Here is a 115,343-nt window from a genome sequence, read left to right as displayed (position 1 = left end):
ATTAAACTCAGTAAGCGCAGCTTTTTTAAGCCACTGACTTTAAGCATATCAATTCCTTGTGAATTTGCATCAAAACGTAAAGCTTAGACTCCGTATTGAACCTTAAAATCAATGAAGCTGGCAAGTAAATTCAATGAAATGACAAACTGGTTCCCATTAAAACCGGTTTGGTTTCTTCCGCCCGGGGTTTTGGAATTCTATCCAGGTTTTGCAGGTGATTGGATTGCATTTTTTCATTGAAGAACGCATTTCGTTGCGAACCCAATCGCTGAGCCAGCAGAATAAGCAAATAATGCGTCGCTTCATCGATGTATCGGCCAACATCCAAGGAGGTTCCCGCCCTCAATGCCTGCTCCAACTGATTGGTCACCCTCGCAACCAATTGCCTGAATAAATGATTGGATTTCTCCTGATTGATGCCGGCGCCGCGGGCATTACACTGGTCAAATAATTGTTGCAGTTTAATCAATGCCGTTTGTGTCTTTGCGCAGGTTTTTGCCTGTTGATGCAGCGCTTCCGGAGACAGTGACTTAAACAAGCCGTCACTCTTATCCACCCACACGTTATACCATTCCACCAAATGGAAAATAAACGAGTGTTCCCTGCCTGCCCTGAATTGCTCCAGGTTCATTAATTGGCGGGTGATTTGATGATGCTTAAAAAAAGTCAATTCTTTTTCCAGCGCCTCCGTTACCGATTTAACGTACATGGTTTTTTCGATGAGTTCTTTTTCGTTAGACGTGGGAGAAACCATCGACTGAAGGCTGCAGCACTGTTCAAGATGAGTCTGTAATGCTGTCGAGGGTAAGAATTGCTGATGGTGACTCTGTCTTAGGCGTTTTAAGAACTGTTCTTCCGCCTGCAGGGCCTTATCAACGGTGTGAAGATAATGAATGCGTTGTTGCATCTCCTCCTCATTTTGCTGATGAACCGCTTCTTTAAATTCCTGCACAAACCGATTAAACAAGGGGTGATAGGACGGATGAAAGGGGAGCAATTGACCATGCAGACGTGTTATCACCAATTGCAGGGCATTTAAGTAATGGCGCGCGGATGGCGTCCTGCTCATCATTTCATTCAGCCTGAGTTGCACAGCCCATAGATCGCGCATAAAACGGGGTTCTTTTTCAGGATTTGGCTCTCGATACGCGTTACCCTCAAGCACCGCGTGCATAAAGCAAAGCAATTTTCGCTCCTCTCCCAGCGTTTTCCACCAGGTTTGCAATTGCTTTGCCTGGGTAGCGATTGCTTCCCGTTGGGCATAGCTTATGGAGCGATCGGGATTGAGCAGATAAGGGAGGCTGCCGCTTCGTCTTAACAGCCGCTCAAGAGTCGCAATATCCTGAGGTTCGTAGCCAGCGATTTCTCTGGAGAGACTTTTGGGCAAGGTAAAGCAAACAGCATAATCCTTCCAATTCCCGCCAATTAATACTTCGCAACTTGAACGGGAGTCCCCCTCCATCAGCGCAACTGACATGTTATCGGTATTAAAAATTTGCGGAATAACGGCATTACGAACCGGAATTTGCCAGGAAGAACCCTCTTCGCGTCGAGGATGAGTCGTTTTACCGTTTTTTTCAAACCCTCTTGTGCCGCCGGTTAGATAGATCGAATCACAGAGTGCTTCAGGAATAAAAATGAAATGTACATTTTTATAGGCCAAATACGCATTGGCAGCCTTTAAAGCACTGTTATCGTGAAACTCAAAGGCACTGACATAACCCGAGTCGATGTACGCCCGATCAGGCAAGTCGGCCGTACCCAAATTCATGTGCAGGGCAGGACAAACCCTGTATTCGGGCAGGGTATTCAATGTTCGAACCGACTCAGCATCCAAATCATCCGCTCGGATAAACACTCGCCAGGTTCGAGGGGCAGCGGGATAAATCGGGTGGCCTGAGTATTCAAATTGAGAGCGCATGGGGAAATTATCTGACAGTCAAATGTCAAATATAGTACCATTTAGATCATTTTTAAGTCAAACAGGCCGTGGCTATTCGCCTGAATCGTCACTGTCCTGGACATTGCCCAGGTTCGTGGGATCTCCGGGAATTTTTCGTGATTCACTGGCCCACTCCCCTAAATCAATTAATTTACAGCGGTAGGAACAAAAGGGTTTGTACGGATTATCCAAACGCCAGGTGTCTGATTGGCCACAAGTCGGGCATTTAATTTTTGGTTTATTGGTCTTCATGATTTATTACTTATCATTATCATTCCTACTGCCCGGGTAGTGCACAAAGACAGCGGCAAACCCGAGACGAGCTCAATCTGGATTCACATACTACACAGTCCTGGCAAGTTTCCAATAGGATTTATGCCTCAACCCATGTATAATGGCGAATCCCTGAACACATGGCTTGCTTTTATAACGGATAAGCCGCAATACGCTAGAGTCTGCTTCACCGCAAAAGGTCTTATATGATTGAGAGAATTCGCAACATCGCCATCATTGCTCACGTTGATCATGGCAAAACCACCCTGGTTGATAAACTGTTACAACAAACCGGTACTTTAAATGAGCGCGCCCCCAAAGTGGAACGCCTGATGGATTCCAACGCCTTGGAAAAAGAACGCGGCATCACCATTCTTGCCAAGAACACCTCCGTCCACTGGCGCGATCACCAGATTAATATTGTCGACACCCCGGGCCATGCCGATTTTGGAGGCGAAGTGGAGCGTATTCTCTCCATGGTCGACAGTGTGCTGCTGCTGGTTGATGCCGTGGATGGGCCCATGCCGCAAACACGCTTTGTAACCCAGAAAGCCTTTGCCCGCGGCTTGAATCCGATTGTGGTGATTAACAAAATCGATCGCCCCGGTGCCAGACCGCATTGGGTCATGGATCAGGTGTTTGACCTGTTTGACAATCTGGGTGCCAATGATACACAACTTGATTTCCCGGTGGTGTATGCTTCCGCATTAAATGGCTATGCCAAGCTTGATCTTGACGATGAAGCCAGCGACATGAACGCCTTATTGCAAACCATCATTGATCGCGTGTCGCCACCCGACGTGGATGAGAATGGCCCTTTTCAGATGCAGATCAGTTCACTGGACTATTCCTCTTACGTAGGAACCATTGGCATCGGCCGGATTACCCGCGGCAGAATCAAGAGCAAATCGCCGGTGAAGGTCATTGATAAAGACGGCAATGTCCGCAGCGGCCGTATCTTGCAATTATTGGGCTTTAAAGGGCTCGAGCGCGTCGAAGTGGAAGACGCCAGCGCCGGTGACATCGTCGCCATCACGGGAATTGAACAGCTTAACATTTCAGACACCCTCTGCGATCCGAATCAGGTTGAAGCCCTGCCGGCATTGACAGTGGATGAGCCCACCATCAGCATGACGTTTCAGATTAACGACTCGCCTTTTGCCGGGCAAGAAGGCAAGTTCATTACCAGCCGCAAGGTACGCGAGCGTTTGCAAACCGAATTGCTGCATAACGTGGCTTTACGGGTTGAGGACACCGAAGATCCGGACAAATTCCGCGTCTCCGGCCGCGGCGAACTGCACTTGTCCATTCTCATCGAAAACATGCGCCGCGAGGGTTATGAACTGGCCATTTCAAAGCCTGAAGTGATCATGCGGGAAGAAAATGGCGAGCAACTGGAGCCTTACGAACGTTTAACCGTGGACGTGGAAGAAACCCATCAGGGTGCAATTATGGAAAAGCTCGGCGAACGTCGAGGCGAAATGCAGAACATGATTCCTGACGGTAAAGGCCGAGTCCGACTGGACTACATGATTCCTACCCGCGGCTTAATCGGTTTTCACACCGAATTCCTGTCAAGCACGTCTGGCACGGGTTTAATGTACCACGTGTATGACCATTACGGTCCTGCACATCGCGGCCGCCTGGGTCAACGCGTGAATGGCGTATTGATTGCCAACTGCAACGGCGCCGCCCGTGCGTTTGCCCTGTTTAATCTACAGGAGCGCGGCCGGTTGTTCATTGAACCGCAAACCATGTGCTATGAAGGCATGCTCGTCGGCATTCATTCACGGGATAACGACCTCGTGGTCAATGTCACCAAAGAAAAACAACTGACCAATATCCGTGCCTCAGGCAGTGATGAAAACATCATTCTGACGCCGCCTATCAAACTGTCGCTGGAGCAGGCTCTGGAGTTCATTGACGATGACGAGCTGGTGGAAGTCACCCCGCAATCCATCCGTCTGCGCAAAAAAGCGCTGAAGGAACACGAGCGGAAACGGGCTTCACGCGCCAGCACCGAGGAGTAACATGGCGTAGGCCGTGCGTTTCCTGCGGCGGCCACCTGTTTATAGGTCAGGAATGTGCTACGATCAAACACAGGGTTCTCATTCCTGACAGGTAATAGTCTGGCCTGATATGAAACAAAAATTCCAACGCATTATCATTTACGCACGACAACACCGTGCCAACCAGGGCGTCAATGAAAGCATTGAGCGCCTGGTTCAATTTTTACATCATCAGAAAATCGAGACCTATCAGGATACCGAGACCGCCTCTCATTTCAAACTGAATCTCCCGGTCCTTGAACGATCCTGCATGGGTAAAAAACAGGATTTGATTATTGTGGTCGGCGGCGATGGTAGCCTGTTATCGGCTGCGCGCATGGCCATTAAAGTCAATGTGCCGGTCATTGGCATCAACCGCGGCCGCCTGGGTTTCCTGACGGACATTAATCCGAAAGACATGGAAAAACAACTGGACACCGTGCTGGGTGGCCGATACATGGAAGAACACCGTTTTTTACTGCAAACCCGCATCCATGATGATGAAAACACCTACTTCCAGGGCGATGCTTTAAATGACGTCGTGTTGGGCCGCGGCAGTGAAACCCACCTCATCGAATTCGATGTCTACATCAATCAGCAGTACGTCTGTCATTACCGCTCGGATGGCTTGATCATTTCTACTCCGACAGGTTCCACCGCCTATGCCCTGTCAGCTGGCGGCCCGATCATGCATCCCCAGTTGAATGCCATGGTCCTGGTGCCGATGTTTTCACACAGTTTAAGCTCAAGGCCGCTGGTTATCGATGGCCAGGCAAAAGTGGACCTAATCATCAGTGAATTGAATGAAACCGATTTGCGCATCAGCTGCGACGGGCATGAATCGCGGCTGGTAAAACCGGGACAACAGGTATCTGTCGAAAAAAATGCGCAGCAACTCCGCTTGTTACATCCCGCCGATTACCATTATTATGATACATTACGGATCAAACTCGGCTGGGAATCAAAACACCAGGGATAAACATGCTCACCTCCTTGCGCATTGAAAATTTTGCCATTGTCAAACAGCTGGACCTGGATTTCTCCCAGGGGATGACTGCATTCACTGGAGAAACCGGCGCTGGTAAATCGATTATGATTGACGCCCTGATGCTGGCCTTAGGCGGCCGTGGCGATGCCACCACATTACGCACAGGCGAAGACAAATGCGACATCAGCGCGACCTTTCATATTGATAAAACCTCTGAACCAGCTAAATGGCTTGAGGAACACGACATTGACTGCGAAGCCGGTGAAATCATTCTGCGGCGAATAATCTATGCAGAAGGCCGCTCAAAATCCTACATCAATGGTCAACCGTTTCCCCTGCAAAAGGTCAAAGAATTCAGCGAAATGCTGGTCCATATCCACGGCCAGCATCAACATCAAACGCTGCTGCATCATGCGACTCACCGTCAGCAGCTTGATGATTATGCCGGTCATGATGAGTGTTTACAGCAAGTGCAGGCCCTTTATAAGCAATGCCAGAAGATTAAACAGGAAATGGACCATCTTAAAAATCAGGATGCCCATTCTGATCGTCTGGAGTTGCTGCAGTTTCAGATCGATGAATTGCAGGCTTTAAACACCTACGAAGGCGAAATGCAATCCTTAAGCGAAGAACATCAGCTTCTGCATCATGCCAACGACTACTTAACCCACAGTCAGCAGATCCTGGCTTTGCTCAATGACAATGACGAGCTCAATATCAATCGGGCGTTAAATCAGGTTCTGCAGTACATGAATCAACTGCCTCAGGAGCAAGAGACCATTAAAAACGCAGCGGAACTCATCAATAATGCCTTGATCCAGTGCGAAGAAGCCGTAAATGAAGTCCGCGAATTCACCAATCAGGTCCAGCTGGATCCGGAACGATTGCAAACCGTCGAACTTCGGCTCAGCGCGTTGCATCAGGCGGCACGCAAATACCATATTGATGCCAATGCACTGCCCCGGCATGCCAGCCAATTGCAGGAGGAATTCGAGCAATTACAGAATAAAGAGCAGCGCGCCACCTTCCTGCAACAGGAGTATGATCGCTGCACCCGTCATTATGAAGAAGCCGCCGCACAGCTATCCAGCGCACGAAAACGGGCCGCGGAAAAACTGTCCGAGGAAATTACCCGCATTATCCAGCAATTGGGTATGCCGAAGGGGCGGGTTGAAATCGAAATCAGCGCACTTGATAAGATGCAGGCGCATGGCATGGACAAAGTCGAATACAAGGTCTGCACCAACCCCGGTATGCCGCCGGACTTATTGAGCAAAATTGCTTCGGGTGGTGAATTGTCCCGCATCAGTCTGGCAATCCAGATGGTGACAGCCCAACGCGGTGCCACACCCACCTTGTTATTTGATGAAGTGGACGTCGGTATTGGCGGCGCAACAGCTGCATTAGTAGGCCAATTATTGCGTAAACTGGGCGAGCGTCTCCAGGTTTTTTGTGTCACTCATCAACCGCAGGTTGCCTCTGCCGCTCACCATCATTTTGTGGTTGAAAAACACAGTGTACACAATGAGACTTTTTCGCACATTATTGCACTTGAAGAAAGCGACAAAATCAATGAAATTGCCCGTATGCTCGGTGGATTGACCATCACGGAACAAACCCGGCTGCATGCTAAAGAATTGCTTATTCAGAATCATTAGCATCGAGTGGCAACCGCGGAAGAAGCGGAAGAATTCGTCATGCCACCAACAACCTTAATGGGTTGGCATCCTCCCCTGCTGTGAAGCACCAGCGAAAGACCCGGTTGTCGCGGCACCTCGCACTGCGATAAACCCATCACGTAATGTTGGCTTAAGTTTAGTGGCTTATACTTCAGATATATTTAAGTCGTTGGAGTAATGATGCCTAAGAAGTTATACGAAATCCTTGGACTCAACACTGAACAATGTTCAGAGGATGACCTACGCAAAGCCTATCGCAAAAAGGCGCTGCAATACCATCCTGACAAGAATCGGAACGATCCATCGGCTGAAGCAAAATTCAAGGAAGTCGGTGCTGCCTACAGCATTTTAAGTGATAACCACCAACGCGCTCAATACGATGCAGGCTTCATTGATGAACAGGGAAATCCTGTTCAGGCACAACAACGCAGTGCACCCAGACAACCACAGCCGCAACCCCGTGAAGAACAGACTCACAGGCCCCAGCCGCAGCCCCGTGAAGAACAGACTCACAGGCCCCAGCCGCAGTCCCGTGAAGAACAGACTCCCAGACCTCAGCCGACCAGAAGAAGGGCTTCCAACCAGGACAATTACGATTCGCATCGTTTTTATCCACGACCAGCCCCAACCTATTACCGGTTTTATAACTCACCCTCGGATGCCAGTACCTTCAAACCGGGCCCAGAACACGCTCCGTTTTTTATTTACACCACCCCTACACCGCTGAGGACCCTGTTTAATCTGTTTACCGATTTTGATGCTCATCTGCATCGAGAAGAGAAGGCTGAATCCTATCGCTATCACAGAGGCAATTCCTCTGCTCCGGAATTTATCTCAATCAAAACGCACCATGCTCCCAGCATGGAACGGATGATTGACCAGCTCATTGCCCAAATGATTCTTCTGGAACTGGTTAGCCAAATGGCGCCGCATTACACAAGCACCATGCCTCACTCCCGATAAACCATCGCTGCCCGTGCATCAACGCACGGGCATTTCTTTACCCGTTGTTTTTTCTTGAATTCAATCATTCATTCACACTGTTATCCACAGAGCCGCTTACCCATAACCTGCGAGCCTCAAAATAGATAATTCATTTATAATCAATAAGTTAATTTTATTTTTGCCTTTTTTTGTGGGTGACCAACAAATTTATGAACAAAGTTATCCACAGACCGTAAAACAGTGGATATGTCAAGATTGAATAAAGGTAGATCGATATTGTTTAATAGAAAACATGACCTACAATGGGGGCGTCCCAGGAGAAGAAGCGGGGGGTTCCCTGGTGTCGTTAATCCCTTTACTCAACTCCTCCCTGACAAAGAGGCCTTTTTGCCTGGCAAACGACAGTCTGGCCACTCCTTGTACTTCAGGAGTTGTCAATGCCTCCTCTGGCAGGAGACTGTGATCGATGGCCTGAGACAGCTCATTGCATTGTTCGGCGGAAAACCGGCCTTCTGACTTTGCCAGAAGCATGGTAATCAATGCGTTACGGCTGGGCGGGTTTTCTCTTTTCAAGGCGCGAATAAACAATGACACCATCTTCGCCGTATACGCTGGTTTGTCATCCTCCGTCTGGGTATCAATCATGAGAATCACTGTTTTTACAACAAGGTCAGGCGGCAGGTATTTTTGTATTTTTCCATCCAGCAGAGCCGGGATAAAAAAATCCTTGACCAGTTGCGTATTCTTTTCCTCAACATAGCGGCTCATGTAATTTTCCAATTCGCTGCAGGCTAGGCGATGTCCCCAGGAGGCGGCTTTAATCAATGATTCCGGGGCCATCATTTTCCGCTGCCGCAAAAACAGGTAATTCAGATAAGCCGTTTCAGCCGGATCCGCTTCGGCTGCAAGGCGCATGAATTTTAAAATCCTGTTGTCCCTGGGCTCCCGGGCCTCAATAAAGTACCTGACACAGGCCAATGCCGCAACAGGTGTCAATTGCCCTGCTCGCTGAAGAGCATTCACCGCCTCGTCTTTCATTGAATCCGATGCGCCGAATTTAGCCTGTTCAATAAGGAGATGAAGACCCGCTTCACGGGCTTTGTCATCAAATACAATGTTCAGCAAAGCCACTGTTTCCGGTGGAAGCGCCTCCCGTTTTATCCCTGAGGCACAGGCAAACCGCTGCAGTCGTCTAAAAAAAGACCAGGCCTTGGGTAAGTCATTGTCGTCCACATAATGGCTTACCAGGGCAATGGCCAGGTTATAATCCAGTCCAAAAAAAACACCGACCTGCGAGGGCTCCCGCAAACCGGCGACAATAAAATCAATCGCGGGCTGATAACCGTTTAGAATAAGCTCGGACAAGGCAGGCAGCACCTCGTTGGCAAACCGTGCGGCAGCGATTTCCGGCGTTGCCTTGTTGAGTGCAACCATGGCTTTGACGGCATAAAACATCAATTTGACCATTTCGAATTGAAAGGTTTGCTGACCATGGGCGAATAACTCCCCTTTCAAGCGGTTAAAGTGTTCATTTTTCAGCAAATGCTCGTGCAGTAAACAGACCCCCGCCTGATTTTTTTCACACCACTGGTCAAAATCAACCAGGACAAGCCTGTCCACGTGTTCAGGGAGCAACGTTCTGATCAACAGGTGGGTGCAGGTTTTTTTAACAAAGGCATCGCCCTGACTCAGCGCAAAAACAAAGGCCCACAAATAATAAGGAGGCCAGGGTGACGAGTCTTGTCCGACATCACGTCCGACCAGAGTCGTTTCTTTTAATGCTTCATGATAAGCGTACTCACTCAACTTCTGTAAAATGACCTGATTTTGACCTTGCTGGTGATCGTTCAGTTGCCTCTGAATTTCAATCCAGGTGTTAAAAATGAACTGCATGATCCGTGAATGGGCATCAAAATGACGATAGTGCAGGTTGGAAAAAAGCCTTTCGAACGTCTGTTTTGCCTGCAATTGCTTTGGCTGCTCCTGCCATGCCCTCATGAAAGGAGCCTGTTGGTACTGCTTAAGAAGTGCGCGCCGTTCTTGCAGGGGCGCCATGAGCAGGGCCGCCAGTTTTTCCCTGGATTCCCGTTGTGAAGTTAAAGCAGCCGGCAGTGCTGCCTGTGACTGCAAATAATCCAACTGTCTGTTGATGCCGTCGATTTCGCTTGCGATATCCTGACTTGAATGAAACAGCGGAAAATCCTGCCAATCCAATCCTGAATCAATGGAGTAAGCCCCCACCGCTTCCATCACATCAAACGGCAACTGCGCATGCGATTGCAGGTAGGTCTCAATGCGTTGTGAGACCTTCTCAAAATAAAAACAGGCCATAACCAACCAGTCAGACCAGTGCTCCTCACCACGCTCAATAACACTTAACTGGTTGGTATGAAACAAGGATGGGAGGTCATTCGGCCCCAAGGGGTAGTTGCCCGCCGCCATCAAGGTTTTTATAGGGCAATTGTTAAAGCATTTCGCCATGTATTTCACCACCGGAAGGGGATGCATGCGGTTAAATGAATCGACCTCCTTTATCAGTGATGTACGCAGGGGTAGCGGTGCTGGATGAGGCGACTGATCCCACCAGACGTAGAGCTGAGGCTCACAACCACGCACAATCAGTTCGCCAATAACCGTCCCATACCTTTTGGCGATACGTATTCGTTGCAGAAAATGGACGCCAAACCGCAATTGGGTCGTGAAAGAAAACGAGAGGGTTACCACATCGCCCTGACCAAGATCAAAGATCATGGCATTCAGTCGCTGTTTGATTTCGTCCACCGCTAACATCATGGTTTGATCTCAATCACTGCCTGGAGAATTAAAAACGGCCGGAAATTATTCTTGGTTCAGGTGAGTCCGCCGCTCATTCATCGTTTCCGCGCTGTTGATCACGGTTTGGCGGCAAATTTCCTGCATCACAGGGATGGTGTGAAGCGGCGTACCCTGCTGGATGGCGTAGGCAATAAAAAAGCTGTCCTGCCATAGCTTCTCCGTTTTACGTGCCTTGGCTTTCATCCATAAGGTGATCCATAGGAAATGAAACAACCATTTGTCGCGGTTTTTTTCCATTTCATGTTCGAAAACGGCCTCCATGGCGGTTTCAATGTCGCAAACCCTTATCCCCTCTACAAAACTGCTTGAGCGATTCACCAGTTTGTCGACATGGGCATTCTCGATGTACCAGGACTCTGTGAATTTCTTCGTGGTCAGCCAACCGCGCGAACGCTTGAAGGACGCGTCCATGGCTGCCTGAGTAAACGGGGAAATCTGAATACTGATTTCCTCCATCACCGCTGCAATATCAATGAACTCCGGCACAAAATGCAAACCCAAAAGCTCCTGAATTTCAAATAAATGCAAATCAGGCATCGCGCCCTGCGCGAGGGTAAGGGCCAGAAAATGGTTCGTGATTAAGACAAAATAATCGCTGTCGACCTCACGTAAGGTCACCGTCTCATCAAAGGCTTCATCGTAATAGCTGTTCACTTCCTTCGCCGCAATGATCGGCGTAATCCAGGCATCCTTAACGCCAATCTCCTGCTTCAATAATAAACCGCCCAGACGATTACCGCGGTATTTTTTTAAATGCACAAACAAACCCTGCGCGCCACTGCCATCGACTTCACTGGCTTTTACACGAAAGGCCGGCTGGGTGCCCAGCGGATGAAAAATGACGCCCTTTTTGCGCTGAATTTTTATCCAGGAATTAAACTGCTCCTGATAAGACGACGGATACCAGCTTTTGATAACCTGCAGACGCGACAACGAGATGGAAGAAAACGTAATGCTTTCAATAATCTGCGCGATGGTATCCACCACCACCTGGCGCACATGGGGTTTGGGATGCAGCAACAGGAGCAAGGCAATATCCTGCCCTTCCTCAATGCTGTACAGATCAATCACCAAATCGGAGAAGAAGTCATCCGGCATGGCATAGCTTTGCGCAAAAAAATTCTCGGCAATATCAAACACAGACAAGTCAGACAGTTCCTGAATCATGTCTTTGATCGCACTTAAATGATTGGCCTCTTCTTCCGGTGTTAATTCCTCTTCTTCGCCTGCGAGATTTAAATAGGCTTCTTTAAGGCGAGATGACAATTCAACATGCACCTCGTAAAACGCATTAAGGATAGGCAGCCAAAAGCTTAACGTGTGTTTGGTTTTATTGATGGTTGCGGCCATGTAATCCATTAGGTGAGTCAGGATTTTGCCACCGGCTTTGTTGCCGTTTTCATGGGCAGCCTGCAATTGGGCGACACAAATATCCAATGCAAACACGCAGGCCGAGTAATACGGCCGTTCCTCATCGTAGGAAGCCTCATCCAACTCCTCAATTAAATCGACAAGGCGCAAAGCTAATTCAGGTTCCTGCAAAAAAGGCGTGTAATGCTGGGGTTCTGGATCGCCATCTTTTTCTATGAGGGCGGCCATGCTGGCGATCCATTTTTTTAAGTGTTCCAGTTCAATAGTCATTCCGAATCAAGCACCTTTCTTGATTTTCCTTCTTCGTCAATGGCTACAAAAACAAAGGTCCCCTCGGTCACCTGATAGCGTCCCGAACCGGCTGCGGGCTCTGCCCAGACTTCGACAGCAATGGTCATCGACGTTGTGCCTCGCTTAATTAATTCCACGTGGCAGCTGACCACATCACCCACGTGCACAGGTTTTAAAAAAGTCATGGAATGAATGGCTACCGTCGCAACACGTCCACGCGCCAATTTTTTTGCCAGCACGCCGGCAGCCAAATCCATTTGTGAAACAATCCACCCGCCAAAAATATCGCCATTGGCATTGGTATCAGCCGGCATGGCTAAGGTCTGAATGGTAATTTCGCCGCGAGGTGCCATGTTATGATCCCGGTTTCAGTTTAGCCAGGGCATCCGCCATGGCGGTGTTAAACACGCCCTTTTTAGCCGGTTGAACCTGGCGTCTGTCTTCTTTTTTACGGGCATCGTCTTTTTTAACCACAGGTGCTTTTTTAGCCTGAGGCTTACTGACTTTCTTGTGCACAACAGCGGGCCTGGCTTCATCGAGTTTCATGCTCAAACCAATGCGGCGACGCTCTTTGTCCACTTCCACTACTTTCACCTTGACGATATCGCCGGCTTTCACCACCGTATGCGGATCCGTAATAAACCGATTGGTCATAGCAGAAATGTGGACTAACCCATCTTGATGAACCCCAATATCCACAAAGGCGCCGAAATTGGTGACATTGCTGATGACCCCTTCGAGAATCATGCCTTCTTCCAGATGACTGATGTCCTCAACGCCTTCTTTGAAATTGACGGTCTTGAATTCCGGGCGGGGATCGCGGCCGGGTTTTTCGAGTTCACGCAACACGTCACGAACAGTCGGCAATCCAAACTGCTCATCCACGTAGTCGGCGGCATTGACACTGGTTAACAAATCATGATTGCCAATGACTTGGGTGATCGTTACTTTTTTATCAGCCAGAATGCGTTCCACCAGGGCATACGCTTCCGGGTGAACCGCGGAGGCATCCAGTGGGTTACTGCCATTCATGATGCGTAAGAAACCCGCCGCCTGCTGGAAGGTTTTTTCGCCCATGCGCGGGACCTGTTTTAACTGGTTACGATCAGCAAAAGCGCCATGCTGATCGCGGTATTCAACTAAATTCTTTGCCAGGGTTTCGTTTAAACCGGACACACGGGTCAACAGAGCCACGGAGGCCGTATTGACATCGACACCCACCGCATTCACGCAATCCTCGACCACGCCATCCAGGCTTCGTGCTAAACGAGTCTGGTTCACGTCATGCTGATATTGTCCGACGCCAATGGCTTTGGGCTCAATTTTAACCAATTCCGCCAACGGATCCTGTAATCGTCTGGCGATGGACACTGCGCCACGCAGACTGACATCCAGATCAGGAAACTCGTTCGCCGCCAGTTCAGAGGCAGAGTAAACAGAGGCACCAGCTTCACTTACCAGCACTTTGTTTAATTTCAAATCGGGATACATTTTAATCATGTCCGCCACCAGGCGTTCCGTGTCGCGCGAGCCGGTGCCGTTGCCAATGCTGATGAGGTTAACATGGTGTTTGGCCGCGAGTTTCGCGAGTTCAGCGATGGCCTGATGCCATTCATTCTGCGGAGCAAATGGGAAAACCGTGGTGTAATCCAGTAATTTACCGGTGATGTCCACGACCACCACTTTCACACCCGTGCGTATGCCGGGATCAAGGCCGATGGTAATGCGTGGGCCAGCTGGAGCCGCCAACAACAGACCGCGTAGATTACGTGCGAACACATGGATTGCCTCTTCATCGGCCGATTCACGTAAACGCGCCAGTAATTCGAGTTCCAGCTTGGTGAATAATTTGATTTTCCAGGTCATGCGTACGGTATCAAGCAGCCAGTTGTCCGCAGCACGTCCCTGATGGCTAATGTTGAAATAAGCAGCCACCCTTCTCTCGCCGTACTCCGCATCATCAACCAGGTGCAGGCCAATTTGCAAAACGCTTTCGCGTCGGCCGCGGAATAAGGCCAGGGCGCGATGGGAGGGGATTTTTTTAATCGGTTCCGCATAGTCAAAATAATCGGCAAATTTATTCGCCGCGTCTTTCTTGTCCTTAGCCTCGCCAGTGGATTTAAGCACAGCATGCTGCCAGAGGTATTCTCTGAGCTCGCTGAGCAACTCCGGATCTTCGGCAAACCGCTCCATTAAAATCTGTCTTGCGCCTTCCAGTGCCGCTTTCGCATCAGCAATGCCAGCCTCGGCATTAATGAATTGCTGAGCATGCGTTTCGGGATCATGCCCGGGCTCCTGCCAGAGGGTCATCGCCAGCGGTTCAAGTCCTGCTTCGCGGGCCAATTGCGCCTTGGTACGCCGCTTGGGACGATGCGGCAGGTAGAGATCTTCCAGGCGGGTTTTGGTGTCCGCAGTAAGAATGGCCTGCTCCAGTTCCGGCGTCAATTTCTCCTGCTCACGGATGGACTGCAGAATCACGGCGCGGCGCTCATCCAGTTCACGCAGATAAAGCAGACGCTCCGCCAGTTGTCTTAATTGAGTGTCATCGAGGCCCTCTGTCGCTTCTTTACGATAGCGGGCAATAAAAGGTACGGTCGCGCCTTCATCCAATAGGCGAATGGCGGTTTCTACCTGCGACACCTTTACTTTAAGCTCCTGGGCAATTGTCGCTGCCGTAGACAACATCTCTTGACTCATTCAGTTCCCCGAAAAACATGATGATAAAAAAAACGAAGGCATTATATACTACTTTGCGGCCTTTGGTTAATTCCTTTCAATTAACCAGACATAATCGATAACCTCCCGCAACCCGCGGACAAACAGCGAATCAGACTCATCCATGCGGCGGTGGCTTTCCTTAAGCAGGTGCAGCGTACAGCCTGGGTACAGCGCGGCTAGTTCATCCGGGGTGACGCTGTAAGGCGGCCCCTCCATCAGCGTCTGATTGTAGGTTAAGGTTTTCAGTAAAATGCGGCCTTTTGATTTTAGCCACTGCAAACAGCGAGACGTGTAAGCAGCGCGTAACGCCGCAGGCAAGGCCACGAGCGCTCCGCGATCATAAAGCCCCTCTGCGGGTTCAATGAGGCGTTGAGGCAGTGTAAACAAATCATGGACCCAGAGCGTTAACGCCGGTGAGGAGTAGCACAGGCAATCGTCAATGGTCTGTTGTTTGAGCGGCAGGTGATTTTCAGCGGCCAGTTGCTGCACAGCAAGCTCGCTTAATTCAATGCCAGTGACCGTGGCCCCCTGGTCCACCAGCCACAGCAAATCCAGGCTCTTGCCGCACAAAGGGACTAAAATGGAGGGATTATCCGCCGTTTGAAGGGACGGCCAGAACTGAATTAAGTCGTCATTGACCAACGGGCGGTGGAAAGGCAGATTGCCGCTTTCCCACAGCGCGTGCCAGAATTGTTTTCCTTTATTCACTCCACCGTCACCGATTTGGCGAGGTTACGTGGCTGGTCCACGTCCGTTCCTTTGGCCACTGCCACGTGATAAGCCAATAATTGCAGCGGAATGGTATACACAATGGGCGCCACCCATTGACCACAGGAAGGAACGGGAATCAGGCGTGCGCCATTGGATTCCCAGGTCTGGGAATCATCCACAAAAACCACCAGTTGACCGCCACGGGCGCTGACTTCATGCAGATTGGATTTTAGTTTATCCAGCAATTCATCATTAGGGGCGACTGCAATAACCGGCATTTCATTGTCAACCAAAGCCAGCGGACCGTGCTTCAATTCACCGGCAGGGTAAGCCTCCGCGTGAATGTAAGAAATTTCTTTCAGCTTCAGGGCGCCTTCCAGGGCGACAGGGTATTGCACACCTCGTCCCAGGAATAAGGTATGGGATTTATTCACAAAAAGAGAAGACAACGATTCAATGGCCTTATTCATTTTCAAGGCACGCTCACAACAGGCCGGCAATTCCTGCAACTGCGTCAATACGGTTTTTGCCCGCTCATCGCGGCATAGCACAGCCGACAGCATCAATAAAGCGGCCAATTGCGTCGTAAACGCTTTGGTCGAGGCCACACCGATTTCGATGCCGGCACGTGTCAGGAAAACGCACTCAGCCTCGCGCACCAGTGTGCTGGTAGCCACATTACAAATGGCCAGGGTAGATAAATAATTTAAGGATTTTGCCTTGTATAACGCGGCTAAGGTATCGGCCGTCTCGCCGGATTGGGAAATGGCAATGAACAGGGTATTGTCGCCGACGACCACATCCCGGTAGCGGTATTCGCTGGCAATTTCAACCTGAGTGGGCAGTCCAGTCAGGGATTCAAGCCAGTAGCGGGCCGTCAGGCCGGCATGATAACTGGTGCCGCAGGCCACAATGTGAATCTGTTTGACCTCGGGAAAAATCGCCGCCGCATGCTCGCCGAAACTGGCCTTGAGCACGTCCAGGCTAACAATACGCCCTTCCAGCGTATCAGCCAGTACTTTGCTTTGTTCGTGAATTTCCTTCAGCATAAAATGGCGATAATTGCCCTTGGTGGCGGTCTGGCTGTCGTTATCAAGCGGATGACGCTGACGTTGTACCGGCTTTTTACTGTGGTCAAAAACATGCACGTCACTGGCAGTCAGCAGGGCGCTGTCGCCTTCATCAAGAAACATGACCGATTGTGCAAAGGATCGCAGCGCCAGCGGATCAGAGGCAATGAATTGCTCGCCTATCCCCATCCCGACAACCAGGGGACTTCCTTTGCGTACCGCAACCAGTTCCTGCGGCCGTTTCTGGTGAATAACACCCAGAGCGAAGGCGCCATGCATCTCAGCGGCAGCATCCTGCACGGCGGTCAACAGGTTTTCATGCTGCTGGTAATGGTAATGGATTAAGTGCGCCGCCACTTCTGAATCGGTTTCAGAATTAAACTGATAGCCGGTGTTCTGCAATTTTTTACGCAGGGATTCATAGTTTTCAATGATGCCATTGTGAACCACGGCAATTTCATCGTGGGAAAGGTGAGGATGGGCATTTTCTTCACAGGGTTTGCCATGGGTTGCCCAACGCGTGTGGGCGATGCCGGTTGTGCCATGGATGGATACTTCCTGCATGGCGTCAGCCAATGCCTGGACCTTGCCCTGGATTCGGACTCGTTTCAGCCGGCCTGTCTTGTCGATAACCGCAATGCCGGCAGAATCATAACCGCGGTATTCCAGACGTCTTAACCCTTCCAGTAATATTTTGCTGATATCACGTTGAGAGGTTGCTCCCATAATCCCGCACATAATTCACTCCTTACCCCAATTCTTTTGACAGGTCGCCAGCATGACCCTGCATGCTGGCGTCTTAATCATTTGAAAAATGGCCAAGTATGCCACAATACCGCGGATATACTAAATAGTAGACGGTTGTTGGCAGTTTGTTTTATAGCCATTGGCTTTCATTACCTCACAGATTTCATAAGCCAGGTAACGATGAGCGCGTGTTGTCGGGTGAATTTCATCCCAGAAGAGGTAATTATCCGGGGTATCACAGACATGATAATTGCGCTCGCCGCGCTTAAAGCTGGCATCGCGGTATTGCAGCACCTGGGCATACAACAAGACGTAATTGCGTGCATAAGGCGATGCGGCAAACGCGCCAAACATCGGCAGTTTGACGTCAATGCAGGCGTCCGTAATGTTAGTCAAGCCATAATCGGCTGGATGGTCCAGGGCTTTTTGCAACAGCGGGTTGATGTCGATGTAGAGGAAATTAACCTCGGGTTGTGCCTGACGCAGGGTTTCAATACGGGCCGCCAGACGCTCATTATGCAGTTTAATGGCCGCACTCAATACTGGCTTGTCGGTGGTGTGAACAAATTTTGGTGTAAAGCCAACGTCTGGCAAGCCCATGATGATGACATGCCGTGCGCCTGCTTTTGTCAATTTATTTACACCTGAAATAATCCCGTCGAGTACATTATCAATGTAGGCGCTCATGACCGCCGGATTGTAATTGTCTTCAAACACCAGCACATTTAAGTAATCGTTAGCCCCGGTGAAGACGAAATAAGCCGTGCGATCATCCACTACCTCGTTCATTAACAGGTAGGCCTGTACCGTCAACCCCAGGCTCGGCGGAATCAGTTTACCCACGATCAGGGTCTTTAAGGTATTTAACGGATGACGGATAAGATTCCATACCGTCAGTTGATAATCATAGGTTACAGCCCAGCTGCCGCCAAAAGCCTGATTGGTGAAATCCTCATTGTCTTCGCGGTCAAGGGCCAGCATGGGTGCCAGGTATTCATTCCAGACGCGGCCATTGGAGAAATGATTTTGCCAATAGGGTTCGCCCGGCAGAACAGGTACTTTTCTCACTTTACTGATCACGGAGGCCAAGAACGGTCCGAATTCCGTATCGAAGTAGTTATTGACTATCTCAATGCCGGCGTCAAGTACCATTTGCGGGACGTAATAATCATAAGCAAATTCTGTCATTTTATTGATGACAAAGACTTTTAAGGGACGAACCAGGTAGGCGGGGCTTTCTTCCTGCCTTAAACTTTTCAGCAGGTGGGTGGTGTTGCCGGTATCGGACAGGCTGTCACCGAAAACCACCATGGACTGAATGGTTTTACCCGCGTGAAGTGAGAGGGGCAGGCAGACGAGCGTAAGACATAACCATTTACAGAGTCTGGCAAAATTAGGCATGATCTCTCCTTAGAATCATTAATCCATTGAATCCCTGCAATGCGATAGAAATTACTCAGTCAGGTTCACGCGTGAAAAAAACTTGCAGCAAATTTCTAGCAACTTACCACCATTATCCCTGACAGTACACACTTGTCAACGCATGGAGTCAGTTATTTTTTCTTGAGCAACCGGGCGCGGTCACGCTGCCAATCGCGATCTTTAATCGCATCGCGCTTGTCATGGGTTTTCTTACCCTTCGCCAGCGCGATTTTGATTTTGATGCGGTTTTTGCTCCAGTACAGCGACAGCGGGACAATGGTGTAACCTTGCCGCTCAACACTGCCAATCAGCTTACTCAATTCACGCCTGTTTAATAATAGCTTACGCGTGCGGGTTGCGTCAGGCAGCGTGTGAGCAGAAGCCGTGGGCAGAGGCTGGATTTGCGCACCGAGCAAAAAGGCCTCGCCGTATTTAAGGATCACGTGCGCATCGGACAGGTTAATCTTTCCGGCGCGCAGGCTTTTGACTTCCCAACCTTGAAGTACCATGCCCGCTTCGAGTTCATCCTCAATATAATAATCAAATCGCGCCTTTTTATTGACGGCAATGGAGGCGCCTGACGCTTTGTGAGTAGTCATAATCTGCTTATCATCGTTAACAAAGAGGAGGAATTATACACCAGAAAGCAATTCTGTCCGCATCCAGTGCATCTCTTGACCGGCTTTGCAGACGGTCTTTTTCTCGTGTATTTTAAATAGAGATGAGCTCACGTAAGGATAAGATACACAATGAATATCGGTGAAAAACTACCTGCTTTTTCATTTACCGCAACCAATGGCCTTTCAGCCAGCTTAAATGACTATCAGGGACAATGGGTCGTCCTCTATTTTTACCCCAAGGATTCTACGCCAGGCTGTACCGTGGAAGGACAAAATTTCCGCGACGCCTACCCCGCCTTCCAGGCATTGAACACTGAAATTTTCGGCATCTCGCGTGATTCGCTGAAATCACACGACAGCTTTAAATGCAACCAGCAGTTTCCCTTTGAATTAATCAGCGATAAAGACGAAGAAATCTGTCAACTTTTTGATGTCATAAAAATGAAGTCCCTGTACGGTAAAGAAGTACGCGGCATCGAGCGCCGTACTTTCCTCATCGACCCGCAGGGTATTTTAAGGCACGAATGGCGCAAAGTCAGCGTGCCAGGGCATGTCGATGACGTGCTTGCCACCCTGAAATCACTCCAGCAATAACAGGGCACGCAGACAACCTTTGCCCTGCATCGCAGGAACGAAACCCATTGCCATTTTGCCATGGGTTTCGATAATGCTGGCAAGGTCTAAGCAATGGCGTTCATTCATTGTAAAATCGCTGCAGAAGACGATCCTTGCTTACTGCAAAGTGCCATGAGCACCCCTGATGCGCGGCAATGCCTCGAGCGATCCATGATGGACAAAGCGTGAAGCCGCATAATCTTCAGCGCGGGGTATGAATTCACTTGACTGTGCTCCCTGCCCTGATCACAATGAATTGACTTAGTAGACAGGGATTCCCATGGAAAACAAATCTGAAAGCCGAAAATTATTCGTATTGGATACCAATATCCTCATGCACGATCCCACCGCCATCTACCGCTTTGAGGAGCATGACATTTATTTGCCGATGGTGGTGCTTGAAGAACTCGACAGCCACAAAACCGGCCTCTCGGAGGTGGCGCGCAACGTACGGCAAACCAACCGCATGTTGGTGGAACTGATGAGCAATGCCAGTCACACTCAAATCGTCGCCGGTTTGCCTATTCCAAGCTTTCTAACCTCGGAAAACGTTAAAAGCAGCGGCCGTTTGTTTTTCCAGACCGACGAGTTTGAGCAGTTGCGGCCCACCTCCCTGCCAGGGCATAAGGCAGACAATACCCTGCTCGCCACGGCGTTGGGCTTACAAAAAAAACACCCCGATCGGGCCGTGGTGATTATTTCCAAAGACATCAATCTCAGGATTAAAGCCGGTATTCTCGGCATCCCGGCGGAAGATTACTACAATGATCAGGTGTTGGATGACGTCAATCTGCTGCACAGCGGGTTGCACATCCTTGAAAACAATTTCTGGGATACGCATTCCAAAAACATGGAAGCCTGGCAGGAAAACGGCAAAACGTTTTACCGCATCACCGGCCCCCTCACCAATCAGTGGAATTACAATGATTGTTTAAGCACCGAAGACAATCAGTTCCAGGCCATGGTTAAAACCATTGAATCCAACGGCGTCGTCGTGCAGGTCGCCCGTGATTTCACTCAACCCAAGCATTCGGTCTGGGGCATCAATGCCCGTAACCGTGAGCAGAATTTTGCCTTGAACATGCTGCTGGATCCGGACATTGATTTTGTTACCCTGCAAGGCTCGGCAGGAACGGGAAAAACCCTGCTGACCATCGCGGCCGGCCTGACCCAGGTCCTTGATCAGAACCGCTACAACGAAATTTTAATGACGCGCGTGACCATCCCTGTGGGAGAGGACATCGGCTTTTTACCCGGAACCGAAGAAGAAAAAATGACCCCCTGGATGGGCGCCTTGATGGATAACCTCGAGGTGCTGCACAGTTCGCAGGAAGGCGGCACGTTTGGCCGAAATGCCACGCAGGATTTGCTGCAGAACAAAATTAAAATCCGCTCACTCAATTTCATGCGCGGCCGCACCTTTTTAAATCGGTTCATTATCATTGACGAGGCTCAAAACCTAACCTCCAAACAGATTAAAACACTGGTCACCCGTGCGGGTCCGGGCAGTAAAATCATTTGCCTTGGCGACATCAAGCAGATTGATACCCCCTATCTCACGGAAACAACCTCAGGATTAACCTTTGCGGTGGATCGCTTCAAGCATTGGCAGCACAGTGCCCACATGACCCTAACGCGCGGTGAACGCTCAAGGCTTGCTTATTATGCAGCAGAGCATTTATAGTACGCGTTTTAGGAGAGAATACGCATGAGTATGCAAGCCATTACCTTCGATGATGTGTTGCTGGTGCCCGCCTACAATCATCATGAGTCTCGCCGGGTAGTGAATATCGGCATGACGGATCGCCTCGGTAAATTAACTCTTAAGCTGCCGATCATGAGTTCGAACATGGATACCATTACCGAAAGCAACATGGCTAATTTCATGCACAGCAAGGGCGGCATTGGCGTCATGCACCGCTTTTTAAGCATTGACGACAACATTCGTGAATTCAAACAGTGTCAGGGACAGGTTTTTGTCTCCGTCGGCTGCACGGATGCGGAATTGCAGCGTGCCGAAGCCCTGCGCGATGCCGGCGCTGATTTTTTCTGCGTTGACGTCGCCCATGCCCATGCCAAATACGTGGGTAAAACCCTGAAAAACCTGCGCAAGCTCCTGGGTAGCCGCTGCATCATGGCGGGCAATGTCGCGACCTATGCCGGCGCAGATTACTTAGCCTCCTGCGGTGCAGACATCATCAAAGCCGGTATCGGCGGCGGTTCCGTCTGCAGCACGCGGATTAAAACCGGTTTTGGCATTCCCATGCTCACCTGCATTCAGGATTGCGCCCGCACGGATCGCTCCATTGTCGCTGACGGCGGTATCCGTACTTCCGGCGACATCGTCAAAGCCTTGGCCTTTGGCGCCGATTTTGTCATGATCGGCGGCATGTTGGCCGGCACGGAGCCCACGCCCGGGGAGGTCATTAAAAAAGAAGATGGCCGTCTGGTCAAACGCTACCGCGGCATGGCATCCCGCGAGGCCCAGGAAGATTTTCTCGGACAAATGCATGAATGGAAAACAGCCGAGGGGGTAGCAACTGAAGTACTCTACAAAACCAATCAGGATGCCATTATTGCGGATATTATCGGTGGCTTACGTTCGGGTTTAACTTATGCCGGCTCCGATACCATCTCCGAACTGCAGCGCAAGTTGAATTATGTGGTGATTACGCAGGCCGGTCGTCTAGAAAGCCTGCCGCATAAATTGATGGAATCTTAAGACTTGAGGTCTGCCCGCTGAAGCGGGCAACCCATTAACTAACCGCTGTAACAGGATTACATTACCATTGAAACACCCTGGGTGACTTCTTGTTCCAAATCCATGCCCTGTCCCTGCCCCTGGCTTGGGCCGCTGACGATGCTTTCAAATTGATCCAGTTCCGGCATATTCTCAATCGCATCCATGGGGTCGGTCATGGTGTCAGAGCTCATCATGGACATTTCAACGCCGTCTCCCTCCATGCCCATGGTATTATCCTGATCGCTTTCTGGCGCATCATCGCTGCCTGCACCAGAACCGCCGCTGGAAAACATGCCCTGGACTGAATTAAATCCCTGACTAATGGCACTGCCTGCAGCGCCGATCGCGGGCGATATCGCCTGATTAATGGCGCCAGTGACCTGTGCGTTAATATCATCGACAAATTTCATTAATTCCTCAAGCTGCTTCATGTGAGGATCTTTCTCATCGTCGCCTTGCTGATTACTGCTCGTCTGATTCTGATTGAGGGTGTTGAGCAAATCATCGTCATTATTGCTGCTGCCCCCAGCACCAGGGCTTGGCGTGGTCGACGTGGGGTTTGGGGTAGGTATGGACCCTGATAATTCCGTTCCAGACATAAAATCACCTGCAAAATGTCATTACTCTATTAAGAATAGCATACCCACCAAGCGACAGTACGTTTTACGGGTATTCGTTGTATAATATTACTAATCCTTTGTAATTTCTGCCTAGACGGCCGCATTTACGATTTTTTTTCACATTCAGCAGCAGACAACAATACCCCATGGCATCGGTAAAATCAGGTATCAGTAGGTACAACGCCGATGGTTTGCTATTATTGCCAACGATGACAGGCTTATCAGAAGGGAATTGAATGAATTTAAATGATTTTCGCTGTATGAGACGCGGGGTGCAGGTTTCCACGTTGCGCAGGCGGGATGCCGATCTGTTGCGGCCCTTTAAGCGCGAAGGCAAGGAAAAAAACCATGCCCTGCTGCTGTTGCACGGTTTCTCTTCTTCTCCGGCCGTCTTTCGCAACCTCCTGGGAGCATTTGCTGGCTACGATGCCGTGGTTGCGCCCGTACTGCCGGGCCATAGTGAGAATCTCAATGCGTTTGCCGAGGTTAAAGCCTCCGATTGGCTTGCCTCGGTTGAGGACGTCTGTGCGACGCTGGTGGCTGAGTTTCAACAGGTGGATATCATGGGCCTGTCCTTAGGCGGGCTCTTAGCCTGTCACTTAAGCAGTCGTTTTCCTTTAAATCATCTGTATTTACTGGCGCCGGCACTTGATTTGCAGTTGGCCTTACCCGGCTCCCTGAAACTGGCCAGAATCCTCTACCAGCTGGGATTTCGTCAATTACGCAGTGCGGCCGGTAATTTATTCACAACCGATCATTGTGAAATCGCTTACCGCCAATTGCCGCTGACCACCATCATTGAAATTTTAACCCTGGTTAAGCAGTTTGAATTCAAACCGCCCACCTGCCCTACCGATGTGTTTCTCGGCTGTTATGATGAAGTGGTGGCTTCGCGCCGTGTGGCTGCCCGCTTTGCAGGCTGTGACAATGTCACCATTCACTGGCTTGCCAAATCAGCGCATGTGTTGCCGCTGGATGGTGATATTGCCGAGATTATTCAGTGCGTTAATCAGAACCTAGCGACTGGTTAAGCGTGCTTTAATCATGTACACTCAATCCCTTTATTCAGCAACATAAAGGGAGTCGTCATGTTTTCTAAAAGAGAAAAAGAAGTGATTAGTACGCTGGGCAATGTGGGTGCCTGGGTTGCCGCTGTTTTTTCTGTGGTTTATCTCGTGAAAGAGGGATTGCAGCAGGAAATGGGGGATGAGCCAAACGTAACCGAGATCGATCCAGCCCTGATGATCAATGGTCTTAATTTCGAATTCTTTGAAGAAAACGACATGGAATTCACATCGATGTCCTGGGGCTTTGGTAGATGACCAACAGCCCATCCGGGCTGTTAATTATTCAAACTCTTATTGTATCGTGTGTATTCCTGCATGGAATAATATCCCCAATCACGCATGTCCAGCACTGCCCCATTATAGGCCATGAAGTCGGTCCGCATTTCCGGGAGATTGTAAAAATAAATGTCACTGGCATCGCTCGCCAGCGTATGCTGCCGTTTAACGGCTGAAAGCTCAGCCACAGCCCGATCATGCGTTTTCACAAAGGCGCGGTTGGCCCGTAAATAACGCCCCTTAAATTGGGCATTGCCCCATAATTCCACATCAATGACATTGGCAATACCGGCCAACTGCATAAAGGCTTTGTTTTTAGCGCGAATTTTTAATTTATCGCTTTTTATCCAGTACATGCTGAACCAGCCTTCACCAGCCAGTTCAACCATGGACAGATTGGCCATCCCGGTCAATTGCACATGCGGCTTGCCGCGCATGGACAGTTGTAAATAATGCGCGTGAACGCCGCTTATCTGGACATTGCCGCTGCCTCGAATATCCAGTTTACGCAGAACAATATCACCGCCTAATGTCGTATTACCCGGATTATCAATACTTAAATCCAGTAAACCGGAATGAAGGCGGGAGCCGGTGATGACACCGCCGCCCTGGTAAGTGAACGAATTTAAATAATGACCACGAACTTCAACTGAAACCCCACCGCTGCGGGGGTAGCCTTCACCAATCTGGATAAGCAACTGACCATTCTGAACCTTGGTCACCACCTGCTGCAGATCGCTTGCCGCGCCACGAAGAATAACTTGCGGTTTTGAGTAACCGGTGTGCAAATCGACATTGAGACGCCCTCTGGCGATGACGTGATTGAAGCTCGGTACCGAACGAACCTGCGTGGTACGAACCTTGGCAACCGCTACGGGTTGCTGCTCGGTCGCTACCGCCTGGCGATGGCAACCACTAAGTAGAAACCCTATAAAAATCAATACCAAAAAGCGGCTCAACATAAGTCTCGTTTCCAATGGACGTTTATTTCCCTACATTAGAGGAAGTTAAAGCAATGCGCAAGCATCCTGCCTGGTGAATTCTCAAGCCTTTGCAGGATGCCTAGACAGCCTAAAACCAGGCATTCATGGTGAAATCGGAAATGCCGACCGACGCGGGACAGCCTTGGTAGCGTTTTAATTCCGGGGCCTTCTGGACTAAGGTTTTAAGTGATTCTGAATAGGGTATCAATGCTGGCAACTGAATATAAATGTCGACTAACAACCCGTTCTTACACCCGAGATACACTTTTTTGGCTGCATTACTGCCAAACGACAAACGCACCCTCTCTTCGAGTTCACTTCGGGTCACGGTTTTGCCAAGATGCTCATGCAGATAAGTTCCTAACTGCGAGCGATCCGCTTCGTTGACCAGGCGCATGGCTAACGAGAAATAGGCATCGGCACTTAAAATCTGACAACTGCCATGCTTATACCACTCATGCCGTTCAAGGCAACTGCCAAAGGCGTAGCTTGGCATCAGCACGCGCAACATCCCTGCCACCTCATCATTTAAATTCACAACCGGGTAATCACAATGATTAGGCTGCGGCTCCACGCCGCAGAAACCGTAATTTTGACCGCATTGATTCTGATTTGGCCACATGCCGTGCAGGGTCAGGTGAGAGGCCGCATAAGAAGCCGGTTTTAATTTCATGCACTCGGGTTTGCCTGCTTCATAACCATAGGTTTGGCAAAAGGCGGGTTGCCAACTTAGAGCCAGTACATACGAGTCTGCCATGCCCGGACTTTGATCGCAACGGCTGGCAGGTTGCGTCTGGTAATCGGCATCGCCGCATTGGCTGGCAACCCAGCGCCCCGTCCCATCAGCCATGGTAATGCGCAGCCAATCCGGTTTGTAGGGTCGGTTAATCTCGATTAAGGTAAAACGCTGCCCTGCTTCAACCGAGGCATTGGACGGGTTGGTTTTTTTATTTTTGGAGAGGTAGGCAGGGCATGATTTACCCGCAATAAAAGTACCGTCTACTGGCACTGAAGCCTGGGCAAACACCGCATAGAGGGACAATAACGATACAATTATTCTGATCACGTAGGCATCCTGTCAATTTAAGGCACACCTGATTATACAGAAGTTTCGGTAACTTACGAGAATTTTGCTGAGGTTATACCACTTGCCCGGCTGCCCAGCCGGAAGACCAGGCCCATTGAAAATTATACCCGCCTAACCAGCCGGTCACATCCAGAACCTCGCCGATAAAGTACAGCCCGGGGATTGATTTTACCGCCATGGTTTGGGAGGAAATGGCTTCGGTATCCACCCCCCCCAGCGTGACTTCCGCCGTACGATAGCCCTCGGTGCCATTGGGTTTGATGCGCCATTGAGTGACGCTTAACGCCACGTCTTTCAATCGTTGATCAGAAAAGGTGGTTAATTCTTTTTCGAGCACGGCCTCCTCCTGCCAGGTCGCCGTCACTCGTTTTGGCAATGTCATTTCCAGACAGGTTTTCAATCGCATTTTAGGTGTTTTACGTTTCGCAGCCAGGATCGCGGCCTCCAGATCCTGCCCCGCTGCGAGATCAATGGTTAACTCATCTCCAGCGTGCCAGAAGGAGGAAATCTGCAGCATGGCCGGGCCGCTTAAGCCACGGTGGGTAAACAGCATGTCTAGGGTAAATTCCTGATCATTGCAGGCTACACGGCAAGGCACCGAAATGCCCGACAATGCGCCATACCGTTCCTTATCCTGCGGCTGCAGAGTAAAAGGAACCAATCCGGCCCTGGTCGGCAGCACGTTTAAGCCAAATTGCGCCGCCAATTGATACCCATAGGGTGAAGCCCCCATGGTAGGGATGGATAACCCGCCGGTAGCAACCACCAGGGAGTCGCATTGAAGGCGTGTGCCGCAGGCCAACTGCAAACGATAGCCTTTCCCCTCGTGGTGAACGGATTGAATGGAGGTATTTAATGCAATATTGACTCCGGCATCTTCACAACAGGCGAGCAGCATCCCCACGATATCGGACGATTTGTTATCGCAGAACAATTGCCCGTGCGATTTTTCATGAAAAGGAATACGGAATTTGTTGACCAGATCAATGAAATCATAGGCCGTGTAGCGCTTTAGCGCCGATTTGCAAAAATGAGGATTGGCAGAAAGATAATGATGCGCTTCGATGTCATAATTGGTGAAATTGCAACGACCGCCACCGGACATCAGAATTTTTTTGCCCGCTTTGTTGGCGTGATCAATCACCAGTACCCGACGGCCACGAAAGCCCGCTTCGATGGCACACATCAAACCGGCTGCCCCGGCACCAATGATTATTACATCCGGATTTTTCATAGAGATCATTCTCTTTTACCAGCAGCGATGCTGCTGGTAAAGAGAAAAAATGGGTAGAAACGACAGAGGATTAGATGGCAGATACTTCTTCTGCTTGTAATCCTTTAGGGCCTTTACTGACGGTGAACTGTACACGTTGACCTTCAACTAATGTTCTGCGTCCAGAACTTTCGCTTTTGATGGAGCGGAAGTGGACGAAAACATCGTCTTGACCATTATCGCGGCTAATGAAGCCATAACCTTTATCATCATTAAACCACTTGACGTGGCCAGTTTCTACTATAGCGGACATTTATATTTTCCAAATAAAATTAAACACACACTTGGAGTTGTCTAATCAAAGCCATGACAATGGGACTTTACGCGATAATTCGTCAATTGATATTCAAAGAGGGATTTTCACGAGAGTAACATTTTTCCGCTGAGATATAGAAAACAACCAAGTCTTGTTATTATACTCCAGCAGGAAGTAAATAGCGAGTCGCCTAGAAAATATTTCTTCAATGCTGCCAGTTAATAGGCGCATTGCTGAATTCGCTTTCGATTAAGGCAACGGCGGGGAAAACGATGGGAAGGCGGGTTGCAATTGCTCGGCCAGAGCCAGCAATGACCAGTCGCGCCACCTTCCTGAGGCAATCTGTACCGAGACAGGCAACTCGCCATGGGACATGACGGGCAACGTCATCGCAGGTAAATTGGCCTGATTGAATAACGGCGTAAACGGAGAGAACGCACGGCCTTGCTCTATATAAGCCGTAAGATCATTGGTGTACACGAGACTTCCGATTTTGATCGGTAATTGGGCTAATGCCGGGGTCAACACAAACGCCGCGTCATTCAGTAAGGCATGCAGTGGACGCAGGCACCGATAAAGCTGAGTGCGAGCCTGGATAAGTTGCGTTGCCTTGATGGCCTTTCCCTCACGATAAAACGCCCAGGTCGCTGGTTCCAACTCCTGCTTTTTCGCCTTTCGCCCCAATAACTGCTGCTGGCTTTCAATCACGGCGGCCGTATTGGCAGTAATCAAAATCAGAGCACACTGATTAATCAACTCCAAATCCAGTGTCAGATCCTGCTCGATCACAGAATACCCCAGCGCTTCCAGTTGCTGACGCATGATGTCCACGGCTGAGAGACAGGGCGCCTCGATCGGAACCGGTGTAAACGCCCTGGGTACCAGGACCACTGTTTTCGGCCGTGACGGAACAACCGGGATTATCGGTTTTTGATGCCGTGACTGGTGGGCAAATACCCGAGCTGAGTCGCGCACCGTGCGGGTTATCACGTGTTGACCACTTAACCCAGACCAGGACTCATCTACCCAGGGCCCTAATGAGATGAGCCCCTGCGTCGGTTTAAAGCCAAATAAACCGCAACAGGCCGCCGGAATACGGATTGAGCCGCCGCCATCACTGGCCGTGGCCACGGGGGCAATGCCCGCCGCTACCGCGGCCGCTGAGCCCCCCGAGGAACCGCCGGGGGTTAAAGCAGGATCATAGGGATTTTTTGCCGGGCCATGTAACACGGACTCGGTGACAAACGACAGACCAAGTTCCGGGGTATTGGTGGTCGCAAAAGGCAGCATGCCAAGCGACAGTAAATTATCAATGTAATCACTGTTGGCTTGCGGCACGGTGCCGGCAAAGAAACGAGAACCTGCCGTAAGCGGAACGCCCTTTAAGGTAAATCCCAAATCTTTGACTACGACCGGCACGCCATAAAAAGGTTCATCGCCCTGCATGTTTTTTAACCGATCAAAGGCCCAGCCGCTGCACTCGTGGACAATGGCGTTCAGTGACGGGTTGACCTGCTGCAGACGGGTTAACGCACAATCCATTGCCTCCTCTGGGGTGGTTTCACCTGCCTTTATTTTTGCGGCCAGCGCATGGGCATCCAGCCGGCAGTAATCCTTGACGTCCATTATTCGGGTCACGACGGGTTAATGGGAGGCAAGGGATTCGGCTTTTTGGGCGAACCCTGATTGTTTTTCATCGTCATGACACCTCGCCAGAGCGGTTCGCCTTTCCAGGCATGCGCACCCGGCTGATACAGCACTTCCGATAACAGCATCAGCTGCCTTTTGAGTCCAGGATCACGCACGAGACGTGCGACATCGTTAATCGTAAGCATTGTTTCATTGGGCCATTGTAAATGAGCCCAGTCCAGCAGGGCGTTTTTAGCTGCCTGAGGGTCATTGGCAAGACAGGCGTCCCGTAATTTTTTACGACTGGCCGCAAGCTGCCCCCGACCCGAAGGCTGCCGCTGCTTCACCCACCAAAGCAGCAGGGTAATAACCCACGCCAGTGCAAACAGAGCGGCGAGAATCCAGGCCAGTGAATTGTTTTGAGCTTGTTTAGGATTTGACGCTTTAACCGGATTGGCAATGGCCGGCGCGGGCGATGTTTTTGGCAAGACGCTTGATGCCGCAGGCACTGCATTGGCGTTGCCGCCGAATGAGGCGACATCCAGTGTTCGGGCCGGTAACGTGGCTACCGCGGCGCGGCGAGTGACCGTATTAAACCAGGGCAGTTTCAATTCCGGGATGACAATTTTCCCTGATTTATTGAGCAGATAAGTGACTTTGATTGTGGTCGTTCCAACCAGATTTTCGGCCTGCAATGTGGTTTTTTCAAGCGGTTTTTCAGGGTAAATACTGTATTGATCACTCTTTTGTATATTTAATCGTGGCATCAGTTGTGCCGCAGCACCGATGGCCTGTACGGTAATAGTGCGGGTCAATGTATCGCCCTGCTTTAACGTGAGGGAGGGTTGATCATAGGTTTCCGTCAATTGAACCTGCTTGGCCGGAAACCAATCCGTACCGGCATTGGCAGGCGCGGGCTTGACCATCAGGGTGGTTGCCTTCGCTTTGACGCTGGCGCGTCTGGGTATGACATCCGCGACCAAGGCATTATAGACCGGCGACTTGATTTTTAAGGGACCGCTTTTTTGCGGAAAAAGCGCGTACTGCTGTTCTTCCACCGCATAGGCAATGCCGTTAATGGACTTTTGATAGCGCCGCCCTTCGCCCAGGGGAACCAGTAAACCGTCACTGATTTCCGGTGTTTGATAATCGGCATCAAGCAGTCGACGGTTGTAATACAATTTGACGGTGTAAATCACCTGCTGGTTGACGTAAGGGTGTTCATCGCTTACCTCGGTAAGCAGCATGATGTCCTTAGGCTCATCCATGGATTGCGTTTCATCGGGTTTGTCTTCCGTCACGTCCACAGTGGTTGCCGTGGTCTGCTCCTGTCCCACGCGAATGGAGGGAATGGTCAGCATGCCGGTGCGTTTTGGCATGAGCAGGATTATCCATTGATTCACTGAGCGCGCCTGGCCATTGATGACCGTGTAATTGATGCTGCGCTCGGTCCCCACAATGGTAAAATCCTTGCGTATGGGGGTTAAGTCAGGTAAACCGCTCTCGTCATCCAGGGTTAAGGTTAACCGGAAGGGCTGCCCCATCTGCACTTTTTGAGCATCCACCTGAAGGGTCACTGCAGCCTGGGTGAAGCCCAGCCAGAAGGTTAAGCTGATAAGAATCAAACCTCGTCTCATTGATACCACCCTCGTTTTCTTTTTAAATGATCCCGCAGGAATTTTTCCCGCATTAGCCCGCCCGGATCATCGGGAATCAAATTTAACATTTGCTCTTTCGCCTGTTGCTTCTCGCGATTTTCTGCGGATTGTTGCTTGTTGACCTCGGCTTGTTTAAGCGCTTCATCAGCCTGTTTATTTTTATCCTGGCGGGCAGGCTGCTTTTGCTGAGTCTTGTCCTGTTTCACCTGATTGTTGCTCTGCTGATCCTGATTTTGGTGGTCCTGCTGTTCGTTACCCTGTTGATTCTGATTCTGCTGGTGCTGCTGATTATTCCCCTGCTGATCCTGACTCTGCTGGTCTTGCTGATTATTCCCCTGCTGATCCTGACTCTGCTGGTCTTGCTGATTATTCCCCTGCTGACCCTGATTCTGCTGATCCTGTTGCTTATTCCCCTGCTGATCCTGATTCTGCTGATCCTGTTGCTTATTCCCCTGCTGATCCTGATTCTGCTGATTTTGTTGATTATTGGCCTGCTGATTTTGCTGCTTATCCTTATCCTTTTTCAACAACTCCTCGACCACCTGGCGATTATGCAGGGCATCCTCGTCGCCGGGATTGATTCTCAAGGCGTCATCGTAGGCCTTTATAGCCTCCTCGTAGCGTCCCATATGGGCTAACGCATTGCCTTGATTGTAATACCCCTGCTGGGTTTCCAAAGCGCCGAACTGTTTAGCCGCTGCTTCATAATCACCGGCACGGTAGGCCGCAGCTGCCTGCCAATCGGGTTGTTGAAACCGTTCCTGCGCTTTTTTGTATTGCCCCTTGTTCATCAGCGTCTGGGCCTGCTGATCATCCGTTGCCCACAAATCCTGCCAACTGAACGCGTGAACCATCGCGCTGCTTAACAGCAGGATCGAAAATAGCGCAGCTCTCATGATTCTATCCTTTGTAACCAGCCCCGTCTGAATACCGGCAATAAAAAGATCAAAGCTGGAATTAAAAACCAGCGTCCGTCATCACGCCAAACCGGGATTAAGTTTTGTTCGTCCAGATTGTATTGCTGACCTCCTGACGAAGCATTCAGCCAATCATCCAAATCGCTGACATTGTTGCTAAAAGGAATAACCTGCCCTTTGCCTGCGTTTGCCAGCTCCTGAAAAAGAGGATTAATGGATGCATTGCCGCCAACAACGGGCATGACCGAGGTAAAAATAGACTGCTTCGCCAGGTTGGCTGCTTCTTTAATGGCTTCGCTGCTCGGCGACTCCGCCGTTAATACCAGAATCTGACCCTGATTAAATCCTGCCTGGGTAATCAACTGCCCAGCCTGTTGCAAGGCAGTATCCAGCTTTTGACCACCAACCGGCATAATATCCGGCGTCAGGGAGGATAGGAGGGAATCAATGGTCTGAGCATCGTCAGTCAAAGGCGATACGATAAAGGGCTCACCGGTATACACCACCAACCCGGTTTGGCCGATGTCAGTCCGGGAAAACAAATCATGCAATTTAAATTTGGCACGCGTTAACCTGTCCGGGGTCAAATCCCGCTCCAGCATGGCATCCGACATATCTAAAACCAGAACGCGAGGCTGTATGCGGTGATAGGATGGCACAGGCAATTTTTGGAACGCAGGACCGGCCAGACTGATGATAAGGCATAAGGCACTTAAAAAAAGAGACAGGATGGCCCAATGCCGTTTGTTGTCTCCTTTGGACACGATTAAATGGGATAACAAATGGCGATCACACACGGAAGACCAGGCATCCAGTCGGGCGTTACTGCGCCACAATTGAGCGGCCAGTAATAAGAGCGGGGCAAGGGTCAGTAGCCACCAGGGCCGCAAAAAATGCAGATCAGCCAGCATGGCGAGTCTCCTTCAAGGGGGTACTCCTGATCAACCGGAACAATCCGGCCCGCTCGGCAAACCAGTATAAAAACAAGGCCAAAGCGATAGCAAGCAACCACGGGTAATAATCCTGCTCGGGCCTTATGCTCACCTCATCCTGGGAAATGGTTTCCAATTGATTGATTTTTTCATAAATAGACTGCAGCGATTGAGGATCCGTGGCGCGAAAATAATGACCTCCGGTAACTTCGGCAATTTTCTTCAGGGTGTCTTCGTCCAGATCAGATCCTGTGCCCATGCCTAAAAACACATTATTCAATGATTGCACATTGCCCTCGGAACCCAGACCGATGGTGTAAACTTTGATGTGATCGGCCGCGGCTAACTCAGCGGCTTTTAAAGGCAGCAACATGCCGGAAGTGTTGGCGCCATCCGTTAATAAAATAATCACCCGGCCCTGAGGCGGCACATTTTGCAGGCGTTTGACAGCCAATCCCAAGGCATCGCCAATGGAGGTTGTTTTTCCTGCGAGGCCAATGGTGGCATCTTCAATACGCATCAATACACTGTGAAGATCATAGGTTAATGGCGTTTGCAGGTAAGCCCGGGTGCCAAACAGAATCAGACCAATTTTATCGCCCGCCCGTTCGCTGATGAACTGTTCCGCGCTGCGCTTTACCACGGTCAAGCGGTTCACTGGCCGGCCATCCAGTATCATGTCCATTAATTCCATGCTGCCGGAAATATCAAGGACCATCATGATGTTGCGCCCTTCCCTTTCCAGGGGGAGAGGATTTCCGACCCACCGCGGGCCGGCCGCCGCACCAACCAGCAGAATCCAGATGGCTAAAAACAACCCCGAACGCACCTGGCTGGCAAGCAGGCGTTTTTCCTGCTGCACAATGGAGTACATGGCATCATAAAAAGGCACCTGCAGGGCCGCCGGCAACGCTAAAACAGCTCGAGGCACACAGAACCAAATCAGAATCGGCAGCGGTAACAACAAAAGGATTAAGGGTTGAGCTAACTGGAACATGGCGCCCCCCTTTGTTGTATCCAGGCTTTTGCACGCGAGAGCAAGGGTTTGACATTCACATCGCCCTGCGTTTGATAGGGTAATTCCAATAGACAGTCCCGCACGGCATTGAAATTGATGTTTTGCCCCGTCCGGTTTAAAAAAGCAAGCCATTCGTCGCCTTTAAGGCTGGCCACCTGCTCGCGCGGGAAATAAACCAGCGCCACACGGCGTAACAACTCAGACACTTTGGCGCTGGCTGACTGGCTGTCGCCGTCACGTAAATAATCCTGTTGGTAGACCGCCAGCAATTTTAATGCCTGTCGTTTGGCCCGGCCATTGGCATAGTACCGGTAAATAAACCCGGTCAATACCATAACGCCAATGAAGGCTATCCCCATTAAAAGATACCATCCTGGCGCCAGAGGCCACCAGTTCACCGGATCCGGTAAATGGATATCGCGCAATTGGCTAAGCGGTTGCGGCTCAGTCACGTGACCTCCGTGGGAAAGTCTGTCTCACCAATTGGGCCAGATCCTGCTCCGCCGTGACAGTCACGCATTGAATCTGCAGGCGTTTGCAAAGGGCCTGCAGATTCAATAATCGCTGTTGGCAATAATGACGGTAATCCTCACTGACACGATGGATGCGGGTATCGACTAAAATTTCCTCTCCACCGTTGGTGATCGCATACACATCCGGCTTTGGCGGATTTAATTCCAGCGCATCGCAGACGTGATAAATGAGGATGTCATTATGAGCACGCAGCCGGCTCAAGTGCTTTTCACTGTCGGCGTCCACATGATAAAAATCGCTAATCAACACTAAAATACTGCCCGGCCGGGTCACGCGCCGCAGACGCAGCAAGGCGTCGCTCAACAGGCGCGGTTCCGCTTTCGTGGGATTCATCCCTTGACTTGTGTAGTCGCTCAGGGAGGCAAGCCAAGGTAAAATACCCGCGTCACGGCTGCGTGGCATGAATTCATCATGCCGGTTGGCCGAATAAACCAGACCACCGACGCGATCACCCTGCCTGACCGCAGTCCAGGCAATTAAAGCAGCCAAGCGGGCGGCCAGCACGGATTTAAACGCCACGCGGGTACCAAAATACATGGAGGGATTGAAATCCGACAGGATAACCACCGGACGCTCACGCTCTTCCTGATAAATTTTAATGTGGGGACGGCCCGTGCGGGCGGTTACCCGCCATTCCATGTGGCGTATTTCATCGCCGGCCTGATAATTTCTTACTTCGGAAAAATCCATGCCCCGGCCGCGCAGTCTGGACAAATGATTGCCCGCACTCACGGTACTGTGACCGGGTTTATAATGGATTTTGCGCGCATACCGCCTTAAATCGATCAGTTCATTAAGGGGAGCAATAACACCGTCGGTCATCGAACCTCCTAGGGGACTGCCACCAGACGTAATAGAACATCAATGAAATCATCACTGTTGACACCTTCGGCCTCCGCTTCAAAACTCAGCAGAATGCGATGACGCAACACGTCATGGGCAATCACATGAATATCCTCAGGCGTCACGTAATCACGTCCGGACAGCCAGGCATGCGCTTTGGCGCAGCGATCAAGCGCAATGGTCGCTCTTGGGCTTGCACCAAATCGCAGCCAGCGTGTCAACTCGTCACTGTAGGCCGTGGGGTTACGGGTAGCAACCACCAATTGCACCAGGTAATGTTCCAGTGCACTGCTGGTATGAACTTTTAACACGTGCCTGCGTGCTTCAAACAAGGCCCGCTGAGTCAAGAGTTCTATTGATTTATGCTGGCCGCCATCCACCCCCAGGGCTTCCTTGCGGGCTAATGACAAAATATCATGCTCAACGTCAGCATCCGGATAACCGATTTTGACGTACATCAAAAACCGATCCAGCTGGGCTTCGGGTAAGGGGTAAGTCCCTTCCTGCTCAATGGGGTTCTGAGTCGCCATTACCAAAAACAGTTCCGGTAAAGGATAGGTTTTGCCGCCGATGGTGACCTGACGTTCAGCCATTGCTTCGAGCAGGGCCGATTGCACCTTGGCAGGGGCACGGTTAATTTCATCGGCGAGAATAAGATGATGAAAAATGGGACCGGGCTGAAACACAAACGATCCATTTTCGGGATGGAACACATCGGTACCGGTTAAGTCGCCGGGCAGTAAATCGGGTGTAAATTGGATACGATGAAAACTGCCTTCAATCAACGCCGACAGCTCTTTGACAGCCCGGGTTTTAGCCAGTCCGGGAGCGCCTTCGACCAGCAAATGGCCATCCGCCAGCAGGGCTATCAACAATCGTGAGACCAAGGCTTTTTGCCCCAGGATGCGCTCATTCAGATGCGAACTGAGCTGCACTATCTGCTGCTGTATCGTTGTCTGTGTCGATGTCACTTTCTCGTCAAGCTGCTCCATTCGTCCTACCCTGTGCAAAAGTTTAATCCTATCTTGAAAAGAGGGCTATGCCAAGCCGTCAGGCATGATAAAGCATTTTAAGCTGTGCGCTCAACTGGCCATAAGCGGATTCGATATTAATGTAATTTTTTGTACCCAGATAATATGAGAGGGAACCATCATCCTGGGCTTTGGGCGACTGCAAAGCCACATTGAATTGAAGTTTCTTCAATCGTTCAAATTCCCGGGGCTGCGTCACAAAATAAAAATTGCGGTAATTGCTGTTGGGATGGTAATTAATGGCTTTGGCATCCCGGGCCAACGGATGTTTTGGAAAATATTCACGAATGGAATAGTCCCTGTTGTTGTGGACTGCAATCACCTTGCCTTTGGGGATTAAGTGTTTAATCGCTGAAGCAAACCGGCTCACTTCCTGGTGGGCTGCCAGCGAATAGTGCCCGTATTGCTGCAAGGTTTTTTTAATGCCCGTTTCCGTAAAAATACGGTTAGGGTCAAATTCATATTTCACCTTGTGCAGATGGAAAACAATGTTACGCTGGCCGGAGTGTTTTAATGTGATGAGGGTACCGCCCTCTTTATTGACATAATATTGAGCCGCCATGAGTGCGGTGGTTTCATTTTCATGCAAATGAACAAAGGTTTTTCCCTTGCCCTGCTGCTTCACGATTTTAACCGGCGTATCCCCGAGTTTAACCGTGTGCACGTCGGTATGTATTAAACCATTGATAACCATAAAGAGAAACACTAAACCGTTTAACGTCATTGTCATGGACATCCAGTGAACAGGAATGCCATTCTACCTCATTTTGATAAAAAATTCACCAAAAATGCGTCCAAAGTCACCGTCAGGTTTTTAACACCATTCGTTTTGCATTTCAAGTACGCCAGGATTGCCAGAAGGTATACAGTGCGTCGATGTCGCTGGCACATAAGCATTTCATGGCTTCCGACAAACGAGGAGTCGGCCAATCCCACCAGGCCATTTCCAGCAATCGCTGAATGTCGTGCTCATTAAACCGCTTACGGATAAGACGCGCCGGATTGCCAGCGACGATGCTGTACGGTTCAACGTGTCGGGTTACGACAGCACGGCTGCCTATGATCGCGCCATGGCCGATTTGAATCCCCGGCATAATCATGGCTTCCGCACCAATCCACACGTCATGGCCAACCACCGTATCGCCAGCAGGACGATACCCGTCCACGGCTTTGGCAAACACAGACTCCTCGGTGTAGAAAAAAGGAAAGGTACTGATCCAGTCCATGCGATGCCCCTGATTACCCGCCATCATAAACGAGGCACCGGTGCCAATAGAACAAAAGCTGCCGATAATGAGCTTGTCGACATGGTCCTCATCCGGCATTAAATAACGGGCACAGTCATCAAAAGAATGCCCATGGTAATAACCGGAATAATAACTGTACCGGCCAACAAGGATATTGGGATTGGTGACTTGTTCACTTAAAGGAATGCCTTTGAAAGGGCTTTCAAAATAATTGCTGCTCATTGTACTTCCGCGTTGCGTCTCCTGACTTCACCAGGAGTTCAGCCTAAAAATTACATAACACATTCAACGACAGGTAATTGCCGCTGTAATCGGCGGCATTCACGCGCCTTATTGTCTGATTAAGGTAGCCCGCCTCGGCTTTCACATGACGAGTGAGTTCTTTACCGACACCCACAAAAAAACGGTTCTGATCAAACCCCTGATTGTTGTTACGGTTAAAATCATTCAGGTGAATGAACACTTCGTTGCTCACAATCCCCGAGAATGCCGGTTGTTTCGGCAAAGGAATTTCCGCTTTAAAAAACTGCCGGAAACGCCAGGCGACGTGAATATTCTGCTGAATGAAGCGTTGCTCCAGCCGTGTACGGCTGACTAGACGAACCGAATTAAACTTTCGGCTCCATAACAGTTGCTGCCAGGTGCGGTTTTCATCAAACGACGGGCTTGCAAAGGGCAAGGTGGTATAAATCCAGGCATAGCCTGCCCAGATACTGGTGGTAGGCGTCAAGGCATACCCTAAACCAGGCCGCAACAGCACTTGCGACAACCGCGAGACATCCTCGCCAAAACGCGGCTGCGCCTCGAGCCAGTATTTGATTTTTGGCGTTTTTGAACTCAACGGGCCGTTGGCAGTGAGATTAGTCCAGACCTGCATGTCGTGCGTGGGTAAAGCGGCCATCGCTTGCCCGACCATCAACCCAATGAACAAGCCGCTGATTAGTCTGACGGCGGGTAATTTGCCTAATTTCAAATCAGTTCCTTGTTAGTGAAAGACACTAACTATAATACGTTGCGGCGTGGATGTTAATGTTTGGCACGGGAAGAAATGGGCATGACATTTTTAGTCATCCCCGGTGTCAGGTTGTCCTTGTTCAATTTGTCTATGGCTTTTTCAAAATCCTCAATCAAACTGCCTCCGGTCAAGCTTTCGAATGTGTAGCGGTTAGGCGGGGTTTTACTCAACACTTTGCAGGCTTCCTCATGGGATTTGTAAGTAAAATCAAGTTCCTCATCATCGAGTTGAAACGGATCCTGATGCAGGAGGATATTACGGGCCTTCGTCATGTTGTGAATCATGACTTTTAAATGGAGTTGCTGCACCTGCTGCAGTGTTTGCCATTCGGTCTCAGGCGAAGACGCGGCTTTCTTCTTATCTTCTACCCTGGAAGCCTGCTTCCTGGGCTGAAAAGGCGTTGGCGGTTTACGAACCAGGCTCCCCGGTTGCAAAATCTGTTTTTGCGAGAAGTGCTTCAACCAGCCTTTGTAAATCAAGCCCATAAACGGCAGGGTCACAATCGACAGGCCACATAACACGCTGGCCCAGAAAGCCTTTGAGCGTGTGGTTTCCTTCTCCTGATTAGCCAGCAGGGTAATCAATTGCTCTGCATTGGCTTCAAACTCCAGAAAACGCGATTTTTCGATGGGGTTGGCTAGAAATAACTTGTCAAAGGTTAGGTTGATTAACGAATGGATTTCGTGAGGCTTAATGTACTGTTTAATGTCATTTATCGTTTCTTTTAAACTGATTTCAATGTTTTCTTCATCCGCTGGATGCGTGTTTTCCAGAATAAAATAACTGTGAAATTTTTGCTGCAATTGAAAATAGCGGCTGACGAGGGCGGTCTTCTGATAAATGTCCATTTTAGCCTCGCAATTGACTAAAGATAAACACATCTAAATTATAGCTCATGGCTGCAATTCACGGCAAATGCAGCTGGCATACTCCTTCCTGTCATGCAGAACCATTAACCGGAGCAAGGGGTGCAAGCACCTTGTCCGGTGACTGGATTAATCCTTACTGAGCTCGATTACGGTAATGTGCAGAATGTTCTGAGTGGTATTCAAATCCTGGTGGGCTTCTTTCCCTTGTGCTTTATCGAGAAAAATCGGTTGATTTTTCTTAAGCTGAATCACCTCGGTTTTACCGGATTGATAGATTACTTTAAGCGTACCATCCTCTGCAGGGATAGCGACTCTGGCATGCTCATGCGTATGAAAAGGTAACTGCTGGTTAGGGCAAATGGTTGACCGCCAGACTTTGGTTTCGCTGTTATCAAGCAATAAATCTCGCTTAGTATCGCAAGGCGCCGCGAAGGCGGTGGCACTGCCCAACAAAAAAAGAATTCCCGTCCATTTTTTCATGATGACCTCGTTTTAAATAAACCAGTTAATCGCGACGGTGTAGGCTGCAAATTTAGCGGCATGCGGACCCGTTACTGAAAACCATACACCGCCAATAAGGCCGACATTGGCGTTAAAATTGTATTCAAGCGCAGGGGCCAACGACGCATTATTGCCGCCGGGACCGCCGACTGACGCGCCTGGCGTGAAACCCGGGTTGCCGTTAAAATTGGAAGACGAACTGTTGTTGTACAGGGTTTCAAATACAGCCACCCAATGTTGGCTTAACGTGTATTCAAAAGCAAGATCGGCTGCATAATTATCTCCCGGCCTCACCGTTCCCGAAGTACCGACGCTGCCGCCAAACACGTTGAGTCCCTGCACCGAGACATCACTGGGTAAAGTCACTGTTAAATTAAGCCTCGTACGCAGATAATGCGCATTGGGTAACGTCGATAACCGTTGCAGCGTTAATGCCAGCGAGGTTTGATACGACCCTGAGCCAGTTTGATCGGTGCCTTGCTTTTCAGGATGCAGATTTTCAAAGCGGCCGGTGGGAAAGACTTGCTGAACGATAAAGCGGGCATCCGGCCACCAGGCGTTTTCCTGTTGCCGTATTAACTGAAAACCCAGCCCTAGACTGTAATCCCCAATCCCGCCGCCGTGTTGACCACGCGCCCAACTGTAGTCAATCGGCAGGGATGTCTGCAAATCCATAAACTCATTAATTCCGGCACTGATAATGGGCATGACTTCAATGTTTTTGAAATCCTGAGGATAAACCGTATAAAAGCCATAAGGCTCGATATTAAAATGGCCAGGAGGAATAGTCTTCCCTGAAGGCGCTAACAATGGCCCTGTCATCCAGGGGCCAGCGAAAGCAATGTGGGTGAACATCAATAAGCTCACAATCCTTGCATGCATCGGCGATTCCTTGCAAAACTCAGAGTTTAAACTGTTTTTAGAAAAAAACAGAGGCATTGGCCTTCAGGCCATAACTTTCACACGCGGCAACAGGCGGAGTAAGTTCCACCTGTTCACCTCAACTCCTGGATTTCCTCAATTCCTGCCTCGAGTTTGGATAGCAGGGGCAATGTCCGCGTGATTATTTTCAGCCAATTCGTTGTCGGTTCCAGGCGGTATTAATGGACTGCTGCGCAATCACCCCCATGGCTGTGTACCAACACCCGCGTTATCCTGCTCAAAGGGTTTGTATACCGCCAAAGATAAACGTATGCTATTTCCATCCTTTCTTATCTTAAAAAAAACAATGGTCATTATCCATTTTAATACCGAATCAGGACTACAGGCTGAAACATTGAACTTGAGTAATCCTCACCGCCTTCACCAGGCAGTATGGCTTGATTTAATGGATTTAACCTACGAAGAGGAAACGCTTCTTGAAGAGTTTTTTAACATTAATATTCCAACCAAAACCGAGGTTGAAGAAATCGAATTGTCGAGCCGCCTTTATGCCGAAAATGGCACCCTGTTCATGACAGCCACCATGGTTGCTAAATCGGAATCCCCGGAAGTGCAGACCGATGTGGTCACGTTTATTTTAAACAACCGCATTTTAATGACCCTGCGCTACACTGAACTCCACTCATTCAGTTTATTCAAGTCACGCCTGGCACAATACAGCAAGCCCACGTCGTCAGGCTTACTGATTGGGCTTCTTGAGGCAGCCGTTGATCGACTCGCTGACATTCTTGAAAAAATCAGCCACGAATTTGATAAAACATCCGCGCTGATCTTCCGGCAAACGGAGCGAATCGGCACCGCCAAGGACATCAGTTATAAACAAATCATCGCCATGATTGGCGCTTACGGGGATTTAGGCGCCAAAGCCCGGGAAAGCCTGATGTCCTTTACTCGGCTCATTTCTTTTTTAAGTCAGGCTGAAAACATCAAACTGTCGGGCAACATGAAATCGATTCTGGCGACGATTAGCAAAGATGTGAACTCGTTAAGCGATTACTCTGCCTTTCTCTCAACCAAATTTAACTTTCTGCACGATGCCACACTGGGCATGATTACACTTGAACAGAATAACATCATTAAGAGTTTTACCGTTGCGGCCGTCCTTTTTCTGCCCCCAACGCTTATCGCCAGCATTTATGGCATGAACTTTAAGCATATCCCGGAACTTGAGTGGTACGTCGGTTACCCGTTGGCCATCCTGTTGATGGTCATTTCAGCCTGGCTGCCATTCTTTTACTTCAAGAGGAAAAGGTGGTTGTAATGGCTTTTTACCTTACAAATGGATCACCCTGTCTGCCATTTTTATCGTTTCTGGTCGGTGAGCGATCACGACCTGGGTTATAGCAAGCCGATTAAGCGACTGGTTTATCTTTCTTTCATTTTCAATGTCCAGATGGCTGGTTGCCTCATCAAGAAAGAGTATTTTGGGTTGTTTATACAAGGCCCGAGCCAGGAGTATTCTCTGCTTTTGTCCACCCGAAAGCGTAGAGCCCATGTCACCTACTAACGTCTCATAACCCATGGGAAATTGCTCAATTTCTTCGTGGATACACGCAAGTTTAGCCGATTCATACACGCGCTCCAAATCCATGGCTTCATCAAAAAACGCAATATTATTGAGTATCGAACCACTGAGCAGCACATCATCCTGCATGACTGATGCCGACATTTGCCTTAAATTGTGGATACCGAACTCCTGCAGGGGCTTGCCATCAATAAAAATTTCACCCTGCGTTTTGTTTAAAAGCCCCATGGCTACTTTTAATAAGGTGGATTTGCCGCAACCGGAGGGACCAGTAATGACCACTTTTTCTCCGGCCTTAATGTCCAAATTAAGGCGGCTTATCACGTCGTCCCCTTCGGGATTATATCGAAAAGTGACGTCCTGCATGCGGAGTGAACCATTGATGGATTTAAGTTCACCTTTTCCTGGACTTATTGCTTCAGGCTCCTGAAAAACAATGTCGCTTAAACGATGGAGCTGGAGAGCGATGAGTCTGTAATCAAACAAACTCTGAATAAACGTAGAGGCCTTATTCACCAAAGACAACCGGTAAGCCAGAAAAGCCATGAGCATGCCCAATGAAAATTGGTTGGTCAGTACCAATGACGCGCCTGCGCACACGACAATAATATGTTCGATATGAAACAGAAATTGGTTGAACATACGGTAAATGAGATTCACCCGCGCAATCCGGATATCCGCGTTCAGCGAGGCAATGAATGCGTTTCGCCAAGTGTTGAATTGAGTCTGTTCTTTTAAAAACGCTTTGATGGGTAAAATCCCATGAAGCGTCTCCAGAAAAGCGGACGAGGCTTTGGCATGCTGCGCAATGGAGGTTTCAGTCTGTTTTTTTAAAAAATGATAGCTGGTCTGGCGGATAAGGACGTACAACGCCAGGGCAACCAGCACAATGGCGGTTAACGGAATACTGTAAAATGCCATGACAGTCAGATTAATAGCAATCATTAAACCGTCAAAAAGCGTACTGATAAAATCGGTGCTGATCTTTTTTTGAATTTCTTCAATCGATTGAAAACGGGACTGAACGTCGCCCTTGTGTCTTTTTTCAAAAAAATCCAACGGCAATTTGAGAATATGCTGCACAATATTCGAGGAAAACTGCTCGGTCAGGTGACTACCGACATAAATCACCACATGGCCGCGGATGTATTCGGCCAATGTTTGAATAAGAACCAATAGCACAAACCCACAGGCAATGAAATACAGATTATGGGCATTGTGGGTACTGATGATGTTATCCGTCACAAATTGCATAAACAGGGGATTAATCAGGTTGAACAGTTCAATGAACGCCGAAAAGAAAAGAAGCAGCGTAATGAATTTTTTGACCCCATGGATGGATGACGCCAGACGGGTCAGCGTCAACGATTGATTATCTCTTATGGCCTTAAAGTCGGCCTCTTTTTCAATTTCCAGGGCGATACCGGTAAAGGATTTGGATAGCTCCTCCATCTTGCACTTCTTCACGCCACTCACCGGATCATGAATAATCGCATGCCCTCTTTTAACCTTTTTTAACACAACAAAATGATTTAAATCCCAATGCAGAATTGCAGGGCACTGAACGAACTGGAGTTCTTCCAGTGGCACACGCAAAGCACGGGTTCTAAACCCGAGCGTAGTCAGTAACCGCGTCATATCCAGTAAGGTTGTTCCCCGGTTGGACGGTTTTGATAGTGCCCTTAGTGCAGGCAGATTCAATTCATGGCCGTGATAATTGCTGACCATCGCCACACAGGCGTGGCCACATTCGGCGGTTTCATCCTGAATAATGACAGGAAGCGCAGCACGCCGTTGCCATTTAAAAGTGAGTTGCATTGAATTCATTAACTTAACTTCCCATAAAATGGTCAATGGGTTCCCAAATCCATTGCCAGACTTTTCGACGTGTGCCTGTCATCACAGCAGAAAAGGTCATCCCCTGCTGCAAACCCTTTTGCCGACCATAGACCGTCACACTCTGACTGTCGAGCTTAGCCCGCACCCTGTAATAGGGATCAGGCGTTACCAGCGAATGGGAGGCTGTCTTATCGAGACTAATCACCGGATCAATGTCTTTAATGACCGCCGTGTAAGTACCAAAGCGCTCATAGGGATAAGCATCGTAACGAAGCGTGATCGGATCATTTTTGGTCATAAACCCGGCGTGTTTAACAGGAACCTGAATTTCAGCAATGAGATCGGTGTTGTCTGGAATAATTTTTACCAGCTCGTCAGAAGGACTAACCTGCTGCCCCACCTGGTAATGAATAACCGTCAATCTGCCGTTAATCGGTGCCCGAACAATGTAAGCATTTCGCTTTTGATGCTGAATCCGCTCAATTTCCAGCTGATTTTTCTTATTCCTTAACTCGCTGAGACGGTCTTTTTTGTTGTTATACACATCCGCTGAGATGTATTTTTTTGCCAGCAGGGGCTTAAGAACCAATAATTCTTTTTTTATCCGCACGATGTCCTGACGCAGCCGCCGTGTTTGGTGGTTAATGCGGCCCAGTATTTTACTTTGACTGGGCGCATCCGAATAAGAGGTGTCTATTTTAAATAAAACATCCCCTTGATTGACATGTTGGTGACTTTTCGCCTGTCCCTTTACTATCAGTCCGCTTTTGCCGGAGTAGATCTGAATGAACCCTTTGGAGTAATCCAGATAGCCATTAACCGTGTACTTTTCTGAATACTCGGCAACACACAGGAACAGGATCATCAGGCTTAAAATGACCGCCATAGCAAACGACAGGACATAAACATTAAAAGGAATATTAATGAATACCGAACCAAAATTTTTAGTTTTTTTGAAGTCCAGGACTTCCTGCCTGAATAATTGACTCATTGGACACACTCAATGGCTATTGGTTAGAGACCTGAACGGAATCAGCCCAGGCTTTCCATGATTTGAGATCGGTATCAGTGTAGTTTTTACCGCTGATTTTTTTCAAAATCTGATACGCAGGCTCATGATTGTTCGGTTGTTTTAATGCCAACAGAGCCAACAGGGATTCTTTGCCCTCCTGAATCATTTTTTGTCGATTGGCATCACATACCTGCAGCAGCACCAACAAGGATTTGTTTCTATCCGTGTCATAAGGCGAGGATAACAAGTGAAGGAAAGGCTCGATGTTGACACGTGCCGTCTTGTATTTAGCCAACGTCGTCCCTATCACCCGCATGGCGTTATTACGAACGCCACTGTCCTTATCCAGAACATGCGGTAGCAACAAATCAATAATTTCCTGAGGGTTAGCAAAATGCCCGACTAAAAACACAGCCGCCGCCCGTCTTTCCGGATCCGTATCAGCATCAAGCGTCTCGAGGATTAATGATTTCTGTGCACTGACCCCCTGTTGAAATGGAGCATAGAAAGGCTTTAATTTTGGATGCTCAAACCCCCAGGTACAGTGATAGACGGGGCAATCCAGTTTTTCGGGATTCAATTGATCATTTAAAAACAAGGTGGTACCCAACTCATTGTACCTCTCCATGTCATGGATGAGGTCTTTCCTGGCACTGTGCTTCACGGGTCTGTGATCATCAATAAACCGAAGACGATGAGTCTGCTCTTTGCGAATCACCTCAATGGTGATGTAGACAGAATCGCTCGAATAGTTGACTGTCGATACATCAACATACGCATAACCGTACTCTTTTTTTATCTTATTAACCAGAGCCCTTTTTCGCTTACCCGCCTCGTTAAGCTTCTCGGGATGCGTCTGCAGTTGATCACTTAATAGCAATTCATGCAATGATTCTTCCAGGGCCAGTATCGGCCCACTGTATTGCTTAAGTACGCGATCGGCCTGACTCCCCTCGTCGCCAAACAGATCAATCGTCGTTTTAGCTAGTAAGACCATCGGAAAAAGAACACCAAAAATACAAAATAACTTACGCATGCTGTCGTTGCCCCTGGTTCGTTTTCAATGCATTGATTTCGACATGTTGTCTCCTGCTTCGCTCCATCCACTCGCCCGCTTCGCGTTCATAATCAGTAACCCAATGCCTCGGCGGTTGACTGGCTGGAACAAAATGCACGGACTGATTTGTCAGAAATTGGACAAAAAGATCCAGCATGGGAAATGCAGGATTTAAGTCTTCGATCCATAAAAACTGCCCCTGCTCATTTACTTCCAGAAAAACATACTGGTCGTCGGTCGAAACAATGAAATCGATGCAACCAAATACCAATCCCATTTTTTTCATCAAATGCCTGATTCTGTTTTCGATTTCGGTCGGCAATGAATACGGTTCGATCGTTAATTGGCCCTCAGGAATGGCACGCCAGTCAATGCGTCCCTCGTCATGCTGTTGAGAGTTTAATTTGGCCGCGACCAGGTAATCGCCAAAACAAGTCACGCGCAATTCGTATTTCTTTTTGACTTCTTTCTGAAAAAGTCCCGGCGCCAGTTGCAGCAATTGATTACTGGGTAAATCCAGAAAAGCCACTTTGGCAGTGTAAGCAATTTTAAGCGCCCTTTCCTCAAACCAGACATTGGAACAAAGTGGCTTGTAGATAACCCCCTGATCTTCATGTTTCAACAGGAAATACCGTATATCCTTAGGATCATTCGAACAAAGGGTAGACGGAATGGTTAAACCGCACTGGACAGCCCATTTCAACTGGAGGAGTTTGGAATTGGCTCTCAGGGCCGCCTCTTTACTGTTAACCCACCAGGCTTTGGGTGCCAAATTGTGGGTGATGGATTCATGGAAAAGAATATTTTCACGTAAGACAAAATGGTAATCGTCAGGATGAACAGCCTCCCTTGGCAGAAAAGGCTTGCGTGCGCGCCGCCACCAAACGACATCATAATAATTGTCGCGTACACACAACTCGGCATCCGTGCTTTTCCATTCGTAACTGACATTATCAATGTAAACCGAGTTCTTCTGTTTGGTCGGTAGATCGGCTGTAAAAAGCAATCGAACGTCATGCCCCGTTTTTTCCAACGCCAATTTAACACACATTGCGTGACTGTCGTCAGGCTCCGTCAAGATTAAAAACTTCATGTAAAATTCCTGTCGCTTTTTTCACGGGGCCCCTTACGACCCCGTGTTGTTAGGTTACCAATCGATGCTTACATCATAAGCCACATCAGCAGATGGCCCTGTACCTCCTGTCACGCGAAAGGTGTGTCTTGTGGTGTAGTTGGCCGCACCGCCAGCCACTTCCATCATTTCTTTTTCGGACAATGGTTTAGCCATTGAATAAGCCAGGACTCGCTCGTTGTTTTTTTCCATAAAATTACTCCTTCGTAGTTGGTGAAGCCTGGCACTATTCCATTGCTGCCAGGCAGTAGCACCTGAGATTGTTTTTTATGCCTGCAACGCTCCTCTTGAACCCTGCCTGCATGTATTCATCTCAGGTGGCGCTATGATGTGAGAGATTGCGCGTTTCGTAAACCAGTAAAAACTACCTTTTAAAGCGGGATTGGATTTCAGCAAAAAGGGGGGCGGGTGGCCTGCATCAACCACCGCACGGGGAAAAATCATTAAGGCGTGGCTGCCGACAGGCTATTGGCGACTGGATTGAATAAATCAAAGAGGCATTTTAATACCCAGGCAACAACAATTAAACTGACGCCGACCTTGGCAATTGACGAGGTTGAAACAAGGGGTTGACGGGCATGCATCTCACATAAATCGTCATAAATCCCAGTCATGGCCTCGTAAACACACTGGGCCTCCTTAACAACCTCGTCATAGTCATGCGATGAAAGCACCAGTTTCGTGTCAAGATGCGTCATCATCTCCTGGTACAGGCCCAGGGTTGAACGGCTTTTTTCCGGCAAGCGGGGGAAGGCGGCGGAAAAATCATATTGATGGGTTGAAATTTGATAATCGGTCAATTCATTACTGGGTTTAATGTATTTGTTGAGAATGATATTACCGCCATGCATAAACCCAGCGACATGCACCAGAAAATGAGTCAGTAGTGCCTGCGGCGACGCATTGTCAATTTTTTCGAGGTACTTCGTTGTTGCAGGAGCAACCTCACTCGCCCTTATTTCTTTTGGATTAATACCCAATTGCTGCAAATCCCTTTCGATGGCCGGCGTTCGCCAGAGTTCGTTTAAGTAAGATAAAATAAAAAAGGCACTAAGGGCTGATTCTTTTGCTGTAGACAGCGCTTGAAGATGCATTTCCAGGCTTTGGATAATTAAATAATGTTGAATCAGGCGAGAAGCATACACCGCCTTCGGTATCGCCTTGTCTTTAAAAAGATGGTCTTTTTTAAAGCGGTGATGTTCCGCTTTGGCATGCACTTCCGTCAGTGCACCGCTTGGTTTTCCATTCTTGTAGGTTGCAGCCAACAAGGCTTCAGTGAATTTGGGCATAACGAAATCCTTAACCATTTACAGGGGCGCTAGTTTAACGTGGGCAGCGATTTATAATCAATTTTTAACTCCGTTGAAACCAACTGCTAAGCTCATTTCCCACCGAGCATTTTAGCCAATCTCTGGCATAATAAGGTCTGCAAAGGCTATTTCAGGACAGGATATGGATTCACCCGCAGTTCACAAACCATGGCTCCTCTGGGGCTTTAACGCCATGCTGCTGCTCCTGCTTTTACCACTTTTTATCCCCTTTTCGCCAGTCATGCCGGGATTAACCATTGATGCGTCCTGGGCATTAGCGCTTAATCAGGCCGTATCCCAGGGATTGATTTTTGGGCGGGATATTGTGTTTACGCTGGGTCCTTATTCGGCCATTTACACGAAAGCGTATCACCCGGATACCGCCTACCTAATGTATGGCGGTTGTCTTTACCTTGCCTTAAGCTACGGCCTGTTATTGATGGTATTAACGAGCGGCATCGCCTGGCGATGGCGGTGTGCCCTGGCGTTGCTGTTCCTGATGATGATTTATTCACGTGATGCCCTGCTGCTTTCTTACCCGCTCCTCCTGGGTTTAGCGGTATTTAAATACCCTGCTCCCCCGCGAAGCCTGCTGGCGTTGGCAACCGCCCCCCTGGGTTTATTGATACTCGTTAAAGGAACCCTGCTGTTGTTTACCCTGCTCGTTGTCTTAAGCACCAGTCTTTATTTATTCTTAAAAAAACAGCATAAAACCCTGTTAACCCTTTGGATTGGATTGCTTCTGGCCTTGGCCGCGTTTTGGTGCCTGGCCAATCAGCCCCTTGCTCACCTGCCCATGTACCTCGGGCAGTCAATCGAATTGGCCATGGGCTACAGCGAAGCCATGGCATCGCCTGGGAATGGTTGGGAAGTCTTCGCCTTTCTGGTCGCGGCGATGGTCCTAATCGCCCTGATTGCCAGACAACCTGACTTAAAACGCATTGACAAGGTTTTTCTTACTGCCCTGTTTACCCTGTTTTTATTCTGTGCGTTTAAGGCAGGATTTGTCCGGCATTTCGGCCATTCACTCATTGCAGCCACCGCCATCCTGATGGCGGCCTTCCTGCTGCCAACCGTGATACAGTCCACCCGCCTCTTACCCATGATGCTGTTGGCAGTATTGACCTGGTTTTATATTCTGACGGGGTTTACCCCTTATTCTCCTTTAACCTATTTGAGGGTAACGTGCAGTAATGTCTTATCCGCCTTGAAAATGGATACTGCCGACAGGCATTGGCGGGAAAGGGATTTTTATCTACTCAAGGATTACCTGGCTAATCTGGTGAAATTCCCTCCTTTGCCGGGAAAAAGCGACATTTATTCATTTGAGCAGAATTTTTTAATCGCCTCCGGGGCACAGTGGTCGCCGCGGCCGGTTTTTCAAAGTTATTCGGTTTTTTCAGAAGCCATGGCCCTTAAGAATGCAAATCATCTGGCCGAAAAAGGACCGGATACGATTGTGTTTAAAATAGAGCCTCTCGATGAACGGCTTCCGTCTCTGGAAGACGGGGCTTCCTGGCCTGGCTTACTCACTGCGTATTATCCTGCTTATTTAGTGAAGGATTTTTTAATTTTAAAAAAACAGCGCCAACCCGCGAAACCGCTGCCGTTTACTGCCACTGAAACGCACACGCTGGGGGAGACCATCACTCTGCCTTCAGACAAACCTGTTTTTGCGGCGATAGACATCAAGACCAATTGGCTGGGGCATCTGTTGACCTGGCTGTACAAGCCCTCCGCACTGGCGATTGAGCTTGAATTAACCAATGGCCATAAAAAACACTATCGCCTGATTGCCGGCATGGCTAAATCCGGGTTTCTGCTGTCCCCTCTTATCGAAAACAACAAGGAATTCGCTTTGCTTTTTGGCAGAGACCCTGTGCTGTCCGCCAAGCGCGTCAAATCGCTGCGGATTATCGCAAAAGACAACGGGCTGCAATGGCAAAAACACTACCTGTTGCACTATCGCGCCCTTTAGGAAGCAGCAATGCGCTGTTTTACCCTGTTGACAAAGGTGGGGCCCGGGTCGGTTTTATCGGTATAATAATCCGGATCTTTTTCCAGCCATAACGGCGTATTTTTATAATTTAAATACTCATTGTGGCCAATCACGTTCTCGATTTGAGGGTATTTGGCTTTGAGATAACACACGAGAAACGCATTGGCACGAACCTGCTCTTCCGTGAGGTCGTCCTTGCCATCGACGCCCCCGACATTTTCAATGCCAATGGCATAATGGTTTAAGCCAATGCTGTGTCTAGCCATCCAGGTTTCCGGCATCAGCTGATAAATGCGGCCGTCTTTGTCCACCAGAAAATGACTGGACACGTTTAAATCCCCCGGTAATTCGTTACGCCGCGGCGAATTTTTGGGCAAGGCGGGCGGATTAAACAGTCGAAAAACAATGTCCATGGTCGGCAGCATCGTCCAATGCAACACAATCATCTTAGGCTCAATGGCGATAGACTCGGAATCAATGCCGTAATGCTGCCGTTGATAGTCGCGCGTCAACGCAACGCGCTCTTTATCAAACTGGATTGGTTTTTGAATAATGGGCTGAGACTCATGGCAGGAAAACGCGACGGCCTGAACACAGAAGGTGAAAAGAAGCAAGCCCAGCGATAAGGTCATTTTCATAAACGCAATAACAGTCAATGATGAATCAAACAGGCTAACAAAGCCTCCGCTTCCTTGTAAAGCCTTGGTAGCGCAAATGCTATAATTGAAATGGGTGCCCTTGGCAGTTAGGGAAAAAAATGATGCGTAATGCGTTGACTAGGATGAGTTTCTCGCATGCGAATGAGCGGCATCTGGCATGCCAGGTCAAACAATTACCCCAGAATATTTTAACCTGTTTTCCTGGTACTGAGGGATCCAGGCGGCTGGCATTGTCTGATCCACTCGCCAAAAACATGTATGAAGTCATTCTTCACCCGCTTAAGCATCATGACCACGCCCCCCCGGCCCCCCAAAGCCAGTTTGATTACACACCCATCACCCGGCTCACTGTTGCACCCAAACACCAGGCGACGGGAACCCCCGTTGATCTCACCCTTTACCACATCCGTTCCCAGCAGTTTCCTAACATGCATTACTATTTTCTTATTACACCCGAACAGACAGTCGCCGCTCATGCGCATTTTAATGTCCTCGATCAATCCGAGTGTTTGGCGTCTGCCTATGGTACAGAGTCCGTCATTGTCCTAAATGCCATTGAATCGAGGATGCAGGGGGATTATTCGCTGGGAACCATCCTGATCCAGGCGATTTTTGAGCAAAGCCAGGTTTTAGGATGTGAAGGCCGCATTTGTCTTTATTCTGCCCGCAAATCAGGGCGATTTTATTTCAAACTGGGATTTATGCCGCTTCAACCCACCATTCTTGACCAGCTGTTTTTTGAAAACCAACAGGACATTGACGGCGATCTGATGTTCCTGAGCCCAAGCGCTATTGACGCCTGGGCGGAACGTGCCAGGCAATGCCCTCTGCTCGACACCCACAAAGGCCTGGAATCATAAGCCTGGACTTTAACCTTTTAATGACTTTTGATAGAGAAGGATGGATTTTGAAATCACCCGATCATTCAGGATGTTATCGTAAGACTGGTAATTGACAGCGAAGGACTCTAATTCGGTCGTATCAAAATGCACGGGAGCCCGCAAAATGACCTGATTACTGCGGGACAAGGCAAAATCAAGTACTTTTTTTCCGTGTGGCTCAAAATGCTCTAACAAAAAGCGATCCGTTGGACGGTACCGGGGCCATCCCCAGGGCGGGTCAACCAGCAGGGCATCCGCGCTGTACTGGCGCGCCACTTCAAAAAAATCCCCGTGCACAAAAGTAATCGCTTCATCGACCCCGTAAATTCGGGCGTTATGCCTGGCCATAGTAAGTCGTTGGGCATCCAGCTCGATGGCAATGACTTTTTTGCCGAGACGCGCCAAGGCAATCGCCGCCCCGCCAACACCGCAAAAACCATCGAGAACACAATCAACCTCATGAAATAGCTTCGCCTGAGCCAGGGCAGCCTGTTCTGGCATAACCGTATGCAAACCTTCGGCATCGAGCTGAATGCCCTCATCAAAGCGATGAAAAAAATCATATCGCCTGTCCCAGTATACCTGAAGTCTGGGGCCAAAAGGGCAGGCAGAATTCATATTGTTGTCCTTATACTGTTCACTCGTGCACTTACTATTTTCTGCAAAATGATTAATTTTTAATCCAAATGAATACTTTCTTAAGTATTCCTTAAGTATTCCTTAATACAATAGCTTTTCTCAACAGTTTTGCGAAGTAAATCATGATAGGACAGATTGACAATAGTGGATTGAGAGGCTCTCTGAAATTTGGAATTATTGTTTCCATCCTCTCCATCCTGGCCATTTTAGGTTTTGCCGCTTTAAGTTTTTTTGCCGCACCCTTGGTACTGACCGTCATAGCCGGGGCTTTTTTTGCCGGTGGGATGGTTTTTTTAATGGCCATGGGATATGGCATTTTTAATGACCTGCTCGGGGCTAAAAGCAACTTGCCTTATTTCATGCTCGGGCATCAGCGGCAACAACACAGCATGATTCAATCCAATAAGCCTGCGGCACAAGGCATTGCCTGGGGTATCGCCGCGGTAGCCCCCCTGGCCTTTCCTGCGGCTATTTTATTTTTTATTACGGCGCTCGTTGCTGGTTTTTTTGTGCCGACCGCGCTGTTTGTCCTGCCGGTTATGGCCATTGTTATCCCCCTGATTGTTATTATTGCCGATGTGGTCGCGAGACGAAAAAAGAAAATTTATACGGCTGGAACTGATGAGTATCAATTAGCCCATCAACCATGGGAAGCATTCCAAGGCTCCTTGAATAAGTATCAGGTAGATGGACTCATGGAAATGTCGAATACGGTTGAAGAAAAAGCAGCCTGGCTTGCAAACAGTGATCGAAACGTCATTGGATTCAAATACGTACCTATCCTCGCCGTGATTTCATTGGTCACCTTCGCCACATTAACCGGTGTCAGTACTCTGCTGCCCGCGGTGATGTTCGGCGCCATCATGTCCACCATACTCCCTGTCAGTGCAGGGGTACTGATTGCCCTGGCTATTACCGCCGCATTAATTTACCTGGCAGTTAATCACAAGAAACAGGATGATAATCAGTACAAACTGGACTTTCCAAACGCCGATGCCCCTGACGAGCCCAAATCAGAATCCACACAACCAACAGTTAATCCGCTGGCGTCTGTGCTCACAAATAAAAAAACAGATGGTGAACAGGCATCAGCCAACCCAACAACGAATGAGATTGCCTCCGATCCGTCTCCAATTACCTTGGCAGAGTTAGTGAGCAGCACCAACAGTCCAGTGTATGGGAAAAAGACCCCATCCAAAGAAGAGCACTTTAGCGACGAACTCTCCACTAAAAACGGGTACAATTAACCCTGAAGTGCCCAGTTTACCACTGGGCATTGTCCAATTCCTGCTTAATTGAATAACGCGCGGCTCATCCATTAATCCGGCACCCTCCCCCCTAATCATTGCTTTTTTTAAGCCTATACTTAAAAAGGACATTGCAGTGAGGCCGCTATGAAAGATGAGCTATTACAAAAACTTAAAAAAATTAACCCCATTGATGTAAATGGTGTCCCCAAAAACACCGGCAATTGCCAATGGTGTGCCATTGAGGGCGCACGGGTACTGCTTGAAGGGGCTGAACCCACGGAAATCCCATCCTACCAGGATGGTCACGATCCAATTGAACAATTCGTACACAGTCGTCATGGCAGCGACGACATCCGTTCCAAAGATCCCACTGTTTTTTTTGAAGAAATCAGGAAATTAAAACCCGGTGAATTAATGATGGTGAGTCTTGAATCCGAAGACATCGATCATGCTTACCTTATCTATCGGGATGATGACGATGCTTACCTCATTGACCCGGATCGGCAAGTGTTTATTGAGCTCGATGAACGTGAAGACTTTATGCAAACCGTAAAAGGATGGGGCGGTGTTGACCAATTAAATTACCTCAATGGCGATGTCAACAGTGCATTCCGTGACAAAGTAAAGCTCAGTGTCAGCGTATTAACTCCCGCATCGCTTGAACGCGATCCCTTACCTGAATATGGCACTGAAGCACCAAGCTCTACTTATCGCTCCTGAGGTTTGAGCAGCGGCTGCCAGACTGCGGCCGCCGCTCTTTGGCAAGCTTACGGATGATCCTGGCTGACGTCGCTTCACCAAAACGACGATCGCGGTTGTGATAATTTTTGATACAATTATCCAGTTGCGCCACGGTGAAATCAGGCCAGAGCGTGTCTAAAAATTCCAACTCAGCCTGTAACAGATGCCAGAAACAAAAATCGCTTAGCCGTTTTTCTCCCCCCAGGCGAATAAATAAATCCACCGGCGGTGAACGCAGAGAAGAATGGTGACTAATCCCCTTAATTAAATCGTCTCTTTTTTCAGGCAAATGGTTGTCGTTCTGACGATAGATTTCGTAAATACTATCGGCGATATCGGTGCTCCCTGCATAGGCTACCGCAATATTGATGACCGTTCCGGTATTGTTTCGGGTTTTGTCAATGGCATAGTTGATGGCATCAATCAGTTCCGGGCACTTCGTCAAGCAGGAAAAATCGCCTATCGGCCTGAAAACGCAGTTTAAACGATGAAAAAGATCGATCTCCTTGTCTTTAAAGAGACTGCGAAGATGCCTGTAAATATTCTGCAGTTCATCATCCCCGCGTTTGATAACGTTATAATAACTCAACGCAAAGAGGGTGACGTACGGAATTTTAATTTTTATACAATGGTGCAGTATTTTAAGTGCCGTCTGGTAACCCACGTCATGCCCGCATGTTCGAGGCAATTGACGAATATTGGCCCAACGACCATTTCCATCAGGGATAAAGGCGATATGCGTTAGCGCTTTTTTAGACATCCGTACAACACTCCTAAAGCGTGAGTGGGGGGTAAAGGCAGTCAATACCTCAGGCAACTTTAAGTATAGCCACTATTTTTTGAATGCGCTGACATGCTATGATTTTTCAAATCTGCAAAAAAAGCGATGTCATGGAAACGATCACGATTTATCATAATCCCCGATGCTCGAAGTCCCGGGAAACATTAAAACTGCTGCATGACAAAGGCCTCAAACCGGTGATAGTTGAGTACTTAAAAAGACCGTTAAGCCTTGATCAATTGCGCGCGTTGAGCGCTCATTTTGAGCTTAAAGAGTTCGTCCGCAGCGGAGAAACCATTTTTAAAGAATGGGGCTTGTCCCTGAGTGATAAAGAAAAACTCTTAACCGCCATGCACAAAGCCCCGATCCTGATGCAACGCCCGATTGTGACCTACCGCGGCAAAGCAGTGATTGGACGTCCGCCTGAAAAGGTTTTGACACTGCTTAATGAAAGCATGGCCTGACGTTCGCTGCGAAAATAAACTGTAAAGTTGGCAACACGGGCGCACCCTTTAATTTTTCATTAATAAAAACTGGTTAATATGATCTCATACTCAACCAGCTTTATTCGTTATGCCCATCAGCAATAGTCGAGGCATTAAATTAAAAAATGCCTTTCGTAACGAGAGAAAAAACGAGCGGACATCCCAACGTCTTGGCTGGCAGTCCCTCTATTTTCAACCCTTTATCGCCCAACTATTATTTAAACTCGAATGCCAACAGGGCATTTTCAGCTACTCCAACGACAAAACGAAAGCACTTCAGGGGCGTTATCTCTATGTACGCACTCTGGATGGTCACCTTTTAGCGGCTAAAGAAGGAGAGGTCGGTCATCATTCCTATCTGAGTAATGGCAAGAAAGTCTTGTCTGCCGGTCATCTGATTTTTGATCAGGGGCGATTATGCCTGTTCAGTAATGAAAGCGGGCATTACACGCCCACCCGTGAGGAAATGGCCTCCGAAATTACTTTTTTTCATCATCTTGCCCAGAACCAGGATCTGATTTATGAAGATCATTCCAGTTACCCGCAGACGGGTAAAGTTATCCAATATAAAACCCAATCCCTCATCGACTCGGGAAGTATGATCAGGACATCTCCATTGGCTGTTTTAAGCACTACGTTATCGAACTTTGGCCGTTCTTTAAAATCCAGTCCCGCGGCAAACAGTAAGCCCATTGAGCAAGCGCCAGCATCGGGGTCAGGTTACCTGACGGATGAATCGTTTTTACCGTTGCCCAGGGACAGCCATTACCTCGATGACGAATGCCTGATTAAAGAGGACTCCTATGAAGAACCCTCTGCGTCATTAGACAAAACGCAACCCGCGAACGAGCCAAGGCCTGCTTACGGATTTTTTGTTCAGATAGAGGATCGTAAGAATAAAATCGATTGCCTTGCCAGCCCAGCGCCCGACAGACCCAAATAAAGCAAGGGGCCTAACCTTCACAGCATGGGCTAAACCTGCCCTTTTGAGCAGGCTTCAGGTTAAGTCAGGCGAATCTCGTTAAGGTTTAAACTCAGTTCCAGATCGGCTATGGCCGATTCCAGGCGTCTGATGGCTAAATCCAATGCCAGGCTGGCATGCCCTTTTTGCTTCTCGATATGGGTAACAATTGCATTAGCCGCAGGGCCGTGCAATTTGCCGGAAAAGCCGTTAATTTCGGCAGAATCCACAATCTCTCTGTCAAGCGCTGTAAATCCCCATTTCCCATCCGCCAGGCGCCCATAAACAAAATAATGATAGTCCCCCTTAGCCGGACTCCTGACTTTAAGCACGGTTGGACCATGGTAAGATAGCTCCTCTCGGATACCCTTTAGTTCACTCTCCATGTCTTTCGTTGGGGTGAGCGCGGCATCAATTGTCTTTAAGCCAACGTAATCCTGAAACACAGCCTCATCCTCTTTTTTAATCACACCTGAATGGTCAAGAAGGTGATTAAGAATCTGCCATTCCGGTGGACAGGTACCGTCCAGGCTGCTTTTTAAAACCAGGCCATCACAATCAATGAGGTAAGCACGGTACACCCCTTGGGCCTGATCGATTAACAGGTTGTCGCACTTAAAATCACCGTGGCAAAAACCCAGTTCATGGACACGCCTGACCTCCTTAAAAACAGCCAGGGCAACTTTACAATAGGCCAGCTGATCACGTACCTCACTGAGATTGGAAGGAAACTGATACAAAATCGACGTCAGCGGTTTTCCCGGCAGACAGGGTAATATCAACCGGATACCCTGATTGACAGCGAGGGTGGCGGGATGCTCAGGATGAATCTGATTCCACTTGCTTAACTCCACCTCATAACGGGCTAAATACTTGCCAATCAGTCCCTCGCCATCCAACTCGTCCTTATCCCCCCGCCAGTACATCGGTTTAGGTTGTTTAACCACAAATCGGATTTCTTTTTCCGAACCAAAAAAACGGCTGTAGGCGGTCTGGCCAAAAGGGGGGCGACCCTGGGCTCTGTATTTCTCGCTGCCTTCTTCAATGGCAGAGTCGTACCCCTTGTCGGAATCTGAAAAGCGATAGTTTAATTTTCCTTTCATCTTTATTCTCACTCGGTGCCCTAAGAAAAGCTCAGCAAGCCTGGGTAGAAACTGGCATTCTTGAGACGGAATTAAGCGCTGGTAGAACCGTGACGACCTGGACACCGGTATTGGAGGGGACTGCTTGTTTAACGCGTTTTCACAAAAAGACCACACCAACCTCGACAACAGTGTCCAGGTTGCGCATTAGCATTCTTCGTGTATTTAAACTAACCATATGAGCCAAAAATTGGGGAACTGAAATCATGTTATGTATTTTTATTGAGCAAGTCAACTGCCAGTGATCACAATACGTTGAGTTTAACTGCAAAAAATAGATACAATTTGGCAACATCCCTGCGGAGATTTAAATGGCGGTAATCAATATCATCGGTGCAGGCCGGGTGGGGCAAACCCTGGCCTGGCTGTTATCCAGACAAAAAGGGATTGAGATAGGCTTTGTCTGCAATCAAACCGAAGCCAGCGCCAGGGCAGCGTTGCAATTCATTGGTCAGGGAAAATACTGCCCTGCCATCGAAGAACTGCCTCCGGCGGACATGACCTTCATCACCACCCCTGATTCCAGTATTGCTGCCGCCAGTGCCGCCTTAAGCCAAAGCGACTTAAAACCCGGTGGCATTGTCGTTCATTGCAGCGGCGCGTTAACCAGTAACGCCCTCGATGCGTTGCGGGTAAAAGGCTGTTATACGGCCAGTATCCACCCCATGCGCAGCTTCGCTAAACCCGCACTCAGCGTGCACGAATTTAGCGGCACTTACTGTGCGGTGGAAGGGGATGTGCCTGCCATCAGCGCGCTTACTGATCAATTGCAAGCCTTAGGCGCCATTGTCTTTGCCATCGATAAAACGAAAAAGCCGCTTTATCATGCCGCCGGGGTTTTCGCTTCAAACTACCTGGTTACCCTGTTCAGCCAGGCCTTGTCCTGTCTGAGCAACGCGGGAATCGATGAAACCGTGGCGGTGGGGGCTGTTTTGAACTTAATGCAAGGCACGCTGGCCAATTTAAACCATACTCAATCGCCGCGCGCTTCTCTGACAGGCCCCATAACACGCGCCGATACGGGAACGATAACCAATCACCTGCTGGCCTTAACCGGCGTTCTGCACGAGTTGTATTCCGTATTAGGCAAAGCCACCCTGCCGTTGACCACCTTAAGCGGGGAACAGAAACAGGCTGTCATGGCGGCGTTGGGCAGTTGATTTTCATCTCGATTACACTCTGGGGATCGGCGGGGGCATTTTTTGCAGAATGTCCTCAATGGGCAGCCCCATGACATTGTAGTAAGAGCCTCTGATTTCTTTCACAAAGGTATCGCGCACAGTCTGTATCCCGTACGCTCCCGCCTTATCGAAGGGATCGCCAGAATCAATATACTGATGTATCTGCTTTTCAGTCAGGGTATGGAAGGTAATGGTGGTGGTTACGCAATCAACGATCCAGCGTTTGGCGGGTAAAAAAACAAGGGCATAGCCTGTATGGACTTCGTGGGTTTTACCGCTTAGTTTCTGCAGCATGGTATAAGCGTCGTTTGCATCACGGGGCTTTTCCAGAATGTGGTTCTGATAAGCCACGGTTGTATCTGCCGCCAGAATCAGATCGGCTTCGTTGATTGCTATCCGCGATAAAACAGCCTCGGCTTTCTCTTTCGCCAGACGAGTCACGTAGGCTTTCGCCGTTTCATTCGGCTGCGGTATTTCTTCTATGTCAGCGGGCATTACCCGCGCAGTGAAACCATGCGTTTCCAAGAGGTGACGGCGTCTTGGTGAGGCACTGGCCAGAATCATGTTTAATGCGTGCATGACTTACAGAAAAAGGAGTGAATCGTCTGATTATCGCACGCCGGCGTTTATAGCAACAAGTGGGGCGAGACACGCCCCCTAGGTTGCGTCATCCTCAGCCGCCCCTTTTTTCTCCTTCTTATTCCGGCGGCGGCTGATTCGACGTTACCCTGACAGCAGTACCATGAATAACTATTATGATTTCGATAAGGCTTTCTGTGCTCAAGGCTCCAGCAAGAGCGTTGCGCAGTGCCTGCAAAGCCATATCCAGGGCAGTCAATTGATAGCAAAGCCAGCCGCCTGATGAGCCAGCATTACACGGCAGGCAACCCCAACAACCCGCAATCCATCAATCCATCATCGCGATGGATCGTGAGTTTTTAATTCAAGGCTTAGCCACTTCCTGAATTCAAGCGGCTTGGTTAAGCCGGATGACACGTGCGTAACCCGCTGGTCTTTATTTTCCTTTAATGGCCCGCCAACAGCCGGTATACTCTCCCTATCGCAAAGTCAATGAGTGGGCAACGCCCAACGATAACCGACGAAAGGACACCATGAATCGTTCCGTTTTATTTCTTGCCTTGATGACGTTCAGTTTACTCGCCGACGCAGCACTCCCAGCCGATGCAATCCAGCGCTGCCTGGATGTCAGGCGGTTTGCAGACTACACCACCCGGCAAAAAATGGCAGCCAGGGAGCCCGGTGTTCTGCGCTTTAAATTTCATAAAATTCCATCCTCGCAACTCCCCTTTGCAAACCTGGCGGGCAATATGGATGAAGTGATTAGCGCCTTAAGTCACCAGATTAAAAACTGCAAAAAAAGCCGCGGTGAGTTCCAAAGAATAACCATTGCCGGCCGGCAACTTAACCGACAGGATTGGTGCCTTCGTACCAATCAAAAAATGCTCGCGCTGGCGAAAGCGGCCCATGGCAACTTTAAAACCTATGTTTCGGCGCTTAAAACGCAATTTGACTGGTATAAAAGTGAAGGCTGGCCTGAAAACCATGCCGGATTCAAGCAGGGGGAATTCCAGTTCACCGCTTATTACGCCCCCGCGGCCATTGAAGCACGCAGTCAACGGGGCGGTGACTTTTTATACCCTATCTACGGCAATCCGGGTGTAGTCAATGCCGCCCTGGAAAGTAAACGATTGAAATTAAAAGGCCCCTTGTGCGGCGTCGATCCTCTGACCAACATGGCGCGTGGATTTTGTCTTAAACATAAAAACGGCACCTATTCGGTGGTGCCCGACCGAGAAGAAATTGAACACGGCGCCCTCGACAAAAGACACATCATTGGCTACGTAAAAGATCCCAATGATCCGGCTTTTTTAATGGTTGAAGGCTCTGGCTCCCTGGTGCTGGATGGCAAATTCCTCCATGTGAATTACGCCGGAGCCAACGGCAGGCCGCGTACCATGCTTGGCCGCATCGTCCAATGCGCTCAGGATCCCACCTGCGGCGGCAACCTAGAGACCATCGAGCGTTGCGCCCACGATCCCAAATGCCATGATGAAGCTAAATTACGCTGTAATGTGTCGCAAAAAATCAAGCAAAGCGCCGCTTCGGAAAAGCAGATTCGTCAATACCTCGATAGTCTCCATCCTCATCAGGCCGACAATTTGAGAAATCGCGATCAAAGCTATGTCTTTTTTGCCAAAGAAGAAGGCGGCCCTTATGGTTCTGAAAACATCACGCTGACGCCTCATGCTTCCTGCGCCACCGATCACAAGGTTATCCCAGTGGGGATGAGTTTTATTTACCATTGCAACAATAAAACGTCCTGGTGTTTAGCTCAAGACACAGGAGGGGCTATCGTGGGTGCCCATGTGGATGTCTATAAAGGCGAAGGCGACCAGGCCGGCGTGGAAGCGAATGCCATCAATCATGCCGGCTCATTGTTTTTAGCCTTGCCTAAAGGATAAGTAAAACCACTGATTCAATCCTGCTCACAGCAATTGAATTCAAGCCTTCGTCCGAGCGCCTGCTCGCGGTTTACCTTGACGGTAGTGCGACTGCCTGCCGGCTGCATTCAACCCTTGACGTCTTGGCGCATTGGGCTTTTTTACAGGGGGACGGGCCATGACCTCTGTGGGTAAATGATGTTCCGGCTCGAAGCCTTCCACCTCCTTACGCTGCAGTTTGCATTGGATTAATTTTTGGATAGACTGAAGTTGATTAATCTCATCGGCACTGACTAAAGACACCGCCAACCCCGAGGCGCCGGCTCGTCCCGTTCTGCCGATGCGGTGCACGTAATCTTCCGCCACTTGCGGTAAATCATAATTAACCACGCAGGGCAACTGATCGATGTCCAACCCGCGGGCCGCGATGTCCGTGGCCACCAGGATGTGTAATTCACCGGATTTGAATTCTGCCAGCACTTTGGTGCGCTGAGCTTGTGATTTATTGCCGTGAATCGCCTGGGCATGAATGTTTGAGGTCTGCAATTGTTTGACCAGTTTATTGGCGCCATGTTTGGTGCGGGTAAAGACAATGGTTTGCCCCCACTTTTTGCTGTGAATCAAATGGCTTAATAACTCGCTTTTTCGCCCTTTATCAACCGGATGGACGACTTGCTTCACGGCATCTGCCGTGACGTTTCTCGGAGCCACTTCAATTTCTACCGGGCGATTAAGAATGCCTTTGACCAGCTTGCGGATTTCATCGGAAAAGGTGGCTGAAAAGAGCAGATTCTGGCGTTTTTCCGGTAATAATTTAATGATTCGCTTAATGTCGTGAATAAAGCCCATGTCCAGCATGCGGTCGGCTTCATCGAGCACCAGGGTGTCCACTTCATCAAAGTGAATAGCGTTTTGTTGATGCAGGTCCAACAAGCGGCCGGGTGTCGCCACCAGGAGCTCAACCCCTGCACGCAAACGCATCATCTGAGGATTAATTTTTACCCCGCCAAAGACCACCGCAGAACGCAACGACATGTTGGCGCCATACTGCACAATGCTCTCATGAACCTGCGCCGCCAATTCGCGGGTGGGTGTTAAAATCAATACTTTGGTACGGTTACTTCTGGCACGCGATTTTACGCTGGTCTTTTGCAGAATGGGCAACACAAAACTGGCCGTTTTACCGGTTCCTGTCTGGGCGGAAGCTAAAAGATCGTTGCCCACCAAAATTTCAGGGATGGCTTTAGCCTGAATGGCGGAGGGTTGGTCATAGCCTAATACCTTCACGGCATTGGTTAAAGGCTCAATTAAGCCTAGGGATGCAAAACTCATGGAATGTCCTGTTGTAGCGAGCAAATGGGGATTGAATGGGATTGTTCAATATGAATATTTTCAGTGCAATTGTATACCGATGGGGGGGAAAACTCAAACATTATCTTCAACAACTCTCTTAAAGAGGTTAACCGGCAACCAATAACAGAGTGGAAACCTTCAGTAACGGGATTGATTTAAATTCAGCCCAGACTCCATCATTACCTTGCTAAGAGTGCGAATCTGTTTTTAAAACCGCCTCCAATTCCCCCCTCTCCTCCGGCGTGATCATAAAAATCAACGTATCCCCTGCTTTCAGCACATAATCAGGCGAGGGGTTATAAATCCAGGTCCCTTCTGTTTTAACGGCTAATAGCAGCAGGCTGGGATATTGTTTGAAATTTAAACTTCCAATGGCGTGGTCAAACCAGGCCTCATGAACGGTGAACTCTTCAACGCGTAAGTTTTTTTCTCTGTCCCTGAGCATGGTATCTAAAAAGGACACCGCCGTGGAACGGATCATTTCCGATGCCATACGCATGCCGCCGATGTAACTGGGAGAGACCACCGCATCAGCACCCGCCATTTTCATTTTCTCCGCATTCTTAAGATCATGACAATTGGCAACGACACGAAGGCGAGGGTTCAGCTGTTTAGCCGTGAGGCTTATCACAAGGTTTTCATTGTCATCCCCTGTAATCGCAAAAAGGCCCACTGCCTCGTTAATGCCGCAGGCCATTAACACATCACTGTCGCTGGCATCGCCCATCATGAATAATTGGTCATGAAAAACATCCACTAATTTGTCAATGTGCGCTCTATTGACGTCAATGATGACGCTCGTGCGCTTTGTTTCCGCCAACTCTTTAATAATGTGAAAGCCAACCCCTTCAACCCCACATACGATGTAATGATTTTTTAATTTTTTAATTTGCTTATTCATTTTTTTTCTCATGAGTACTTCAGAAATTTCAACATCCACCATAAAAGCAGTCAGATTGGTAATAATGTAGGTGGCAACCCCTATGCCGGAGAGTGCGATAAAAACCGTAAATAATCGCCCCAGGGCGTTATTATCCAAATCAATCACTTCACTGTAACCGATGGTGGCGATGGTAATGAACGTCATGTAAAAACAATCCACCAGGGAGTAGTCACCCTGACCGATGAACCAGTAGCCCACTGTTCCTAGTGTCAAGACAGAGGCTAACGCGATACCGGCATAGACAAATTTTTTAACTTTTTTTGAATAGATATTAATTTTTATAGCCATCATGGGTTAGAAGCCATAACAAATAGTACGGTTTTCAAGTACATAATAAAAGACAGTTTGAATTTGGCACTCGCCGGGGGCAACGCATGCAAATCGTGTGAACAGGCATAACAATACAAAACATGATTGGCCGGACATGGTCATTTATCGTCACTTCAAACTGGTCAATACACGCTATACTCATGAGGTATGGACAGACGCGAATGAATATTCCTTTTACTGACGCCCCTGCCAGCCCCCCCACATTAAAAAACGACTGATTAACAGTACAGAATCCCTCGCCCCTTTGAATTGCGTCACCCAGACTTCTCAGTATATAGTAAAAAACGATGACATTATTAATGGATTACCGGCAGATACTATGGATACAACACCCATCAATACCACCTCAAAATGCCCTGCGTTGCACGGTATCTTATCAACGGGCCACGCGAGCTTTGACTGGTGGCCAGAAAATTTAAATTTCGACATCCTGCATCAGCAGGATACGCAAACCAATCCCATGGGAAAACACTTTAACTACCGGGAGGAAGTAAAAAAGCTGAATTTTGAGGAACTGAAGAAGGATTTGCTCGCATTGATGACGGATAGTCAAAGCTGGTGGCCTGCTGATTGGGGTCACTACGGCGGCCTCATGATCCGCATGTCCTGGCATGCTGCCGGATCCTATCGTATAGCCGATGGTCGAGGCGGTGCGGGTACGGGCGGTCAGCGTTTTGCGCCACTGAACTCCTGGCCGGATAACGTGAACCTGGATAAAGCGCGGCGATTATTATGGCCGATTAAAAGAAAATACGGCAATCGTCTCAGTTGGGCGGATTTGATTGTCTTTGCCGGAACCGTCGCTTATGAATCCATGGGGCTTAAAACCTTTGGTTTTGGTTTTGGCCGTGAGGACATCTGGCATCCCGAAAAACACATTTACTGGGGCTCAGAAAAAGAATGGCTGGGCACTGAACGTTATGCTGACGACACCCGTGAATCCCTCGAAAATGCACTGGCCGCCGTGCAAATGGGCTTGGTTTATGTGAATCCTGAAGGGGTTGGCGGGCATCCTGATCCACTGCGCACCGCTCAGGATGTGCGTATAACCTTCCGACGCATGGCGATGAATGACGAGGAGACTGTCGCGTTGACGGCGGGTGGTCATACGGTGGGTAAATGCCATGGCAACGGCGATCCCCAACACTTGGGACCTGCGCCTGAAGCCGCCAATGTCGACGATCAAGGGCTTGGCTGGCTTGGCGGCATGGGTCGTTATGCCGTGACCAGTGGTCTTGAAGGAGCCTGGACAACGCATCCCACTCAATGGGATAACGGCTATTTTTATCTCCTCCTGACCTATGATTGGGAACTGAAAAAAAGCCCTGCCGGGGCCTGGCAGTGGGAGCCGATTAACATCAAAGAAGAAGACAAACCCGTCGATGTGGCAGACCCGGCCATCCGCCACAATCCGATCATGACAGATGCCGACATGGCCATGAAGAAAGATCCCGTTTATCGTCAAATCGCTGAACGGTTCTACAAGGATCCGGCTTATTTTTCAGAGGTATTTGCGCGCGCCTGGTTCAAACTAACCCATAGAGACATGGGGCCAAAGGCACGGTACATTGGGCCTTATGTGCCTACTGAGGACTTGATTTGGCAGGATCCTGTTCCGGCAGGTAATAAAGCGTATGATGTTGCCGCCGTCAAAGAGAAAATCCGGGCCAGCGCGTTAAGTATCGGCGATATGGTTTCCACAGCCTGGGACAGTGCCCGGACGTTCCGCGGTTCCGATAAGAGGGGCGGTGCGAATGGCGCACGCATTCGCCTGGCACCACAAAAAGACTGGGAAGGTAATGAGCCGCATCGTCTGGCAAAGGTTCTGACGGTCCTCGAAGGAATTGCCGCAGAAACCGGTGCCAGCGTGGCCGATGTGATCGTTCTTGCTGGCAATGTCGGGATTGAGCAGGCAGCTCAAGCGGCTGGTTTTGACATTACCGTTCCTTTTGCTCCAGGACGCGGCGATGCCACTGACGCCATGACGGATGTCGATTCTTTTGCCGTACTGGAACCCCTTCACGATGGTTATCGTAATTGGCTTAAGGAGGAGTCACCTGTTCGTCCCGAAGAGCTTTTACTCAATCAAACACAACTCCTCGGCCTGACAGCCCCTGAAATGACGGTGTTGGTTGGTGGGATGCGGGTGTTAGGGACGAATTATAACAACACCAGGCACGGCGTACTGACCGAGCGTGAAGGGGTTCTAACCACTGATTTCTTTGTTAATCTGACCGATATGGCCTACACATGGAAACCAGCAGGACCTCATCTGTACGAGATTCGCGATCGTAAAACAGGCACTCTGAAGTGGACCGCCACGCGGGTGGATCTGGTGTTTGGCTCCAACTCCATCCTCCGTGCCTATGTGGAAGTCTATGCTCAGGACGATAACAAAGAAAAATTTGTGCACGACTTTGTTGCCGCCTGGACGAAAGTGATGAACGCGGATCGGTTCGACCTGATTTCCTGTTAATTGAATAACCCGTTAAATGAAAAAGCCCTGCCAGCGTAAACTGAACAGGGCTTTTAAAAACACCGACAGGCTTATTTGGCCAATGCGGCTTTCTTTTCTTTCTCTTTGGCAATCACTGCTTCCGCCACGCTGGTTGGGCAAGGCGCGTAGTGAGAGAATTCCATGGAGAATTGACCACGACCTGATGTGAGGGTACGCAGGGTGCTGATGTAACCAAACATTTCTGAAAGGGGAACATCGGCCTTGATGCGAACACCGGCAGCACTTGGTTCCTGACCGGAAATCATACCGCGACGACGGTTCAAGTCACCAATCACGTTACCGACATCTTCTTCTGTACTGTAAACGTCAACCTTCATGATGGGCTCAAGCAACTGAGGACCTGCTTTTGGCATGGATTGACGAAACGCGCCTTTGGCCGCAATTTCAAACGCAATCGCGGATGAGTCAACGGCGTGGTAAGCACCGTCAGTGAGGTTAATGACCACATCCAGTACAGGGAAGCCGGCCAGAGGTCCAGTGCCCATCATGGAGCGGAAACCTTTCTCAATGGCTGGGAAGAATTCCTTGGGTACGTTTCCACCCACAACGGAAGTGAGGAAAGTGAAACCACTGTTCGGCTCGCCGGGTTCAATCGTATAATCAATCTTACCGTATTGACCAGCACCACCGGATTGTTTTTTGTGGGTGTAGCTGTCCTGAATGGATTTGGTGATTGTTTCACGGTAAGCCACCTGTGGCTGACCGACAATCAATTCCACGTCGTAAGTACGCTTTAAGATATCGACTTTAATATCGAGGTGTAATTCACCCATACCACGAAGAATGGTTTCGCCTGAATCTTCATCCGTCTCAACTCTGAATGTGGGATCTTCGGCAACCATTTTACCAATGGCAATACTCATTTTCTCGGTTGAGCCTTTGTCTTTAGGCGAAACGGCAATGGAAATAACCGGCTCAGGGAAAACCATCGCTTCCAGTGTACACTCGTGATTTGGATCGCAAAGCGTGTGACCGGTGCGAACGTTTTTCATACCGACGATAGCGATAATGTCGCCCGCTTCTGCACTTTGTAATTCATTACGCTCATTGGCCTGCATCTCAACCATACGGCCGACACGTTCTGTCTTACCGGTAAAGGAATTAAGAATGGTGTCCCCTTTATTCAGTTTTCCTGAATAAATACGGACGAAAGTCAAGGCGCCGAAACGGTCATCCATGATTTTAAAGGCCAGAGCACGGAAGGGCTCGTCGGGTGAAACGAGAGCAAATTCACCGTTTGGCTCGCCTTCAGCGTTGGTCAAAGGCTGTGGATTCACTTCATGCGGAGCTGGTAAGTAGTCAACGACTGCATCCAACAACAACTGCATCCCTTTGTTTTTAAAGGCTGAACCGCAATAGGTTGGGAAGAAGGCCAATTCACGCGTACCAATACGGATACAACGCTTGATTTCTTCGATTGAAGGCTCAACCCCTTCGAGATAACCCATCAGCAGTTCATCGTCCATCTCAAGCGCAGTTTCAATCAATTGCGCACGATAGGTTTCAACATCGTCGTGCATATCGGCAGGAACATCCGTTACGCTGTAATTTTCTGGTTGGCCTGTTTCATCCCAGACATAGGCTTTACGGGTTAATAAATCGACCACACCGACGAAGTTCTCTTCAATACCGATAGGCAATGTCATGATTAAAGGGTTAGCACCGAGGACTTTTTTAATCTGTTCGGTGACTTTCAGGAAGTTTGCCCCGATACGGTCGAGTTTGTTGACGAAAATCAAACGGGCAACTTTGGAGTTGTTCGCATAGCGCCAGTTGGTTTCTGACTGAGGCTCAACACCGCCTGAACCACAGAATACACCGATACCGCCATCGAGTACCTTCAGTGAACGATACACTTCAACCGTGAAGTCAACGTGGCCCGGGGTATCGATAATATTGAAGCGGGTGCCTTTCCAGAAGCAACTGACCGCTGCTGACTGGATGGTAATGCCGCGCTCGGCTTCCTGCTCCATGAAGTCGGTTGTTGATTCACCTTCGTGAACCTCACCCATTTTATGGATTCTACCGGTCAGTTTGAGAATACGTTCGGTAGTCGTGGTTTTTCCAGCATCGACGTGAGCGAAGATACCAATGTTTCTGTAAAGGTTTAAATCAGCCATAGCACTCTTCTAAAATTTAAATGGATAAAAAATTGTCACATATTGTACAGGATTTTATCCTGATTTGCAGCAGAAAGTTGCGGCATTTATTCTGATTATTTTACCTCGTCGGTTACAACCAACGAACGATTATTTAATAATTAGCACGCATCATGGTTATTTTGTATTTATTTCCACCAAAACTTATAAACCCGGATTGTCAATTGTTTTTAAATGATCTTAATATCCAAGGTTATGCTATTTTAGCTGCACTCACGCGTATTAAAAAAGGATTTTCATGAAAAACATTAGACTTCTACTCTTGGGACTCGTGCATACAGCCAGTGCTTTGGCTGGCACAATGAACTCGTCTTCAGACTTAGGCCTCCATTATTCAAAGGATTTTTACATGGGTGCAAATCTCTCGGGAGATTACTCCAAGTACAATATCAAGTTGACCGATATTCGCTTCGCGACAGGATTAGTAAATCGTTTTGGCCAAACCCACCTGACAGATATAGCCATAGCCGGAGGTCTATTCGCCGGTTTCGCCATTCATTTCCCCTCCCCCTTCTATCTTGGCGTTGAAGGGTTTTTACATTTTTCTGATAATGAGGCTAAGGCAGAGATTTTCGATGATAACCCGATCAATTTAGAAGGGCTTACCTTCGCCTCATTCAATGTTCGCAATAAACGAAATGCCGGCCTTGCCATTTTGCCAGGGATTAAAATCAACAATACGACACTTGCCTATGTCCGTGCTGGATACGTTAACGGCGCATTTAAAGTGAGTGGTGAAGGACGTGCCTTGTTAGCAACAGGTGTTGTTACGACTTTCAATAACGAGCACGACTTAAACGGCTTTCAAACAGGCTTAGGCCTCAACACCTCCCTCTCGAAAAATCTAAGCCTTCGGGGAGAGTGGGTAATTAATATCTACCAATCCTTTACCGATCCCGTCATCAATAGACGAGGCCTGACAGAAGGGAGCTTAATCTTCAATCACCCAACGACAAGCCAGTTTAACTTAGGGATTGTTTATCATTTTAATGATGTTCCTGCATGAGAAATGTTTGGAGTGAGCCAGCCGCATTGCGGCACAATCTTTTGTATCAATTAAAGATGTTACCTAGAATGGCTTTTCTGGATTCAATTCCTGCTCTGCCAGAAATATGATGGTTAAATGTCATTCAAAGATTAAGTGCAAAGAGGTAATAACCGATTTTAAGATTAATCCTTGTTCATCTCCAATATCAATGCTCCATAAATATTTTCACCTGATATTGAGGACTTGTGTATCTTTACTTAAGGGCCTGGATAATCCCGGGTCGAACCTGAGGCGTGTCCGTTTAGAGCGTCTCATTGTCACCTGGACTCATTATCGCCACCCAGCCTAACGATTAAGCCCAAAGGTGACAGCTATTTCTTAAGCTGATTTTTGTATAAACTTACCTTTTATTGCGGCTTGATATTGATAAGGACATTGATTGAAACGACAGTTAATTTTGTTCTCATACCTCTGTTTAGTAATGCCCACGCTTTACAGCAGCGGAGTGGCTGACCCAGGCGATAAACGGTTTGTGTTTGGATTGGATGCAGGCGCTGCCAAAACGAAGCAATTAAGTCAGTCTGCTCATTTCCAACTGGGATACAGCACATTTAATTATTTACCGGATAGCGATACGTCTACGATGCGGTATGGCATTTCACTGGGCCGTCGATTCCTGCTTAATCCCCTAAACAGCGTCATCATTGGCTTGAGTTATCATCAATTCAGCGACATGAAGGTGAGGGGCACCCTGCAACAAGGCATTTCCCCGCCACTCTACAGTGCCAACTATGAATACACCATTCAACTGTCGCAGTTATTAGTCGACGCGAAACTGCAACACCAATGGGGGCAACGATTTTATCCCTACCTCACCGCGGGGATAGGGGGAGGATTCAATCGAGCGGAGCATTTCTATACCACAGTCCCAGGGTATCTCACCGTGACACCGACCTATGCCAACCATCGCCGTTCGTCGTTAAGTTATGCTCTTGGCCTAGGTATCGATACGTTGGTGGCCCCTCATGTGACCGTGGGGATAGGGTATCTGTTTTCTGACTTGGGACGGGTTGGCCTTGGCTCTGGTGTGATACGGCAAACCCGCGTATCCAATTATTTAAGCCAATCGCATTTGCACATGAATACCGTTTTGGCACAGATCAGCTGGTCTATATAAAGGGTACCGATAATGACTCATTTGAAGCATTTCCATCGTGTTGTAGTACAGATTCTTCTGCTTTTGACGCTTATCCATACCCATGGCTATGCGCGGGCGGCATTCAATAACGCGCAGCAAAATCTTGCTTTTTTGATTAAACCTCAGCCCAACACGCTGCTGCCCCGGGAAGTGCCCATCGGTTTTCCGGTGCATGCAAAATATCAGATTACCAATCCTAACGCGCTCACAGCCATCAATGCGACCATTGTCTCTCTGCCACCCCATACCAGTATAAATCCGACTGGGTGCGGTTCACGGTTTACCTTGGCTCCCAACGCCAGTTGCACCTTGACACTGACGGTTTCAGCCAACGGTTTGCGCGTGGGCGATGTCATCAGTGGCGCCCGCGCCCCCAATGTATTAATGGCCTGCTGGAACGATGGCGTGAGCTGCGCCGGGGTAACCAACGCCAATGATTTATTGCGGGTTAACGTGATCCCCCCACCCTCCATTACTTATCAATCCCTGTTGGAAGATAAATTGATTAATGCGGACTTATGGGGGAATCAGCCCGAAATATTGTCTGCCAATTACGGCTTTGAAGGCATTGAAGGGGTCCCTGGCAATGAATCGGGCGTTGTCGCCGCCGGGGGCGCCTGGATGACGATTACAACCCCCGGTGCGCCTTTTTCCGCCTACACCACGGCACAAACACCGTCTGACGTCGCTTTTGGCTTTGGTTATCCGACCAATTATGCCGATGCCATGCCCATTTGTTTCAGTTGGCCTGTGTTGCCCAGTTCCGTACGTCCGACTGATTTTCGCCTGACCTTAAATACCGGCGAAACAGTCCAGCCGGAAGTGGCGTCGATCACGCCTAACTTCTTGTATAACAAGCGCAGTTGTGTCGTCATTTTTGGCAAATTCGGCAATCGACTCTCACCGGGAACACCCGGGGCTGTTTACCCAACTCAGGTTACGATCGTGGATAATGGGACCACATTGAAACTGGTGGGTCCCAATGGCCCGGTGAGTGCGGTGGGTTTGAGTAAATCCAGCGGCAATCCTTACCAACCCGGTGGAGGTCCTAAATTAATTGGCGCCAAATTAAGCGTCATGAACGATGTAGGGCAGGATGCTCCGGTTGCCTTTAGAAGTAATCTTCCGAATGGCGGTACCGCACTGTACGGACCCGATGCAGAATACCGATTACGCATCTATACCACCGCCGGCATTTCTCCTGACGGCGTTTCAGCCATCCTTCCTACCGACTTTGAAACCTTTTTTCAAATTGAGGTGGTGGATGGCGGCGTCCCAACGCTCATCACGCAAGCCAACATCCCTTATGTTTTTTCAGCGGGCAGCATTCAGGTGGTTGGCTTGGCGGATCTAGGTAAGTACGATCTCCCCTTAAATGATGCCTATGTGGCGGATCGCGACAATTACCTCGACATCATTTTAAAAGGGGATGAGGCGGCCATGCGTTTAATCACCGCCGTCATTATTCCAGCGACGCCCCCCTATTTACCCTTATACAATCCGGGCGGTCCAGGAAATAACCCAACGCCAGGAGTGACGTATACGTCTCCAGGCCCAACGTGGACGCAACCGGTGACTATCGCAATTGATGATCCGTTGACGGTGACTTATCCCTAAGGAAGCAGTCATTATGAGTTTGGATACTTTTTTTGCAAAGGACAATCGATCGCTTCGATGGATTGCCAAAGGAATCCTCCTGTTCTGGATGCTCTGGTCTTTATTGGTTGCCTTAAGTGATACGGTTAATTTATTGCAGCGTCTGCATCTCTTACCGGCGCACTGGGTTTACACGTCGGGTAATTATGATTTGGTGGTGCAGACCTTTTCACTTTATAAGCTCAATAACGAGCCATTATTCCTGCTGTCCTACTTTGTTATTGTTGTCTTCGCCTGGGTTATCACCTTCTTTTTTGCCCGCGCCGTATGGGCTTCAGAAAAAAATGGTCACTATTTGCAGCGTGCCTACACGGCATTTCTGGTGATTCTTGCGATCGATGCCGGATTTATTCTCGCCGATGAATTGTTTATTCAATATGCGATGGAACATGGCCACATGAACCGCCTGGGTTTTAAACTGTTAACTTTTATTGTTTTTTTGATGTTGGAGAAACCCTTTGCCTTGTCGCGCGAATAATCTTGTACGGTATAGCTCATTGACACTCGCCAAACCTTTGCCCTTCCATGCCTGAATGCCCAAGTTGTTTTAAAAACAGGAATTCCAGGGTTTCTGGTACTCCAGGCCCGGTCTCGATATCAGCTCCCCTTGAATGTAGAGAGACTGTGTAAACGGCCGCACATGGCGCGCCATTTTATATACACAAAGAACCAGTCAAATACAATATGGCCAAATATATACATGTAATTAAAAAGTAAATACAATCCAGCCTGAGGTCAAACCCAAAATCCTTCCAATCAACCTTGAGGTATTATCGTGCAGTTAAAATCGGAGCAGGCTATTTCCAGCATTTGTTTAACAACCAAGTCAAGAAAAGAAATAACCATTAATACCTCTCCTGAGGAGACCAACCGGTTTGGGACACATTTTTTAGAGCGCATCAATACCCCCAAAGGACTTGGAACGGTCATTGGCGTGCACAGCAATGTTTTATGGATATGGCTGGATTGTGATTCCGGGCCAACGTACTGGGATAATGTAACGGGTGCGCTTTTTAATTACCCTGAATTCAGTAAAAGTAATGATACAAACTATCCGGAGGAACTTAAAAAATTTATCCCGGCAACACTGAACCTGTTAACGGTATTAACCCATATCGATCATTATTCATCGACTGCTCTCAACCATACTCTCCGGGTAGCGTTAAGCCAGTCTCCTGCTCACATGACAGAGCAACTTCGCTCCTTTTTTAAGGAATTCGATAAATTATCGGCTTCGGATATGGAACTGCTGGCTGAAGAAGAGGGGCTGGATGAAAAAGAAAAGACCGACTCAGGGAGCGTTACTAAGTACCTAAGCACTGCAACCCTGGATGCCCTTTCAGTAGAGTTTAATGCCATACAACACCGCGTTCAAACGCAGCTTCACCTGCTTAATCAGCAAATGAAACACCTCAACAAGGAAAAGACGCCTCAACTTTTTAGTTTGTTTACCACAAATCAATCGCTGCTTGAACAAAGTTGTCAGGAAATGGAGGAAACCGCCAAAAAAATACAATCCATTTCAGCCCGGGCGGCTCACTCAAAGGAAAGAAATCGGTTTCTGCACTTTGATCGGTTACTTTCTGCCCTGATCGATGTCTTTTTTGATTATCCAACGGATCAACCGTCCTATGACTCCATGAAATATCAGGATGGAGCCGCACAGCTCACACTGTTTTTATATAATCACGGTCATTATTTTTTTGAGGGAAGACAAAATGAATCGAACAACAGCAAGCAAGAACTAACCGAATCCTTAAGCGCACTGGATGTGACCTTTCTTTTCTTATTATTAAGCGGCTTAAGTCTTTCCACTTCTCAATCCGGCCTTATCTACCTCCACTTGTTAAAGCAAATCAAAATCCCTGTGGACACCTTCGACATACTGCCCAACGCGTTCAGTTTAGCCGATTTCAGCCGGCAACACCCTCAACAGTTTATCGAGCTCTACCAACGTTTCTTTTTAAGCGAGGGGGCATTTAAACAAAAAATGGAAGAGCTTTTAAAGAAGTCTCATCCCATTTTATTGACTGAAGCGGGAAAATGGGCCCTGTATTATGGTCTCGCGAAACAACGCGTGGTGAATGCGGATTCACCACCGGGTCACATACTTGAAATAAAATATTACCTTGGGTTGGGAATAGATTATTTTGACCAGGCCATGCGTTCAAGTCACTCCCTGGCAGCCCAGGAAATCGATGCGCTGCTCTCGGCACACAAGGAAATACCTTGTTCAGCAGCCTTGGCGAAACAATTGGCCTGGTATTTTTCTAACACCACGCAACTGCAAAAAGCACGATTTTATTTGAAATTGGCCGTATACCAAAACGAAAATCCAAGAAACAAAAACAAAAATCCGTCTGTTTTTGAACAAACCGTGAATGAATTAACACTTATCCAAATTAAACTGGACATATTGGAAAAAACAGGGAAAGAGCAAGGCCAGGCGATTAATACCCTGATTCATCTGGCGAGGCAAAATAATCAGCCAGCAGGCAAGACAGTACTGGACGAGTTAAGCACCCGGGTACCCGCTGTGGCTTTTGCAGCAATGATTGAATGGGAACAACACAATTTCAGTAAATTATCGCCTGATTTATTCGAGATGGCCAAAAAGGAAAATCCGGTGATAGCGGCCTGGTATCTCAATCGGTATCGTGTGGTTACCAAACAAGAAAAATCGGATTTGAATGTCGTACTGCAGGCAGTTGCAGCCAATGTTGAGCCGGCCATCATTGAATGCAATCAATTGCTTGTCAGCACCCCCACGTTTGCTCTGCAGAACAAAGAAGCAATCCTTCCTTTTTTAGCAAAGGCCGATTTCTGGCAACACCTTTATCCGACCAATCTGATCTCTCTTATCTTAAATTATCAAGCCGCCGATGCCCTTTCGCCGCATGATTTGGATAAATTGATGGATTCGATGACGCATGCCTCTCTGACTGATCCTAAAAAGCACTTTGAATTCCTTGCAATAATCCTTAAGGATTTAAGGTGTTTACTTGATACCGCAAGATTCATTGCCTTTCTTTATGCCCTTAAACGATTGAATATTTCTATTAAAACCGATGCCGAATTGCCCACCGCGATTGCTACCTATTTGACTCAGCAAGCATTGCATTCGCTTAACGACCAAGTATTGCTCCACTCGTTCATGGATGGCTTTTTAGTCGAGTACCCCGAGTTCGGCCATGATTTGCGGCAGGATTCAAAAGCCTGGGCGATTATACAACAAAGCAAGCAGTTAACTTTTTTAATCAACCGGACTACCTGCGATTCGGAATCAAAAAAAGAAAACACAGAGGACGCGTCTTACTCCATCCTCGCTAGTCTGTCGGTGTTCAGTCACTCCACTGGCCCGGGAAACCCAACTCTTTCTCCAATGGAAATGCAGGGAACAACACCTAGGCCCAATTCCTGATTATATGAGGCCGCGACCGCGGCCTCCATGATGCTGCGTTTCGCCGCCATTTTTAATCTATACTTCCATTATCAGCGACCGGGTATTTTAGAGCCCGTAGCGAATAACCGCTTGGCGACTAATGAGGTGATTATCCTGCGATCTTACAAACGGTGGTGCATCACGCTGGTTTTCAGCGCTGTCATGACGATGTTATCCGCTCCTGGTCAGGCCGTGATTATTCTTGACAGCACCTTTAAAAAATCCGGGTTTCAGAAAGCAGAAAGCTTGGCCTTGTCTCCCCAGTTTGCTTCACTGCTCTTTTTAGATGGCGAAAGCGCATCAGGCTCCGGCGCCTGGATTGGCAATTATCAGGGCCATGGTTATGTATTAACCGCAGGCCACCTGTTTCCTCCCGGCACCAAAGCCTCGGATTACCGTTACCTGACCCTTGATGGCACCGTTTATCAAGGCGACAGGGTTTTTATCCATCCGCTCTGGAATGAGAACCACGAGGATCGCACCGGGTATGATGTGGCGATTGTGCGTTTAACCAGCGAAGTCACCGATGCGGGACCACAACCGGCTCTCTACAGCGGCAGCGCCGAGAAGGGACAACAATTAACCTTTATGGGTTATGGGTGGCGCGGCACCGGCAAGAAAGGGGAAGACACCAGCATTGATACCGGCAATCGCCCTGCCGCCGCCGTAGGACTCATTGAGTCCGTCGAAAACGCGGTGCATCCTGTGCCTGAAGAAGGCGATGCCGGCAATTATCTGGGCGTTTGGTTGCCGAAAGAAGACGGTTCTCTGGCAAATCCTTTAGACGATGAGGGAATCATCAAACCCTTCTCACCCTTAGCCGGCATTCTGGGCTCCGGCGACAGCGGCGGCCCCGCCTGGATTAAAACCAACAAGGGCTGGTCTATCGCGGCAGTGAGTTCAGACGGCAGCGGCAATGCAGCCTATGGCGATGTCTCCTGGTTCTCGCGGGTGACCGGACTCACGCGCTGGATAAAACAAATCGTGCCGACTGCGCGGTTTGTAGAGTGATGAGACCCCTGCCTGTACTTTGATATTGCCGTTCAAAATGGCACCCCCTCTAATCACTCAGTTCATTTTATAGACAATAATGCGTTTTTTGGTATACTTTGGCCCATTATTAATTTATGGAATGCTGTATGACCAGAAAACATCCCCTCTTCCCAACCTTTCAAGAAGTTGAAAAAGAATCTGATTTAGCCCGTTCCGATCATCTACCTGTTATGACGAAAATACCCCTTGGGGAAAAAAAAGAGTCGTTAACGATTGTTTCTCTGAATATTCTGGGTAATGAAGGTTGCTCCGGTGTTCACCCGCTTGGAATGACGATTCCAGAGGGCCATACTTTAGAGCGCTACCAACACCTCGCTTCAGGACTGGCTCACGGCATAAAGAAACATGGCGTTGACGTTATTTTATTACAGGAAGCGGATAAATCGATTGTCCCTTATCTCGAAGAAAAATTAGGAAAAGGATGGAACATCATCGTTGATGATTTTGGCATCATCAGTTGTTACAACAAAGAGCGGTTCGTTTTACAGGACACGACGGCCGACAAGGAATCCAGGATACGCACCATGGCGTTTACGGATACCCGCTCGGGTCTTTCTATCGATGTCCACAATCTCTGGGGAGTCTACAGCCCTTTTCCACACCACATGGAAAAGCAATATCGTTCGCTATTAACCAAAACCAAAAGCAAACTGTCAGTCATTATGGGAGACACGAACTCAAGGCTTGCTCCTCCCGCTGATCATACAAAGCGAAATCTTACTACCGGTATCGTCCCACCCATTATTGCAAAAACCAGCGGACTTCCTTCTGATACTCAAATCACGGACCATCCTGACGGTGGTTTTTATCGGGACGAAAGCGGGATTATTCATCAATTGTCTACCGAAACGCTGGATTTTGACACAGCGGAGATCGTCAGAGATGAGCGCAGCGAAGCGGATGCAAACGTATGGCCAGAATACAGAATGGTGATGTGTCTGGACAATTATTACCAGGAAACAGCCATTGTTGATGGGAAAACCCTTTTTCTCTATGAGGATGCACTTCAGCGTGAGTTTGGTAATGACAATCTGGTTGTACGTATGGCCAGTAACAGCTTCAATAATAAAGCCCTTGCCATTCGCTTTCCCCGAAACTCAGAAGCATTTAAACTGATACAAAGTGAGCTTAAAAATGAAGCTGGATTTCAGTTTACGCATGTCGACCCGACCGATAATAGAGACGGCCACCAACCGTTACCCTGCGTTTTTGCTCCAATAGAGAAAGTAGCGCTCCTGCATAAGGCGGTACAAAAAGCGATTTCAGAAACGGTATTGAAAAATCAGGTGACACAACGAATTCAATCGGAAATCGAACGATTATCGGAAGCCCACTGGTATCTACATGATGCGTCGGAAAAGATAAGCAGTTTAAAGGAATTAAAAATTCGACTATCAACGGCTACCGCAGACAGCACGGCCGAGGCTCTCTTATCCATCATCAAAACATGGGAAGCTGAGGCGGCTCCTGCTTCACAAAGTACAAGGGAAAATAATATCAAAAACAAACATGAACTCATGGGTGTTCATCGTAATATTTTTTTCAAACCCATACGGCCGGGTAAATCCACTGAAACTCAAAACACGTTACAGTGGTTAAAAGAAGCATTGGGGGATGCCCCCAACCAAGGAGTCCAACCTGAACCCAGTATGAAGTAACTTTCTATTTTGTGTGGCTTGAGGACTGTCTCGAGCCATACCTAATCCTCGATTTATCACTTTTTCAGCGTGATTTATTTTTCAATAGATCCCGCACTTCTTTATTTAAGATGGCAGCCTTCCATGTCTAACAAATTCGTTTTGTAACGTGCTGAAAGGCGAGAAATATAGGTTGTTTAAACTCATCATCGAAAATGGAAAATAACATCAGTCGTATTGGATTGCTCAGTCTTTGACAAGGCCATAACAGGTGATTGAGTGAGGGGTTTATTCTAAACTCATATCCATTTGCCAATAATTTAGTCAACATGTATTTTTCACCCTCTTCTATAATCACCATCATTTAGCCTAATTAATTTTGCAACATCAAAACCAGTATTGTCGAAAGTCCTCATAAAAAATCCATATTCGAAGCGCACTATCCCATTAGTTCAATAATTTTTTATTTTCAATGGTATTTGGCTCGTATTGCCATGCTTTAACTAATTGAAGGGAAGCAAGAACTGCGATCACAATCAGCCTAGGGTTGGGCTGGTAGAACCATAGGCAATTAATAATGGGGCTGCAAGGAGCCACAACCGAGGAGATAAAATGGCAGAAATTCTTCCTCCATCTAATGGATATAATGGAATAACATATAGAGCACACCAAAACCAGGGCGAAATCGCCACAAACGAATGGCATTTGCGAACGCTTCCATTAGACTGTTTTTACAGGAGTTTTATCAGGTCACATTTCGCTTCTGAAAAGCCGGCAACTGTCAGATCAAGTTTGAACGACTACAACTTATGGAATGACAGCAAGCCAATTCCCCTTGGGTGAAAACGCAATCGACTCCGCTTAGTTTATCAAACGATTATTTTTTCTCAGAGTCATTGGGCGTTCTGGCGTTTCTGTGGGGAAGCACTGTGACTATATCATTTGGCAGGAAAGACTGGCCTCACCTCTTTCGGTTATAACCTTACCCTAAACGGTGCAGGACTTCTAATCACCTGTTGACGAGGCAGTCAAATTAAATTCAGTACAACTCAGGTTTAACTTTTGTACTTTGTTTGTTCAATCTCTTCCGTTCCTTCTTGAGGCCCTTGTTTGATTTTATTGTACTCTTCTTTCAAACTGGAGATAAATTTTTGAGTGGAAGTCGACTCTGAGCTAAATTCAGCCTTGAAAAAATTTCTATGTTGCGAAAGGACCTCACTAACCGAAACTTCTTTTTTGGTTTTTGTATTCCTAAATCGAAGACTGTTTTCCCACGTGTGGATCACATCATGAATACTGGTTTTATCCAGATCAGCATTCAGTATTTCTTCTTTTAATTTCTCCAGAGCTACAATTTTGGATTTAGGGCTACTGAGAAAGAAATTCCGCTTACTTTTTTCGAGACGAGCAATTTCTTCGTCAATTTGTTTAATTACTTTGCTAGAAGGATCTTTCTGAAGATGCGTTTTGATTTCATCATCGTACTGCTTTGCATCCATGTTTTTTTTATCTACATGAATCGTTGTAATAGGGACAGCTGGTTTTTTTTCAGACTTATACTTTTCACAACTCTCAATTACTTTGGGATGATCATCCGCAATAATGATACTGCTAACCCATCCCGGCTTATTCATCATAAAGGCTTCTAGCATTAGCCCTTTTGAATGGCTATATCCTGAATGTAAAGCACGCTGATCACCCAATAGTTTTGCTACATCGCCCCTAAAATTCATATTGTGAGATAAATGAAACCCTGATCCTGCCTGACGTCCTTCTTGAATATCAGATTCATAAACGGTCTTAGCCTCCTCAAATGCACCGCCCATTGTCATTTGATTCAACGGTCTTTCTAGAGAGTCTTTATACGAAGAGAATTTTTTTCTGATTTCATCATCGGCTAAAATAGAATCGAAATCATCGCCACTTAATTTTTTAGTCGCAAATTTAGGCGAACTCAATGTTGTCATAAAATCGTTTGCTTGCTGGCCCTCGATTTCTCTGGTTTCTTTACTATCCAAATTTGTCCATGTCAAATCTAAAGGAGTAATAAACCCATGGACCCGGAAACCTTGACCTTCGAGTCGTTCCTTTAGTTTTAGACGCTCCTCGATCGAGCTAGTTTTGAAAGTCATATCAGTAAATAAGTAGATATCCTTAACACCATTATTTTTTAAACTTTCAAGCAAGGCTGTGTTCAGTTCTTGTTCGATTAATACAGTATCATCAACATCAAGTAAGGCTACGGGACGAGTCATTTTTAACTACCTATTTTCTTTATACCCGTATAAGTATAACAAATATACATTGCGTTTCATAATCATTCAGGCTTGATATTTCAAAAAACTGCGAGGCTTCTTGAACAGCCATCGATCATCGTCCAAAGGCAGTGTAACTCCTTGATTAATAGTGGCTTATGATATTGGTATTTGGCTGTGGGGGGCGAAGGAAGATCGAACCGGCGATTTTTAACTTATTGATAAATTTAACGTTTAATTGGGGACCTGTTTTTAGGTGAGTTTTGAAACCACAGGGTTGCAAGACAACTTAACCAAGTGAAAACAGATCCAACGATAGGAATATTCCTACCACATGCATTCATCCATGAGGTAAATTTTAAAATAAATCACGAAAAAGCGCACAAGCCTTCTGATGAATCCCGGGACTATTCGATTCCCTGGGCCCACCAATATTTAATACCCGAATATCATTCTCATTTATCCAGGCTTTTATTCTTTGCACAGCCTCATGCTGACTATCCACACTCACAATTAACCGAGGCTTCTTTTGCAGATCCGCATCCTCAATGGTTAATTTCGTGCCATCCTTTACTCTTTCAGGTAAAGGCCAGCTTGGCACAATAATTAACGTTCCATCCGAATCACGAATATTTAATTTCGTTCTTTCATCAGGATCGCTGGTAGTTGCTTCTTTTAGTGCGGGGAATTGTTTTAAGACGTTAACGCCATTCTCATCAAGTCCTCCTTTAGGACACCAGCCGCCAATTTCAATGCCCATTTCTGTAGCGACTAATAACGCGGCTTGATCAACGCCTGTTTGTCCACCTGACACAATTTTTTTAATCATGCTGGCTTCCCTGCAGTAATTTTGCTTTCAGAAATAAATCATTACAATGCTCTTCCATAACCCCACCCACCAACTCTACCTCATAAAAATTGGGAGTACTGGTTAAAATTTCCTTTGCACCGATTTGAATCTGCCTACCAAATAAATCATGCAAAAAAGAAATGGAAGACCCATAAACTATTTTTGGGATCATTGCCCAATAAGCAGCAGCCGCACACATGGGGCAAGGTTCAGCCGTGCTGTAAAGGCTTAGCTTGCTCCGATCGCCATCAAATCCATTACTAAATAAGGTATGGATAACCGCTAACTCACCGTGCATTAAAGGATGATTATTCGCTGAGTTAACCGATCTAAGAAGAATCTCACGATCATCATAAACAATAATCGCCCCATACGGTGCCATAGGGTTAGACTTGGCAACCTCGATCGTTTCCTTCATGAAAGGATAGACATGGGGCTCAAGGGTTATTTTTGCAGTTAATGTATACATTCAGGATATCGTCCAGTTCACGATTGGAGTAGTCATTTAGGGTAAATAGTGCCGCCAGGGTGTCGCACGATAGGATGGAGCCGATTGGGCGCTATTTTAGTTTCTATTATTGAAAAACTACAACCATACAAAGCCTGATTATCGAAGTAATCCCCGCTCCCTCTCTATACGCCAGCTATCCACCGTGTCTAATAGAAACTGGCTTAATGGCTCAGGGTTCACTTCAATTGCTGGACACACGGGGTTCTAGCCGGTAACCTCAGAAATAGGGATTTTATCCCTTTGAGTCACTTTTTGCGACAGAACCCCTTTACTCTCTTTTACAATAAAGCCATTTTTACATCACAAGACATGGTTCCTTTTGATTTTCTTGGAAGGACACTTCTTTAGAAGAACCTATTTGACCTGAAATAAAATTGAGATTACCCACATCCGTTACGACATACTCAACTGTTTTATCACTCAAACCCAAAAAAGAAAAACTGGGAGCTATCTGTTCCCTTATAATTGGACTCTCAATAGAGTTTTTAAGTGTTACATGAAAAACAACGGACCTATGATCTACTGTAGCAAATTCTCCATATGCGGTGAGCCCAGCATATTCTTGCGCTTCTTTCTGCGTGCGAAACAATTTTATTTCACCACTCTGAGGTACTGCTTTTTTTATCTCAGAGTCTGGAATTGATTTTCGTGCTTTAGGATAAGGGTATCCTTTGTCAAAGATAGTGGATGACTCCGACACCTTTATCATTGGCCCTATTGCATAATAATCAGCTGTATCAGGCAATGTTTTTAGATTTTGAGACTCAGGATAAGCAGGTAATATATTGTTTTCTGTCCTAGTTCCAAAGAATTTGATTAACTTGTAGTTTGTTGCTGAAGTCATTGACATATTCTTTAAATTTGTTGGTTCAAGATAAGTACATACTTCTTCTTTAATTTCATCTGGTAGATTACCGAACATAAACATTCCCTTTACAAATTGATTAATGGAAATACAATTGTACCGATAAATGATGGTTCTGTCGAAAATTTTATACAAAGTTAAAGTCGGCCTTAATCGGGACGTGGCTATGCTGCAAGGTCATAAAATTGTTTTCAAGCAGGCATATCCTTGCACCAATTTGAATCTGTCTACCAAATAATTCATGCAAAACGAAATTGAAGATCCATAAACTATTTTTGGGATCATTGCCCAATAGGCAGCAGCGGCACATGGGACAAGGTTCAGCCGTGCGGTAAAGGTTAGTTTGCTCAGATCGCCAGCAAATCCATTACTAAATAAGCGATGAATAACCGATAGCTCACCGTGTAACCATAGGTAAATTAATCCAGGAATTTCTGGAAGATGCTAAATTAACAAAAGAAGCAAGTACTTATCGCGGCTATAAAAAAATTTGCGATGGGCATCTTTTACCGATGTTTGAAAAAACTGAAATACTCAATCTACAACCGGCTGTTATCCGGAAATAGATACAACCGTTACATTGCACCACAAAAACCGTTTCAAATATTTTAATTCCTTTAAGAGCCGTCATTGAACAGGCCTTGGTTGATCAGTACATTAAGAAAACCGATTAAACAGTATTATTATCGATAAGCTCCTCAGCAAAGACACCAAACGCAGCGATTACAAGCCCGATCCTTTCAGTGTTAATGAAATAAATGCCATTCTGAATTCGTCAAGGAATTTATTTCAATTTGCCTTTTTTACCGGTTTACGTATTTCTGAATTGATTGGATTACGCTGGACAGACATCGACTGGAATAACCAATTAATGAGTATTGAAGAAACTATTGTTGCAAAAGAATTGAAAGGCCCGAAAACGGAGGCCGGTAAGCGTGAAATACTTCTCCTTTCCTCTGCCTTGGAAGCACTGGAAAGACAGAAAGAATTCACCGGTTTAAAAAAAGCAGGGTGTTCCATAACCTCCTGTAAACAGAGGAACTGGGTAATGTATCGAAAGCTTGTAAAGTGATGGGCTTGTCTCGAGATACATTTTATCGCTATAAATCAGCTGTAGAGTCTGGTGGAGTTGATGCATTATTGGATCAAAATCGCCGTAAACCTAATCACAAGAATCGAGTTGAAGAGTCTATTGAGATTGCTGTAAAAGCATATGCCATAGAATATCCTGCTCATAGCCAACAGCGCACAAGCAATGAACTACGCAAGAAAGGAGTATTTGTATCAGGGAGCGGTGTTCGAAGTGTATGGCTTAGACATAATTTAGCCAATTTTAAAGACCGATTAAAAGCACTAGAAGCAAAGATAGCATCGGAAGGTATTCTTCTTACAGAGGCCCAAATAGCAGCTTTAGAGAGGAAAAAGTACGATGATGAGGCCTGCGGTGAAATTGAAACAGCTCACCCTGGTTATCTTGGTTCACAAGATACCTTTTATGTTGGAACGCTCAAAGGGGTTGGCAGGATTTACCAACAGACATTTGTGGATACGTATAGCAAAGTAGCTTTTGCTAAGCTGTATACCACTAAAACACCAATTACCTCAGCTGATATTCTCAATGACAAAGTATTACCATTCTTCGAACAGCAACAATTACCTATGTTGCGAATTTTAACCGATCGCGGCACAGAATATTGTGGGAAGGTGGAACAGCATGATTATCAGCTTTATTTGGCTATAAACAATATAGAGCACACCAAAACCAAGGTGCAATCACCACAAACTAATGGCATTTGTGAACGCTTCCATAAAACTATTTTACAAGAGTTTTATCAGGTCACATTCCGTAAGAAAATCTATGATGACATAGATGAATTGCAAAAAGATCTGGACGAATGGCTTCATTATTATAATAATGAGCGCACCCATCAAGGCAAAATGTGCTGCGGACGAACTCCTATGCTCACTTTGACGGATGGAAAACAAATCTGGAAGGAAAAATTTATAAACTAAATTTGACCTGACAGACACTTCTGAAAAACTGGCAACTGTCAGATCAAGTTTGAACTACTACAAATTAGTTTTCAATGACAAGAAAACAGATCAGGTACTTCGAAATGAGGTTCTGATTGGAAAGAATGTATATGTATAAGTTTACTTCTATTTCTTAATTAAAAAAGCTACTATGTCGCTGATTTAAAATAATATTTTTAAGTTAAGGATTTTATATGTTTTTTGAAACCTCACTTTTTACAAGAATACCAAAATCCGATTGGGAAAATGATTACTGTACTTTTCTCAATACCAAAACAGGTCCTGTTGGACATTACATAGAATATAAAACTATGACGTGGTCAACCAAATTTGTACACTCCAGTTAAGCCACTTTTTTCAATAGCCCCCAATAGTGGTTTTCAAATTGATTTGGGCTTTGATAATCCAAAGACGAATGTAATCTTTGATTGTTATAAAAGATAGTAATGTAATCGAGGATATCCTGCTTTGCCTCCTTCCGGGTTTGATAATTACGCCAATGTACTCGCTCGTCTTTCAAGCGACCGAAAAAACTTTCAGCAACGCTATTGTCCCAGCAGTCACCTTTTTTGCTCATGCTGCCCACTAGACCATATTGATTGAGAAGGTCACGATATTGTTTACTGGCATATTGTGAGCCTCTGTCGGAATGCACAATAAGGCCTGAACTTGGATTTCTCTGCCAAATGGCCATTGTTAATGCATCACAAACCGTATCAGTCTTCATTCTCGAACTCATGTTCCAACCCACTACTTTCCGAGAAAACAAATCAATCACCACGGTCAGGTATAACCAGCCCTCATGGGTTGAGATATAAGTAATATCGGACACATAGGCACGATTGGGCTCATTGACCTGAAACCTCCTGTTTAACACATTATCAAAAACAGGTTGCTTGTGATTGCTGTTTGTTGTCACTTTGTATTTCTTTTTATATCGAACAAAAATACCAGCCTCACGCATCAAACTACGGGTTTTTCTTCGACCAACCGGATAACCAAGAGCATTCAGTGCTTTCCTTATCCTGCGATTTCCATACGAGAACTTGCTGGATTCCGAGATTTTTTTAACCCACTCCAATAGCTCTTGATGTTCTGGTTCATTGTTCGGGTTTGTTTGTTTCCGCTTTTGATAACTATAGTATCCAGAAGGAGTAACGCCCATGAGGTGGCACATCATGCCAACCGGCCAGGTCTTCTTGTGTTGGGCGATAAACGAATATTTTATTTCGCTTCTTTCGCAAAGAAGACCGTGGCTTTTTTTAGTATTTCTTTCTCCATTGTCAGCCTTCTGACTTCTTCTCGTAACTGGCGAATCTCAAGTTGCTCTTCCGTCAATTTACCATTTCCACGAAAAGCATTTTCATTATTCTCTGCTGCCTCTCGAATCCAGCGACTCAAAATATTCGAATTAATTCCCAAGCTCCTGGCAGCGTCTAAACATGCGTATCCTTGTTCAGTTACTAAGCTAACCGCATCCAGTTTAAATTCCTTTGTATATTTTCTTCTTGTAGACATTGTGACCTCCAATTAAGCAAATTATCTCTTAACTGGTATGTCCAAATCAATTGAACCACATCATTGTGGTCATTGCAAAAGTAAGGTAGTTCGTAAAAAAGCTTCTTATATGAGAAAAGTTCATCATGAACTTATAGGGCATCGAAGAAGTATCTTAAGTTTTAAGGCTTATAAATTGTATTGCCACACCTGTAAGCGTTATGGCAATCAACAGTTCCCTGGAATTAATAAGCATCAACGTTCAACATGGCGGCTCCAAGCCGCTGTCTTTCATGAGCATACGCGGGGTGTTTCGCAAAAAGATTTGGCTGAGCAATTCAAAAAAGGTAAGGCCACAATTGAGCGTTGGTATCAAAAACAATACCAAGAGCAACATAAAGAGCTAAGCAATGCATTATGTCCTACAGTCCTTGGGATAGACGAACATTTCTTTAGTCGTAAGCAAGGATTTGCAACAACCTTGTGTGATTTAAAAAAAAGAAAAATATTCGATATTGTAAAAGGCAGGAGCGAGAGTACGCTCAAAAGCTATCTGTCTTCTCTCCCGGGAAAAGAAAGAGTTAAAGTCATTTGTATGGACCTAAGTAGCACCTATCGTTCCATAGTTAAAAAATACTTTCCCAATGCCAAAATAGTCGCAGACCGATTCCATGTCATACGACTATTACAGCATCAATGCATGCTAACCTATCGGGAACTATCAACAAAAATAAAAAGTAATCGGGCTCTTTCTCATTTAAGGGGGCACTTTAATCTAAGTTAGAGTAATCTAACTCCTTGATTTGACGATCAAAAGGAGATTAAAGTGCCGAAGTATGATCTTATCCTAAATTTACCCGGATTTTCTATAAGGAAAGTGAAAGGTTATCAACCATTGTGGTTAGAACTTTCTTATAATCGACTTCCTCGTTGTGGTCATTGCAAAAGTAAGGTAGTTCGTAAAAAAGCTTCTTATATGAGAAAAGTTCATCATGAACTTATAGGGCATCGAAGAAGTATCTTAAGTTTTAAGGCTTATAAATTGTATTGCCACACCTGTAAGCGTTATGGCAATCAACAGTTCCCTGGAATTAATAAGCATCAACGTTCAACATGGCGGCTCCAAGCCGCTGTCTTTCATGAGCATACGCGGGGTGTTTCGCAAAAAGATTTGGCTGAGCAATTCAAAAAAGGTAAGGCCACAATTGAGCGTTGGTATCAAAAACAATACCAAGAGCAACATAAAGAGCTAAGCAATGCATTATGTCCTACAGTCCTTGGGATAGACGAACATTTCTTTAGTCGTAAGCAAGGATTTGCAACAACCTTGTGTGATTTAAAAAAAAGAAAAATATTCGATATTGTAAAAGGCAGGAGCGAGAGTACGCTCAAAAGCTATCTGTCTTCTCTCCCGGGAAAAGAAAGAGTTAAAGTCATTTGTATGGACCTAAGTAGCACCTATCGTTCCATAGTTAAAAAATACTTTCCCAATGCCAAAATAGTCGCAGACCGATTCCATGTCATACGACTATTACAGCATCAATGCATGCTAACCTATCGGGAACTATCAACAAAAATAAAAAGTAATCGCGGCCTATTAGCTCTACTTCGCAAGAAACCCGACAAATTAACCATTCAGCAACTCATTACCAGAGACGCTTTCTTTAAAGAGAATCCCGCTATTGAATCCATCTATCATTTTCAACAAAGTCTTTATGAAATATTAATGAAGAAAACATTAGATAAGCCTCGCTGTCGTCAGCTCATCCCTCAATTCCTGGACATGCTCAACTCACTAAAAAACAGCGCTTTCAAATCATTATGCGCTCTTGGTAAAACCTTAGATTCTTGGAAAGAAGAGATCGTGAGAATGTGGCGATTCAGCAAGTCTAACGGCATTACCGAAGGCTTCCATAGAAAAATGAAATTGATTCAAAGACGAGCCTATGGCTTTAAAAATTTTGAAAATTATAGAACCAGAGTTAGAGTACTATGCTGTTGATTGAGTGCCCCCGTAATTGGGAAAGACCCAGTAATCGCGGCCTATTAGCTCTACTTCGCAAGAAACCCGACAAATTAACCATTCAGCAACTCATTACCAGAGACGCTTTCTTTAAAGAGAATCCCGCTATTGAATCCATCTATCATTTTCAACAAAGTCTTTATGAAATATTAATGAAGAAAACATTAGATAAGCCTCGCTGTCGTCAGCTCATCCCTCAATTCCTGGACATGCTCAACTCACTAAAAAACAGCGCTTTCAAATCATTATGCGCTCTTGGTAAAACCTTAGATTCTTGGAAAGAAGAGATCGTGAGAATGTGGCGATTCAGCAAGTCTAACGGCATTACCGAAGGCTTCCATAGAAAAATGAAATTGATTCAAAGACGAGCCTATGGCTTTAAAAACTTTGAAAATTATAGAACCAGAGTTAGAGTACTATGCTGTTGATTGAGTGCCCCCGTAATTGGGAAAGACCCAAAATTTTGAAAATTATAGAACCAGAGTTAGAGTACTATGCTGTTGATTGAGTGCCCCCGTAATTGGGAAAGACCCGAAAATTATAGAACCAGAGTTAGAGTACTATGCTGTTGATTGAGTGCCCCCGTAATTGGGAAAGACCCAAAAACTTTGAAAATTATAGAACCAGAGTTAGAGTACTATGCTGTTGATTGAGTGCCCCCGTAATTGGGAAAGACCCGAAAATTATAGAACCAGAGTTAGAGTACTATGCTGTTGATTGAGTGCCCCCGTAATTGGGAAAGACCCAGATTTTAGAAGTTTATATGGTGGAGGCGGCGGGAATCGAACCCGCGTCCGCAAATCCTCTGCCGTCAGCTCTACATGCGTAGCCTTGTCTATTCATTTAACTGCTTCCCCTCCGACAGGCAGGATGGTCGGCAGCGATTCCCTAAATTTCGCAATCCTGATTCGGGATGGACCAGGACACTAGCTTGTCTTCTATGACCGCTGAGTCGATACCGGCAAGCAGGCTCGGTCAACGGGACGCTGGTTTTATGGCAGCGCACATGGTAACACTATCGAAGCGGATTAGGCAGCGATAGCACCACCAGCAAAGTTTTCATCGTTTGCATTTATGTTTAGTGAGCCTTATTTACGAGAGATCTCATTCTCGGCATGCACTTCAGGTTTCGCAACCCACGTCGAAGCCAGGTCGCCCCCAATTTGTACACTTACAGTATAACATAAAATCGAAGCGGGATGCCCGCCTCGATTAAAAATTTTGTCTACGTACGAATGCCATTGTGCAACAGCAGGGCATCGATTTTTGCATCCCTTCCGCGGAAGCGGTGGAACGCTTCGCGGGCTTTTTTCGAGCCGCCGACTTCAAGGATATCCTGCAGGAACTTGCGCCCCGTGCTCTCATTAAAAATACCCTCTTCCTCAAACCGGGAATACGCATCACTGGACAACACTTCCGCCCACTTGTAACTGTAATACCCCGCCGCATACCCGCCGGCAAAAATATGGGAAAAGCTATGCTGGAAGCGGTTGTACGGCGCAATCGGCAATACCGTGGTCTGATCCCGGACATCCGCCAAAATGGCGGACACCCAACCGGGCTCATGCCCCTGGTATTCATGATGAATGCGAAAATCAAACAACGAGAACTCAAGCTGGCGCATCATGCCCATGGCGGATTGGAAATTTTTCGCGGCCAACAGCTTGTCATACAGGCTGTCAGGCAAGGTCTCCTGAGTCTCCACATGGCGCGTCAGCAATTTAAGCGCATCCTTTTCCCAACACCAGTTTTCAAAAAACTGACTCGGCAACTCGACCGCATCCCATTCCACCGCATTAATACCCGAAGCCCCCAGGTAATCCACCCGGGTTAACAAATGGTGCAGGCAATGACCCAGCTCATGAAACAGGGTCAGCACTTCGTCATGCGATAACGTGGCCATTTTGTTGCCTGCCGCCTTGGCAAAATTGCAGGTTAAGGTGGCAATCGGCAGCTGAATTTGGCCATTGGCTAAACGCCGGCGGCCCTGCAGCGAATCCATCCAGGCGCCGCCGCGTTTTTGCTGGCGCGCGTACAAATCGACATACACATAGCCTCGGGTCAGATCGTGCTCATCAATCACTCGGTAACACTTCACGTCCTCATGCCAGACATCCACGTTGCTCATGATTTCCATGCGCATGCCATAAAGGCGGTTGACGATGGTGAACATGCCCTTCATCACCGTATCCTCAGGAAAATAGGGCCGCAATTCTTCCTGCGATAAATCATAACGGGCCTTGCGCATTTTTTCAGACACGTAGGCAATGTCCCAGGGATTAAGCGTTGTCATGCCGTGTTCGTTCTCAGCAAAGGTCTTAAGCTCCGTGAACTCTTCTTTCGCCTGTTGACGGGCCCGTTGCGATAAATCCAGCAGAAAATCGACCACCTGCTCCGTCGATTCTGCCATTTTGGTGGCCAGCGACAGCTCCGCGTAATTGGTAAAACCGAGCATCTCGGCTTTTTCGTGCCGCAGCGCCAGGATTTCGTCAATGATGGCGGTATTGTCAAATTGGCCGGCGTTAGGCCCTTCATCCGAGGCACGGGTCACGTAGGCATGATAAAAGGTTTCGCGCAGGCCGCGATCCTCGGCGTAGGTCACCACGGCCAGGTAGCAGGGAAATTCGAGGTTAAGCATCCACCCGTCCATCTGCTTTTCCTGAGCCAGTGCCTTCGCAGTCAGCATCGCATGCTCTGGCAAGCCCCGCAGCAGTTTTTCATCCTTAATGTGCAGGCTGAAAGCCTGTCCAGCGTCGAGTACGTTGTTGTCAAACTGATTGGATAATTCAGACAGTCGCGTTTGTATGGCTTCAAACCGTTGTTTTTTCTCATTGGACAAGGCCACGCCCGACAATTCAAAATCCCTGAGCGTGTCGTCTAAAATTTTCTGCTGCGCCTCGTCGAGTTCACGTTGGTCAATGGCACGAATGGCTTCATACAGCCGTTGGTTCTGGCCGATGGCCGAATCATAAGCCGACAGTTTGGGTAAACAGGCTTGATAACAATCCCGTAGTGACTTTGAATTAACCACCGCATGCAGATGGCCCAACGGCGCCCAGAATTGTTCCAGGGTATCGTCCATTTCCTCAAGCGGGTGCATGAGGTTGTCCCAGGTGAACGTCGTCTGATTCAGCAATTGCTCAATCTGGTCTAAGTGGCGTTGTAACAACTGGTCAAGCTGCGCTGGAAAAGTTTCGAGCTTAATCGCACTGAATTGGGGTAATTGTGGGGTTGCCATGGCCTGTTCTCTCATAAGCAAATAAGGCAAGCATAGCATTGAAAATCCGTTAGCTCCATGGCAGGCGGCGCGATTCAGCTGGTGACCAATCCTTCAGGCGGCGGCAGCGCGTTCACGTCGTGCTCAGGGGTTTCAGAAGACTTCTGCGGGACGTCAGGGGAAAACAGCCCCAAGCGGGCCAGTGCTGCCGCATGCGACACGCCCAGTTGCGCCACATTGTCAGCAGGCCGTTGTTTCTCCAATGCCGAAAACGCCAGAAAACCGGCGATGGTGATGGTAACCAGCAGAGCGCCTGCAATCAGCGGTACAAAGGGCCCGAAGGAGGCTAAAAACGGCACGGTTAAGACCATGGCCAAAAACAGGACTGTTGTGTTAGCCACGCTCAGCAAGAGGCGTTTCTTCTCAAACAGAATGCGTGCATCGAGATGCGTAAGGTATCGGCGCGCTTCATCCGCTTCCGCAGGGTTGTCCTGCCGTTCAAGCTGTTCAATACGATGCACATGCTCCTGGCGAAGGCGTTCAAGGCGGCCAAGCTCAATGGATGCCCGAATCGCCGCAAGCAGAATATCATAGGCAAACAACACCGTGGTCATGTAGGCTCCCACCGGCGCGAGCGGCCCCACCAGCACAAAACAGTTCAGTAATCCGGCAATCAGCCAGACGGAATCATTCCCTAGTTCAAACCAGCGGCGCTGGAAATGCAATTGCAACCGGGTTGAAACACCGAGCGCACGCTCTTCCTTACTCATCCAGCGATCACTCGGATAAAAGTGCTTGCCCATCACCAGCATGTTAGCGGCCAGACGCGGAATAAAAAACAGCCAGGATAAATAACTGAGTGCCGGATTAACGAATTTGGTGACGGGTTTAATGTCTTCAGCCCGCTTAAGCAACTGAGCAATCGCATCAACAAAACGCTTGGAACGCACCACAAAAAGCCTGAGCCAATTGGATTTTGCGGTCACGGTGCGTACTTTCTGGGTGAAGGTATCGGGTTCGACCTTTTCGCTTAGCGTGGCGAACTGAAACCCGCGAGCCTTGAGCAATTTCTGATAAAAAAGCTGATCTTTGCGTAAGCGTTCGACTTCACGTGGAACATTCAGATAATAACGGTAAAGATGAGCCAGCAATTCCGACATCATCAAGGCGCTCGCGACCTGTTCGGTAATCTCATCAAGATCGGCATCTTTTCTCAGCAAGTCAGACGACAATTGCGCGCAAAGCACACTGTATTCAATAGTAAGCACCAGATGCTTCTTAAGCAGTGGACGGAAAAAAGAAACCGATTGCTGGTTTAAATAGTCACTGAATGGCCAGATTTCGCCATGCGGATTGGGCAATAGCGGCAGGGTTTTCATCATGGTTTGCAAACGATACATGAGTGCGGTCATACACTACCTTGTTCGAATATGCTGGTCACAAAATTGTCCATTGAGTGAAATTTTTGCAAAAATTTGCGCATTGTAATGCATTTTCATCAATAAAAAAACACTTTGCCATGCCCCTCTGGCCGTTTTGTTCATGGCAAAATGCAGGCCAATAATCCTAAAAAGTCAGATTAAACTGCTTTTTAACTTCTTCCAAGCTGTTTAAGCACATTTTTTAAGCAAGAGCGCACCGAAAGCAACTTGCTGATTAGCGGCTTCTGAGCGACAATACGCCCACTTCGATCAGCGATTTAAAGAGAGCGCATGAGTTTTTCAAATGAACTGGCCAATGCCATCCGCTTCTTAAGCATCGACGCCGTGGAACAGGCGCAGTCAGGGCATCCCGGCATGCCACTTGGCATGGCGGACATCGCCTATGTTCTCTGGCATAAATTTTTAAAGCACAACCCGCAGAATCCGCACTGGTTCGACAGGGATCGCTTCGTTCTCTCCAACGGCCACGGCTCCATGCTGCTTTATTCGCTGCTGCATCTAACCGGTTATAAGCTCAGTATCGACGACTTAAAAAATTTCCGTCAACTGCATTCAAAAACGCCGGGACACCCGGAGCGGGAAGATACGCCGGGCGTGGAAACCACCACCGGCCCGCTGGGGCAGGGGCTTGCCAATGCCGTGGGCATGGCAATCGCGGAGAAGACGCTGGCCGCACAGTTTAATCACCCCGGGCATGAATTAGTCAATCATTACACTTACGCTTTTGCCGGCGATGGTTGCCTGATGGAGGGCATTTCTCATGAAGCCTGCTCGCTGGCCGGCACCTTGGGCCTTGGCAAACTGATCGTGTTTTATGATGACAATGGCATTTCCATCGATGGCAAGGTCGAGAACTGGTTTCGCGACGACACGGCCATGCGCTTTAAAGCCTATCACTGGCAAGTCATCGGCCCCATTGACGGGCATGACGAGGCCGCCATTGAAGAGGCCATTCTTGAAGCCCGTGCTGAAACGGCAAAACCCAGTCTGATTATCTGCAAAACGGTCATTGGCTATGGGTCGCCTGTCGCCGGCAGCGAAAAATCACATGGCGCGCCCTTAGGCGCTGCCGGTATTGTCCAGGCCCGCAACGCCTTTCATTGGCCGCACCCGCCTTTCGTCATTCCTGATGCGATTTATGCCGCCTGGGATCACAGCGAAAAAGGCCAGCATGACGAGGATGACTGGATCGCCCGCTGCCAAAGCTACCAGCAACAGCATGCGCAGGATTATTTTGAATTTCTGCGTCGCATCAACGGCGATTTACCTGATCAATGGCCCTCTGTCAGCAACGCCTTTGTTGAGCAATGCCGCCTCAATGACAAGGCGCTGGCCACCCGCAAAAGCTCGCAGCTTTGCCTTGAAGAGTTCAGTAAACTGCTGCCGGAATTATTGGGAGGTTCAGCGGATTTAACCGGCTCAAACAACACGGATTGCTCCAGCAGCCGCCCCATTACCCATGAGCATTTTAACGGCAATTACCTGTTTTACGGCGTTCGCGAGTTCGGCATGGCCGCCATCATGAACGGCCTCGCCCTGCACGGCGGTTTTATCCCTTACGGCGGAACCTTCCTCGTTTTTGCCGACTATGCACGCAATGCCGTGCGCTTAAGCGCTTTAATGAAACAGCGCGTCATTTATGTGTTTACGCATGACTCGGTGGGTTTGGGCGAGGACGGTCCCACGCATCAACCCATCGAACAGGCATCCATGCTTCGCAATACCCCGAACATGCAGGTCTGGCGGCCGGCCGATCTGATGGAAACGGCGGTGGCCTGGCAGCAGGCCATTGAACATCATACCGGCCCGTCGGCGTTGCTGCTGTCGCGCCAGAACCTGCCGGCCTTAGCCCATCAAAGCGATGCCCGCGAACATATTGCTCGCGGCGGGTACGTTCTTATGGATTGCGAGGGAGAGCCTCAGGCTATAATTATAGCGACAGGTTCCGAAGTCCAATTGGCTGTGGCCGCCGCCACCCAGGCCAACAGCCAGGGTCATCGTGTCAGAGTGGTCTCCATGCCCTGCTGTGAGCGCTTTCTTGCCGAAGAGGCTGCCTATCGGGAACAGGTGTTGCCCAAGACTATCCGTAAACGCATTGCCATTGAAGCGGCGGCGACCTCGGATTGGTCTCGTTTTACCGGGCTGGATGGCGTGGTTATCGGCATTGACCGTTTTGGCGTTTCAGCCCCGGCCGCGCAGGCCTTCACGTATTTGGGTATTACCGTTGAGAACCTGTCACACACGCTCAATACCCTGTTAGAAACAGACTCCTGAGGAGTCGTCAGTATTTTGGAGAAGTAAAATGACGATAAAAATTGCTATCAATGGTTATGGGCGTATTGGACGTTGCGTGTTACGAGCCATTTATGAGTACGGCCGTCAGAATGAATTTGATGTCGTGGCCATCAATGATTTGTCCGGGATTGAAACCACAGCCCATCTGACCCGCTATGACTCTACGCATGGCCGTTTTGCCAGCGAAGTCCGCGTCGAAGGCGACAGGCTGTTGATTGACGGCCACCCGATCCGCGTGATTGCCGAGCGTGATCCCAAAGCCTTACCCTGGAAAGAATTGAACGTGGACATCGTGCTGGAGTGCACCGGCCATTTCACCAACCGCGATGCCGCCATGCAGCATGTTGCCGCGGGCGCTAAAAAAGTATTGATTTCTGCACCAGGTAAAAATGCCGACGCCACCATCGTTTACGGCGTTAACCACCAGACATTGCAGGCCACTGACATTATCGTGTCCAATGCCTCCTGCACCACCAACTGTTTAGCCCCCGTGGTTAAGCCGCTGCACGATGCCATTGGCATCGATCATGGTCTGTTGAACACCGTGCATGCCTATACCAAGGATCAGATGCTGTTAGACGGCAGTCACAACGACCTGCGCCGCGCCCGCTCCGCCACCCAATCCATCATCCCGACCAAAACCGGCGCTGCCGCTGCCGTGGGGCTGGTGTTGCCGGAGCTGGCTGGCAAACTCGATGGCTTTGCCATGCGCGTTCCGACTTTGAATGTGTCCGTGATTGATTTCACCTTCACTCCCTTGCGCGAAACGACAGTGAGCGAAGTCAATGACATCGTGCGCCGTGCCAAAAGCGACATCCTGCACATCAGCGATGACCCGTTGGTGTCTTGCGATTTCAATCATTACCCGGCCTCTGCCGTGTTTGATACCACCCAGACCAAAGTCTTGGGTAACCTGGTTAAAGTGGTCGCCTGGTATGACAACGAATGGGGCTTCTCTAACCGCATGCTCGATACCGCCAGTTGCATGATGAATCGTTAAGGACAGGATGATGAATTTAATCAAGATGCGTGATTTGGATCTGCGCGGCAAACGGGTATTAATCCGCGAAGATTTAAACGTTCCCATCAAAGATGGACTGATTACCAGCGATCAACGCCTGCAAGCCGCTTTGCCTACCCTCAAAGCCGCCCTGGAAGCGGGCGCTGCTGTCATTGTCCTGTCCCATCTGGGACGGCCGGACGAAGGGAAATTTGACAAACGTTTTTCATTGGAGCCTGTCGCACACTACCTGGATCAACATCTTGATTACCCTGTTCGCTTTGTCAGTGACTACCTCAACGGGGTAGAGGTAAAGCCGGGTGAACTCGTGATCTGCGAGAATGTCCGCTTCAATGTCGGCGAGACAGGCTATGATCACGTGCTGGCTAAAAAACTGGCCGCCTTGTGCGATATTTTTATCATGGATGCTTTTGGAACAGCGCACCGTGCACACGCGTCGACCTATGGCGTGGCGCAATACGCCCCCGTGGCGGCTGCCGGCCCTCTGCTGGTGAGTGAGCTTGAGGCGTTGGAACATGTGCTTAAAGATCCCAAAAAGCCCATCGTGGCCATTGTGGGGGGATCCAAAGTATCGACCAAACTGTCCCTGCTCCGTGAATTGGTGGGCTTAGTCGATCATTTGATTTTGGGCGGCGGTCTCGTCAATACCTTTTTAAAAGCGCAGGGCTATGAAATAGGCATGTCCCTGTACGAAGAATCCCTTCTGGATGAAGCACGTACCGTCCTGGCCCTGGCGGAAGCCAAAGGCTGCAACATTCCCCTGCCGACGGATGTCGTGGTGGGCAAATCATTCAGTGACAATTGCCCGGCATTCAACAAATCTTTAAACGGCGTCGCGACTGACGACATGATCATGGACATTGGTCCGGATACCATCAGCCATTATGTCGACATCATTGAAGAAGCAGAGACCATTATCTGGAATGGACCTCTCGGCGTTTTTGAATTCCCGCAGTTTGCTTATGGAACCCGGGCCGTTGCCATCGCCATCGCTGACAGCAACGCCTTTTCCATTGCCGGTGGCGGTGATACCCTGGCTGCCATTGATTTGTATGATCTCAATGAGCAGATTTCCTATATATCCACAGGAGGTGGAGCTTTTCTGGAATATCTCGAAGGCAAAACCTTACCTGCCGTAGCTATTCTGGAAGAGCGTGCCCATGAACCGTCGAACTAAAATCGTTGCCACCCTAGGCCCTGCCTGCAGTCAACCCGACACCCTGCGCGCCATCATTGCCGCAGGGGTCGATGTTTTCCGCGTGAATTTTTCACACGCTGACAAGAGCGTACTGGATACCATCAAACAAGCCAAAACCATTGCCTCTGAACTGGAGCGTCCCATTGCTGTGATGGCGGATCTGCAGGGGCCCAAGCTTCGCATCGGCCGTTTTGAACACAACCACATTACGTTAGTCAATGGCCAATCCTTCATTTTAGACTGCGCCAACAAAGCTCTGGGCAATGAACAAGGGGTCAGTGTCGCCTATGAAAACCTGTGTTATGAAGTGAGGCCTGGCGATTTGCTGCTGCTGGATGACGGCATGATCGAACTCAAAGTCACGTCGGTCGCTCCACCGCAAATCGTTTGCGAGGTGCTGGAAGGCGGCGTGCTTAAAAACAACAAGGGTTTAAACCGCCGCGGCGGCGGTCTGGCAGCTAAAGCTTTAACTGACAAGGATCGCGACGACATGCGTATTGCTGTCAGTATTGATATCGATTACCTGACGCTGTCGTTTGTCAAAGACAGGCATGACATTCAGGAAGCCAGGCAGTTATTGGCCGACTTTGGCGCACCGGACGTCCCCATTATCGCCAAAATTGAACGCACCGAAGCCTTGCATAATCTCACTGAAATCATCAATGCGGCCGATGCCGTCATGGTGGCACGCGGCGACCTGGGTGTGGAAGTGGGTGCAGCCGAAGTGCCGGCCATTCAGAAGCGCATCATTGAGCAGGCCAGACGGCTCGATAAAGTAGTAATTACCGCCACGCAAATGATGGAATCGATGATCACCCACCCGCAGCCGACCAGGGCTGAAGTGTCGGATGTGGCCAATGCCATCCTCGATGGTACCGATGCCGTCATGTTGTCTGCGGAAACGGCAACGGGCAAATTTCCCGTCAAGGTGGTCACCATGATGGAAAAAATCTGCTTAAGCTCGGAAAAGCACACCTCCTTTTTGTACACAGCGGACAAAGAAACCTGCCATTATCACCGCGCCGATCAGGCCATTGCCATGGCGACCATGCACGCCGCCAATCACTTCCCCATTAAAGCGATCATTGCCATGACGGAATCAGGCGCCAGCGCCATCTGGATGTCGCGTCAATTCAGCAATGTCCCCATTTATGCGGTCACAGCCAATGAACGCACCGTGGGTAAACTGTGCCTGGTGAATAATGTCTTTCCTATTCTCTTGCCTTACCACAACATCCCTGTCCAGGAAGTGAATGCCTGGGTCGTCAATCAGCTAAAGCACAAATCCCTGCTTAAAGCCCATGGGTATGTGTTGTTGACCCGCGGCAGTACCATCGGGAAGGCGGGAGGAACTAACTGCATGGAAATCGTTCAGCTATGATGCGCATTCATGCCTGAGCCCGGCATATTCGCTTTGCTAATCGAAGCTATGGTATGATCCCGCTTCGATTAGCGTAAACCGTGTAAAGGTGGTGTGTGTTCGATTTCAAACAAGTTCATTTGCAACGTATTGCTGCGCTTTTGTTTGTTTTGAGTATTTTTACCCTGCCGCTTAGCATGACCTTAAAATCCATCGCGTTAATCAGCGGCCTCGTCGTCGCCCTGTTAAGCCCCGACATACGCCGGCAACTGACCAAAATCATCGGCGAACCCTGGTTTTATGGCATCGTCCTCCTGTTTGCCTTAGTCCTTCTAGGCGCGTTCACCGGCATAGCTGACTTAAAAAGCAAGTTGATTTTCATCAACAAGTATTCCAAATTTTTATTTATCCCCTTAATCGCCCTTGCTTTTCAGAATGAGCGCCTTCGTTGGCTCGGGATTCACGCATTCCTTGCGGCAATGACCCTTACCTTGTTTATTTCCTTTTTCAAAGCCTTAGGCTGGGTAACCATGAATCCGGTCAATGATCCCGGGGCGGTGTTTCATAACCACATTGTGACAGGGTTTTACATGGCTTTTGCCGCTTTTTTAAGTGCCAATCTCGCCTTGAGCAATGAAAACACTGCGCTGCGTTTAAGTTACAGCCTGTTGGCCCTGCTGTTCAGTTATCAAACCCTGTTTATTAATACCGGCCGAACAGGCTATGTGATTTACTCCGTCTTACTGGTCCTGTTTTTATGGCAACGCATCCCGACACGTAAAATACCCTTGTATTTCATTATTATTTTACCTTTCGCCCTGCTGGTAGCCTACCACAGCATGGCACTTAACACGGGCTTTAAAGCCATGGTTCATGATGTGCAGAATTACCAGGAAGGGAATAATAAAAATACCTCTGTTGGTTTCAGGCTTCAATTTCACCAGTACGCCAAAAAATTATTTTTAGCCCATCCGATCTGGGGCACAGGCACAGCCGGGTTTACTTACAGTTACCGTCAGGAGCAGCCCATTCCTGCCTGGGGGAAAAACCTGCTGGATCCGCATAATCAGTATTGGCTGATGGCGGCAGAATACGGCGTCATTGGCCTTGCTGTGTTATTTTACTTTTTCCTGGCCTTTTTTCACGCCAGCCAACGCTTAAAGGACATGCGGCCGATGATGATCGCCTTGCTTTGCAGCTTCCTCGTCGCCAACCTGTCGGACTCTTTCCTGTTATTTTCCAATACCGGGGATTTTTTGGTCTTTTTTGCAGCCCTTGCCTTGGGCGAGTCTCTGGAAAAAAAACCTTCTCCCTGCGAAAATTCAGTTGTTTCAGGTAGTACGGCATGCTAGTTGTTTTAATGTACCATCGTGTTTCAGATCCTTCACTGCCAGGTCGCGTCCAGTCTTTCCAGCAGCATTTAAAGCAATTGGTTGGACAATACCCGGTTGTGATTCCCGGAGATCCACTGGACAGGCAGCGAGTCAACCTTTGCCTGACCTTTGACGATGCCTATTATGATTTTTACCGCGACGTGTTCCCTTTGCTGAAACAGTACCAAATCAAAGCGGTGCTGGCTATTCCAGTAGGCCTTATTCTGGAAGACACGACACTCGATGACGCAACCCGTCTTGGCGTGCCTTATGCAGAGGCCATGGCGTCTTATCAAAGCCATGCCACTTTGTGTACCTGGAAAGAAATTAACGAGATGGTTTCCTCCGGCCTGGTTATACCGGCAGTCCACGGCATGACCCATCAGCATTTGACAGCCGAAGACATCTGCCTTGAAACCGAGGTGGTTGCCGCCAAACACCGGCTTCAGCAACAAACCGGTTACACACCAGACACCTTCATCTACCCTTATGGCAGCATGAATAGCCGCGTCAACCGTCTCGTTAAAAGGCATTACCCTTACCGCATGCGCATCGGATCCGCATCCAATTGGAACTGGCATAATGCTCACGGACTTATCTACCGCATCAATGCTGAGGAATTCTGGCCTGACAATAAACCGCTGCTGTCAACTTCGCACCGTGTTTATTTAGGGGCACGATGTCTGTTCAACACCCTGCGCTTTAAATAACCGAAGCCCGGTTCGGGCTCCTGGTAAAAACCTGCGTGCCGCTAATTGCTGGCCTCGGTCTCTTCTTCGCGGCGGGATAAACCCAGTTTTTCTTTCAGGCGGGCCACGGCCTCGGGATCATAGGTTTTTTTGACATTGCGGTGTTTGACTATCACAGCCGCACTGCGGTTGGTTTGCATCACGGCCTCAGGGCCCGAGGCACTGTAGGCAGATAAACGCTCGGCGTATTGTGACGCATAATCGGTGGCGTTTTGAGGGTAGAGCGGGTGCTGAGCATCGCTTTTTACCGCTGTCGCGGGTGCTGCCTTGGCTTCGGTGGCGTTACGGGCGTTTTTAAGCCCCTTTTCAATTCGCCGCTTGATTTTAACTGCCGCACGCTCTGCCTCGTCTTCAGTGACCACCGACACAGGGTTTCCCTGTAAATCAACCCGCATTTCACGGGCTTTAAGGCAGGCTAAATAATCGAGACGGCGGGTAAAAATAACCACGGCTTCACGCAACTTGCTTTTGGATAAACCGGCTTCAGCCGCTTCCTCAGCAAAGGCGAGAATGTCATCCATGATGCCAGTCTTCAACGGTTGAATGCGCTGGCTGTTATCAAAGGCCTCAGGGAATTTTTTCGCCAGCCAGTTCAAGGCGTCGTGTCGGGCCCGTTTGGAATGGTTTTTTTGAGATTTGTTAATTACTGCTGTAAGAGGATGAAGTGCTTGCCTTCTCATGCTAAAACCTTGTTGAATAATCGAACAATAGGAACAATGCCGCCTGTTTGTCGAGAGACTGTATTGAAGTTGCGAGTGGCCTATTGCAAAACCAATTGAATACCACGTTCATTGCAAAATGCGCATGCAATGTACAATGTTTGGCGGTCAATTGCAAGACGTTCCCCGACTTCCTTAAGGATTCGCCAAATGAAATTTGATCAGTGTATACTTTATTTATCTTTGCAACAGAGTACTATTCGATGAAACGACTGTTTTTTTTCTTTTTATCAGTGGCTTTTCCATGGTTCGTTCTGCTGATTAAAGATAACCCGGGCGGTGCCGTCATGGCTCTGATTATGCAGGCTTCTATCATTGGCTGGATACCGGCTAGCTTGTGGGCGATGCGTGTCCTTAAAGAATCTGAAAAGCCGGCTTCTGCCCGCTGATTATCTACCCTTTTCTATTTTATGGAGCAACACATGACGGCTCGCGTTATTGTAAACGGCGCCCTGGGCAAAATGGGCAGCCTGGCCTGCGACACCATTCAACAGCACCCTGATTTTGAACTGGTGGGTGCACTGACGCGCAAGGATGATCTGCGCCGTGCCATCGTTGAAAAACAGGCCGCCATTGTGGTTGATTTGACCCGGGCCGACAGTGTGTATGAAAACAGTCTGGCCATCATTGAAAGCGGGGCGCACCCAGTCATTGGTACGTCGGGTTTACTGGATAAACAAATTGCAACGTTGACTGAACTCTGCCATGCCCGAAAGCTTGGTGGCATTATCGCGCCCAATTTTTCCATCAGCGCTGTCCTGATGATGCGTTTTGCGGCCGAAGCGGCGCGTTACCTGACCGATGTGGAAATCATTGAAGCGCATCACCCGCAAAAATACGATGCGCCGTCAGGTACCGCCTTAAAAACAGCGGAAATGATCGCTAAAGCCAGAGAAACAGGCATTGAGCCGCCGGCCACGCATGAGTTGCTTGCAGGTGCCCGAGGTTGTCAACATCAGGATATCCGCATTCATTCACTCAGGCTGCCTGGCGTCATTGCCCGCCAGCAGGTGGTTTTTGGTTCTCTGGGCGAAACCCTGTCCATCACCCATGACAGCATTGATCGCGCCTGTTTTATGCCGGGTATCGTGCACTGTTGTCAAAAAGTCCAGCAGCTCGATGGCCTGTACTATGGCCTCGAACACATCCTCTGAGGACTCTGACTTCGGCAAGGGCTGAAGTCAAAGTAACCTGTCTATAATTTTACTCCAGTCGTGGCCTCGTTGCTCATAGAGAAGGATTCCTCCTTGATGGAATCCAGCTTAGACAGCGCCACATCAATAATCGACTGAGGATATTTACTCACACAGAGCTCACGGATCAAGGCATAGACTTTCTGTGTGGCTTCGTCGCGCTTGGCGTTCGTCATTGGCCTTTCCCTGACCACGGCGTAGATTTCAGCGAGGATCGTTTCCGAGGCGGAGATATGCTGGGTGGAATCAAACCGATCAAGGATGCACTTAATCTTGGCAATTCCTGTGGGTGCATTCCAGCCCCACCTCAACAAACTCGTCGTCTTGCTGTCCCAGTATGTTCTTTGACCCATTAACGCCTTTAACTTGTTTAACAGCGCCACACGGTGACTTTCTGACAGTTTTTTAGCCGCTTCAATATCAATGGCAACCTTGTCACTGTGCTGTTTTGAGCCCATAACCACCCGTTTGACTTCGTTATTGCTCGCCAGGCAGTCATCACGCGTCAAAATATCGGGCTGTGCCGATAAATCACGGATAGCCTGCGCTATATCCGCCGGTAAATAAACGTCCGGCGTTTTCAAGCCTTCAGAACCAGGCGCATTTTGCCCGGCGTGCGCATGCTGGTGCCGGCTAAGATAAATTGTCGCAAACAGATTCACAAACTGACTGCGCTCAAGCCCTGTGTCATTGTAACTGGGCCAGTAACCGTAAATGTACCGATATAACAACATCGCATCCGTATGAATGGCTTCGATTGCCTTGCGATCTTTTCCGCTGACACAGGATCCATAGCTCACGCCCTGCATTTTGAGCATCAGCAGGTTTTCAAGCGAGCTTAAGAAGAGTTCACGGCCATTGTAATCGAAAAAGGTTGCCGTACCCCAACCGGATTTGAGGGTGGCCTCGTATTCATTCGTCAATAAGGCCAGATCGCCTACATCCGTAATCAGGGAAGAAGCCGCCTTGGGCTTATTGGCCAGCGAATGCCAATGAAGTTGCTGGGCAAAGAGCGGCTGCCAATCCGACCCGGTTAAATTGTCTTTGGCGTTGTAGAGCAGATTAATCAATGCCTGCGTGACGTGAGCAGGCTGGGTCAACGGTCCTTGCACAGCGACGGGCGCCTGTTTTAATGCCCTGCTCTCGTCAACGGCTTGTTTAACCAGGTCCTGCCATTCCAAAACGGACAAATTCACCTGGCTTAGGTCCAGTCTGGCCGCAAGGTTACTTAACACGGAGTAATCTTTTTGATTTTTATTGCTTTCAATGAACGCGACGCTCTGCTTGATAAGCGAGGTTAACGCCTGCTTTTCCCTATCCTGCAGCTTCAAATCGTCAACGCGTTTTTCAAGGTGAGAAGACTTTAACAATTCACGCGCGTTGTCCAGCAGCGCCAGGCATTCCGCATCCTTCGATGATGTCCATAAAACATAGCGGGCCACATTAAACGGATGGTTGGACGTGAATATATCGATATTCTTACCCTTGCTTTCCTGTCTTAGGGCTCCCACCACTTTCTGACGCTGCGCTTCGAGATAACGATCTGGTATAAAACCCTCTGAAAAAGGAACCGGGCTGATTAACGTTTGCAGCAGCATTTTTTTTCGACCACCCTTGCCCAGGGTGACCTCGCGAATCCTTGCCCCGTTGCGCTGGGTATGCAGCCGACTGACCTGCTCAGGATAGTCTTTCACCTCCCGCGATCCCGCGTGGCTTGAGCGGTACCGTCCGTCAAAGGCTTCAAGGACCTGCGCCTGGTCATTAAGAATCATGAATTGATGCTCACAAAAATTGGGCAGAGCCGGCAGTGTTCGCAAACGGCTGGGTAAAAAGGACGTGACTTCGGCTATGTTTTTATTGCTTTTCAAGGCATGTTTTAATAATTGCTGCTCATAGGCTGGCAGACAAACATACCAGAATGGCATCTCGGCAATTTCAGCCAAATGATGTGGATTGACGTGTTTTCCAGTCTGCATTTCATCAACCAGTTGATTGAGGCCGTCCAAAGCCTGGCTGACATCAGTCAACGGATTCGAAGACCAGCGAAGCACCGCCGTGATGAACTCCCGGCGAGCGGAAGTCAGCGAGGAAAACCAGGACGGAACCACGTCACTCTGGCTTTTAATTTTCAATAACTCGTTTTCAAGATTTTTATCTTTTTTAATCTCATTCCACTGCAAGGTAAAGTCATTCACACTGCTTTTTAACATCTCCAGTTTGGTTGGCGTGGGTTGCAGACCATGGAGATACACTTGCTGGTGAACCGGCAGGGCGCGAAACCAGTCCGGGGTTGTCGACAGCACCGATGCTTTTATTTTTTCAAGCTCATCGCGCGTCTCGTCCGTCAGCGGGGGTAGTTGCCTGTCCCTTTGCAGAATAAAATGGGCTTCGCCACGAATCGTGATGGGCGTCAGCGTTGCCAAATCCGGGCGCCCTGTCATCATGAGGTGGTATTGTTCCGCTTTATTAAGCAGTTCAATGGCTTCCCCCCAACGGTGTTCCGGCTTGACATGACTGAGCCAGTGCGTGACCAATGCTTCAAGTAATTTACGCGTGTATTTGGTTAGGATTTCTTCGTATTGGTCTCTGGATAAACCCCGTGCAAAAACGAACTCGTTTTTAGCCCAATCCAGATAAGAGTCACTGTTAAATGATGTTTTGGATTGTCTGGAAACGGACTTGACTATCAGAGAAAATGCATCTTTAAATGAGTCGGCACGAAGTTGATAACTGCGTTGCAAATCGGCTGTCAGTGAGGCATCCTGAATATCGAAGTCCCCGCCTGTCATTTCCTTTAAATTAGTTAACTGTGTTTCGCTGAGTTTGATGCCATCCTCGATGCGTAAGATTGTTTTTTTTCCCATCGCTATGATTCCTTTACCTGCACTGGTCCTTTATTATTGAATAAATCAAACGCATAAACAATTTATTGTTCATGTTTTTATTAAGAAAATCATTTTGTTCATGCTACACTGATCATCACTTCAGCAAACAGGCCTAAAGGATGACCACAGTTAAACCCAACGATTTCACCGGCTACTCGGAGTCCGGTTTGGACGATGCCCTGGCTCAGGCGCTGCAGAAAGCAGGCCAATACCAGCGGGTTGAAGTCATCGAGACACGCAGTTCCCACACCACTGACGACAAAACCTACCAGGTCACGATTACTGCCTACACAGACTGAGCTTTGCTGACAAAAACACTGTTTTACAAGGAGTTTAATCATGGTTTATTCAGTAGATCACTACATCAATGGTAAAATTCATACCCACAGTAACGAAAATCAGCGCACCATTTACAATCCTGCTCTGGGCGAAGCCATTGGACAAGTGCCAATCGCCGGGCAGGAAACCTGTCATGCAGCCGTCCATGCAGCCCAAACGGCCTGGGAATCCTGGTCAGAAACCACCCCGATAAAGCGGGCGCGCGTGCTGTTTAAGTTCAGGGATCTGCTGGAAAAAAATCAGACCGAGCTCGCCCATATCGTCACCCGCGAACACGGCAAAACCTTAGAGGATGCCAAGGGTTCCATCGCGCGGGCCATTGAAGTAGTGGAGTTGCATTGTGGCATTGTCAGCCAGTTGCAGGGCAATTTTTCTGCCAATGTGGCTACCGGCATGGATTGCCACACGCTCAGGCAACCGCTGGGCGTCTGCGCCGGCGTATCGCCATTTAATTTTCCGGTGATGGTTCCGGTGTGGATGATGATCCCGGCCATTGCCTGCGGCAACACCTTCATCTTAAAACCGTCCGAGCAGGATCCGTCAGCGCCGCTGCGCCTTGTGGAATTGTTGTCCGATGCCGGCCTTCCTCCCGGGGTGGTCAATTGTGTTCAGGGCGATAAATCCACCGTGGATTGCCTGCTGCACCACCCGGATATTAAAGCATTTACCGCGGTGGCCTCAACGCCGGTGGCAGAATACATTTACCGCACCGCCGCGGCTAATGGCAAACGCGCGCACACCTTCGGCGGCGCGAAAAATCATTGCGTGATCATGCCGGACGCGGATTTGGATCAGGCGGCCCAGGCGATTACCGGTGCGGCGTACGGATCTGCCGGCGAGCGCTGCATGGCCCTCTCGGTGGTGGTGGCGGTCGGTGATGAGACGGCAGATCGGTTGCTGCACAAGCTCACACCGCTTATTCATGCCATTCGTGTGGACACAGGCGACAACCCTCACAGCGAGATGGGGCCCTTGATCAGTCAAGCCCATAAGCAGCGTGTCGTGGCCGCCATTGATGCAGGAATCAATGAAAAAGCATCGCTGGTAATCGATGGCCGCGCTTTCCGCCATGCCAAATACCCGCAGGGTTATTTCCTGGGTCCTACCCTCTTTGATCACGTGAGGGAAACCATGTCCATTTATCAGAATGAAATTTTTGGACCTGTTTTATGTATCGTTCGCGTCGACACCCTGGATGATGCGCTGGCGATCATCAATCGCAACCAATACGGTAATGGCACCGCCATTTTCACACGCGACGGTTACAGTGCGCGCGAGTACAGCCAACGGGTTCAGGCGGGCATGGTCGGTATTAATGTCCCTATTCCTGTGCCTGTCGCTAACCATCCTTTTGGCGGCTGGAAACAATCCTCTTTTGGCGATACCAACATGCATGGGCTGGAAAGCATCAATTTTTACACCCGCCGCAAAACAGTGACCAGTAAATGGCCTGTAAGCCCATTGAATACCAGTGCGTTTGTCATGCCGACACATGATTAATTAACAGTGAGCCGGCGTTTGAGCCGGTTGTATATGAGGGAGAGAACATGGCACGGATTGGTTTTGTCGGTCTGGGTCATATGGGTTTACCCATGGCCATCCGTTTGATTCAAGCCGGACATGAAGTGACCGGTTTTGACTTGCAGCAGGAAGCGCTCACGGCCCTGGTCAATGCCGGCGGCCTGCGCGCCACCTCCATCAGCGATGTCGCGCGGGAAAAGCACTGTTTGATTACCATGCTGCAAACCGGCGATCAGGTTAAGCGCGTTTGTCTCGGTGATGACGGGCTGTATGCGCAGGCAAACGGCGCGCTGCACATCGATTGTTCATCCATCGATGTGCACAGCGCCCGTTCCCTGCATCAACACGCATCAGCCAATCAGCTGCCGGCACTCGATGCCCCCGTCTCAGGCGGTGTAGCTGGTGCAGAGGCAGGGGCGCTGACCTTCATGGTGGGCGGCGAAACGGCGGTGCTGAATCAGGCAATGCCGATTTTAACCGCCATGGGTAAAAAAATCATCCACACGGGTGAAGCTGGCAGCGGGCAGGCGGCAAAACTCTGTAACAACATGATCCTTGGCATCTCCATGATTGCCGTGTCTGAAGCATTTGTTCTGGCTGAAAAACTTCACCTCGCTGCCGACAAGTTATTTGAAGTCGTTAACAGTTCCAGCGGCCAATGCTGGGCGATGAGCAAGTATGCGCCTGTTCCCAACCTGCTGCCGGACGTTCCGGCCAATCGCGGCTACCAACCCGGATTTACCGCCGCCATGATGCTTAAAGATTTAAATCTGTCGCAGCAAAGCGCCAAAGCCGCCGGGGTGGAAACACCGCTCGCGGCAAAGGCCACAGCCATCTACCAGCAGTTTAACCAACAAGGATTTGGCGAACTGGATTTTTCAGCCATCATTAAGTCATTGGAGTGCGTGGAATCATGAGTAAATCCGTGATTAATACCCTGCCCGCTGAGGTAGAGCGCTTCTGGGAGCAGCAAGCTCAGGCCTTGGTATGGCAACAGCCCTGGACGCAGGTGTTTTCCGGCGAGTTTGGTAATCTCCGCTGGTTTGTCAACGGCAAACTCAACGTCTGCTTCAATTGCATCGACAGGCATTTGCCGCAAAAAGCCAATCAGGCGGCCATTATCTGGGAGGGCGATGAAGAACACCAACAACGGATCCTAACCTTTGCCATGCTGTATGAAGACGTCTGTCGGATGGCCAACGTGCTCAAATCCTTGGGCATTCAAAAAGGCGATAAAGTCGGTATTTACCTGCCGCTTATTCCTGAGGCAGCCATTGCCATGCTAGCCTGTGCACGCATTGGGGCTGTGCACACCGTGGTATTCGCCGGTTTTTCATCACAGGCCCTGGCGCAACGCCTTGAAGCGTCTGCCTGCAAACTGCTGATCACGGCTGACAGTTATCACCGCGGCGGCAAACTTTACCCGCTTAAATCCCAGGCCGATGAAGCCAGCCGCGGTTTGCCATTGAAAACCCTGGTGATTCAACATAACCAGAGCGCGGTTGTTTTTGATGATCAACGCGATTACTGGTGGCATGCGTTGCGGGACACCGTGGATTCCACCTGTGAACCCGAACCCATGGATGCCGAAGATCCTCTCTTTATTCTTTATACTTCCGGCAGCACTGGCCAACCCAAAGGGCTGGTCCATACCACGGGAGGTTACCTGGTGCAGACCGCGTTCAGCCATCGCCATATTTTTGCCTGCAAACCCCACGAAATTTTCTGGTGCACGGCGGATGTGGGCTGGATTACCGGTCATAGTTACGTGGTTTATGGTCCCTTGTGCAATGGCACGACCACCTTGATGTTTGGCGGCGTCCCTCACTGGCCCAACCCGTCACGCTGCTGGAAAATCATTGATAAATACCATGTTCACGTCTTCTACACAGCGCCAACCGCCATCCGCGCCTTAAAAAGAGCCGGCGATGAATGGCTTGACGGCACCTCACGTCAAAGCCTGCGCCTATTGGGTTCGGTGGGAGAACCCATCAATCCGGAAGTCTGGCTATGGTACAAAGAGCAGGTTGGCCTCAATCTCTGTCCAATCGTGGATACCTGGTGGCAAACTGAAACCGGGGCCATCATGATTTGCCCACAAAACCCCGAAACGGCTAAACCCGGTGCCGCCTGTCAGCCTTTACCGGGTATTCACCCTGTTCTGCTCGATGAAGAAGGGCATGAAATCAAGGGGGCCGGGGAAGGCGCGCTGGCCATGAAATACCCTTGGCCATCCATCGCCAGAACCATCGCCGGCAACCATGAACGTTATTTGAAAGGCTACGTGGACAATGGCTATTACATTACGGGTGACGGCGCGCGTCGGGATACGGATGGAGATTATTGGGTTACCGGGCGCATTGACGATGTCTTAAACGTGGCCGGGCACCGTCTGGGGACAGCGGAAATCGAAAGCGCAGTTGTCGCCCATCCCTATGTGGCAGAAGCCGCCGCCGTGGGGGTGCCGCATGAAATTAAAGGCCAGGGCATTCACGTCTTTGTCACATTAAAAAGTGGGTTTCAGCCCAGTGACGAGTTGTACGATCAGCTCATGGAGCAAGTCAAAAGCGCCATTGGCGCCATTGCCAAACCGGATGTGCTGCAGTGGGTGTCGGATTTACCCAAAACCCGTTCCGGCAAAATCATGCGCCGCATTCTACGCCAGATTGCCTGTCGCAATGTCAGCCGCATGGATGAATTAGGCGACCTGTCCACGCTTGCCAATCCTCAAATTGTAGAGGAACTGATGAAAGAATTGCTGCATTAGAGTGTCCGGCTTCTTTCGTTAAGAGGCCGGCCATTCATACCAGCTGTCTAAGCGGGTAATCAATTCATCAACGCCCTCTTTTTTAAGCGAGGAAAAAATCTGAACTGACACCAAATCGCCCAGGAGCTGATATTGACGCTTGACTTTAGCCACGGCGTTTTTAGCTTCGCTTTTATTTAATTTATCGGCTTTGGTTAACAGGGCATGCACCGGAATTTCCCGATCCAGGGCCCAGTCGATCATCATCTGATCCAATTCCTTTAAGGGATGGCGGCAATCCATAACCACAACCAACCCCTTTAAGCATTGACGGACTTCAAGGTAATGGGCCAGGTGTTTTTGCCAATCTTCTTTGACCTGCAAAGCCACTTTCGCATACCCATAACCGGGAAGGTCCACCAGCCGGCGGGATTCATCCAGACTGAACAGGTTAATAAGCTGGGTACGGCCCGGGGTTTTACTGGTACGGGCTAATTGTTTGATGCCCGTCAAGCAGTTTAACGCACTTGATTTTCCCGCATTGGAACGACCGGCAAAAGCCACTTCGTAACCGATGTCGTCGGGTAATTGATTAACGCGGGCGGCACTTTTTAAAAAGACCGCCTGAGAGTAACGATTGATTAACATTATTTTTAATTTCATTTTGGGATTTTTACTCAGGCAGTGTACCATTAAATGAGGAAGAACCCCCGGGGGAAACATGAAAAAAATGGTATTTGTTGTTGCATTATTGAGCTTAACCATGGCTCAGGCTGCCCCGCTTTCGCCAGAAACGGCCAACGCGACGACCAATGCGGTCAAAACCACCGCTGAAAAAGCGGCTGTTTGCGTGGCCTGCCATGGTGAAAAAGGAAACAGTGCCAATCCGGAATGGCCTAACCTGGCCGGGCAGCATGCCGGTTATTTGCTCAAACAGCTGAAAGACTTCAAAGCGGCAAAAACCCGTAATGTGCCAGCCATGTCCGCGATCGTTGCTGGCATGAGCGATGAAGATATGGCAGAATTAGCGCAGTATTACGCCGAGATGCCGCTGGCTGAGGCCAGTACCCCGGAAAAATACTTAAAACGCGGCGAACAGCTTTACCGCGGCGGCGATTTCAACCAGCACATCACCGCCTGCATTGCCTGCCATGGCCCTAAAGGCACAGGTAACGCCCAAGCCGGTTTTCCCGTGGTCTCCGGTCAGCATGCGCCCTATGTCATTCAACAATTAAAGGCATTCAAGGAACGTAAACGAACCAACGACTTAAACAGCATCATGCAGGACATCAGCGCCCGCATGAGTGACGACGACATGGCGGCTGTTGCCTATTACATGCAGGGCCTGTACTAATTAACCTGGAGAGATAGACGTATGTTACGACGTGTTTTAATGATGTTTGCTTTGTTATTGCCCTTAAGTGCACTGGCGGAGACGTTTGTGGTGGGTAAAGATTATGAACTCATCAAAGGCAATGAGGCGACGGCCAAGTCAGGCCCCGTGACGGTGACTGAATTTTTCAGTTACGGCTGCCCGTGGTGCTATCGTCTTGAGCCCTCCTTAAACAAATGGATTAAACAACAAGGGGATCAGATTCAATTTTCCCGTGTACCGGTAGTATTCAACAAAGACTGGTCTTATTACGCCAAGGCGTATTACACCGTCAATCTGTTGGGTCAGGGAGCCCAATTAAACCCCATCCTGTTTAAAACCATCCAGGCCAAACACGGTGCCTTAACCAGCAATGACTCCATGATTGATTTCTTAACCAGTCAGGGCATCGACAAAGCCACCGCGGAAAGCGCGTTTAAACATTCCACTACGATTGACATGCAGTTGAATCAGGGCAGTGCGCAAATGGCACAGTTCCATATTACCGCAGTCCCTGCCGTGGTCATTAATGGCCAGTACAAAACGGATCTGCAAATGGCACAGGGCGAAGACCGGTTATTTAAAATCCTTGACTACTTAGTCCAGCAAGCTGCCAAAAAGGAAAGCCACGCTTAAGGCGATGGTCCTGCATCAGGTCTTGATTTCTGCCCTGATGCAGGGTTAACCCACAAAGCGATCTTTAACGAAATGAAGTAACTCCGTCTCAATTTTCTTGCAGAACTCAGGAAAATCAGGGTGGTTAACGACTGATTTATCGAAATGAATTTGCCCCCGTCGGATGGTCATTAACTTTTTGTTGTTAAAAATCACCTGGTAGGGATCATTACTCGCCTTCATGTTTTTTAAGACGAGCAGCTGGACTTCCTCGCGCAGACGCTTTTCACCACAGCCCCGTGCAATCAGGGGGGCCAGTCTGTACAGCGCCTCACGGTGACTTTCGCCATGGTGCAAGATGGACCGTATGGCTGCGGCGGTCCGGGCAGACACTTTGGAAATATCACCAATGGCCTGCCACAGGGTTTCCGGGATTTGCGAAAAAGCCAGGTATTGACTCAGACGGCTGCTGCTGATACCCAATTTTTCAGCGAGAATGTCCTGCGTCATGCGTTCCGTTTTAAGGATACCGGCATAAAAAAACCCTTTGGAGTAATCCGAGACGTCTTCTTTTTCATTTTCGGAAACAAGGCAGGCAATGGCATCATCAAAACTCAGGGTTTTAATCACAGCCTCTACCGGAAGATGATGGGTTTTGCAGGCCAGCCAACGGCGGTAACCGGCAATCACCACGTAGTGCGCCCCGGAATTATTACGCGGTTTGAATTCGTCAGAGGCTTTAACAACAACGATAGGCTGGGATTGGCCTTTCGAACGGATGCTTTTAGCCAGCCCGGCGATATCGCCTAATTCAAAACCTTTTCGGTCACGAAACTCCCAGGTATCCAATAAATCACAGTGCAACGAGACAATTTTTTCATCCAGATGGCATTCCTGCTCTACTTTATGTAACTTCTCATGCAACGTAGCCGACAAACAAAAACCCTTCATTACTAAATCCTCTCATTTACCGCCCGAGATGGTGCTGTGGAATTCACTTTTTGCGTGTCCGTTTGCTTTTGATGATTAAAAAACGTCAATAGTTCCTCAGCCAATTTTTTAAATTCCTTATGGCTGTCGCTGTTTTTATCAAAATCCCCCACCCACTTCCCTTCAAAAGCCGCTTCAAGCACGGCTGTTTTCGATGAAATCATGGTTTTAAACGCGAGGCCCGACTTGTTTAGCTCCTCAATCAACTGATCCGAAAGCCGTTG

The 115,343-nt window shown here is 48.4% G+C and carries 99 protein-coding genes, 1 other RNA gene and 3 pseudogenes (1 of these 103 running past the window's edge); 46 read left to right on the top strand and 57 right to left on the bottom strand.

What is annotated here, in order from left to right; translation table 11 throughout:
* Window positions 1-130: 130 nt before the first annotated feature.
* Window positions 131-1,921: a hypothetical protein gene (locus DYE45_RS01315; protein ID WP_108294735.1), complete on the bottom strand. Its 1,791-nt coding sequence runs from the start codon at window positions 1,919-1,921 to the stop codon at window positions 131-133.
* A 72-nt stretch (window positions 1,922-1,993) separates the two neighbouring features.
* On the bottom strand, window positions 1,994-2,194 hold the full coding sequence (locus tag DYE45_RS01310; RefSeq protein ID WP_108294737.1) for a DNA gyrase inhibitor YacG: 201 nt from the start codon (window positions 2,192-2,194) through the stop codon (window positions 1,994-1,996).
* Between the two features lie 227 nt (window positions 2,195-2,421).
* On the opposite strand from DYE45_RS01310, the gene typA reads away from it, so the two are divergent.
* The 4 genes from typA to DYE45_RS01290 all read left to right on the top strand — a co-directional run bounded on the left by typA (window position 2,422) and on the right by DYE45_RS01290 (window position 7,893).
* Entirely contained in the window at window positions 2,422-4,245 is a 1,824-nt protein-coding gene (gene typA, locus DYE45_RS01305; RefSeq protein ID WP_108294739.1) for a translational GTPase TypA, read from the top strand.
* A 109-nt stretch (window positions 4,246-4,354) separates the two neighbouring features.
* Window positions 4,355-5,242: an NAD(+) kinase gene (locus DYE45_RS01300; protein WP_108294741.1), complete on the top strand. Its 888-nt coding sequence runs from the start codon at window positions 4,355-4,357 to the stop codon at window positions 5,240-5,242.
* A gap of 2 nt (window positions 5,243-5,244) precedes the next feature.
* Window positions 5,245-6,909: a DNA repair protein RecN gene (recN, locus tag DYE45_RS01295; protein WP_108294743.1), complete on the top strand. Its 1,665-nt coding sequence runs from the start codon at window positions 5,245-5,247 to the stop codon at window positions 6,907-6,909.
* A gap of 201 nt (window positions 6,910-7,110) precedes the next feature.
* The gene (locus DYE45_RS01290; RefSeq protein ID WP_242602650.1) at window positions 7,111-7,893 is read left to right on the top strand and encodes a J domain-containing protein; all 783 of its coding nucleotides are present in this window, start codon (window positions 7,111-7,113) and stop codon (window positions 7,891-7,893) included.
* A 279-nt stretch (window positions 7,894-8,172) separates the two neighbouring features.
* Here the strand turns inward: DYE45_RS01290 and DYE45_RS01285 are convergent, their stop codons facing one another.
* The 8 genes from DYE45_RS01285 to smpB all read right to left on the bottom strand — a co-directional run bounded on the left by DYE45_RS01285 (window position 8,173) and on the right by smpB (window position 19,639).
* Window positions 8,173-10,668 (bottom strand): hypothetical protein, encoded by a 2,496-nt coding sequence (locus DYE45_RS01285; RefSeq protein WP_108294747.1) that lies wholly within the window; start codon window positions 10,666-10,668, stop codon window positions 8,173-8,175.
* Window positions 10,669-10,713: 45 nt separating this feature from the next.
* Window positions 10,714-12,351, bottom strand: a complete 1,638-nt coding sequence (locus DYE45_RS01280) for a Y4lR C-terminal helical domain-containing protein (protein WP_108294749.1) — start codon at window positions 12,349-12,351, stop codon at window positions 10,714-10,716.
* On the bottom strand, window positions 12,348-12,725 hold the full coding sequence (locus DYE45_RS01275; RefSeq protein WP_108294751.1) for an acyl-CoA thioesterase: 378 nt from the start codon (window positions 12,723-12,725) through the stop codon (window positions 12,348-12,350). The genes DYE45_RS01280 and DYE45_RS01275 overlap by 4 nt, the downstream gene beginning before the upstream one ends.
* Before the next feature lies 1 nt (window position 12,726).
* Window positions 12,727-15,069: a Tex family protein gene (locus tag DYE45_RS01270; protein WP_108294753.1), complete on the bottom strand. Its 2,343-nt coding sequence runs from the start codon at window positions 15,067-15,069 to the stop codon at window positions 12,727-12,729.
* Window positions 15,070-15,135: 66 nt separating this feature from the next.
* On the bottom strand, window positions 15,136-15,798 hold the full coding sequence (locus DYE45_RS01265; protein ID WP_108294755.1) for a thiopurine S-methyltransferase: 663 nt from the start codon (window positions 15,796-15,798) through the stop codon (window positions 15,136-15,138).
* Window positions 15,795-17,609 carry a glutamine--fructose-6-phosphate transaminase (isomerizing) gene (glmS, locus tag DYE45_RS01260; protein WP_108294757.1) on the bottom strand — a complete coding sequence of 605 codons (1,815 nt, stop codon included), beginning with the start codon at window positions 17,607-17,609 and terminating at the stop codon, window positions 15,795-15,797. The genes DYE45_RS01265 and glmS overlap by 4 nt, the downstream gene beginning before the upstream one ends.
* Window positions 17,610-17,717: 108 nt before the next feature.
* Window positions 17,718-19,019, bottom strand: coding sequence for a lysophospholipase/glycerophospholipid:cholesterol acyltransferase PlaC (gene plaC, locus DYE45_RS01255; RefSeq protein ID WP_108294759.1), 1,302 nt, complete (start codon window positions 19,017-19,019; stop codon window positions 17,718-17,720).
* Window positions 19,020-19,171: 152 nt separating this feature from the next.
* Window positions 19,172-19,639 carry an SsrA-binding protein SmpB gene (smpB, locus tag DYE45_RS01250; protein WP_115300284.1) on the bottom strand — a complete coding sequence of 156 codons (468 nt, stop codon included), beginning with the start codon at window positions 19,637-19,639 and terminating at the stop codon, window positions 19,172-19,174.
* Between the two features lie 150 nt (window positions 19,640-19,789).
* Here smpB and DYE45_RS01245 point away from each other — a divergent pair, with 150 nt between their 5' ends.
* A complete protein-coding gene (locus tag DYE45_RS01245; RefSeq protein WP_115300283.1) occupies window positions 19,790-20,254 on the top strand; it encodes a peroxiredoxin in 465 nt (154 codons plus the stop codon).
* Here the strand turns inward: DYE45_RS01245 and DYE45_RS14840 are convergent.
* Window positions 20,240-20,362: a hypothetical protein gene (locus tag DYE45_RS14840; RefSeq protein ID WP_256594870.1), complete on the bottom strand. Its 123-nt coding sequence runs from the start codon at window positions 20,360-20,362 to the stop codon at window positions 20,240-20,242. The two genes, DYE45_RS01245 and DYE45_RS14840, sit on opposite strands and share 15 nt — an antisense overlap.
* A 193-nt stretch (window positions 20,363-20,555) precedes the next feature.
* Between DYE45_RS14840 and DYE45_RS01240 the strand changes: the two genes are divergently transcribed.
* Window positions 20,556-21,959, top strand: a complete 1,404-nt coding sequence (locus DYE45_RS01240) for a PhoH family protein (protein ID WP_108294765.1) — start codon at window positions 20,556-20,558, stop codon at window positions 21,957-21,959.
* Window positions 21,960-21,983: 24 nt separating this feature from the next.
* Window positions 21,984-22,997: a guanosine monophosphate reductase gene (locus DYE45_RS01235; protein WP_108294767.1), complete on the top strand. Its 1,014-nt coding sequence runs from the start codon at window positions 21,984-21,986 to the stop codon at window positions 22,995-22,997.
* Window positions 22,998-23,053: 56 nt separating this feature from the next.
* On the opposite strand, the gene DYE45_RS01230 is transcribed toward DYE45_RS01235, so the two are convergent.
* Window positions 23,054-23,617, bottom strand: coding sequence for a hypothetical protein (locus DYE45_RS01230; RefSeq protein WP_108294769.1), 564 nt, complete (start codon window positions 23,615-23,617; stop codon window positions 23,054-23,056).
* 257 nt (window positions 23,618-23,874) lie between these two features.
* Here DYE45_RS01230 and DYE45_RS01225 point away from each other — a divergent pair, with 257 nt between their 5' ends.
* Window positions 23,875-24,669, top strand: coding sequence for an alpha/beta hydrolase (locus tag DYE45_RS01225; RefSeq protein ID WP_115300282.1), 795 nt, complete (start codon window positions 23,875-23,877; stop codon window positions 24,667-24,669).
* A 57-nt stretch (window positions 24,670-24,726) separates the two neighbouring features.
* Window positions 24,727-24,960, top strand: a complete 234-nt coding sequence (locus DYE45_RS01220; RefSeq protein WP_108294773.1) for a hypothetical protein — start codon at window positions 24,727-24,729, stop codon at window positions 24,958-24,960.
* 20 nt (window positions 24,961-24,980) lie between these two features.
* Here the strand turns inward: DYE45_RS01220 and DYE45_RS01215 are convergent, their stop codons facing one another.
* The 18 genes from DYE45_RS01215 to DYE45_RS01130 form a co-directional block, all read right to left on the bottom strand.
* Window positions 24,981-25,943 (bottom strand): GIN domain-containing protein, encoded by a 963-nt coding sequence (locus DYE45_RS01215; protein ID WP_108294775.1) that lies wholly within the window; start codon window positions 25,941-25,943, stop codon window positions 24,981-24,983.
* Between the two features lie 109 nt (window positions 25,944-26,052).
* A complete protein-coding gene (locus tag DYE45_RS01210) occupies window positions 26,053-27,030 on the bottom strand; it encodes a ribonuclease T2 family protein (protein ID WP_174703681.1) in 978 nt (325 codons plus the stop codon).
* A gap of 73 nt (window positions 27,031-27,103) precedes the next feature.
* On the bottom strand, window positions 27,104-28,285 hold the full coding sequence (locus DYE45_RS01205) for a BaiN/RdsA family NAD(P)/FAD-dependent oxidoreductase (RefSeq protein ID WP_108294777.1): 1,182 nt from the start codon (window positions 28,283-28,285) through the stop codon (window positions 27,104-27,106).
* A gap of 70 nt (window positions 28,286-28,355) precedes the next feature.
* Entirely contained in the window at window positions 28,356-28,577 is a 222-nt protein-coding gene (locus DYE45_RS01200; RefSeq protein ID WP_082657084.1) for a cold-shock protein, read from the bottom strand.
* A gap of 252 nt (window positions 28,578-28,829) precedes the next feature.
* Window positions 28,830-30,218, bottom strand: coding sequence for an amidase (locus DYE45_RS01195; RefSeq protein WP_244908529.1), 1,389 nt, complete (start codon window positions 30,216-30,218; stop codon window positions 28,830-28,832).
* Window positions 30,215-31,846, bottom strand: coding sequence for a BatD family protein (locus DYE45_RS01190; protein ID WP_115300281.1), 1,632 nt, complete (start codon window positions 31,844-31,846; stop codon window positions 30,215-30,217). The genes DYE45_RS01195 and DYE45_RS01190 overlap by 4 nt, the downstream gene beginning before the upstream one ends.
* Complete coding sequence (locus tag DYE45_RS01185) at window positions 31,843-32,763, bottom strand: tetratricopeptide repeat protein (protein WP_108294783.1); 921 nt, start codon at window positions 32,761-32,763, stop codon at window positions 31,843-31,845. The genes DYE45_RS01190 and DYE45_RS01185 overlap by 4 nt, the downstream gene beginning before the upstream one ends.
* Window positions 32,760-33,695, bottom strand: coding sequence for a vWA domain-containing protein (locus tag DYE45_RS01180; RefSeq protein ID WP_108294785.1), 936 nt, complete (start codon window positions 33,693-33,695; stop codon window positions 32,760-32,762). The genes DYE45_RS01185 and DYE45_RS01180 overlap by 4 nt, the downstream gene beginning before the upstream one ends.
* Window positions 33,685-34,713, bottom strand: coding sequence for a VWA domain-containing protein (locus DYE45_RS01175; RefSeq protein ID WP_108294787.1), 1,029 nt, complete (start codon window positions 34,711-34,713; stop codon window positions 33,685-33,687). Before DYE45_RS01175 ends, DYE45_RS01180 begins: the two co-directional genes overlap by 11 nt.
* Complete coding sequence (locus DYE45_RS01170; protein WP_108294793.1) at window positions 34,701-35,186, bottom strand: DUF4381 domain-containing protein; 486 nt, start codon at window positions 35,184-35,186, stop codon at window positions 34,701-34,703. Before DYE45_RS01170 ends, DYE45_RS01175 begins: the two co-directional genes overlap by 13 nt.
* Window positions 35,179-36,090: a DUF58 domain-containing protein gene (locus tag DYE45_RS01165; RefSeq protein ID WP_108294795.1), complete on the bottom strand. Its 912-nt coding sequence runs from the start codon at window positions 36,088-36,090 to the stop codon at window positions 35,179-35,181. The genes DYE45_RS01170 and DYE45_RS01165 overlap by 8 nt, the downstream gene beginning before the upstream one ends.
* An 8-nt stretch (window positions 36,091-36,098) precedes the next feature.
* Window positions 36,099-37,103, bottom strand: coding sequence for an AAA family ATPase (locus DYE45_RS01160; protein ID WP_108294797.1), 1,005 nt, complete (start codon window positions 37,101-37,103; stop codon window positions 36,099-36,101).
* A gap of 58 nt (window positions 37,104-37,161) precedes the next feature.
* Window positions 37,162-37,836, bottom strand: coding sequence for a protein tyrosine phosphatase (locus DYE45_RS01155; protein ID WP_108294895.1), 675 nt, complete (start codon window positions 37,834-37,836; stop codon window positions 37,162-37,164).
* Between the two features lie 142 nt (window positions 37,837-37,978).
* Window positions 37,979-38,611, bottom strand: coding sequence for a type B chloramphenicol O-acetyltransferase (gene catB / locus DYE45_RS01150; RefSeq protein WP_115300280.1), 633 nt, complete (start codon window positions 38,609-38,611; stop codon window positions 37,979-37,981).
* A gap of 43 nt (window positions 38,612-38,654) precedes the next feature.
* Complete coding sequence (locus DYE45_RS01145; protein WP_242602649.1) at window positions 38,655-39,362, bottom strand: DUF2490 domain-containing protein; 708 nt, start codon at window positions 39,360-39,362, stop codon at window positions 38,655-38,657.
* Between the two features lie 53 nt (window positions 39,363-39,415).
* The gene (locus tag DYE45_RS01140; protein ID WP_108294801.1) at window positions 39,416-40,285 is read right to left on the bottom strand and encodes a hypothetical protein; all 870 of its coding nucleotides are present in this window, start codon (window positions 40,283-40,285) and stop codon (window positions 39,416-39,418) included.
* Window positions 40,286-40,399: 114 nt separating this feature from the next.
* The gene (locus tag DYE45_RS01135) at window positions 40,400-40,753 is read right to left on the bottom strand and encodes a cupin domain-containing protein (RefSeq protein WP_108294803.1); all 354 of its coding nucleotides are present in this window, start codon (window positions 40,751-40,753) and stop codon (window positions 40,400-40,402) included.
* A 12-nt stretch (window positions 40,754-40,765) separates the two neighbouring features.
* On the bottom strand, window positions 40,766-41,656 hold the full coding sequence (locus tag DYE45_RS01130; protein WP_108294805.1) for a hypothetical protein: 891 nt from the start codon (window positions 41,654-41,656) through the stop codon (window positions 40,766-40,768).
* A gap of 310 nt (window positions 41,657-41,966) precedes the next feature.
* Here DYE45_RS01130 and DYE45_RS01125 point away from each other — a divergent pair, with 310 nt between their 5' ends.
* Window positions 41,967-42,977 (top strand): magnesium transporter CorA family protein, encoded by a 1,011-nt coding sequence (locus tag DYE45_RS01125; RefSeq protein WP_108294807.1) that lies wholly within the window; start codon window positions 41,967-41,969, stop codon window positions 42,975-42,977.
* Window positions 42,978-42,989: 12 nt separating this feature from the next.
* Here DYE45_RS01125 and DYE45_RS01120 read toward each other — a convergent pair whose 3' ends face one another.
* The 6 genes from DYE45_RS01120 to DYE45_RS01100 form a co-directional block, all read right to left on the bottom strand.
* A complete protein-coding gene (locus tag DYE45_RS01120; RefSeq protein WP_160160655.1) occupies window positions 42,990-45,059 on the bottom strand; it encodes a peptidase domain-containing ABC transporter in 2,070 nt (689 codons plus the stop codon).
* Between the two features lie 13 nt (window positions 45,060-45,072).
* Entirely contained in the window at window positions 45,073-46,071 is a 999-nt protein-coding gene (locus tag DYE45_RS01115; protein ID WP_108294811.1) for an HlyD family secretion protein, read from the bottom strand.
* 16 nt (window positions 46,072-46,087) lie between these two features.
* Complete coding sequence (locus DYE45_RS01110; RefSeq protein WP_108294813.1) at window positions 46,088-47,128, bottom strand: HEAT repeat domain-containing protein; 1,041 nt, start codon at window positions 47,126-47,128, stop codon at window positions 46,088-46,090.
* Window positions 47,121-48,242, bottom strand: a complete 1,122-nt coding sequence (locus tag DYE45_RS01105; protein ID WP_108294815.1) for an MvdC/MvdD family ATP grasp protein — start codon at window positions 48,240-48,242, stop codon at window positions 47,121-47,123. The genes DYE45_RS01110 and DYE45_RS01105 overlap by 8 nt, the downstream gene beginning before the upstream one ends.
* A 54-nt stretch (window positions 48,243-48,296) precedes the next feature.
* On the bottom strand, window positions 48,297-48,473 hold the full coding sequence (locus DYE45_RS14620; RefSeq protein WP_160160654.1) for a hypothetical protein: 177 nt from the start codon (window positions 48,471-48,473) through the stop codon (window positions 48,297-48,299).
* Window positions 48,474-48,724: 251 nt separating this feature from the next.
* Entirely contained in the window at window positions 48,725-49,570 is an 846-nt protein-coding gene (locus DYE45_RS01100) for a biliverdin-producing heme oxygenase (protein ID WP_108294817.1), read from the bottom strand.
* Between the two features lie 163 nt (window positions 49,571-49,733).
* Between DYE45_RS01100 and DYE45_RS01095 the strand changes: the two genes are divergently transcribed.
* The gene (locus DYE45_RS01095) at window positions 49,734-51,569 is read left to right on the top strand and encodes a hypothetical protein (RefSeq protein WP_115300278.1); all 1,836 of its coding nucleotides are present in this window, start codon (window positions 49,734-49,736) and stop codon (window positions 51,567-51,569) included.
* Here DYE45_RS01095 and DYE45_RS01090 read toward each other — a convergent pair.
* Window positions 51,566-52,222, bottom strand: coding sequence for an N-acetylmuramoyl-L-alanine amidase (locus tag DYE45_RS01090; protein ID WP_370447861.1), 657 nt, complete (start codon window positions 52,220-52,222; stop codon window positions 51,566-51,568). The genes DYE45_RS01095 and DYE45_RS01090 overlap by 4 nt on opposite strands.
* 125 nt (window positions 52,223-52,347) lie before the next feature.
* Here DYE45_RS01090 and DYE45_RS01085 point away from each other — a divergent pair, with 125 nt between their 5' ends.
* Complete coding sequence (locus tag DYE45_RS01085; protein ID WP_133138156.1) at window positions 52,348-53,109, top strand: hypothetical protein; 762 nt, start codon at window positions 52,348-52,350, stop codon at window positions 53,107-53,109.
* Window positions 53,110-53,118: 9 nt separating this feature from the next.
* Here the strand turns inward: DYE45_RS01085 and DYE45_RS01080 are convergent, their stop codons facing one another.
* Window positions 53,119-53,748, bottom strand: coding sequence for a methyltransferase domain-containing protein (locus tag DYE45_RS01080; protein WP_108294823.1), 630 nt, complete (start codon window positions 53,746-53,748; stop codon window positions 53,119-53,121).
* Between the two features lie 143 nt (window positions 53,749-53,891).
* On the opposite strand from DYE45_RS01080, the gene DYE45_RS01075 reads away from it, so the two are divergent.
* Together DYE45_RS01075 and DYE45_RS01070 are read left to right on the top strand one after the other, a co-directional pair.
* Window positions 53,892-55,016 (top strand): ABC transporter ATP-binding protein, encoded by a 1,125-nt coding sequence (locus DYE45_RS01075; RefSeq protein ID WP_133138155.1) that lies wholly within the window; start codon window positions 53,892-53,894, stop codon window positions 55,014-55,016.
* Window positions 55,017-55,163: 147 nt separating this feature from the next.
* A complete protein-coding gene (locus DYE45_RS01070) occupies window positions 55,164-55,739 on the top strand; it encodes a hypothetical protein (protein ID WP_108294827.1) in 576 nt (191 codons plus the stop codon).
* On the opposite strand, the gene uppS is transcribed toward DYE45_RS01070, so the two are convergent.
* The gene (uppS, locus tag DYE45_RS01065; RefSeq protein ID WP_108294829.1) at window positions 55,723-56,520 is read right to left on the bottom strand and encodes a polyprenyl diphosphate synthase; all 798 of its coding nucleotides are present in this window, start codon (window positions 56,518-56,520) and stop codon (window positions 55,723-55,725) included. The genes DYE45_RS01070 and uppS overlap by 17 nt on opposite strands.
* A 131-nt stretch (window positions 56,521-56,651) precedes the next feature.
* Here uppS and arsC point away from each other — a divergent pair, with 131 nt between their 5' ends.
* Together arsC and DYE45_RS01055 are read left to right on the top strand one after the other, a co-directional pair.
* Window positions 56,652-57,005 (top strand): arsenate reductase (glutaredoxin), encoded by a 354-nt coding sequence (gene arsC / locus DYE45_RS01060; protein WP_115301046.1) that lies wholly within the window; start codon window positions 56,652-56,654, stop codon window positions 57,003-57,005.
* 109 nt (window positions 57,006-57,114) lie between these two features.
* Window positions 57,115-57,969 (top strand): IQM protein middle domain-containing protein, encoded by an 855-nt coding sequence (locus DYE45_RS01055; protein ID WP_108294831.1) that lies wholly within the window; start codon window positions 57,115-57,117, stop codon window positions 57,967-57,969.
* Between the two features lie 59 nt (window positions 57,970-58,028).
* Here the strand turns inward: DYE45_RS01055 and DYE45_RS15030 are convergent, their stop codons facing one another.
* The gene (locus tag DYE45_RS15030; RefSeq protein WP_242602648.1) at window positions 58,029-59,090 is read right to left on the bottom strand and encodes a BUD32 family EKC/KEOPS complex subunit; all 1,062 of its coding nucleotides are present in this window, start codon (window positions 59,088-59,090) and stop codon (window positions 58,029-58,031) included.
* Window positions 59,091-59,440: 350 nt separating this feature from the next.
* Here DYE45_RS15030 and DYE45_RS01045 point away from each other — a divergent pair, with 350 nt between their 5' ends.
* Window positions 59,441-60,289, top strand: a complete 849-nt coding sequence (locus tag DYE45_RS01045; RefSeq protein WP_115300275.1) for a Rossmann-like and DUF2520 domain-containing protein — start codon at window positions 59,441-59,443, stop codon at window positions 60,287-60,289.
* A 12-nt stretch (window positions 60,290-60,301) separates the two neighbouring features.
* Here DYE45_RS01045 and DYE45_RS01040 read toward each other — a convergent pair whose 3' ends face one another.
* Window positions 60,302-60,889 (bottom strand): Maf family protein, encoded by a 588-nt coding sequence (locus DYE45_RS01040; RefSeq protein WP_108294837.1) that lies wholly within the window; start codon window positions 60,887-60,889, stop codon window positions 60,302-60,304.
* Between the two features lie 533 nt (window positions 60,890-61,422).
* Between DYE45_RS01040 and DYE45_RS01035 the strand changes: the two genes are divergently transcribed.
* Complete coding sequence (locus DYE45_RS01035; protein WP_108294839.1) at window positions 61,423-62,793, top strand: MltA domain-containing protein; 1,371 nt, start codon at window positions 61,423-61,425, stop codon at window positions 62,791-62,793.
* Between the two features lie 39 nt (window positions 62,794-62,832).
* On the opposite strand, the gene DYE45_RS01030 is transcribed toward DYE45_RS01035, so the two are convergent.
* Together DYE45_RS01030 and DYE45_RS01025 are read right to left on the bottom strand one after the other, a co-directional pair.
* Window positions 62,833-64,104 (bottom strand): DEAD/DEAH box helicase, encoded by a 1,272-nt coding sequence (locus tag DYE45_RS01030; protein ID WP_115300274.1) that lies wholly within the window; start codon window positions 64,102-64,104, stop codon window positions 62,833-62,835.
* A 208-nt stretch (window positions 64,105-64,312) separates the two neighbouring features.
* On the bottom strand, window positions 64,313-65,359 hold the full coding sequence (locus tag DYE45_RS01025; RefSeq protein WP_207393855.1) for a potassium channel family protein: 1,047 nt from the start codon (window positions 65,357-65,359) through the stop codon (window positions 64,313-64,315).
* A gap of 358 nt (window positions 65,360-65,717) precedes the next feature.
* On the opposite strand from DYE45_RS01025, the gene katG reads away from it, so the two are divergent.
* Window positions 65,718-67,874 (top strand): catalase/peroxidase HPI, encoded by a 2,157-nt coding sequence (gene katG, locus DYE45_RS01020; protein ID WP_108294845.1) that lies wholly within the window; start codon window positions 65,718-65,720, stop codon window positions 67,872-67,874.
* Window positions 67,875-67,945: 71 nt separating this feature from the next.
* On the opposite strand, the gene fusA is transcribed toward katG, so the two are convergent.
* Window positions 67,946-70,036, bottom strand: coding sequence for an elongation factor G (gene fusA, locus DYE45_RS01015; RefSeq protein ID WP_108294847.1), 2,091 nt, complete (start codon window positions 70,034-70,036; stop codon window positions 67,946-67,948).
* Window positions 70,037-70,313: 277 nt separating this feature from the next.
* Here fusA and DYE45_RS01010 point away from each other — a divergent pair, with 277 nt between their 5' ends.
* The 7 genes from DYE45_RS01010 to DYE45_RS00980 all read left to right on the top strand — a co-directional run bounded on the left by DYE45_RS01010 (window position 70,314) and on the right by DYE45_RS00980 (window position 80,070).
* The gene (locus DYE45_RS01010) at window positions 70,314-71,081 is read left to right on the top strand and encodes an outer membrane protein (protein ID WP_108294849.1); all 768 of its coding nucleotides are present in this window, start codon (window positions 70,314-70,316) and stop codon (window positions 71,079-71,081) included.
* Window positions 71,082-71,544: 463 nt separating this feature from the next.
* On the top strand, window positions 71,545-72,240 hold the full coding sequence (locus DYE45_RS01005) for an outer membrane protein (RefSeq protein ID WP_133138154.1): 696 nt from the start codon (window positions 71,545-71,547) through the stop codon (window positions 72,238-72,240).
* A gap of 12 nt (window positions 72,241-72,252) precedes the next feature.
* Entirely contained in the window at window positions 72,253-73,878 is a 1,626-nt protein-coding gene (locus tag DYE45_RS01000) for a hypothetical protein (protein ID WP_115300272.1), read from the top strand.
* Window positions 73,879-73,891: 13 nt separating this feature from the next.
* Window positions 73,892-74,395, top strand: coding sequence for a hypothetical protein (locus tag DYE45_RS00995; RefSeq protein ID WP_108294855.1), 504 nt, complete (start codon window positions 73,892-73,894; stop codon window positions 74,393-74,395).
* A gap of 297 nt (window positions 74,396-74,692) precedes the next feature.
* Window positions 74,693-77,338, top strand: a complete 2,646-nt coding sequence (locus DYE45_RS00990) for a hypothetical protein (protein WP_115300271.1) — start codon at window positions 74,693-74,695, stop codon at window positions 77,336-77,338.
* Between the two features lie 27 nt (window positions 77,339-77,365).
* Window positions 77,366-78,370 carry a S1 family peptidase gene (locus DYE45_RS00985; protein ID WP_242602647.1) on the top strand — a complete coding sequence of 335 codons (1,005 nt, stop codon included), beginning with the start codon at window positions 77,366-77,368 and terminating at the stop codon, window positions 78,368-78,370.
* Window positions 78,371-78,498: 128 nt separating this feature from the next.
* Window positions 78,499-80,070: an endonuclease/exonuclease/phosphatase family protein gene (locus tag DYE45_RS00980; protein WP_115300270.1), complete on the top strand. Its 1,572-nt coding sequence runs from the start codon at window positions 78,499-78,501 to the stop codon at window positions 80,068-80,070.
* Between the two features lie 1,034 nt (window positions 80,071-81,104).
* Here DYE45_RS00980 and DYE45_RS00975 read toward each other — a convergent pair.
* From DYE45_RS00975 to DYE45_RS00960, 4 genes are all read right to left on the bottom strand, one after another.
* On the bottom strand, window positions 81,105-82,304 hold the full coding sequence (locus DYE45_RS00975) for a hypothetical protein (protein ID WP_115300269.1): 1,200 nt from the start codon (window positions 82,302-82,304) through the stop codon (window positions 81,105-81,107).
* A gap of 358 nt (window positions 82,305-82,662) precedes the next feature.
* Complete coding sequence (locus tag DYE45_RS00970) at window positions 82,663-83,133, bottom strand: putative molybdenum carrier protein (RefSeq protein ID WP_115300268.1); 471 nt, start codon at window positions 83,131-83,133, stop codon at window positions 82,663-82,665.
* The gene (locus tag DYE45_RS00965; protein ID WP_242602646.1) at window positions 83,126-83,572 is read right to left on the bottom strand and encodes a nucleoside deaminase; all 447 of its coding nucleotides are present in this window, start codon (window positions 83,570-83,572) and stop codon (window positions 83,126-83,128) included. The genes DYE45_RS00970 and DYE45_RS00965 overlap by 8 nt, the downstream gene beginning before the upstream one ends.
* 388 nt (window positions 83,573-83,960) lie before the next feature.
* Window positions 83,961-84,587: a hypothetical protein gene (locus DYE45_RS00960; RefSeq protein ID WP_108294867.1), complete on the bottom strand. Its 627-nt coding sequence runs from the start codon at window positions 84,585-84,587 to the stop codon at window positions 83,961-83,963.
* 335 nt (window positions 84,588-84,922) lie between these two features.
* Between DYE45_RS00960 and DYE45_RS14980 the strand changes: the two genes are divergently transcribed.
* From DYE45_RS14980 to DYE45_RS00940, 3 genes and pseudogenes are all read left to right on the top strand, one after another.
* On the top strand, window positions 84,923-85,096 hold the full coding sequence (locus tag DYE45_RS14980; RefSeq protein WP_115301044.1) for a tyrosine-type recombinase/integrase: 174 nt from the start codon (window positions 84,923-84,925) through the stop codon (window positions 85,094-85,096).
* Between the two features lie 113 nt (window positions 85,097-85,209).
* Window positions 85,210-85,602 (top strand): tyrosine-type recombinase/integrase, encoded by a 393-nt coding sequence (locus DYE45_RS00945; protein ID WP_115300267.1) that lies wholly within the window; start codon window positions 85,210-85,212, stop codon window positions 85,600-85,602.
* Window positions 85,572-86,531: pseudogene (locus DYE45_RS00940) on the top strand (IS481 family transposase); the annotation flags it as partial. The gene DYE45_RS00945 and the pseudogene DYE45_RS00940, both read left to right, overlap by 31 nt.
* A 376-nt stretch (window positions 86,532-86,907) precedes the next feature.
* Here DYE45_RS00940 and DYE45_RS00935 read toward each other — a convergent pair.
* Window positions 86,908-88,082 (bottom strand): IS3 family transposase gene (locus DYE45_RS00935; protein WP_108349036.1). Its coding sequence is split into 2 segments (ribosomal slippage): window positions 86,908-87,830 and window positions 87,830-88,082, totalling 1,176 coding nucleotides; the frame shifts between segments, so codons are not numbered across the junction.
* A 64-nt stretch (window positions 88,083-88,146) separates the two neighbouring features.
* On the opposite strand from DYE45_RS00935, the pseudogene DYE45_RS00930 reads away from it, so the two are divergent.
* From DYE45_RS00930 to DYE45_RS00920, 3 genes and pseudogenes are all read left to right on the top strand, one after another.
* Window positions 88,147-88,812 (top strand): annotated as a pseudogene (locus tag DYE45_RS00930) (transposase); the annotation flags it as partial.
* 75 nt (window positions 88,813-88,887) lie between these two features.
* A complete protein-coding gene (locus DYE45_RS00925; protein ID WP_115300265.1) occupies window positions 88,888-90,063 on the top strand; it encodes an ISL3 family transposase in 1,176 nt (391 codons plus the stop codon).
* Window positions 90,064-90,092: 29 nt separating this feature from the next.
* A pseudogene (locus DYE45_RS00920) lies at window positions 90,093-90,512 on the top strand (ISL3 family transposase); the annotation flags it as partial.
* Window positions 90,513-90,848: 336 nt separating this feature from the next.
* Here the strand turns inward: DYE45_RS00920 and ssrA are convergent.
* The 3 genes from ssrA to DYE45_RS00905 form a co-directional block, all read right to left on the bottom strand.
* Window positions 90,849-91,244, bottom strand: a transfer-messenger RNA (tmRNA) gene (ssrA, locus tag DYE45_RS00915).
* A gap of 65 nt (window positions 91,245-91,309) precedes the next feature.
* Window positions 91,310-93,322 carry a M3 family metallopeptidase gene (locus DYE45_RS00910; RefSeq protein WP_115301043.1) on the bottom strand — a complete coding sequence of 671 codons (2,013 nt, stop codon included), beginning with the start codon at window positions 93,320-93,322 and terminating at the stop codon, window positions 91,310-91,312.
* Between the two features lie 74 nt (window positions 93,323-93,396).
* Window positions 93,397-94,713, bottom strand: a complete 1,317-nt coding sequence (locus DYE45_RS00905) for a hypothetical protein (RefSeq protein ID WP_108291356.1) — start codon at window positions 94,711-94,713, stop codon at window positions 93,397-93,399.
* Between the two features lie 300 nt (window positions 94,714-95,013).
* Between DYE45_RS00905 and tkt the strand changes: the two genes are divergently transcribed.
* The 6 genes from tkt to DYE45_RS00875 all read left to right on the top strand — a co-directional run bounded on the left by tkt (window position 95,014) and on the right by DYE45_RS00875 (window position 102,700).
* Window positions 95,014-97,017: a transketolase gene (tkt, locus tag DYE45_RS00900; RefSeq protein WP_115300264.1), complete on the top strand. Its 2,004-nt coding sequence runs from the start codon at window positions 95,014-95,016 to the stop codon at window positions 97,015-97,017.
* Window positions 97,018-97,045: 28 nt separating this feature from the next.
* Complete coding sequence (gene gap / locus DYE45_RS00895) at window positions 97,046-98,038, top strand: type I glyceraldehyde-3-phosphate dehydrogenase (RefSeq protein ID WP_108291352.1); 993 nt, start codon at window positions 97,046-97,048, stop codon at window positions 98,036-98,038.
* A gap of 10 nt (window positions 98,039-98,048) precedes the next feature.
* The gene (locus DYE45_RS00890) at window positions 98,049-99,236 is read left to right on the top strand and encodes a phosphoglycerate kinase (RefSeq protein WP_108291350.1); all 1,188 of its coding nucleotides are present in this window, start codon (window positions 98,049-98,051) and stop codon (window positions 99,234-99,236) included.
* The gene (gene pyk / locus DYE45_RS00885; RefSeq protein WP_108291348.1) at window positions 99,220-100,638 is read left to right on the top strand and encodes a pyruvate kinase; all 1,419 of its coding nucleotides are present in this window, start codon (window positions 99,220-99,222) and stop codon (window positions 100,636-100,638) included. Before DYE45_RS00890 ends, pyk begins: the two co-directional genes overlap by 17 nt.
* 95 nt (window positions 100,639-100,733) lie before the next feature.
* Window positions 100,734-101,969, top strand: a complete 1,236-nt coding sequence (locus DYE45_RS00880) for an O-antigen ligase family protein (protein WP_115300263.1) — start codon at window positions 100,734-100,736, stop codon at window positions 101,967-101,969.
* Window positions 101,963-102,700, top strand: a complete 738-nt coding sequence (locus DYE45_RS00875) for a polysaccharide deacetylase family protein (protein WP_115300262.1) — start codon at window positions 101,963-101,965, stop codon at window positions 102,698-102,700. Before DYE45_RS00880 ends, DYE45_RS00875 begins: the two co-directional genes overlap by 7 nt.
* Window positions 102,701-102,741: 41 nt before the next feature.
* Here the strand turns inward: DYE45_RS00875 and DYE45_RS00870 are convergent, their stop codons facing one another.
* Complete coding sequence (locus tag DYE45_RS00870; protein WP_108291342.1) at window positions 102,742-103,419, bottom strand: ProQ/FinO family protein; 678 nt, start codon at window positions 103,417-103,419, stop codon at window positions 102,742-102,744.
* Between the two features lie 242 nt (window positions 103,420-103,661).
* On the opposite strand from DYE45_RS00870, the gene DYE45_RS00865 reads away from it, so the two are divergent.
* Entirely contained in the window at window positions 103,662-103,847 is a 186-nt protein-coding gene (locus DYE45_RS00865) for a hypothetical protein (protein ID WP_108291412.1), read from the top strand.
* 33 nt (window positions 103,848-103,880) lie between these two features.
* Window positions 103,881-104,612: a 4-hydroxy-tetrahydrodipicolinate reductase gene (gene dapB, locus DYE45_RS00860; RefSeq protein ID WP_108291340.1), complete on the top strand. Its 732-nt coding sequence runs from the start codon at window positions 103,881-103,883 to the stop codon at window positions 104,610-104,612.
* Window positions 104,613-104,653: 41 nt separating this feature from the next.
* On the opposite strand, the gene sidP is transcribed toward dapB, so the two are convergent.
* Window positions 104,654-107,515: a Dot/Icm T4SS effector PI-3-phosphatase SidP gene (gene sidP / locus DYE45_RS00855; protein ID WP_108291338.1), complete on the bottom strand. Its 2,862-nt coding sequence runs from the start codon at window positions 107,513-107,515 to the stop codon at window positions 104,654-104,656.
* Between the two features lie 140 nt (window positions 107,516-107,655).
* On the opposite strand from sidP, the gene DYE45_RS00850 reads away from it, so the two are divergent.
* Genes DYE45_RS00850 through acs form a run of 4 tightly spaced genes read left to right on the top strand, consistent with a single transcriptional unit; the run spans window position 107,656 to window position 112,163 of the window.
* Complete coding sequence (locus tag DYE45_RS00850; RefSeq protein ID WP_108291336.1) at window positions 107,656-107,835, top strand: hypothetical protein; 180 nt, start codon at window positions 107,656-107,658, stop codon at window positions 107,833-107,835.
* 40 nt (window positions 107,836-107,875) lie between these two features.
* Complete coding sequence (locus DYE45_RS00845) at window positions 107,876-109,375, top strand: CoA-acylating methylmalonate-semialdehyde dehydrogenase (protein ID WP_115300261.1); 1,500 nt, start codon at window positions 107,876-107,878, stop codon at window positions 109,373-109,375.
* Window positions 109,376-109,422: 47 nt separating this feature from the next.
* The gene (gene mmsB / locus DYE45_RS00840) at window positions 109,423-110,313 is read left to right on the top strand and encodes a 3-hydroxyisobutyrate dehydrogenase (protein ID WP_115300260.1); all 891 of its coding nucleotides are present in this window, start codon (window positions 109,423-109,425) and stop codon (window positions 110,311-110,313) included.
* Entirely contained in the window at window positions 110,310-112,163 is a 1,854-nt protein-coding gene (gene acs, locus DYE45_RS00835) for an acetate--CoA ligase (RefSeq protein ID WP_115300259.1), read from the top strand. Before mmsB ends, acs begins: the two co-directional genes overlap by 4 nt.
* 18 nt (window positions 112,164-112,181) lie before the next feature.
* Here the strand turns inward: acs and yihA are convergent, their stop codons facing one another.
* Complete coding sequence (yihA, locus tag DYE45_RS00830) at window positions 112,182-112,790, bottom strand: ribosome biogenesis GTP-binding protein YihA/YsxC (protein ID WP_108291410.1); 609 nt, start codon at window positions 112,788-112,790, stop codon at window positions 112,182-112,184.
* A gap of 73 nt (window positions 112,791-112,863) precedes the next feature.
* On the opposite strand from yihA, the gene DYE45_RS00825 reads away from it, so the two are divergent.
* Entirely contained in the window at window positions 112,864-113,496 is a 633-nt protein-coding gene (locus tag DYE45_RS00825) for a c-type cytochrome (RefSeq protein ID WP_108291328.1), read from the top strand.
* A gap of 21 nt (window positions 113,497-113,517) precedes the next feature.
* Complete coding sequence (locus tag DYE45_RS00820) at window positions 113,518-114,150, top strand: thiol:disulfide interchange protein DsbA/DsbL (protein WP_108291326.1); 633 nt, start codon at window positions 113,518-113,520, stop codon at window positions 114,148-114,150.
* Window positions 114,151-114,195: 45 nt separating this feature from the next.
* Here the strand turns inward: DYE45_RS00820 and DYE45_RS00815 are convergent, their stop codons facing one another.
* Window positions 114,196-115,080 carry a ParB/RepB/Spo0J family partition protein gene (locus DYE45_RS00815; protein ID WP_108291324.1) on the bottom strand — a complete coding sequence of 295 codons (885 nt, stop codon included), beginning with the start codon at window positions 115,078-115,080 and terminating at the stop codon, window positions 114,196-114,198.
* Between the two features lie 2 nt (window positions 115,081-115,082).
* Window positions 115,083-115,343: the 3' portion of a ParA family protein gene (locus tag DYE45_RS00810; protein ID WP_108291322.1), read on the bottom strand. The gene runs 423 nt beyond the window's last position; the window shows 261 of its 684 coding nt (coding positions 424-684); the start codon falls outside the window, past its right edge; the stop codon is at window positions 115,083-115,085.

Source organism: Legionella taurinensis (genome assembly GCF_900452865.1).
Classification (GTDB): domain Bacteria; phylum Pseudomonadota; class Gammaproteobacteria; order Legionellales; family Legionellaceae; genus Legionella_C; species Legionella_C taurinensis.
This window is presented reverse-complemented; position numbering and strand designations above follow the sequence as displayed.

Bases quoted from the DNA above. Each gene is read 5' to 3' on its own strand.
- DYE45_RS01220 (WP_108294773.1), top strand. From the start codon at position 24,727: ATGTTTTCTAAAAGAGAAAAAGAAGTGATTAGTACGCTGGGCAATGTG.
- DYE45_RS00875 (WP_115300262.1), top strand. From the start codon at position 101,963: ATGCTAGTTGTTTTAATGTACCATCGTGTTTCAGATCCTTCACTGCCA.
- DYE45_RS01315 (WP_108294735.1), bottom strand. From the start codon at position 1,921: ATGCGCTCTCAATTTGAATACTCAGGCCACCCGATTTATCCCGCTGCC.
- arsC (WP_115301046.1), top strand. From the start codon at position 56,652: ATGGAAACGATCACGATTTATCATAATCCCCGATGCTCGAAGTCCCGG.
- DYE45_RS01095 (WP_115300278.1), top strand. From the start codon at position 49,734: ATGGATTCACCCGCAGTTCACAAACCATGGCTCCTCTGGGGCTTTAAC.
- DYE45_RS00960 (WP_108294867.1), bottom strand. From the start codon at position 84,587: ATGTTCGGTAATCTACCAGATGAAATTAAAGAAGAAGTATGTACTTAT.
- DYE45_RS01235 (WP_108294767.1), top strand. From the start codon at position 21,984: ATGAGTATGCAAGCCATTACCTTCGATGATGTGTTGCTGGTGCCCGCC.
- DYE45_RS00965 (WP_242602646.1), bottom strand. From the start codon at position 83,572: ATGAAGGAAACGATCGAGGTTGCCAAGTCTAACCCTATGGCACCGTAT.
- DYE45_RS00985 (WP_242602647.1), top strand. From the start codon at position 77,366: ATGATGCTGCGTTTCGCCGCCATTTTTAATCTATACTTCCATTATCAG.
- fusA (WP_108294847.1), bottom strand. From the start codon at position 70,036: ATGGCTGATTTAAACCTTTACAGAAACATTGGTATCTTCGCTCACGTC.
- DYE45_RS01025 (WP_207393855.1), bottom strand. From the start codon at position 65,359: ATGATGGCTATAAAAATTAATATCTATTCAAAAAAAGTTAAAAAATTT.
- DYE45_RS01205 (WP_108294777.1), bottom strand. From the start codon at position 28,285: ATGAAAAATCCGGATGTAATAATCATTGGTGCCGGGGCAGCCGGTTTG.
- DYE45_RS01240 (WP_108294765.1), top strand. From the start codon at position 20,556: ATGGAAAACAAATCTGAAAGCCGAAAATTATTCGTATTGGATACCAAT.
- DYE45_RS00815 (WP_108291324.1), bottom strand. From the start codon at position 115,080: ATGAAGGGTTTTTGTTTGTCGGCTACGTTGCATGAGAAGTTACATAAA.
- DYE45_RS01130 (WP_108294805.1), bottom strand. From the start codon at position 41,656: ATGCATGCAAGGATTGTGAGCTTATTGATGTTCACCCACATTGCTTTC.
- catB (WP_115300280.1), bottom strand. From the start codon at position 38,611: ATGAGCAGCAATTATTTTGAAAGCCCTTTCAAAGGCATTCCTTTAAGT.
- yihA (WP_108291410.1), bottom strand. From the start codon at position 112,790: ATGTTAATCAATCGTTACTCTCAGGCGGTCTTTTTAAAAAGTGCCGCC.
- acs (WP_115300259.1), top strand. From the start codon at position 110,310: ATGAGTAAATCCGTGATTAATACCCTGCCCGCTGAGGTAGAGCGCTTC.
- sidP (WP_108291338.1), bottom strand. From the start codon at position 107,515: ATGGGAAAAAAAACAATCTTACGCATCGAGGATGGCATCAAACTCAGC.
- DYE45_RS01225 (WP_115300282.1), top strand. From the start codon at position 23,875: ATGAATTTAAATGATTTTCGCTGTATGAGACGCGGGGTGCAGGTTTCC.
- DYE45_RS00890 (WP_108291350.1), top strand. From the start codon at position 98,049: ATGAATTTAATCAAGATGCGTGATTTGGATCTGCGCGGCAAACGGGTA.
- DYE45_RS01100 (WP_108294817.1), bottom strand. From the start codon at position 49,570: ATGCCCAAATTCACTGAAGCCTTGTTGGCTGCAACCTACAAGAATGGA.
- DYE45_RS01215 (WP_108294775.1), bottom strand. From the start codon at position 25,943: ATGTTGAGCCGCTTTTTGGTATTGATTTTTATAGGGTTTCTACTTAGT.
- plaC (WP_108294759.1), bottom strand. From the start codon at position 19,019: ATGCCTAATTTTGCCAGACTCTGTAAATGGTTATGTCTTACGCTCGTC.
- dapB (WP_108291340.1), top strand. From the start codon at position 103,881: ATGACGGCTCGCGTTATTGTAAACGGCGCCCTGGGCAAAATGGGCAGC.
- DYE45_RS01085 (WP_133138156.1), top strand. From the start codon at position 52,348: ATGATGCGTAATGCGTTGACTAGGATGAGTTTCTCGCATGCGAATGAG.
- DYE45_RS01200 (WP_082657084.1), bottom strand. From the start codon at position 28,577: ATGTCCGCTATAGTAGAAACTGGCCACGTCAAGTGGTTTAATGATGAT.
- gap (WP_108291352.1), top strand. From the start codon at position 97,046: ATGACGATAAAAATTGCTATCAATGGTTATGGGCGTATTGGACGTTGC.
- DYE45_RS00905 (WP_108291356.1), bottom strand. From the start codon at position 94,713: ATGACCGCACTCATGTATCGTTTGCAAACCATGATGAAAACCCTGCCG.
- DYE45_RS15030 (WP_242602648.1), bottom strand. From the start codon at position 59,090: ATGAAAGGAAAATTAAACTATCGCTTTTCAGATTCCGACAAGGGGTAC.
- typA (WP_108294739.1), top strand. From the start codon at position 2,422: ATGATTGAGAGAATTCGCAACATCGCCATCATTGCTCACGTTGATCAT.
- DYE45_RS01115 (WP_108294811.1), bottom strand. From the start codon at position 46,071: ATGAGTCAATTATTCAGGCAGGAAGTCCTGGACTTCAAAAAAACTAAA.
- DYE45_RS01275 (WP_108294751.1), bottom strand. From the start codon at position 12,725: ATGGCACCTCGCGGCGAAATTACCATTCAGACCTTAGCCATGCCGGCT.
- DYE45_RS01300 (WP_108294741.1), top strand. From the start codon at position 4,355: ATGAAACAAAAATTCCAACGCATTATCATTTACGCACGACAACACCGT.
- DYE45_RS00865 (WP_108291412.1), top strand. From the start codon at position 103,662: ATGAAACGACTGTTTTTTTTCTTTTTATCAGTGGCTTTTCCATGGTTC.
- DYE45_RS01185 (WP_108294783.1), bottom strand. From the start codon at position 32,763: ATGAGAGCTGCGCTATTTTCGATCCTGCTGTTAAGCAGCGCGATGGTT.
- DYE45_RS00820 (WP_108291326.1), top strand. From the start codon at position 113,518: ATGTTACGACGTGTTTTAATGATGTTTGCTTTGTTATTGCCCTTAAGT.
- DYE45_RS00825 (WP_108291328.1), top strand. From the start codon at position 112,864: ATGAAAAAAATGGTATTTGTTGTTGCATTATTGAGCTTAACCATGGCT.
- katG (WP_108294845.1), top strand. From the start codon at position 65,718: ATGGATACAACACCCATCAATACCACCTCAAAATGCCCTGCGTTGCAC.
- DYE45_RS01035 (WP_108294839.1), top strand. From the start codon at position 61,423: ATGAATCGTTCCGTTTTATTTCTTGCCTTGATGACGTTCAGTTTACTC.
- DYE45_RS01310 (WP_108294737.1), bottom strand. From the start codon at position 2,194: ATGAAGACCAATAAACCAAAAATTAAATGCCCGACTTGTGGCCAATCA.
- DYE45_RS01080 (WP_108294823.1), bottom strand. From the start codon at position 53,748: ATGAATTCTGCCTGCCCTTTTGGCCCCAGACTTCAGGTATACTGGGAC.
- DYE45_RS00995 (WP_108294855.1), top strand. From the start codon at position 73,892: ATGAGTTTGGATACTTTTTTTGCAAAGGACAATCGATCGCTTCGATGG.
- DYE45_RS01040 (WP_108294837.1), bottom strand. From the start codon at position 60,889: ATGCACGCATTAAACATGATTCTGGCCAGTGCCTCACCAAGACGCCGT.
- DYE45_RS14620 (WP_160160654.1), bottom strand. From the start codon at position 48,473: ATGGAAAAAAACAACGAGCGAGTCCTGGCTTATTCAATGGCTAAACCA.
- DYE45_RS01290 (WP_242602650.1), top strand. From the start codon at position 7,111: ATGCCTAAGAAGTTATACGAAATCCTTGGACTCAACACTGAACAATGT.
- DYE45_RS01140 (WP_108294801.1), bottom strand. From the start codon at position 40,285: ATGTGTTTATCTTTAGTCAATTGCGAGGCTAAAATGGACATTTATCAG.
- DYE45_RS01230 (WP_108294769.1), bottom strand. From the start codon at position 23,617: ATGTCTGGAACGGAATTATCAGGGTCCATACCTACCCCAAACCCCACG.
- DYE45_RS01120 (WP_160160655.1), bottom strand. From the start codon at position 45,059: ATGCAACTCACTTTTAAATGGCAACGGCGTGCTGCGCTTCCTGTCATT.
- pyk (WP_108291348.1), top strand. From the start codon at position 99,220: ATGAACCGTCGAACTAAAATCGTTGCCACCCTAGGCCCTGCCTGCAGT.
- DYE45_RS01155 (WP_108294895.1), bottom strand. From the start codon at position 37,836: ATGGTTATCAATGGTTTAATACATACCGACGTGCACACGGTTAAACTC.
- mmsB (WP_115300260.1), top strand. From the start codon at position 109,423: ATGGCACGGATTGGTTTTGTCGGTCTGGGTCATATGGGTTTACCCATG.
- DYE45_RS01245 (WP_115300283.1), top strand. From the start codon at position 19,790: ATGAATATCGGTGAAAAACTACCTGCTTTTTCATTTACCGCAACCAAT.
- DYE45_RS01045 (WP_115300275.1), top strand. From the start codon at position 59,441: ATGGCGGTAATCAATATCATCGGTGCAGGCCGGGTGGGGCAAACCCTG.
- DYE45_RS00870 (WP_108291342.1), bottom strand. From the start codon at position 103,419: ATGAGAAGGCAAGCACTTCATCCTCTTACAGCAGTAATTAACAAATCT.
- DYE45_RS01160 (WP_108294797.1), bottom strand. From the start codon at position 37,103: ATGGAGCAGCTTGACGAGAAAGTGACATCGACACAGACAACGATACAG.
- DYE45_RS01070 (WP_108294827.1), top strand. From the start codon at position 55,164: ATGAAAGATGAGCTATTACAAAAACTTAAAAAAATTAACCCCATTGAT.
- tkt (WP_115300264.1), top strand. From the start codon at position 95,014: ATGAGTTTTTCAAATGAACTGGCCAATGCCATCCGCTTCTTAAGCATC.
- DYE45_RS01010 (WP_108294849.1), top strand. From the start codon at position 70,314: ATGAAAAACATTAGACTTCTACTCTTGGGACTCGTGCATACAGCCAGT.
- DYE45_RS00845 (WP_115300261.1), top strand. From the start codon at position 107,876: ATGGTTTATTCAGTAGATCACTACATCAATGGTAAAATTCATACCCAC.
- DYE45_RS01000 (WP_115300272.1), top strand. From the start codon at position 72,253: ATGACTCATTTGAAGCATTTCCATCGTGTTGTAGTACAGATTCTTCTG.
- DYE45_RS01055 (WP_108294831.1), top strand. From the start codon at position 57,115: ATGCCCATCAGCAATAGTCGAGGCATTAAATTAAAAAATGCCTTTCGT.
- smpB (WP_115300284.1), bottom strand. From the start codon at position 19,639: ATGACTACTCACAAAGCGTCAGGCGCCTCCATTGCCGTCAATAAAAAG.
- DYE45_RS01280 (WP_108294749.1), bottom strand. From the start codon at position 12,351: ATGACTATTGAACTGGAACACTTAAAAAAATGGATCGCCAGCATGGCC.
- DYE45_RS01090 (WP_370447861.1), bottom strand. From the start codon at position 52,222: ATGACCTTATCGCTGGGCTTGCTTCTTTTCACCTTCTGTGTTCAGGCC.
- DYE45_RS01030 (WP_115300274.1), bottom strand. From the start codon at position 64,104: ATGAGTTTTGCATCCCTAGGCTTAATTGAGCCTTTAACCAATGCCGTG.
- DYE45_RS00850 (WP_108291336.1), top strand. From the start codon at position 107,656: ATGACCACAGTTAAACCCAACGATTTCACCGGCTACTCGGAGTCCGGT.
- DYE45_RS14840 (WP_256594870.1), bottom strand. From the start codon at position 20,362: ATGAATGAACGCCATTGCTTAGACCTTGCCAGCATTATCGAAACCCAT.
- DYE45_RS01190 (WP_115300281.1), bottom strand. From the start codon at position 31,846: ATGAGACGAGGTTTGATTCTTATCAGCTTAACCTTCTGGCTGGGCTTC.
- DYE45_RS01105 (WP_108294815.1), bottom strand. From the start codon at position 48,242: ATGAAGTTTTTAATCTTGACGGAGCCTGACGACAGTCACGCAATGTGT.
- DYE45_RS01125 (WP_108294807.1), top strand. From the start codon at position 41,967: ATGCTATTTCCATCCTTTCTTATCTTAAAAAAAACAATGGTCATTATC.
- DYE45_RS00970 (WP_115300268.1), bottom strand. From the start codon at position 83,133: ATGATTAAAAAAATTGTGTCAGGTGGACAAACAGGCGTTGATCAAGCC.
- glmS (WP_108294757.1), bottom strand. From the start codon at position 17,609: ATGTGCGGGATTATGGGAGCAACCTCTCAACGTGATATCAGCAAAATA.
- DYE45_RS01165 (WP_108294795.1), bottom strand. From the start codon at position 36,090: ATGACCGACGGTGTTATTGCTCCCCTTAATGAACTGATCGATTTAAGG.
- DYE45_RS01175 (WP_108294787.1), bottom strand. From the start codon at position 34,713: ATGTTCCAGTTAGCTCAACCCTTAATCCTTTTGTTGTTACCGCTGCCG.
- recN (WP_108294743.1), top strand. From the start codon at position 5,245: ATGCTCACCTCCTTGCGCATTGAAAATTTTGCCATTGTCAAACAGCTG.
- DYE45_RS01075 (WP_133138155.1), top strand. From the start codon at position 53,892: ATGATAGGACAGATTGACAATAGTGGATTGAGAGGCTCTCTGAAATTT.
- DYE45_RS00910 (WP_115301043.1), bottom strand. From the start codon at position 93,322: ATGGCAACCCCACAATTACCCCAATTCAGTGCGATTAAGCTCGAAACT.
- DYE45_RS01270 (WP_108294753.1), bottom strand. From the start codon at position 15,069: ATGAGTCAAGAGATGTTGTCTACGGCAGCGACAATTGCCCAGGAGCTT.
- DYE45_RS01180 (WP_108294785.1), bottom strand. From the start codon at position 33,695: ATGCTGGCTGATCTGCATTTTTTGCGGCCCTGGTGGCTACTGACCCTT.
- DYE45_RS01005 (WP_133138154.1), top strand. From the start codon at position 71,545: ATGCCCACGCTTTACAGCAGCGGAGTGGCTGACCCAGGCGATAAACGG.
- uppS (WP_108294829.1), bottom strand. From the start codon at position 56,520: ATGTCTAAAAAAGCGCTAACGCATATCGCCTTTATCCCTGATGGAAAT.
- DYE45_RS00975 (WP_115300269.1), bottom strand. From the start codon at position 82,304: ATGACTCGTCCCGTAGCCTTACTTGATGTTGATGATACTGTATTAATC.
- DYE45_RS01110 (WP_108294813.1), bottom strand. From the start codon at position 47,128: ATGCGTAAGTTATTTTGTATTTTTGGTGTTCTTTTTCCGATGGTCTTA.
- DYE45_RS01135 (WP_108294803.1), bottom strand. From the start codon at position 40,753: ATGAAAAAATGGACGGGAATTCTTTTTTTGTTGGGCAGTGCCACCGCC.
- DYE45_RS00980 (WP_115300270.1), top strand. From the start codon at position 78,499: ATGACCAGAAAACATCCCCTCTTCCCAACCTTTCAAGAAGTTGAAAAA.
- DYE45_RS01285 (WP_108294747.1), bottom strand. From the start codon at position 10,668: ATGATGTTAGCGGTGGACGAAATCAAACAGCGACTGAATGCCATGATC.